This is a genomic window from Actinophytocola sediminis (assembly GCF_054779715.1).
The window spans coordinates 54,672-152,282 of the sequence record NZ_BAAGXS010000009.1 but is presented as its reverse complement, the minus strand read 5'-3'; the positions used below and the strand labels follow the sequence as shown (position 1 = coordinate 152,282).

Below are 97,611 nucleotides of genomic sequence, written 5' to 3'. Positions count from 1 at the left end.
GCTGCACCGACCCTCACGGGCCGGTGAGGATCGCAACCGTCGTCGAGCCACTGCCGCAACTGGCCAGACCGGCGGGCTGCACCGACCCTCACGGGCCGGTGAGGATCGCAACCGTCGTCGAGCCACTGCCGCAACTGGCCAGACCGGCGGGCTGCACCGACCCTCACGGGCCGGTGAGGATCGCAACACCGCCGACCAGGCACGGAAGGCGAAGATCGATCTCGGCTGCACCGACCCTCACGGGCCGGTGAGGATCGCAACTTCGGATTGACCGGCCACCTGGGTGGCCACTGATTCCAGCTGCACCGACCCTCACGGGCCGGTGAGGATCGCAACTTCGGATTGACCGGCCACCTGGGTGGCCACTGATTCCAGCTGCACCGACCCTCACGGGCCGGTGAGGATCGCAACTTCGCCGATGACGGTGATGTGTCCGCGCTCGAGNTGAGGATCGCAACTTCGCCGATGACGGTGATGTGTCCGCGCTCGAGGGGCTGCACCGACCCTCACGGGCCGGTGAGGATCGCAACTCCGCGTCAGCGATGGCCTGCGCTTCGGCGGCGCGCGCGCTGCACCGACCCTCACGGGCCGGTGAGGATCGCAACTCCGCGTCAGCGATGGCCTGCGCTTCGGCGGCGCGCGCGCTGCACCGACCCTCACGGGCCGGTGAGGATCGCAACTACGGCTACCGCCCCTCGTCGGAGGAATGGGTGACGCTGCACCGATCCTCACGGGCCGGTGAGGATCGCAACATGACGTTTTCCGTCATCTTGGGATCACCTCCCTCGGGCTGCACCGACCCTCACGGGCCGGTGAGGATCGCAACGTTGCGGCGGTACGCGGTGTTCACCGCGCGGGTGAGGGCTGCACCGACCCTCACGGGCCGGTGAGGATCGCAACGTTGCGGCGGTACGCGGTGTTCACCGCGCGGGTGAGGGCTGCACCGACCCTCACGGGCCGGTGAGGATCGCAACCTGGTCGACACCATCCGCATGGGGCTACAGCACCGGCTGCACCGACCCTCACGGGCCGGTGAGGATCGCAACCATCGCGACAGTGGCTCTGGTCGTCGCGCTCGCGCGTAGCTGCACCGACCCTCACGGGCCGGTGAGGATCGCAACGCCTGGCGTGAGGGCGCGGACTTCGGGCGGCGCAGCGCTGCACCGACCCTCACGGGCCGGTGAGGATCGCAACCACCTGTAGTGCCGTCCGGCGAGGATCGCGCACCGCGCACGCTGCACCGACCCTCACGGGCCGGTGAGGATCGCAACGTGATCGTCCGGTGTCGGGTGTACGACGCGTACCGGCTGCACCGACCCTCACGGTGAGGATCGCGACACGTCGGTCTCGGACCCCGCCACGGTGAGTGTGCCCTGGCTGCACCGACCCTCACGGGCCGGTGAGGATCGCAACCGACACGGGTTGGTGTGCCGCTGGTACTGCTCGCTGTACCGGCTCGAGCAGGGCTTGCCAGGACCACAACGAAGGGCGCATGAGTATGAGTTGGGTCGAGATCCAGGGTCTCAATTGGGGTCTCATTCAGGGCCGTTCACGGACGCCCGCGCAGAGGTTTAGAAGGCTTGTGACCTGCGGATACGTACCTCGGTGAACACCGCTGAACGGTGTTGCGTAGATCTTGAAAACAGGAGACCTTCACGGGTCCGGGGGTTCAAATCCCTCCGCCTCCGCATAGTCTGACCAGCAGAAACGTACTTGGTGGGCGTTTCCGTCAGCACGTCTGTGGTTGGCGGGGTCTCATTTCGAGTCTCATTTGCGCGGCTGGTGCGCACGCGCCTGACAGATGATGGCGTGATTTCTGTCACGTCGGGGTAAGTGGAATGCATCATTCCACCTGTTTGGGGCGTCGGGTGACGCTCGTCGGGCTCGTGCCGGCCGGTGGCGCCTGAATCAGCAAGTGGAATAGGTCGTTCCATTTGCTAGCGTCCTGGCATGGACACCACGCGTTCCACCGGTTCCGATCGGCCCTTGCGCCGTGACGCGCAGGCGAATCGGGAGCGCATCATCGAGGCCGCCAGGGAAGTGTTCGCGGTGCGCGGGGTGTCCGCGACCTACGACGACGTCGCTCAGCAGGCCGGTGTCGGTGTCGGTACCGTCCACCGCCGCTTTCCCTCGAAGGAGCTCCTGCTGGAAGCCGCTCTCGAGGAGCGGCTGGAACAGCACGCCATCGCGATCGAGGCGGCGCTGGACGCGCCGACGGGGTGGGCGGGATTCGTCAACTTCCTGCAGCGTGCCGCCGAGCTCCACGCCACCGATCGCGGCATGCGCGACATCGAGCTCGGCGCCGATTTCGGCACGCGTTACCTCGCCCGGATCCGCGATCGGATCATGCCCGTGGTCCGGCAGTTGGTTGAGCGCGCCGTGTCCGAGGGGTCACTGCGGCCGGATGTCACCGCGGAAGACGTACCCCTGCTGCTGGCGATGATCAGCGAGGTCGCTCTGCACAGCCGTGAAGTGAACCCCGGCGCCTGGACGCGCTATCTGCGCATCGTGATCGACGGCCTGCGCGCGGCGCCGAACACCAGTGATCTCCGCACGCCGATGACCAGCGCCGAGATCGAAGAGCTGCTGCGGCAATGGCTTCCCGGCATCCCTCGGCGCACCTGAACCACCTCACCAGTTTGGATTCGGCATGCTCGCCTACGAAATCACCGGCTTCGGTGGACCGGAGGTGCTCCGCCTCGGCAGTCGGTCCGAGCCGCTTCCCGGTCCGCACGAGGTGGTCGTCGCCACTCGTGCGATCGGCCTGAACCCCATCGACCTCCTGCAGCGGTCCGGCACCTTCCGGTTCGCCAGTCCGGCCGGGTTCCCGTTCGTGCCCGGCAACGAGTTCACCGGTGTCGTGGTGGCGACCGGGACGGCGGTGACCTCGCTGTCCGTCGGCGACGCCGTCTTCGCCCGTACAGACAAAGCACGGCTCGGCGCGCTCGCGGAACGGGTCGCCATCGAGGCGGAACTGGTGGCGCCCTTGCCGCGCAGCCTCGACTTCGTCGCCGCCGCGGCGGTCCCGCTCGCCGGAACGACTGCCCTGCAGGCGATCCGCGACGCGCTGGCTGTCCGGCAGGAGGACCGTCTGCTCGTCACGGGCGGCTCCAGCACGGTCGGCATGTTCGCCATCCAGCTCGCCGCGCGCACCGGTGCCTCCGTGGCGACAACGGCATCGGCCGGCAGCACGCCCTTGCTGCGCGAGCTGGGTGCCGACGAGGTGATCGACTACCACACCCAGGCGGTCGACACCGGCCGTGACCGGTTCGACAAAGTGCTGGACCTGGTCGGCGGCACCTCAGCCGCGGCGCTCTCGAACGTCGTGGCCCGAGGTGGCCGCCTGGTCACCGTGTCCGCCACGCCCACCCCGGGATCGATCCGGCACGACTACCCGATGAGCCTGTGGCGGGCCGGTGTGCTGGAGACCGTGCTCAGGCTCGCCACGCTCGGCCCACGACGCCGCGCCCGCCGGGGTGGCTATGCCTACCGGTTCCTGTCCATGCGTCCCAGCGGCGACGACCTGCGCGTGCTCTCCTCGTTGATCGACGGCGGCGCACTGCGCGTGAAGATCGACAGCACCTACGACTTCGACCAGGCCGCCGATGCCTTCGCCCGCGTCGCATCCCGTCGGGCGAAGGGCAAGGTCGTCGTCCGGGCTGTCGAGTCCTGAACGGCCAGCATGTCCACCAGAAGACGAGAGGAAGACCCATGTCCGGCACCGAGACAGCGTCCGCGAGCTTGTTCACCCCGGAGTTCTTCCAGGACCCGCATTCCGTCCAGGCCGCGTTACGAGCTGAGGCACCAGCCAGCGAGGTGGTCACGTCCCAGGGGAACCACATCTGGGTGGTCAGCCGGTACGCGGAGGCCAGGGCCATGCTGGCCGACCCGACCGTGCGGAGAAACCGTGCCGACTCGGGCGCGGCCACAACCCCTGACGGTGCGCCCGACCTGAGCCGGCACATGCTGTCGATGGATCCGCCGGATCACACCCGGCTGCGTCGACTGGTTACCAGGGCGTTCACCGCCCGGCGCATCGAGCTGATGCGGCCACGGGTCGAGGAGATCACCGCCGACCTGCTGGGCCGGCTCTCCCCCCGCGATGAGGTCGACCTGCTGGACGTTTTCGCGTTCCCGTTGCCCATCACCGTGATCAGCGAGCTGCTCGGAGTGCGGCAGGAGGATCGCGACGAGTTCCGCCGCTACTCCAACGCCCTGATCTCGGACTCCAGCCCGGAACAGGCTCGAGCAACCGGCAGCTGGATGGCCGCCTACTTCACCGAGCTGGTCGCGGCCAAGCGGGCCGCCCCGGGCGAGGACCTGCTGTCCGCGCTGATCGAGACCAGTGCGGACAGCGACCGGCTGAGCGAGCGGGAACTGGTCTCGATGGCGTTCCTGCTGCTGGTCGCCGGCCACGAGACGACGGTCAACCTGATCGGCAACGGTGTGCTCGCCCTGCTCACTGCCCCGGAGCAGCTTGAGCGGCTCAAGGCGGACCTGTCGCTGCTGCCGGCAGCGGTCGAGGAACTCCTCCGCTTCCGCAGCCCGGTCAACATGTCGACGTTCCGGTTCACGACCGAACCGGTCGTGTTGGGCGAGGTGACCGTGCCGGCCGGTTCGACCGTGCTGGTCGGACTGGGCGCCGCCAACCGGGACGACGACCGTTTCGACCACGCGGAGCGGCTCGACCTCACCCGTCCGGCCAGCGGGCACCTGGCGTTCGGCCACGGCATCCACCACTGCCTGGGTGCGCCCCTGGCACGGCTCGAGGGTGAGATCGCGTTCCGCGGTCTGCTCACCGCCTTTCCGGACATGAGGCTGGCCACGCCCGCGTCGGAACTGAGGTGGCGGGCGAGCGTCCCCATCCACGGGCTCATGGAACTTCCCGTGGTGCTGTGATGCCCATGCCGACAGTGGAGCCGCAGCGCTACGAGCCGACGAGCGCGGTGTATCCGCCTGAGTTGCGGTCGTCGGTGCGTAGGCGCGCGTGTATGTGCATGTCATGCCATCCGTCTGCATGGCGCGTGACGCTCCGCCGGGTGCCTTCGACATCGAACCCGAGCTTGGCGGCAACACGGCATGACGCCAGATTGGCCGTCGAGTGCTCCAACGAGATTCTGTGCAAGTGAACAACATCGAAGATCCATTGCGTCAGGGCATGCGTGGCGCGCACGGCAACCCCTGTGCCTCGGGCGTCGGGCAGCACCCAATAGGACAATTGTGCCGATGCCTCGAACAGCGAGATGGTGCGTAGGCCGACTTGTCCGATCGGTTGATCATCGCAGTTGTTGACAATTGCCCAACTGGCATCTGTCTCGTTGTTCCAGCGCGTCGTCCAGTCAGCTATCCAGCCACGGGCTTCATCGTGAGTGTCCATGCGCCGTATGTGCCACCGCTGGATGTCGGGGCACTCGAATGCTGTCGTCACGGTCGTGGCGTCACTCTCGCGCCACGGCCGTAACTCCAGACGATGGTCGATGCCAAGGTGTGGTTGTCGGTGGGCTCGCAGTGAACCGGCGGGCTGGGCTGGGCCGACGAGGAGAGGCATTCGTGCACGATCGCACCGCAGGACCCGGATGACATCGCCATGCTTTGCGGCTGCGATTCATAACCCTTCTGGCGCTGGTTGGGCACGCGGTGTGACGGTGGTCAACCTCGCGGTGCGTCGCACGTCCCCTGAAGCAATCCGTGGCTTCACGGTGGATTTGATGGGGAGTCGATGAAGATGTTGAGAAGAACTGGACTGCTGTTGGCGGTCTTGGTCGCCGTCATGGGGATAGTGCTGCCGGCGAGCGTGGCCACGGCGGATCCGTACTGCGGGATCACCTGGGGTTCGGGGGCGAAGACGGCGTCGCCGACGACAACCGGCGAGATGGTCGGGCTGCGTGCCGGCGAGCACGATTGCTATGACCGGTTGGTGTTCGACATCGACGGGTCGGCCAACGGCTTCTGGGTGTCGTATGTGGACACTGTGACCGAGGACGGGAGCGGTACGCCGATTGCCTTGCGTGGCGGGGCGCGGCTCTCGATCTCGGTGCACGCACCGGCCTATGACGAGTCCTTCACGCCGACCTACACCTACGCGAACCGGTCGGAGCTGGTGAATGTCAACGGTTATCAGACCTTCCGGCAGGTCGCCTGGGCTGGCTCCTGGGAGGGGACGACGACGGTGGGCCTCGGTGTCCGGGCACACCTTCCTTTCCGGGTGTTCACGCTGCCCGGTCGGATCGTGATCGACGTCGCGCACCATTGGTGACCTGACCTTGGGGCGGGCCGTCTCGACCTGGCTCGCCCCGGAGGTCATCGGGTGACGTCGCCGGTTCGCCCACGCCCAGGCGGCGATCTGGACCGGGGGTGAACTCGTTTCCCGTGGGTCGCGAATAGCGGGTGACCCTGCTGCCGGCGAAAGAGGAGCCCATGCCCCCACCCGACGAGGACGACGCGGCGATCATCAGGCGGTCGCTGCGGGACCCGGAACGGTTCGCGGCGATCTTTGATCGGCACGCCCCGCACATCATGCGCTACCTGGCACACCGGTTGGGGCGGCAGGTGGCCGACGACCTGGTCGCGGAGACGTTCCTGACCGCCTTCGGCACCAGAGGGAAGTACGACCTCGACCGCCAGGACGCTCGGCCATGGCTGTACGGCATCGCCACGAACCTGGTGCGCCGCCGGCAACGGGCTGACGGCCGGGAGTACCGGCTGCGCGCCGCGATCGTGCCCGAGCCGAACATCGATGGGGAAGCCGATCGGGTCGCCGAACAGGTGACCGCCGCGGCGATGAACCAGTTGCTCGGTGCTGCGCTCACCGAACTGTCCAGCGGCGACCGGGACGTGCTGCTCCTGGTCGCCTGGGAGGGCCTCACCTACGACGAGGTCGCGCAGGCCCTCGACATCCCCGTCGGCACCGTCCGCTCTCGTCTCAATCGCGCTCGCCGGCAGGTCCGCGCCGCGCTCACCGTGAAGGAGTTCGTCAACCGTGGATGAGATGACCCTGCTCAGGAACGTGGTCGACCAGGCCCCGCTGCCGACCGCGACCGACGTCGCCCCGGCACGGGAGCGGCTGCTCGCCGGCGTCACCGCCGAGCGGCCGGGCACAAGCGGGAAAAGGCTGATCTTCTCGGGGGTCACGGTGGTGGGACTCGCCGCCGCCATCACGGGTGTCGTCGCGTTCGGCGGTCTGGAGCTCTTCGGGGTCGCGCCGCCGGCGGCCGACGCGGTGGCGTTCCTCCACGAGGCCGCCGACGCCGTCCGCGAGCTCCCGGCTGTCGCGCCGCGGCCCGACCAGTTCGTCTACACCCGCAGCGAGACGACCGAGGGCGCCCGCGAGGCCTGGCACTCGGCCGACGGCGAGCACGACGGGATGATCCGGCAGGAGGGCGCGGACACCCCGCTGCCCGGCTGCGAGGACGGCCGCCGGCGGGTCGTTCGCGGCGATTACGACATGGGCACGACCGAGCCGTGCGACGCGGATCCGGCCTACCCCCTCCTGCCGACCGACACCGCCGGGATGCGTGCGTACCTGGAGAGCGCGCCGAACGACTTCGACGTCCTGCTGCACTTCGCGATCCAGGAGACCTACGTGTCGCCGCCGTCGATGGCCGCGTTGTTCGAGGTCATGGCCGACTACCCCGGTCTGGAGATCGTCGAGGACGCCACCGACGGCGCCGGCCGGTACGGGGTCGGCCTCACCTGGGACCAACCCGCCGGCCAGAACGACGTGACGCTGGTCTTCGACCAGGAGACCCACGTCTTCCTCGGGACCGAGAACACCGCCGTCTTCGAGCACGCGATCGTGGACGCGGTCGGACAGCGGCCGCGCGCGTAGTACGCGGTACCTGACTTGACACAGGGTAGACAATAAAAAATCGGCGTGCTCTTCAAAACCACTGAAGAACTCGCCGAACCTAAAACCAGATTAAACGCTGTGAGGGGCCTGTGTCAAGTCAGGGGTACGAAGAGGAACTGCGGTCCGAACAGGACTACGTGGCGGGGCTCTACGAGCGGCTCGACGCCGCGCGCGCACAGGCGAAGGGCCAGTTCAGGGCCGCCTTGCGGGACGAGAACAGCTCGCTGCTGGAACGGGACGACAAGGTGCGGGCCACGGCCAGGGAGGCACGACGCCTGGACGTGGCCGATCACGGGCTGTGTTTCGGCCGCTTGGACGCCATTTCTGGCGAGCATTCCTACGTCGGCCGGATCGGGATTTTCGATGAGGGGAACGACTACGAACCGGTGTTGCTCGATTGGCGAGCCCCGGCCGCGCGGCCGTTCTACACCGCCACGGGCGCGAACCCGGAGCACATGCGCCGGCGGCGGCAGTTCCTGACCAGGGGACGCCGAGTGGTCGAGTTCACCGACGAGGTGTTCGGGCGGCCAGGTGAGGGTGTGCGGGGGGACGCCGCGTTGCTGGCGGCGGTCAACGCCCCCCGCGGGGAGGGGATGCGCGACATCGTCGCGACCATCCAGTCCGAGCAGGACGAGATCGTCCGGCTCGAACACCCGGGGGTGCTGGTCATCGAGGGCGGCCCGGGCACCGGGAAGACCGTGGTGGCCCTCCACCGGGTCGCCTACCTGCTGTACACCCAGCGGGAACGCATGGAGCGGCACGGCGTACTGGTCGTCGGGCCGAATCCGGCGTTCATCAACCACATCAGCCGGGTACTGCCCTCGCTCGGCGAGTCCGACGTGGTGTTCATGACGCCCGGCGAGCTCGTCCCCGGGCTGCGGGTCACCGCGGAGGACGGCCAGGACGCCGCGCGGCTCAAGGGGTCGCTGGCGATCCTGGACGTTCTCCGGGCGGCGATCGCCAACCAGCAGCGGCTGCCGGACCGACCGGTGGAGATCGGGCTGCGGGAGGCGCGGTTGCGCGTCGACGCCGCGACCGCCGAGTGGGCGCGCGAGGAGGCGCGGGCCAGCGGGCTGCCGCACAACGAGGCCCGCGCGACGTTCACCGAGATCATCACCTACGTGCTCACCGAGCGGGCACTTGGCCGGATCGGTCGCGGCTGGCTGACCAGGGACGACAAGCAGGCCTGGGAGCGGATGCGGGCGGAGCTGGCCAAGGAGCTCGAGCAGGACGAGCGCTTCACCGCGACCATCGACGAGCTCTGGCCGCTCCTCACGCCGGCGACCCTGCTGGCGTCGCTGTACGAGTCGCCCGACCGGCTGGCGGCCGCTGGCGGCGATCCCGTGTTGGCGCGCGCCGACGGCGCCGCCTGGACGGTGTCGGACGTCCCGCTGCTGGACGAGCTCGTGGATCTGCTCGGCCAGGACAACGCGGCCGACGACCTGGCGCAGCGGGAGCACCAGGCGCGGTCCGAGTACGCCGCCCGGGTGCTGGACAGCCTGATCGGCCGCGCGGACTCGATGGACGACGAGGACCACCTGTACGCCACGGACCTGCTCCGCGCCGAGGACCTGGCCGACCGGTTCGTCGAGGCCGACACCAGGGACCTCGCCGAGCGCGCCGCCGCCGACCGGGACTGGACCTACCGGCACGTCGTGGTCGACGAGGCCCAGGAACTGTCCGAAATGGACTGGCGGGTGCTGATGCGGCGCTGCCCCGGCCGGTCGTTCACCGTTGTCGGGGATCTCGCGCAGCGGCGGTCGCCCGCCGGCGCCACCTCGTGGGACACCATGCTCGCGCCCTATGTGCCGGGGCGCTGGGTGTACCGGTCGCTGACCGTCAACTACCGCACGCCCGCCGAGATCATGGCGGTGGCCGCCGCGGTGCTCGCCGAGTTCGCGCCCACCGTCGCGCCGCCGGAGTCGGTGCGGGCCGCCGGGGTGGGGCCGTGGGCGCGGCAGGTGACCGAGGACGAACTTCCCGGCGCGGTCGAGGAGTTCGTCCTGGACGAGGCCGGGCGGGAGGGCACGAGTGTCGTGATCGGACCGCCGGGGGTGCCGGGCACGGTGCCCGCCTCGGCGACCAAGGGTCTGGAGTTCGACGCCGTGCTCGTCGTCGATCCGGATCGGATTCTCGCCGACGGGCCGAGGGGCGCGGCCGAGCTGTACGTCGCGCTCACCCGGGCAACGCAGCGGCTCGGCGTGCTGCACCGGGGTCCGTTGCCGGCGGCGCTGGCCGGGCTCGCGGACACCGCGCGACAGTCGGTGTGACCGAACTGGCCGGCCCTGGCGCGACTGGGGCCGGCCAGCCGCACCCGACTTCGGCATTCGGTGCGCTTCGGGCCAAAAATTTCGCGGATCGCCAGGTTTTTGTCTAGAAATAACTCCTGTAACAACGCCGCCTGATTGAGCGACTGGTTCACGGACACCCGTTTTGACATTTGTCCGTGCGGCCACTCGCGCACGGTTACCCAGAATGGGGTAACACGATGATCGAACTCGCGGCGGCTGGGCTCGGTATCGCCGCTCAGCTGTTGTTTCGCTTCCTCGACGGGCCGGACAAGCAGCTGCAGCGACAGAAGCTGGAGCTGGAGGTCGAGGAATTCGCCCGCCAGCGCCAGGTGACGAAAATTTCCGACGAACAGCTCGACGCCATCCGGAACTCCGTTGTTTCCGAACTGCACCTGCTCGTCGACCAGACTCCCGGCCTGGAGTGGAAGTCCTCCAAGCTGGTTCGGGACAAGTTCACCGTCGAGCGAGACGCGGCTGCTCTCGAGAGCAGCGAGAAGATCATGCAACGCCTCAGGTTGGCGGTCGACGCGCGGCGCAAGCTGATCGAGGGCGCCGCGAAACTCCAGGCGGCCGACACCCCCGACGGCTGGGCGGACATTCCGCCGCCAGCGCCACCAGGTCCCCCCACGCGAGAAGAGCCGACGACCGCCGGGCAGGACTGGGTCCAGGGCGAGGCGCCGGTGGTCGACAAGGTGCCTGATCGACTGAGCCGACTGGCGCGACGCATCGAGGAGCGCAGAAAATGACCAACTTCCTACCGGAGCGCTTCCTCCGGGCAGTTCATCTACACGTGTTCAAGAACCACAACCCGTCGGTGTCCGATCGGGCCGCGTTGATCCTCGGCATCAGCGGACCGGCGGGCGAGGGCAAGACCTTCAACACCCAGAAGGCCCTCGACGCGGCCGGTGTCCGCCCCTTCCTGTTGTCCGGCGGACAGTTGGAGAACGCGGACGCCGGTCGGCCGGCCGAACTGCTGCGCGAGACCTACACGGCCGCCGGCGACGCCTACGCGGATGACCCCACGCTCAACGGGGTGGCCGTCGTCATCAACGACATCGACACCGCGCTTGGCAGTTGGGGCGACCTGGTCCAGTACACGGTGAACCGGCAGACCGTCTTCGGTGAGCTCATGCACCTGTGCGACTACCCGACAAGTGTGGACAACAAGCCCGTCCACCGAGTGCCGATCATCATCACCGGCAACGACTTCACCGGCCTGTACGGCCCGATGGTCCGCCCCGGCCGGATGGTGGCCATGTCGTGGGTGCCGACCGCCGAGGAGCGGAACGGGGCGATCGCCGCGATCCTGCCGTTCTTCGGCGAGCCGGACATCCAGTACCTGCGGGAGAAATATCACGGCCAGCCGGTCTCGTTCTTCTCCCACGTCCGCAATCTCATGGTCGACCACGATCTCTGGCGCACGCTGTCGGAGGTGGGCACCAGCCAGGCGCTCACGCTGACCCGCGCCGGGAAGTACCCGAGGATCATCGAGCAGAAATCCGTCGCGGAGTTCGAGAAGATCGCCGACGACGTGGTCCGGGAGCATGACTTCAAGGCCTTCCTCGGCGCCGGGAGCGCGCGCTGATGGCGGCCACCAGGACCTACACGCGCACCGTCGCGCTTCCGCGACTCAGCCTCATCAAGATCCAGGTCGGCGCCGCGCTCCGGCGGGGCACGGGCATCAGCGACGAGCACCTCGAGACCATCAAGCGCGCGCTGACGAACCGGTGGATCACCGCGGTGATGATGCACGGCTTCGACGACACCGGCCGCTGCCGCGCCGAGATCGTGTTGTCGATCGACTGGCAGTCCCACGAGCTCAGCGTGTCGACCGGCCACGACATGGTCAGCATCGGTGAGTCGTGGAACAACAGCGTCGCGCCGGAGATCAGCGAGGTGGTCAGCGAGTTCGTCGCCTTCTGCCAGGAGCGCATGCTCCGCCGGGAGTGGCGGGTCATCTATTCCACCGACTTCGAGAAGTCCTTCCTGGACCGGGAACTCGGCTTCCGGACCGCCGCCAGGATCGAGTGGGCTGACACCCCGGTCGACCTGCCGCTGAAGATCCATGAACTGTCCGAGCTGTCCCTGGTCATCCGACTCGTCGGATGAGGCGCCTGCCTAACGGCGTATTTCGTTGGTGCCAATGGTCGTAGCCGGCCCGCGGACCGTGGCCCCGCGGGCACTCGGTGTGTCACGCTGAGTCGTTCGCAGTCGATCAAGAAGTGCCCTTGGAGCCGCCGCGTGAACGGGCACGGACCGATCGCCACCTGGCCGATTCCCCGCCAACTCCCCGGTGACGTGCCGACCTTCGTCGGCCGTTCCGCCGCGCTGCACCGGCTGGACGCGCTGCTCCCCGGCCGGCGGCAGGCGACCACCGCGGTCATCTCCGCGGTCGCCGGGTCGGCCGGTGTCGGCAAGACGGCGCTGGCACTGCGCTGGGCCCACCTGGCCCGCGCGAGCTTCCCCGACGGCGACCTGTTCGCCGACCTGCAGGGCTACGGCTTCCGCTCCCGGGTCGGCCCAGCACAGGTCCTCGACAGCTTCCTGCGCGCCATGGACGTGCCCGCGGCCAGGATCCCGACCAGCCTCGACGCGCAGACCGGCCTGTACCGGTCGATGCTGCGGGAGCGCCGGGTGCTGGTCGTGTTGGACAATGCGGCCAGTACCGAGGACGTTCGTCCTCTGCTGCCCGGCTCGCCGACCTGCGTCGTGCTCGTCACCAGTCGAAGCAGGTTGTCGGGCCTCGTCGCCAGGGATGGAGCCCACCGCGTGACCTTGGACATGCTGCCCGCCGACGAGGCCGTGGAACTGCTGCGCGAGATCATCGGCGCCGACCGGGCCGACGCCGAGCCGGCCGCGCTCGCGGAACTGGCCGCCCGCTGCGGCTACCTGCCGCTCGCCCTGCGGATCGCGGCGGAGCGGGTCCTCAACCATCCACAGTGGACACTCGCGGACCTGTCGGCCGACCTCGCGAACGAGCACGACCGGCTGGACGTGCTGTCGACCGATGACGACGAGACCACCACGGTCCGCGCGGTCTTCTCCTGGTCCTACCGCGCGCTGCCGCCGCCGACGGCCAGGATGTTCCGGCTGCTCGGTCTCCACCACGGCGCCGAGATCAGCACCGACGCCGCCGCCTCGCTGGCCGGCAACACCCCCGCCGCGGCCCGCCGCCTGCTCGACTCGCTGGCCAACCTGCACATGATCGCGGAGGTCGCCAGGGACCGCTACCGGTTCCACGACCTGCTGCGCGTCTACGCCGCCGAACGCGCCGAGCACGACGAGCCGGCCGACGAGCGCACCGAGGCCACCCGCCGGATGCTCGACTGGTACCTGCACGCCGCCGAGGCCGCGGACAAGGCGCTGTCCCCTCACCGCGAGCGGGTCCCGCTCCCCGCCCCGACCCGCCGGCCGCCCACGTTCGCCGACTACGACCAGGCGTGGGACTGGTGCGAGACCGAACGCGCCAACCTGGTCGCCGCGACCCGCCTGGCCGAGGACGTCGGCGAGAGCGACGTCGCCTGGCGGATGCCCGGCGCCCTGCTCACCTACTTCACCCACCGCAATCCCCGCACCGACTGGCTGATCAGCCACGAGGTCGGCCTGCGCGCCAGCCGGCAGGCCGGTGACCGGTACGGCGAGGCCTGGATGCTGACCAGCCTGTCGCTGGTCTACCGGGAACTGCGCCGGTTCGACGAGGCCATGACCTGCCTGCGCGACGCGCTACCGCTCTGGCGCGCGGTCGGCGTCCGCTGGGCGGAGGGCTGGGTGCTGTTCGACATCGGCTTCCTGTACCACGAGCGGCAGGAGTTCGAGCAGGCCCTCGACTATCTGTGGCAGGCGCTCGCCGTCCGCCGGGACGCCGGCGACCGCTGGGGCGAGGGCTCGACGCTCAACGTGCTGGCCGGCGTGCTGCACCGGCTCGACCGCCTTGACGAGAGCCTCGACTACGCCGAGCAGGCCCTCGTCCTGCAACGCGCGACCGACAACGCGCGTGGCGTGGCCGGCGCCATCCACACCATCGGGCTGGTCTACCGCGCCCTCGGCCGGCTCGACGACGCCGACGAACGACTCCACACCGCGCTCGCGATGCGCCGCGAGATGCACAACTACCTCGGTGAGGCCGCGACGCTGCGCAGTATCGGCGAGCTGCGCCGGGAGCGGGGTGACCTGGCCGGCGCGCGGGAGAGCTGGCGGCAGGCCCTCGCCATCCTGGAACGGCTGGACAACCCGGACGCCGCCGAGGTCCGGGTGCTACTGGCGACCCTGGCCTGAGCTCACCCGTCGGTACTCGCGAAGGAGACCACGGCCGCGCCGGTGGTGGCGTCGGGCTCCGCGCCGGTGGCGGCCACCGCCCGGCTCTCCCCGGTCGGCAGCTCGATCCGCGCCGCGGTGTGCGCGCGGTCCTGGTCCTCCTCGCCGACCACGATCGTGCCCTCCCACAACCGTTTGCTCGTCCTGATCGACGCCTGACCCTCGATCTTCGTCTGGTCGCCGAGGACCAGCGTGGCCTGCCCCTGGTAGGTACCCATGCCGCGATGATCCCATGGACGCAGTCAATGTGATCTGCATCACTTTTGACGTGGCGGCCGTGTTGAACGCCGGGCCGTTATCCCCCGTATATAGAGGCGTCGATCGACGACGGGCTGGTGGAAGGGAGTCGCGGCATGAGGTCTCGGGCAGTGGGGCTGGTGGTGGTCATCGCGGCCGCGATGGCTGTGCTGAGTGCCTGCAACCTGCGCGAGGGTGACGGCAGCGAGTACGGCTCGATGACCGGTCCACACAGCGACAGCGTTGTCGGGCAGAATTCCTCCAACTAATTCCCCGAATTGAGAAAAACAATGCGGCGCGCGGTTATTCGCTCAGTGCTTGTCGGGCTGGTCGCGATCCTGTTGTCGGCGTTCCCCGCGGCCTGGCTCGCCTTCGCCGAGCAGGGGCAACCAGTGGGATCGAAGGAGCTGGACGCCCGTGACCGGGAGTTCCTCTTCACGATCCGGTTCGCCAACCTGTGGGAGATCCCGATGGGTGAGCTGGCCGCCGAACGCGGCAACTCCGAGAAGGTCAAGGAGGTCGGCCGGACCCTGTACGCCGACCACACCCAGCTCAACGTCGACATCGAGAAGTTGGCCGAGGAGTTCGGCGTCGACTTACCCGACGAGGCGAGCTCGAAGACGAAGCAGTGGATGGCCGAGATCACCGCGGCCTCCGGCGACGACTTCGACCGGGTGTTCGCCAACCGGCTGCGGGCTGCGCACGGCACCGTCTTCGGCCTGATCGCCGAGGTCCGGGCGGGTACCCGCAACGACGACATCCGCGCCTTCGCCCAGGCGGCCAACGACATCGTGATGAAGCACATGACCATCCTCGAGGGCACCGGGCACGTGATGTCCAACGGACTGTTCTCCGAGGCCTCCAGCCGGACCATGGAGAACCCGGAGAACCAGCTCGGCGGCGGCGACCTCGCGCTCGCGGGGATCCTCGGGATCTTCGCCCTCGGCGCGACCCTCGGCCTGGTCAGGACGTTCAGCTCGCACGGAGCCGCGGAGAGATGACGATCACCCTCGCCCTGCCGGGGCACGATGTCGGCGTCCGGGAGGTGGCCGTCCTCTCCGCCAGGGCCGCCTATGTCCTGATGTGCTTCACCCTCTGCTGGGGCATCTTCACCGCCACCGGCTGGATCCGCAGGCTGACCGGCTACCAGGCCATCCGCTCCGGCCACATGATCCTGGCCTCGTTCACCATCGCCGCCGGGATGACCCACGCCATCGTGTTCCTGCTGCTGCGCGAGCAGGGGCTGTCCTTCGCCGGCGTCGCGCTGCCGTTCAGCGGGTTGTTCCGGCACACGCTGGGCATCCTCGGCCTGGAGTTGATGATCGCGATCGCCATCGGGGTCGGGCTGAAGCGGTTCGTGAACTACCGGCGCTGGCTGCGGTTCCACCAGCTCGCCTATCCCGCGGTGGCCATGTTGGTGCTGCACTCGTGGTTCGGCGCCATCGCCAACGGGCACCTGTCGACGGTCTGGCTCGGTGGGTTCACCGCGCTGGTCCCGGTGGTCACGCTGACCGTCCTGCGGATCCTGCCGCCCCGGCTGCTGATCCGGGCCGGGCTGCTCGGCGCGGCCCCGGTCGCGGCCTCGCCGGTGCAGGAGCCGACCGGGGTCCAGAACGGCGTCGCGCGGGGGGTCCGGGTGGCCGTGGACAACCAGCGGTGCAAGCGATACGGGTTCTGCCAGATGGAGTCACCAGAACTGTTCACGCTTCTGGAGGACGGACGGTTGCGCTACGTCCGCGATCCGGATGACGAGAGCCGGGCCGGCGCACAGGCGGCCGCCCGAGCTTGTCCCATGCGGGCTATCCAGTTGCAGGAGGTAGGGAGCAAATGAGCCGGCCCGAAAGAGTGGTCGTGGTGGGTGCCGGACTGGCCGGCCTGCGCGCCGCCGAGCGGTTGCGCGAACTCGGGTTCAACGGTGAGCTCACGATCGTCGGCAGTGAGGCGACCCCGCCCTATCACCGCCCCGCGCTGTCCAAGGCGCTGCTGACCGGTGCGATGAAGCCGGTCGACCTGATGTTGCCGGCCTACCGCGAGATCGGTGCGCGCTGGCGGCTGAACACCCCGGTCCAGTACGTCGTGCCGCAGAAGCGGACCGTGCGGCTGCCCGGCGGCGAGGACCTTGCCTACGACGGCCTGATCATCGCGACCGGCATGGAGGCCAGGCGCATCGCCGGGGTGCCCTACCACGACCCGCGCGTGCTCGGCCTGCGCACGATGCAGGACGCCCTGGACATCGAGCGCGCGGTGGGGGCCAGCCGTGGCCCGGTCGCCATCGTCGGCGGCGGGTTCACCGGGTGTGAGATCGCGTGCAGCATGCGGCACCTCAACCGCGAGGTGACGATCATCGGGCGCAGCCCGAACCTGCTCGGCAACGTGCTCGGCCCCCAGCTCGGCGAGTGGATGACCAACATGCACCGCGACCACCACGTCGACCTGGCGCTGGAGACCTCGGTGCGCCAGTGGGTGCCGCGCCCGGACGGGATCGAGCTGCACCTGTCGGACGGCACGTTCATGCTGGCGGCGTGCGCGATCGTGGTCGCGGGCACCGTGCCGGCGACGTCCTGGTTGCGCAGCTCCGGCCTGCCGCTGGACGACGGGGTGGTCTGCGAGCCGACCTGTCACGTGGTCGGCGCGGAGGACGTGGTCGCGGCCGGCGACGTCGCGCAGTGGCCGAACCTGCGGTTCGACGACAAGCCCCGGCGCCTCGAGCACTGGCTCAACGCGGTGGAGATGGGCCGCGCGGCGGCGGAGAACCTGCTGGCCGGGCGGGCGGCGTCGCAGCCGTTCACGCCGATGCCGCGGTTCTGGACCGAGCAGTTCGGCATCCGGATCATGGCCTCCGGCGTGCCGAAGATGGGCACCGAGACGATCTCGCTCGGCTCCCCGGAGAAGGGCAACGGCACCGTCGTCGGCTACGTCAACGACGGCCGGCTGATGGGCGTGATCGGCATCGACAGTCCTGGCGCGGTGGTGACCTGGACCGACACCGTGATGCGGCACAACCCCGCGCCGGGCGACCGCCCGGTCAGGGTCGAGCCGGAGCCGATCCCGGCCGCCGCGATGGCCAACCGGGTGCCCAACCGTGGCCGGGCGGTTGCTCGGCATTCCCTGCCGACCAGGCGTGACCTGCCGAGGGTGGAGCAGCCGCGCGGGGTTCGGGCGCCCGCGTTCGCCCCGGCGTACTGATCGCCGGCGTGCCCGTAACGTGTGTCTCCTTGGTTGGTGATCAGCGAAGGAGCGTGCCGCGATGGCATCCGGCCGGGCGTCGCTCACCGACCTGGACGGTGACCTGGCCGTCGACGAGGAGTCGCTGACCGAGGCGGCCGACGACTACGGCCACCTCGTGCACCGCCGGCCGGTCGCGGTGCTGCGGCCGGGTTCGGTGCGCGACGTCGTGGCGATCGTGCGCCACGCCAACCGAACCGGCCTGCGCGTGGCGATGCGCGGGCAGGGGCACTCGACGTTCGGCCAGGCGCAGGCCGATGGCGGCGTGGTGATCGACTCCCGGACGTTGGCGACCATTCATGCCGTCGAGCCCGACCGGGCGGTGGTGGACGCCGGCGTGCGCTGGCAGGACCTGGTGTCCGCGACCCTCGCGGCCGGCCGGACCCCACCGGTGAACACGGACTACCTCGGCCTGTCGGTCGGCGGCACGCTGTCGGTCGGTGGCATCGGCGGCGCCAGCGCACACTTCGGCACACAGGCCGACACCGTGCTGGAGCTGGAGGTCGTGACCGGTGACGGCCGCCTGCTGCGCTGCTCACCGACGGTTCGCCCGACGCTGTTCGATGCGGTGCTCGGTGGTCTCGGCCAGTTCGCGATCATCGTGCGTGCGACCCTGCGACTGGTCCCCGCCGAGACCACCGCCCGGGTCTACCACCTCTACTACCCCGACCTGCCGTCGATGACCGCCGCACAACGCGTGGCGCTGGCCGATGGCCGATTCAACTACCTGGAAGGCCAACTGATCCCCGCCGAGGACGGCTGGCAGTACCTGGTGGAGGCCGTCGCGTTCCACACCCCGCCCACCGCGCCGAACGACACCGAGCTGCTCACCGGCCTGACACCGGCCGCGAGCGAGATCACCGACCAGCCGTACGCCGACTGGCTCAACCGGGTGAACGAGTCCGTGGACGAACTGACCCCACTGCGGCTACCGGCGCCGTGGCTCAACGTCTTCGTCCCGGACCATGCGGTGGACGCCTACGTACACGACGTACTGACCGAGGCGGACACAGGCGGAGTGGTGCTGCTCTACCCGGTGCCCCGGGCGCGGTTCACCCGGCCGCTGGTCACCCTGCCGGATGACGAGGTGGTCTTCCTGCTGGCGATCCTGCGCACCGTGGACCCACCGAACAGCGCCGAGGCCCGCCGACTGCTCGACACGAACCGAGCGCTGTACGACAAGGCCCGCGCGGTGGGCGGCACGCACTACCCGGTCGGCGCCATCCCTCTGACACCCGCCGACTGGCGAGCCCACTACGGGCCGAGGTACCCCCAGATCGCGCTGGCGAAGGCCGCCTATGATCCACGGCAGGTGCTGACCCCTGGTCAGGGCGTGTTCGACCGGCTCTGACCTGTGGGTTGGACCACGAACATGCCCATACCGGACAGCGTTGTCGACACATCGGTAGCATGACGCAAGCGCGGGGCCGTTAGCTCAATTGGTAGAGCTGCGGACTTTTAATCCGTAGGTTCTGGGTTCGAGCCCCAGGCGGCCCACCTAACAGCCTGGTCATGAAGGCCCTTCACCCACGGTCCATGATCGCGCCCCAAGAAAACCCCCGGTCTACTCGCGGCCGAGGGCGGCGTGCAGGGCGTCCGCACCGTCCCGGCTTGGTGCACCGCGGCCCATGTAGACGTCCTGCGTCATCGACGGGTGCGCATGGCCGAGGATGTCGGCGATCTGGCGCGCGGTGAGCCCGGCCGCATCCAGCAGCGTCGCCACGGTCTTCCGGAACGTGCGGAAGGTGACCCACTCGTACCCGGCGCGCTTCTTCAAGGCGGGCGCCTGTCAGCGCCCGCTGTGCTCATGGCAGAACCTGCATTGCGCACTGGGCGTGCGGCTGGCGCCGGTCCCAGCGCGCGCCGGCCGACCGGAGGCGGGCCAGCAGCTTGTAGCCCGCGCTGAACAGAGAGAAGAGATGTCCTCGTCGGACGGGCAGGCCAACAGGATGGCCCGGACCGCGGTCCGGCTGCGGTTCCCCGGGGAACGTCCTGCCATCCCGTCGACCTCCACAAGGGCTATCGCACCGCGTCAAGGGGGGCAGACCCAGCCCAATGTGCCGGCCGCAAGGTAGGTGCCCCCTTGACCCGGCGCGATCGGGCTGCGCCAGGTCGACGGGATGGCAGGAAGCCCCTCCTGGTGGGCGATACCCCCAAAGTTCACCCATTTGGCGGATACGCAAACGGGTGAACTGTCGATAAGCCACTACGTACTGTCGCTGTCGATCAACGGGCACGTGGGGGCTAAGGCCATGGATATCAACACCGCGCTCTCGGGTGTATACACCTACCGCTATCAGCACCAGAACGGTAAGGATCAGCAGGCGCAGAAGCATCTACGTGAGGTTCGCCTGACGATGCTGGCTCTGATTCCGCCTGGCATGAGGGTTCTGGTAAGTGGCTCTGGGCAGAGTTTGCCCCTCGTTCCGTGGATCGCGGTGTTAGATCCGGATGTCACGACGACTGCACAGGAAGGGCTATATATCGTCTACCTCTACCGAGCCGATCTCTCTCGAGTCTACCTCAGTATGAACCAGGGTGCTACACAGCACAAGAAGAATGCGGAAGATAGCGGCCTTAAGGGGGTTAAAGCAGAGAGTGCGGCGCTCGTTGAACTCCAAGAAGAGAGCTCTCTGATTCGCTCTAACCTTGATGACGCGACGCTAAAAGACCTACTCGAAACCATCAACCTTGGGGCGCGTCGGTTCCTACCTCGCGGCTATGAAGAGGGCAACATTGCCGCCATCGAGTATGATCCAACAAACTTGCCCGACGAGGAAGTTCTACGCGCGGACCTGACGCGCTTCCTGGCTTTGTATAGCGACTGTGTGGAGATCAAACGCGAGGTCCTTGCTACGACTCCTGGTCTCGTGAATACCGCGGCCGGCTCGGAGAAAGCAAGGCGAGTGTTCGTTCCACGTCCGCCCGCCTTCCGCCCTAGGAGTTCGGATGAGTACCGAGTGCACGTGCCGGCACAACTCCAAAATAAGGGCCGGCGTCATGAGGGGCTTCTAAATTCATTCTTCGGCTATGTCAATAAAGCGGGACTGATCGCGGCGAACAATGTTCACCCGTGCGACCTCACGGTTGAGAATTCCACTAACCACTGGCTCGTTGAAGCGAAGACGGTCGGGGCGAACGCTGAAAATGCAGTACGCGAAGCGATTGGACAACTTTTTTCTTACCGACACTTCTGCTACCGCGAACTGAAGCGACCCGACCCTACACTAGTGGCGCTCTTCTCCGAATCGATAGGTGATGCCTTTGTGGGCCTTCTAACTTCGCTTGGTATCGAAGCGGTGTGGCGCGACGGTGGCGAGTGGCAGGGTCGCTCTCCCTTGATTGGTCCGAGTTTGCTGGCTGCAGCCGCTTCTGGCATCGTTCAGTCGTCAGACTAAGGATTACTTGGGTATCGTGTCGCGGCGATAGGCCATGTCGCCGAGGTGCGCTGTAGATGCAAGGTCATTCCCCGAGTTACCCTCAGGAAACGGCCACAAATGATCACGGTCAACACTCCCATGTTGACCGTTTCCGTTTGTTAATGTCGCAGGTGGTACGGTACGTCAGCAGGCGACAGCAGGAGACCGGCGAAACTGATCATCAAACCGTAGGTTCTGATGTTTGACAGCTGTTCGGGCTGAGTCGGGGTACGAATGGTTCATGGAACAGGTTGAGGTCTGGCGAGGCGCTCATGGCGATCCGGAACCGTTGTTCGGACCGCTGCCCGGCGTCCGTCTCGACGACACGCTTGCCTACGAGTTCCAGCTGCCGGACAGCTTCGTTCCCTGGCCTGGCGGTACGTTGCTGGAGCGCGTGTTCCTGTTGCTCGACCTCGGTGTGAGCATGTCCATTCCGGCCTGGCGGTCTTCCCCCGGGATCGACCGCGACAAGACCGGACCGACCACCTGGTACGTGGACCTCGTGCACGTCTCGACCACGGAGGACTCGATCACCGTCCGGGACCTCTACGCCGATGTCCTGGTACCCACTGACGGGCGCCATCAGCGATTGCTCGATCTCGACGAGTTCGCTGACGCGGTCGAAGCCGGGCAGCTCGACATCGCCACCGCCGTCGACGGACTGCGGCGCTGGCAACGCTTCCTCGACCGGCACCTGCACGCCACCCTCGACCCCAGCAGGACGTGGACCGACTTCCCGCCCCAGCGGCTGCGTGAGCTGGCCGCGCTTCCAAGCCCGCTGGGGCCGATCGTTATCGCACCAGGCTGATCATCAGGCCAACCGGCGGGACCCTGACTGCCGCTCTGAGGTCTGCCCCGTGCGGCGGTGTCTGTGAGAATCACGGCTGTGAACGGTCCGGCGGAGGAGTCGAGGTCCGCGCTGGTCGTGGCGTTCGAGCAGCAGCGGCCACGGCTGCTCGGGCTGGCCTACCGCATGCTCGGGTCGGCCGCGGACGCGGAGGACATCGTTCAGGACGTGTTCCTGCGCTGGCACGGCACCGAGCCAGGCGCGGTCAGGGAACCCGGCGCGTGGCTGGTCACGGTCGCCACGAACCTGTGCCTGAACCGGCTCGGGTCGGCTCCGCGCCGGCGGGAACGCTATGTCGGGCCGTGGCTGCCGGAGCCGGTGTTGACCACCGACAACACCCTGGGGCCGATGGAGACGGCCGAGCAGCGGGACACGGTGTCGCTGGCCTTCCTGGTGCTCGCCGACCGGCTCACCCCGGTGGAGCGGGCGGTGTTCGTGTTGCGGACGGCGTTCGGCTACAGCCATCGCGAGGTGGCCGAGCTGGTCGAGCTGTCGGAGGCGAACTGCCGCCAGCTGTACAGCCGGGCGCGGAAGCGGCTGTCCGATGCCCGGCTCCCGCGGTCGGCCGACGACGTCCCCGAGAACCGGGTGCTGGTCGAGCGGTTCCTCGACGCCGCCCGTGGCGGTGACCTCGCCGGTCTGGAGCGGATGCTCGCCGAGGACGTCATCTCGGTCACCGATGGTGGCGGCGCGCCCGGTGTCGCCCGGTTGCCGGTGCGTGGCGCGGAGAAGGTCGCGCGCTACCTGGCGACCGTCACCAGCCGTTATGCCGACGGTCTCACGATGTCCGTGCGCGAGGTGAACGGGACGCCAGCGTTACTGTGCTGGTCCGCGTCCACCCTGATCGGGGTGCTGGCGCCGGACATCGCGGGCGGCCGGATCACCGGCATCCAGATCGTCGTCAACCCGGACAAGCTCCGGTTCGTCGGCGCGCAGCTGGCCCGGTTGTCACATTCCGCGGAGCCGCCTGGTTCCTAGTGGTGCGAGCGAGACACCACGGAGCGAGACATGGCGAAACAGATTCTGGTCACCGGCGGCACTGGGCGGCTCGGCTGCGCGCTGGTCCCTCGGCTGCTCGACCCTGGCCACGATGTGCGGGTGCTGACCCGAGGGCAGCGCGCGCCGGCCGCGCACCGTTGGGTGGTGGGCGATCTGCGCACCGGCCGCGGGCTGACCGACGCGACGGCCGACGTGGACGTGATCATCCACCTGGCGACCACCAACGGCCGAGGCGACGTGGCCGCGACCGACAACCTGATCGAGGCCGCGAAGGCGACCGGGCGCCCGCACCTGGTGTACGTGTCGATCGTCGGGGTCGACAGGGTCGCGATCGGCTACTACCGGGCGAAGCTGGCGTGTGAACGGCGCGTCGAGGGCTCGGGGCTGCCGTGGACGATCCTGCGCACGACCCAGTTCCACGACCTGATCGCCACCATGTGCCGCGTCCAGCGTCTGCTGCCGGTGACGCTGATGCCGTCGAAGGTGCGGTTCCAGCCGATCGACGTCACGGAGGTGGCCGACCATCTGGTCACGCTCGCGGCGGGACCGGCCGCGAACCGGGTGCCGGAGCTCGGTGGGCCGCAGGTGCGGACGGCCAGCGAGTTGGCCCGCAGCTATCTCCTGGCGGTCGGGCGGCGCCGGCCGGTGTTGGCGGTTCCGTTGCCCGGCAGGGCGATCCGGGACTACCGCGCTGGCCATCACCTCACCCCGGACCGGGCGGTCGGGCGGATCACGTTCGACGAGTTCCTGGCGGGACGAACTCGATGACGCGCCGGTGGCTGCGCGTCGGTCTCGGGTTTCTCGCCGCGACCCAGGTCGTCGTCGGCGGGTGGGCGCTGTTCCTGCCGGCGCGGTTCTTCGCGCTGGAGGTGGTCGGCATGGGCATGGCCTACAACGAGCACCTGATGCGGGACTACGGCGCCATGACACTGGCCAGCGCCGTGGTGCTCGGCGCCGCGACCGTCCACATGGGACAGTGGATGACCCGGACCGCGCTCGTCATGTACCTGACCTGGACGGTGCCGCATTTCCTGGTGCACCTGACCATGCTCGACCACCTCGCGCCGGCGACCGGCGCGCTGCTCATGGTCGCGCTCGGTCTCGCGATCGCCCTGCCGGCCTGTCTGCTCGGGCTCGCCGGGCGGGCGTCACGGCGCGATCACCACAACACCTGAACTCCGGTCAGGGTCCGGAACGCCTCGTCGGCGGTCGCCAGTGGCAGTGACTCGGTCATGCACTGTGCGGCGATCATGCGATCGAACGGATCCCGGTGAGCCCATTCCAGGGATCCCGCGAGCAGGCCGTGCTCGTCGCTGATGGGGATGCTGTTCACCTGCAGCCGCGCGAGATGCTGCCGATAGGCGCGTACCAGCACCTCGGCCTGGGGCAGCTTCCCCAGCCGTTGCCTGGTCGCGATCTCCCACGCCGAGGCCGCGGACACGAACAGTTCCGTGCGGCGATCGGCGACCAGGTCACGGAGCTGTCCGGGCAGCCGGCTCGGTCAACGTCCACAGCAACACGTGGGTGTCGAGCAGCAGCCAGCGTTGTCACGCCTCCCACGCGGCCAACTCGCCCTCGGGCAGCGGCTCGTTGCACGAGTCGGGAACCTGGTAGGGCACGAAGCCCAGTTCTTTCGCTGGCGACTCCCGAATCGGGATCAACCGGGCCACCGGAACGTCTCCGCGCGCGATGACGACCTCGTCGCCCCGTTCGACGTCGGCCAGGATGGCGGACAGATGTGTCTTGGCCTCCTGGACTTTCACTATCCGCGGCACATGATCAGATTGCTTGGTCAACCATGCCTGGCCAAGCAGGCGTCAGTACAACCACCGATCCAGGACCGCCGGCCAGAAGTGGGTTCGGTGGTCGCCGTCTGTGCCGTAGGCGGGTGGATCGAGGTGGGCGATCCGCTGTGCCAGGTCGGCTAGTTCGGTGAGTGCCAGCTCCTCCAGCGCGTCGTCCTCGTCCCAGCGCTCGGCCGCCGTCGAGGTCGCCAGCCAGGTGCCGACCAGGTGCAGCGAGCACAGCCAGTGAGTGACAGACGAGTTGACCACTCTGGCATCGCCCGATGGTGTCAGTTCGACCACACGTCCGGTCTCCCGTTCCGCGGCGTAGCTCGCACTCGACCGGTCGTGGCCCTGTGCCGCGAGCCGGTACCTCGTCGGCTCCGTCGTGAACGACACCACGTCGACGACGCCGTCGAGCAACGGCACCCCGCACGAGACCAGCGTCGCCTGCTGTTGCCCCGGGAGCCGCCAGTCGGCCAACATCGACTTGTCGGCACGGATGACCCGCCCCGCTCCGGCCCAGCTTTCCAGCGCGGCAAAGGTCGGCGGAGTGGGGAAAAGTCCGGCTGTCATGTCCGGGCAGCCGTCCGCGCGGCGAAGTCGTGTACGAAGCGGGTGAGTAGCTCGGCCAGCGCGGCCCGGTCCTCGGTGGACCACGCCTCGGTGGCCTCGGCGATCACGCGTTGCCGGAAGGCGCCGATCCGCGCGATGGCCGCGCGCCCCTCGGCCGTGAGCGCGAGGACGGACCGACGGCCGTCGGCCTGATCGGACTCCCTGCGCGCCAGCCCGGCCGCCAGCGCCTGCGCCGCCAGCCGGCTGGCGCGAGGTTGATCGACCCCCAGCGCCGCGGCGGCGAGGGTGACGGTCAGCTGCTCGCGCCGGTCGGCCGCGGCGGCGAGTGCGTCCAGCAGTTCGAACACGGCCTCGGGCAGGGTCTCGTGCCGCTCCGCGCGTCGTTCGGCCAGCCGGGCCAGTGCGCGCCGGGTCTGGCTGCGCCGCAGCGCGACCACGGCCGCCTCGATGGCGGCGACATCGCGGCCAGTTCGCTTGTCCGGCATATCGACCCCATGCATAATCGTTTACAAGTACATGTCAATATACATGCAAAAGGGAGGGGTCATGGACCGGCCGATCGGCTACTGGCTCAAGCAGCTGCACAACCTGTTGGAGACCCACTTCGACCGCACCCTGGCCGAGGTGGCGGTGAGCCGGCGCCACTGGCAGCTCCTCAACACGCTCAGCCGTGGCCCACACACCCACGACGACTTACAGCGCGCGCTCGCGCCGTTCTGGGAAGCGGACGCGCCAGGCCTGCGCGCCGAACTCGAACACGGCCTGGCCGCCCGCGACTGGATCGCCGAGGACGGCGACACCGTCACCCTCACCGACCGGGGGCGGGCCGCGCACGCCACGATCGCCGCCCGCGTCGACCGCAACCGCGCGATCGTCCTCGGCGAGCTGACGCCCGCGCAGTACACCGAGACCGTCCGGGTCCTGGCCGTCATGGCGGGCAACGTCGAAGCCGATCTGGCGGCACGCGCGTAGGGCTCAGGACGGTGGTGGTTGCGGCAGCGGGTGGGCGCCTTCCCGGCGTAGGCCGTCGAAGATGATGGCGAGATATCGCTGCCACAGGTCCGGCGGGGCGTCCCGCACGTAGTCGGTGACATAGTTCGGCGCGCACATCAGCAGGATGACGTCGATGCCGGTGATGTCGGCCCGGATGACGCCCTGCTCGCGGGCCCGGCCAACGAGCGCCTCGACGATCTCGGACATCAGCATGCGGGCCCTGGTCACCTCCGCGTTGATCCCGCCGGCGTCGTTGAGGAACGACAGGTCGCGTTGCTGTCGTTGGCGGGCGGCGACCGTGAGGAACTCCAGCAGCCCGGCCGCCGGATCCGGCGCGCCGAGCAGTCGCTCGCCGACCGCGTTGAGCGCGTTGATGCGGTCCAGCACGATCGCGGCGATCAGGTCGTCCTTGGTGGCGAAGTGGCGGAAGACGGTGCCCTTCCCCACGCCGGCCCGGCGGGCGATGTCGGCGACCGAGGCGTCCAGGCCGCGCTCGGTGAACTCGTCCGTGGCCGCTGTCAGCAGCAACTCCCGGTTGCGCGCGGCATCGGCGCGCAACGGACGGGGCGAGGTCACGACCGTAGCCTAGCAAGTTGACCGCTCGGTCCGGTTACTGTTACCTTCCCGCCGTAACCTGACCATGCGGTCCGTTTTGGAGGAGAGTATGCAGGCAGTCGTGGTGACCGACTACGGTCCGCCAGAGCGCTACACGGTGGCCGACGTGCCGGTGCCCCGGCCTGGGCCGGGGCAGCTCCAGGTGCGGATCGCCGCGGCATCCATCAACCCCGCCGACGTCCGCCTGCCCAGTGGCGACTTCCGTGACGTCATGCCGTTGGCGTTTCCGCACGTACCCGGCAACGACTTCGCCGGTACCGTCAGCGAGGTCGGTCCGGGCGTGTCGGCCTACCAGGTGGGCGACGAGATCTTCGGCCATGCCATGCCCAGGGCACTGCGCGCGATGGCCGGGGCGACCCGGCCGTCGCTGAGTACCGGCTCGCTTGCCCAGTACGCGGTCGTCGAGGCCGACACCCCGTTCCTGGCCCACCGCCCGGCCGGCGTGTCGGCGGAGCGGGCCGCGGCGCTGGCCACCACTGGCCTGACCGCGCGGGCACTGCTGACCACGGCCGAGATCCTGCCGGGCGAAACCGTCCTGGTCATCGGGGCCACCGGCGGTGTCGGCACGGCGGTGGTCCCGCTGCTCGCCGCCGCGAAGGCCAGGGTGATCGCCACCGCGACCGCCGCCGACGGCGACCTCCTGCGCGGACTTGGCGCGGACGAGATCATCGGGTACACCGAGGCCGAGTATCCGACCGGCGTCGACGTCGCGGTCAACCTGACGCTGCCGAGCGACCGGCTGACCGGCATCGCCAGGGCGATCCGTCCTGGCGGGCGCCTGCTGACGATCACCTACCCCATCCCGGCACCGGAGTGGATCGGCCGCGACGACGTGGCGCTGCGTTTTGTGCTCGACATGGACGGCACGCTCGGCGGGATGCGCGAGGTCGGCGAACTGGCGCGCACCGGCGACCTCCCGGCGACGATCGGCCGTCGGTACCGCCTCGACCAGGGCGCGCAGGCCTGTGTCGACTTCGTCCGGCTGCACACCACCGGCAAGCTCGTCGTCACCATGTGAGGCGCGGCTGTCATAGTCGCCGCTGTGCCTGACACGTCGTTCCTTGCCGACACCCGCGACTCCTATGACGCGATCGCCGCCGAGTACGCCGACCAGGTCGGCACCCGACTGGCGGAGAATCCGCTCGACCGTGCGCTGCTCACCGCGTTCGCCGAACTGGTTCCCGCCGGCACGGTCGCGGATGTCGGCTGTGGCCCCGGTCAGATCTCGGCTTTTCTCGACGAGCTGGGGGTGGACGTGGTCGGCATCGACCTGTCGCCCCGCATGATCGAGCTGGCCAGACGCACTTATCCAGGGCTGCGGTTCGAGGTGGGGTCGATGCTCGGGCTCGACCTCGCCGACGCGTCCCAGGGTGGGCTGCTCGCTTACTACTCGATCATCCATCTGCCGTTGGACCGCCGCCGCGAGGCCTTCGCCGAGTTCCGCCGCGTGCTCGTCCCCGGCGGCTACCTGATGCTCGCGTTCCAGGTCGGCGAGGACCGCGGCCGGCACGCTGAGGCGTTCGGCAAACCGGTGTCGCTCGACTGGTATCGCCAGCAACCGGACGACATCGCCGAGCTGTTGCACGACACCGGCTTCGTCCTCGTGTCCAGCACGGTTCGGCAGCCGCATGGTCCGGAGAAGGTCCCGCAGTGCTTCGTCCTGGCACGCACGCCGCACTGAAGTTCGTACCACGAACTAATATGGTTCGTGGGCGCGCCGCGATCGCCTGACCCGCTTGCCGGCAACGGATCGGCTTGGGAAGACTGTCGAGCGTGGTGCGGTTGGCTCGCGATGACGAGTTGGTGAGTTCCTGGGTGGTGGCCAATCGCGACATGAACCGGGGTCGCGGCCTGGCCGGACGCGACGGCTACGTCCGGGTTCTCGGCGTCGACCTGCTCAGCGTGCTCACCGAGCGGTTGGCCGCCGAGCCGCAGACGACCGTGCGCTGGCTGGATCTGTGCTGTGGGCGCGGAACCGCGCTGGTGCACGCGGCCGAGAAGCTGCGCCAACGGGGTGTGCTTGGCCAGGTGCGGATCATCGGCGTCGACCTGGTCGACGGGTTCGTCGCCAACCCGCCGCCGCAGGTCCGCTTCGTCACCGCGTCGGTCGCGGCGTGGCAGCCCGCGGAGTGCTTCGACCTCATCACGTGTGTGCACGGGTTGCACTACGTCGGCGACAAACTCGGCGTGTTGGCGGCGGCGGCCTCCTGGCTGACCGCCACTGGCCAGTTCGTCGCCAACTTCGACGCGACCAGCATCCGGCTTCCCGACGGCACCCCGGTCGGCAGGCGGCTGACCACCGCGCTGCGGGCGGTCGACTTCGTCCACAACCCGCGAGCCCGGCGGATCCACCGGCGCGGGCCCGCCCGGATCCGGTTGCCGTTCCAGTACCTCGGTGCAAACGACCGAGCCGGCCCCAACTACACCGGGCAACCCGCCGTGCACTCCTACTACGAGCCCGACCCACGATGACTGGTCCGTGCGTGAACTGTGCTTGCCTGTCGCATTTTGCTGACGCGGTGTGATCCAGTCATTACGATCCTTCCCACGACGGCTACGTTCATCCCGCGCGCGCTGGCACTCGGGACGTGACCGGTAGGCCGTACCGACAATCCGGTGGCGTTCCACGCCAGGTGATGCCAGGCTCGCGCCCGTGACCTCACAGATCATGAACATCTCGGTGGACTGCGCCGACCCCTTCCGGTTGGCGCAGTTCTGGAGCGCGGTGCTGAACCTGCCGGTCGGCGCCGAGGACACGCCGGCCGACGACGAGGTCGGCATCAGCATCGGCGACGGGCAGGAACTGCTGTTCCTCAAGGTCCCCGAACCCAAGACGGTGAAGAACCGCCTGCACCTGTGCCTGCGTCCGCTGATCCCCCGGGACGAGGAAGTGGCCCGGCTGATCGCCCTCGGCGCCACCATCGCGGACGATCGGCGGCTGGCCGACGGCACCGGCTGGGCGGTCATGGCCGACCCGGAGGGCAACGAGTTCTGCGTGCTGCGCAGCGCGGAGGAACGCGCCGCCACCTCCTGAACCCCCGGGACGGTGCTAGCGCACCACCTCGGCGATGCCGATCATGTTGCCCTCGCTGTCCCGGCACCACACGGCCCGCTCCCCGCGCCCCTTGCTCGGGTAGTTGCCCTCGATGTCCATGATCCCGTTCACCGTCCCGGGATACTCCTCGAACACCACGCCCCGCCCGCGCAACTCGGCGACCACCGCCTCGATGTCCTCGACGTAGAACGCCAGCTGGGTGAACGACCCGTCGGCCGCACCGGCCGAGGCGAACAGGCAGAAGACGCCGGCACCGCCCTCGTAGCGCAGGCCGCCGGCACGTTCCTCGACCGGCTCGAGGCCGAGCTTCTCGGCGTACCAGGTGCGGGCCCTGGCCAGATCCTGGGTCGGTATGCGGGCTTCGATCCGCGCGTCGCTCAGCATCGTGCCGATGGTAAGCGGGTTCAGCGGTGGGCGCGCCGCCACAGCGCGGGCCAGCCGCCCTTGCCGAGCAGCCCGGCGGGGGCGAGCAGACCCTGCTCGCCGAAGGACGCCACGTGTGCGCCGAGCTCGGCCGCCGCCGGCAGGGCGTGTTGCCACGGCCCGTCCTCGTCGCGCAGGTCGGTCGCGGGGAAGCCGGGTACCTCGGTGACGCCGGGCGCCAGCAGCCGGACCGAGCCGTCCGGGATGGACGGTCGACAGGTTGTCGCGATGACCAGCGCGCACACCAGCTCTGGCGTCGGCCGGCGGGCCACCGACCGGGGAAACACCTCGGTGTCCACCAGTTCGCCCAGCGACCGGCGCACGGCCAGCGCGACCACGTCCAGCGCGTAGGCCGGCGCGATCTCCGCGCGCCGCACCAACGCCCGCAGTGACCTGGGCAGCGGCTCATCGCCGGTCAGCCTGCCGATCCGGTCGTCGTCGCGCAGCCCGGGATCGAGCCGGGCGACGGCCTCGGCGAGCGGGCGTACCCGGGTCGCCCGCCACAGCGCCGCCGCGCTGAGGCCGGCGTCCAGCGCGCCACGCACCAGTTGGACCCGCTGTGTCGGCGTGGTCCGCTTGAGCGCGATCACCGCCGCCGTCGGCTCGAAGTCGGCCAGCCCGCGCGCCACCTGAACATAGGTCCGGCGCGCGGCCGACGCCTCGGCCAGTGTCCGGTCCACTTCGGTCACCAGGGCGCGGATCAGCTCGGCCGGCAACCGGCCGGCTGCCCGGCGCGGCCCGCCACCCCGGGCACGCACCGGCGGCAGCGCGGGCGCTGGTGCCGGCGGGGCCACCGGTGCCAGCCCGGCCACCCACCGCTGGACCTGTTCGGCCAGCGCCGGATCGACGTCGTCGTTGAACCGCGCGCGCAGCTCGTGCACGTGCCAACCGGTGGTACGCAAGCGAATGTCGAGGTTGGCCACGATCCGGCCGGTGTCACCCGCGCGCAGGGCCATCAACACGAACTGGCCTTCACGGGCATCCTCGACATACCAGGACTCGCCGATGCAGTTGCCCATGTAGCTCGACCAGCTGGCCAACTGTCGCGGCTCGCGGCCCACCTCCACCGTCAGCGCGGTACCCGGCACCAGCTGGTTGTCCATATCGGACAGTTCAGGTGGGATCGGGAACGCGCCGACGCTGGCCTCCGCGACCGTCGCGTCCTTGCTGATCCGGTCCACCAACTCCGGCCAGCTGCCGCAGCGGGCGGGTGGCGTCGCCCCGAACGCGACCAGCTGCGCGACCTCGGCCGCCGCCAGCGGCACGGAGTCGGCCGTCGGTCGTCTCGGCTCCTCCGGCGGCCGCCACGGGTTGAAGTCCGGGTCCGGCGCGTTCCGCTCGTGTCGCACGTGGGCGGTCTCGTGCCCGTAGAACGGCGCCAGGGCATCGGCCAGGTCCGCGTACCAGAGCAGGTCGTGCGGGGCCTCGACCGCCGCCGGGTCCAGTTCGGGCGCGGCGGCCAGCCGCTGCGCCAGCGTCTCTTTGGGGCCATCGGCGTGCGCGTCGGCCAGCGGCGGCTGCTCCCAGCCGCGCGGGGCCCGTGCGAATCCCGCGGCGGCCCGCCACTGCCGAAGATGCTCGGCCTGCCACGGCCGGCAGGTGTCCCAGCAGTTGTGCAGCGGGTCGCCGGCCAGCCGGCCGACGATCTCGGTCACCACGCCGTGCACCACCACGCCGTAGTTGCGGGCCATGGCGACCCGCTCCCGCACATACGTCGTGGTCCGGTCGGTGATCGGGTTGTCCGGCCGTAGCCGCTCGAGCAGGTCGTGCACGTAGCGCCCCGGCCGCGCCGGATGGCTGTAGGCGCCCGGCGGCCGGCGGGACGCCTCGGCCCGCGCCTCGTCGGTCAGGCAGGCGTCGGCCGCGACCAGCTCGTCGCGGTGCCGGGCGGCGGCGACCGCGAGGCCCTCGTCGGACATGGTCCTGGCGAACCGCAGCAGCGCGGTCGCCGCGATGGCGTCGTGCATCAGCCGCCGCAGTTCCCCCGAGGTCCACCCCCTCGGCGGTTGCCAGCGGGCCGCATCGGCCAGCGTCACCTCGCCGTGGACACCCCGGTTGAGCGCCCGCAGGAGGAAGGCGTCGAAGTGTTCGCGGTGGCGCGTGGCCAGTTTGTCGATCCGGTCGGCGCGGACCTGGGTTCTCGGCAGCGCGGCCAGCCGCTGCTTGGCGACCAGCCGCGCGCACACGTGCTGCCACAGGCTGTCGACCAGCGTCAGCCGCCGTGGCTTCGGATACCGGGACAGCACCCGGGAAAGGTGCTCGGCCAACGTGGAGGCCGCGCCGTGGCGGAACGGGTCGACGCCGTCCGGGGCGCGTAGCGCGAGCACCTGCTCCACCTGTTCGGGGCCGAGCAGGTCGGACACCGCCGAGGCCAGTTGCAGCGCCGCCCAGCGGCCGTCGGTGATCGCCGTGTTCGCCGCCGCGCCGACCCGTTTGGTCGCCGCGAGGCCGAACAACGCCACCAGCACAGCGGATCGGTCGCCCAGCCGGTGGGCGCCGTCGGTGCCAAGCACCCGCATCGCGGCGAGCACCGCGTCCCGCCGGTCGCCGTTGGCGCCGGCCAGCCGCGCCGAGACGAAACCGCCGCCGAGCTCCACGCCCGCGCCGGCGGTCTCGGTTCCGTTGGCCACCAACGTGGTGAGCCGTGCGAGCGCCGCGCGCACCGCCGCCGGCGAGGCGTCGGCCGGGCCGAGCGCCACCGGCGAGCCGGGTGGGTGTGCCCCGGCCCGGTCCTGCGCGGGGACGGCGGCATCGCCCGGGGCGGGTAACCAGCAGCGCGTCCCGGGTCCGGTGCTCACCCCGAAAGCCAGTCGGACAGACATCGTGTCCATGATCCCGCACGCCGCCACCCGATTGTCGCCGGCATCGCCACTTGGAGTCTTGACCATCGACGCCGCACAGGCCAGGCTGCCTGCGCCCGGTTCAACGACCCTGCCCGCGGAGGACCGTCTTCGATGACGCCGCCTGTCATTCCCGTGTTCCCGGACGGGTTCCTGTGGGGTGTCTCGTCCTCGGCCTACCAGATCGAGGGCGCGGTCACCGCCGACGGACGCGGTCGGTCCACATGGGACACCTTCTGTGACCGGCCGAACACGGTGCTCGGCGGGGACACCGGCGCGGTGGCCACCGACCACTACCACCGCTACCGCGAGGACGTCGGGCTGATGGCCGACCTCGGCGTGGACGCCTATCGGTTCTCGGTGTCCTGGCCGAGGGTGCTGCCGACCGGGTGGGGCGCGGTGAACGCCGCCGGGCTCGACTTCTACGACCGGCTGGTCGACGAGCTGTGCGCGGCCGGGATCGCGCCGGTGGTCACCCTCTTCCACTGGGACACCCCACAGGTCGTCGAGGACGCCGGCGGTTGGCTGACCCGCGAGACCGCGTTCCGGTTCGCCGACTACGCCGCGGTGGTCGGCGAGCGGCTCGCCGACCGGGTACGGCTGTGGATGCCGCTCAACGAACCCATGGTGCTGACCCTGTTCGGCTACGCGGTCGGCGCGCACGCCCCCGGCTGGCAGCTGATGTTCGAGGCGCTTCCGGTGGCCCACCACCAACTTCTCGGCCACGGGCTGGCGGTCCAGGCGTTGCGCGCGGCTGGCGCCGACCAGATCGGCATCGCCAACCACCACGTGCCGGTGTGGCCGGCCTCCGAGGCCCCGGCCGACCGCGCCGCCGCCAAGGCCTACGACGTCCTGGTCAACGACCTGTTCGCGGCGCCGGTGCTGCGCGGCGAGTACCCGGAGGGGTTCGCCGCGGCGATGCCCGGCCCGGTCGACGACGACCTACGGGCGATAGCCACGCCACTGGACTGGTACGGCGTGAACTACTACCAGCCCAACCGGGTGGGCGCGCCCCAGCCGGCCACCGCGGCCGCGGTGATCGACGGCGTGCCGATGCCAGACGGGCTGCCGTTCGAGTTCCCCGCCGTGGACGGCTATCCGCTCACCGACTTCGGCTGGCCGATCGCGCCCGACGGCCTGCGCGAGGTGCTGACGACCCTGCGCGCCCGCTACGGCGACGCGCTGCCACCGGTGTACGTCACCGAGAGCGGCTGCGCGTTCGACGACGGCCCGGACGCCGACGGCCGGATCGCCGACACCCGGCGGATCGACTACCTGGACGGGCATGTCCGGGCCGCCAGAGCGGCCATCGACGACGGGGTCGACCTGCGCGGCTACTTCGTCTGGTCCATCGTGGACAACTTCGAGTGGGCGGTCGGGTACTCGCAGCGGTTCGGCCTGGTGCACATCGACTACCCGACGCTGGCCCGTACCCGCAAGGACTCCTTCCACTGGTACCGCGAGCTGATCCGGGCCCAGCGATGACCATGCCGGCGCGGCGGGTGCCGGCCGGGTGGACCGCCTCGCTCACCGTCGCCGGCCTCGGTCTGTTCACCGCGTTCTACGGGCCGCTGCAGGTGTTGTTGGGCCGGCAGGCGGAGTCGCTCGCGCCGCAGGACAAGGAGTTGGCGCTCGGCGTGGTGGTCGGGTTGGGCGCCGCGGTGTCGATGGTGGCCAACCCGGTGTTCGGCGCGCTGTCGGACCGCACCACGTCGACCATCGGGCGCCGGCTGCCGTGGACCGCGTTCGGTGCCCTCGGCGGCGCGGCGAGCCTGGCGTTGCTGGCGGTCGCGCCGAACCTGGCGGTGATGGCGATTGGCTGGTGTCTCGCGCAGCTGACGCTGAACGCGATGCTGGCCGCGCTGATGGCCGCGGTGCCCGACCAGGTGCCGTTGGACCAGCGCGGTCAGGTCGGCGGCTGGTTCGGTGTCGGCCAGACCCTGGGCATCGTCGCCGGTTCCGGGTTCGCGGCCGCGGTCGGCGGGTTGGCCGCGGGGTATCTGGTGTGCGCCGGGTTCCTGGTGGTGGCCACCGTGCCGTATCTGTTGGCGCGCCGGGACACCGTGCTGACGGTCGCGCCGCCCCGGTTGCGCTGGCGGGACTTCTGGATCAGCCCTGGGCGCCATCCGGACTTCGGCTGGGCGTGGCTGACCCGGTTCCTGGTCAACCTCGGCAACAGCATCGCGATCGTGTACCTGCTGTTCTTCCTGCAGGACGCGGTCGGTTACCCGGACCCCGACGGCGGGGTGTTCGTCCTGACCGCGGTCTACGCGGTGACCCTGCTGTCCACTGTGGTCGTCGGTGGCCTGTGGTCGGACCGGATCGGCCGGCGGCGGGTGTTCGTCAGCTGGGCGGGGGTGGTGATGGCGGTGGCCGCGGTCCTGCTGGCGGCGTGGCCGGCCTGGCCGGGCGCGGTGCTCGCGGCGGCTGTGCTCGGCTTGGGCTTCGGCGTGTACACCTCGGTCGACCTGGCGCTGATGACCCAGGTCCTGCCGGCGGCGGCCGACCGGGGCAAGGACCTCGGCGTGATCAACGTGGCGAGCGCGCTGCCCCAGGTGCTTGCGCCCGCGCTGGCCGCCCCGATCGTCACCCACCTCGGCGGCTATCCCACCCTCTACGCCGTCGCCGCCGCACTGCTCCTCGCCGGCGCCGGCAGCGTCTTCCGCATCCGTTCAGTGATGTGACGGTGGTCTGTTCCAGTCAGCCAAGGGCGCCCGCGCAGTCCGACTTCTGGCCATGGACCTTGAGCATGCCCACCGTTGCGGTGTCGAGGTCGCCGGAGGAGGTCCCCTGCCCTTCCTGAACGTCGAACAGATACGCCCCGTCCAGGTACCCATCTTGGTACTCGGTGGCGTCGGGATAGGCGGCCAGCACTTGGCTGAACGTCGATCCCACCCCAATGCCTTCCGGCGTGTGCGCTCCTGACGGCGCCTGGATGATTACCGCGCCGTACTTCTCCGAGATGACCACACGTCCGCCGTCAGCGACGGCATACGCGATGCACGACCCGCCGTCGTTACCGCGCTCGGTGAGGCCACCGACGGCGAGCGCCGCCTGCTTGCTCATCCCAAGAGTGAACTGACCATATCCGTTGGACCCCAACACAATATCGGAATCCGGTGGCGAGCTCGTCCCGCTCGCGGCTGAAGTGGCTGGTTTGGTGTCGCTCCCGCCGGTGTCTCCCACCGTGTTGTCCGATCCCGTACAGCCAGCGAGAAACGGCACTCCAAGCACGAACAAGCCGACGATGACACCACGTATCCTCATTGCGATCCCCAACCCCGACCAATCTCTGAACTGTTCTTGATCCACAACAAGGACGCGAACGTTCGCCTGAGGTTGCCCACGGCCGCCACCGAACCCCTCGTCACCGAGAGCGACGGACGCTACGTACGGTGAGGTCCGGAGTCTTTATCGGGGCGTGCGTCACCGTCACCCAAGTAGTTCACGAGAATTCCACTGAAGCTTCACCCACTGTTAGAGTGCGCGGATCATGCGCGAAACCGAAAGACGCCTCCCCGACGCCGGGAGTGCTTCCGCTGTGCCCTCCGATGTCGCGAGCGTCGATCGGGACGGCGTCCTGGTGGCCGCCGCCCAGCAGGCGGTCATCGACGTGCTCTTCGAGGGCAAGTGGGTCTGGTCGTTCGACGCCGGTCGCGACGCGAAGGTCGACGGCGCCCGCAGGCGCGCGCGCTGGCCGGGCAGCCTGCGCCCCTTCCTCACCGGCACCGGCAAGGTCACCGTACGCGAGCGGTTCACCGAACGGGTGCTCTTCGACGGTGAGTACGCCTTCGACGACACCGACGCCCGGGTGAACATCGTCGACGCCAAGGGCCGCCCGCTGATCGTCGACAAGGGCGGCGACCTCCAGTGCGGCTTCGCCGAGCGTGGGGAGGCCACGGTCAACGCCCTGCTCGACGCCATCGAGGACGTCCTGGCCCGGCTGCGCGACGAGGGTGGCGTGGACGCCTTCCTCGCGTTCGGCGCGTTGCTCGGCGCGGTCCGCGACGGCTCGTTCATCCCGCACGACTCCGACGCCGACGTCGCCTACCTCAGCCGGCACACCAGCCCGGTCGACGTCGCGCGTGAGTCCTACGCGCTGGAGCGGATCATGATCCGCGCCGGCTACTGGACGTGGCGCTTCTCCGCCGCCGACTTCAAGGTCATCGTGCCCGATCCGGAGGGCGGCCGGGCGATCGACGTGTTCGCCGGGTTCGTCGTGGAGGGCACCTTCTACCTGATGCCGGAGGTGCACGCGCCGGACTTCGACACCGCCACCATCCTCCCGCTCGGCGAGGTCGTGCTGGAGGGCCGCCGGATCACCGCGCCCGCCAACCCCGAGGCGCTGCTGGAGATCACCTACGGCCCGCACTGGCGCATCCCGGACCCGTCGTTCAAGTTCACCACCCCACACCGGGTCCGCCGCCGGCTCGACGGCTGGGCAAGGGGCAACAACACCGCCCGCGGGCACTGGTGGCCGTTCTACTTCGGACGGTCCAGCTCCACCGTCGCCGAGCAGCCGTCCCCGTTCGCGCAGTGGGTGCACCAGCGTGAGGACGCCGAATCCTCCATTGTGGACATCGGGTCGGGTACCGGTCGGGACTCGCTGTGGTTTGCCAGGCAGGGCAGGGACGTGCTCGGCATGGACTACATCCCCGCGGCCACCGAACGCGCCGGCAAGACCGCCGCCAAGGAGGAGCTGCCGGCCAGGTTCAAGACCTTCAACCTCTACGACGTGCGCCAGGTGCTGGCCATGGGCGCCGAGTTCGCCCACCGCGACCAGCCGCCGGTGCTCTACGGCCGGTTCCTGATCCACGCGCTCGAGGACTTCGGCCGGCACAACCTGTGGCGGGTGGCCAGCATGTGCCTGCGCCGCGGCGGCCGGTTCTACCTCGAGTTCCGCACCGGGCAGGACGCCAAGGCGGAGAAGGTCTTCGGCGAGCACTTCCGCAAGTACCTCGACCCGGACGTCGTGGTCGGCGAGATCGAGGCGCGCGGCGGGCAGATCGAGCACCGGGAGGCCGGCCACGGCTTCGCCGTCTACAAGAACGAGGACCCACACGTATGCAGGCTGGTGGCCACATGGAAACGCTGAAGTCCAAGCTGCGCGCGCGCACCATGGATGTCGTCGGCAAGCAGGCCAGGCGTCTGGCCAGGATAACCGGTGTGCAGGACGAGCTGCGCAAGCTGCGCGAGCGGGTAGCCGAGCTGGAGCTCGAGGTGCAGGAGACCCGCAGGCTCCACCAGCGGCTCGCCGAGCTGACCGACGTGGTGACCGAGGTGCTCGTGCCGGCGGCCGACCGCGAGGACGAGAAGATCAAGAAGATCCTCGCGGCTTACAACCGCGACTCCTTCTAGTCCGCCGGGACCCGGGCTCAGGGTCGAACTCCGGGGGATGCCCGATGCGGCGACCTCCCTTCCGGCCGATGCTTGGTTGGCAGCATCGGGGTCGAGGGAGGACATCGTGGAGATCACCGGAATCATCAGCGCCATCGTGTTCGGCGTGATCATCGGCGGGCTCGGGCGCGCGGTCGTGCCCGGACGTCACCGGCTGTCGCTGCTGGCCACGATCCTGGTCGGCGTCGTCGGCGCGGTCGTCGGCACCGGGGTGGCCGGCCTGATCGGCGTCGCGGACACCGCCGGCATCGACTGGACCGAGATCGCGCTGCAGGTGGTGTTCGCCGGCGGCGGCGTCTCGCTGCTCACGCGCGCGCGGGCGCGCCAGCCTCAGCGTTAGTCCAACTGGGACAACGTCACAGTGCGGTAACCCGCCGCGCGGATTTTCTCACTTTTCCCCCTGGCTGGTGGTTTGTGCTGGGTATAGTCCCGCCACAGCAGGCCAGGGGGAGGGCGGATGGGCGAGTTCTTCGACGCTGCGCTGTCTTTTCCCGCTGTACCAATGACGTTTCTGCTCGTGCTCGTCATCGGGTACTGGTTGCTCGTGCTGCTCGGCACGTTCGACGTCGAACTGTTCGCCGGGGACGGTGGCGGCGGCTTCGGTGACGGGCTGGGACTTGGCGGTGTGCCGTTCACCGTCACCGGTTCGGTACTGATCGTGGTTGCCTGGTTCACCAGCCTTGCCGGTGGCCTGGTGTTCGCCGATCTCGGTGGCCTGCCGGGCACCGTCGCCGGCATCGGTGTGCTGGTGCTCGGCCTGTTCCTCGGTCTGCTGGCCGCCCGCCTGGTGGCCACCCCACTGCGCAGGCTCTATTCCACCGGCGTTGAGCCGTCCCGCAACGACTTCGTCGGCCGCGAGTGCGTCATCCGCACCGGCCGGGTCTCCGCCGACTTCGGCCAGGCCGAGGTCACCGCCGCGGACGGGTCCTCCGCGATCGTCCAGGTGCGCCAGACCGGTGAGCACACGCTCACCGCCGGTGGCCGGGCGCTGATCTTCGATTACGACACCGACGGCGAGTTCTTCTGGGTCGCGCCGGCCTGACATCACAGAGAGGTCCACAATGGAGGTCATCTTCATCGCGATCGGCGTGGTCGTCGCCGTCCTGCTGATTCTGCTGGTCGCGATCAGCCGCCTGTTCCGCAAGGTGGAGCAGGGCCGGGCGTTGATCGTGTCCAAGGTGCGCAACGTGCACGTCACGTTCACCGGCGCGGTCGTGTTACCGGTGCTGCACAAGGCGGAGTACATGGACATCTCCGTCAAGACGATCGAGATCGGCCGCACCGGGCAGGAAGGTCTCATCTGCCAGGACAACATCCGGGCCGACATCCGGATCACGTTCTTCGTGCGGGTCAACAAGACCAGCGAGGACGTCATCAAGGTCGCCCAGGCCATCGGCACCGCGCGGGCCAGCGACCAGGGCACGCTGCAGGAGTTGTTCGCCGCCAAGTTCTCCGAGGCGCTCAAGACCGTCGGCAAGCACCTCGACTTCGTCGACCTCTACACCAAGCGCAACGAGTTCCGCGACCGCATCCTCGCGGTCATCGGCACCGACCTCAACGGCTACAGCCTCGAGGACGCGGCGATCGACTACCTCGAGCAGACCCCGATGTCCCAGTTGGACAGCAACAACATCCTGGACGCACAGGGCATCCGCAAGATCACCGAGCTGACCGCGATCGAGCACGTGCGCACCAACGAGTTCCAGCGCACCGAGGAGAAGGAGATCACCAAGCAGAACGTGGACGCCCGCGAGGCGATCCTCGAGCTGGAACGCCGGCAGGCCGACGCGGAGAACCGCCAGCGCCGCGAGATCGACACCATGAAGGCCCGCGAGGAGGCCGAGACCGCCAAGGTCCAGGCCGAGGAGCGGCTCAAGGCCCAGACCGCGAACCTGCGCACCGACGAGCATCTCGGTATCCAGGACCAGAACCGGGCCCGCGAGGTCGCCGTCGCGGAGAAGAACCGGGAGCGGGTCATCGCGATCGAGACCGAGCGGATCGAGAAGGACCGCCAGCTCGAGGTCGTCGCCAGGGAACGCGAGATCGCGATGGCCAACGCGGCCAAGGACAAAGAGGTCGAGGTCGAGAAGCGCACGGTCGCCGAGGTCGTCCGGGAGCGGATCGCGGTCGACAAGACCGTGGCCGAGCAGGAGGAGAACATCAAGCGGCTGCGCACGGTCGAGGAGGCCGAGCGTGACCGCCAGGCCGTGGTGATCAGGGCCGAGGCGCAGGCGCAGGAGAACCTGGTCAAGGACATCAAGGCGGCCGAGGCGGCGGAGGCCGCGGCCAAGTTCAAGGCCAGGGAGAACCTGCTGCTCGCCGAGTCGCGCCAGCAGGCCGCCGAGCTCGACGCGTCGGCCAAGATCCGCCTGGCCGAAGGGATCCAGGCCGAGGCCGCGGCCGAGGGCCTGGCCGAGGTGCAGGTGCGCGAGCGCGGCGCCGAGGTCATCGAGAAGGAGGGCCGCGCCGAGGCGATCGTGGTGCGGGAGATGGCACTTGCCGGCGCCGACGCGCTGCGCGAGAAGCTCAAGGGCGAGGCGGAGGGGCTCACTGAGAAGGCCGCCGCGCTCGCGTCCATGGACGACGCCACCCGTACCCACGAGGAGTTCCGGATCCGGCTGGAGACCGACAAGGACGTCCGGATGGCCGGCATCCAGGCACAGCGCGAGGTCGCGCAGGCACAGGCCGAGGTGTTGGCCAAGGGCCTGGAGACCGCCGACATCGACATCGTCGGTGGCGACTCGGTGTTCTTCGACAAGCTGGTCGGCTCGATCGCGCTCGGCAAGGGCATCGACGGGTTCGTGCAGCACTCCGACGTGGCCAGGACGCTGGCCGGCCCGTGGCTGAACGGCTCGGCCAACTTCACCGACGACATCAAGCAGATCCTCGGCTCGATGGACACCGATGACGTCAAGAACATCTCGATGTCCGCGCTGCTGATGAAGATGATGAAGGACGGCGTCGACCTGAAGAGCCTGCCGATCGGCGCGCCGGACAACAACCACAACTCGGCGGCCGTGATCGCGCCGAACTCGTGACCACCACCGCCGAGGACGCGCCAGCGTCCACTGTGGAAGGACCGGCCGGGCTGGACGCGCGCACCTACGAGGTGCTGCGCGCCCGGCTCGCCGAGCAGGCCGGTGAGCTGACCCGCCGGGCGGAGTCGCTCAACGCCAGGCGGCTGGAGGTGTTCGGCGGTACCGAGCTGCGGCTGGTCGGCGCGGAGCGGATCCGCACCGCCAACAACTGCGTGCCGCGCGACATCGTGTCCGTCCCGGACAGTGACGGCGAGGTCGCCAGTGGGCTGATGTTGTTCGGCTACAACGTGTTCATCGGTCTCAAGCCGGAGACCACGGTCGACGACGTGTTCTCCCTGCACCGGTTCACCCGCGACGACGAGGCGTTCCGCTTCGAGGACGCCGGGCAGGACGAACGGCCGGAGCTGCTGCGCGACGAGCGGTTCCGGCGGGACTTCACCGAGCTGTACCGCTACTACCGGGAGACCCGGCTGCTGCAGCTGCGCCCGGTGGAGGGCAAGCTGCTCGCGATCTTCCAGACCGGCCCGCGCACCGAGGACATCAAGGTGCTGCGCTGGCGTGTGGGCGCGGACGGCTCGATCTCCTATCTGGACAACGCGGGCGAGCGCGACCACGTGTTCCCGGCCGCGCACGACTTCACCTGGGTCGAGACCACCCGCGAACAGCACGTGCTCGGGCGGCATCCGCACATCGCGATCGAGGACGAGGTCTTCATCGAGACGGTGAACGGCGACCTCACCGTCAAGATCGAGAACAACACCGAGGTCGGCGAGGGGATCTACCGCGAGCCGGTCGAGGAGAAGCTGCAGAGCCTGGCCGACGCCGACGTGCGCTACGCGCGGGTCGGCCCGCTGATCCTGCTGAAGATCCTGCCCTACAACGAGAAGACCTGGCGGTACCTGGTCTACAACACCCGCACCAAGTCCGTGGTGCGACTCGACGGGATCGGGCAGGCCTGCCAGCGGCTGCCGGAGGACCAGGGGCTGATCTTCCCCGGCGGCTACTACCTGACGACTGGTGTGTCCCGCACGTTCGACACCGCCACCGACGACCTGGAGTTCGAGCGGGTCATCCGCTCACCCAACGGCGAGGACGTGGTCTACGTCTTCCACGCCCGCCGGGACGGCCGCTCGTTGTTGTTGCCGTACAACGTGATCCGTAAGGAGGTCGCGACCCCGCTGCCCTGCCACGGGTACTCGCTGTTCGAGGACGGCACGCTGGTCGCGTTCCGCGCGGAGTCCGAGGAACCGACGCGGGTGCACCCGATGCAGGTGTGGCAGACCCCGTACGTGTCCGACAGTTTCGCCGCCGCGCAACCGGTCGGCACCGGACCGCTGGAGCGGGTGGGCAACGCCGACCTGGTGCGCGGGGTGTCCGACTGCCTTTCGGTCACCAGGATGATCGGCGAGATGGCGCCGTCGACGGCCATGTTCGAGGGCCTGATCGCCGCGTGCAGCAGGACGTTCGACAACTACCACTGGCTGGGCGAGGCCGAGCTCGGCGACCTGCGGACCCCGGTCGCGGACGTGCGGGCCACCGCCGAGCAGGTGCTCGCCGAGTTCGAGACCGTGCAGACGCTGACCGCGGCGGCGGCCAAGGAGCTCACCGGGGCCGACGAGCAGTGCCGGTCGCTGGTGCGCCGGGTCCGGGGCGAGGCGCCGAAGTCGGCCGACCAGTGGGTCGGGCAGCTCGCCGAGCTGCGCCGCGCGCAGGGCAGGCTGGTGACCCTGCGCGAGCTGCGTTACGTGGACACCGCGCGGATCGACGAGCTGGCGGCCCTGCTGGAGTCCGAACTGGACGCCGCGGCCAACCGCGCGGTGGAGTTCCTGCGCGGGCCGGATGCCTTCTCCGGCTACCACGAGCAGGTCGACGCGCTGATCGCCGACGCGGAGAAGATCGCGACGGTCGCCGAAGCCGGTCCGGTCGGCGAGCGGTTGGCCGAGCAGGCCGCCGGGCTGGAGATCGTCACCGAGGTCGTCGGCGGGCTGGACATCGCCGACGCCACCGTGCGCACCACCATCCTGGAACGGATCGGCGAGGTGCTCGGCGGGGTCAACCGCGCTCGGGCCACATTGGACGGTCGGCGTAAGGCGCTGCTGTCCACCGAGGGCCGGGCCGCGTTCGCCGCCGAGTTCGCGCTGCTCGGCCAGGCGATCACCGGCGCGCTCGCGGTCGCCGACACCCCGCGCCGCTGCGACGACGGCCTTGGCAAACTGTTGCTGCGCCTGGAGAACCTGGAGTCCAGGTTCGCCGAGTTCGATGACTTCCTGACCGAGCTGTCGGCCAAACGGACCGATGTCTACGAGGCGTTCTCCTCTCGCAAGCAGGCGCTGGTCGACGAGCAGGCGCGCCGGGCCGACCGGCTGGTCGACTCCGCCGAGCGGATCCTCACCAGCGTCAACCGCCGGGTCGCCACGCTGTCCTCTTTGGACGAGATCAACACCTACTTCGCCTCCGATCCCATGGTGGCCAAGGTCCGCGCGGTCGCCGACGACCTGCGCGCGCTGGACGACGCGGTGCGTGCGGAGGAGCTGGCCGGGCGGCTCAAGGCGGCCAGGCAGGAGGCCGGCCGGTCCCTGCGTGACCGCGCCGACCTGTTCGCCGACGGTGGCGAGACCGTGCGCTTCGGCCGGCACCGGTTCGCGGTCAACACCCAGGCGATCGACCTCACGCTGGTGCCCAAGGACGGCCGGATGTCGTTGGCGGTCACCGGCACCGACTACCGGGAACCGGTCACCGACCCGGAGTTCGAGGCCACCAGGGAGTTCTGGGACCAGCTGCTGGTCTCCGAGTCGGCGGCGGTCTGCCGGGCGGAGTACCTGGCCGCCAGCGTGCTCGACGACCTCGGCGCCGGCCACGACCAGGACGACCTGCTGGTGACCGTGCGCCAGGCCGCGGAGGCGCGCTACGACGAGGGCTACGAGCGGGGCGTGCACGACCACGACGCGGCCGCGATCCTGGCGGTGCTGCTGCGCCTGTCGGCCGGCGCCGGGCTGTTGCGCTACCCGCCGGCGGCCAGGGCCGCCGCACAACTGTTCTGGACCTTCGGCACCGACGAGCCGGCCAGGGAGCGGTGGACCACCCGCGCCGGATCCCTTGCCAGGGCGAGGTCCGCGTTCGGCACGGTGCCCGCGATCGGTGAGCTGTGCGCCGAGCTGACCAGCGCGCTCGCCGAGTTCCACCGGGACGCCGGCCTCGCCGCGCCGTCGGTGCTGGCCGCCGAGTACCTGTTCGAGGAGTTGGGCTCGACCCCCGCCGGCTTCGTGACCAGCGCCGGCGCCCGCGCGATCGTCGCGAAGTTCCGCCGCTCACTCGGCGGGCGCGGCAAGGACTTCGACGCCGACCTGCGTGCCATGGGCGACGATCTCCAGGCCCGTCACCAACTCGTGCACGCGTGGTTCTCGGCGTTCCTGCCGACCGCCGAGGGCGTGTCCGAAGCGGACCTGCCGGAGGCGGTGGCGATCGAGCTGTGCGGCGCCACGCTGCCCCGGCACGAATCGTCGGCCACCCTGTCGGCCACTGTGGACGGTCTGCTCGGCGCACACCCGAGGATCGTCGACCGGCGGCTGACGCTGCGGCTCGACGAGCTGCTGACCAGGGTCCGGCGCTTCCGCGACGAGCGGGTGCCGGCGTTCCGGGCGTACCAGAAGCTGCGCAACGACCTGGTGACCCGCGAGCGCGCCCGGCTGCGGCTGGACGAGTTCCGGCCGAAGGTGATGAGCGCGTTCGTGCGCAACCGGTTGCTCGACGAGGTGTACCTGCCGCTGATCGGCGACAACCTGGCCAAGCAGCTCGGTGCGACCGGCGAGGACAAGCGCACCGATCAGATGGGCCTGCTGCTGCTGATCTCCCCGCCCGGCTACGGCAAGACCACGCTGATGGAGTACGTGGCCAACCGGCTCGGCCTGGTGTTCGTCAAGATCAACGGCCCGTCACTCGGCCACGACGTGACCTCGCTCGACCCGGCCGACGCGCCGAACGCGACCGCCCGCCAGGAGGTCGAGAAGATCAGCTTCGCGCTGGAGCTCGGCAACAACGCGTTGCTGTACCTGGACGACATCCAGCACACCAACCCGGAGCTGCTGCAGAAGTTCATCTCGCTGTGCGACGCGCAGCGCAGGATGGAAGGCGTCTGGCAGGACCGCACCAGGACTTATGACCTGCGTGGCAAGCGGTTCGCGGTGTGCATGGCCGGCAACCCGTACACCGAGCAGGGCAAGCGGTTCCGCATCCCGGACATGCTGGCCAACCGCGCCGACGTGTGGAACCTCGGCGATGTGCTGTCCGGCAAGGAAGAGCTGTTCGCACTGAGCTACGTCGAGAACTCCCTGACGTCGAACCCGGTGCTGGCCCCACTGTCCACACGGGAACGCGGGGACATCCAACTGCTGGTGCGCCTGGCCAACGGCGACGACTCGGTGCGCACCGAGCAGCTGTCCCACCCGTACTCGGCGGTCGAGCTGGACCAGATGCTGTCCGTGCTGCGCAAACTGTTGCGGGTACAGCGGGTGGTGCTGGCCAACAACCAGGCCTACATCGCCTCGGCGGCGCAGGCCGACTCGTCCCGCACCGAGCCGCCGTTCCAGCTCCAGGGTTCCTACCGCAACATGAACAAGCTGGCCGAACGCATCGTGCCGGTGATGAACGACGCCGAGCTGGAGGCGCTGATCGACGACCACTACCTCGGCGAGGCGCAGACCCTCACCGCGGGCGCGGAGGCGAACCTGCTCAAGTTGGCCCTGCTGCGCGGAAAGCAGACCGATGCCCAGGCCGCACGCTGGGCCGAGGTCAAGTCCGCCTACCTGCGCGAGAAGGCCCTCGGCGGCGCCGGCGACGACCCGATGAGCCGGGCGATCGGCGCGGTGGGCCTGCTCGCCGACCGGGTCGGCCAGGTGGAGTCGGCGATCCTGCGGGCGTCCGCCGAGTGAGCCGGGCGTGGACGTGGCGTGGGTTCAGCCCAGTTCCTCCCACAGGGGATCCGTGGTGACGATCCAGCCGATGGCGGGGTCCACGTAGTACTCGATGGTGCCGGTGGCGAGCCGGGGCAACTGGACGTCCCGGCTGAGCTTGGCCGTTGCGCTGTCACCCGGCTGGATCTCCTCGTCCATGTCGTTGTTGCCCATGCCACCGACGAGCACGCCGTCGGTGTCTCGCACCACCGCGGTCACCTTGGGCGTCAACGGCACGTCGTAGGTGTTGGTCACCTCGACCGTGACCACCTCGTGGGTGTCGGAGGAAGGTCTGGCGGCGGGGTTGTCCGCGGCCAGCGTGACATAGTCCCCTGGCGGATCCCGGTGGAGCTGACCGTCCGGAGTGTCCAGTGAGCCGATCATGCTGACCCGGACGTCCATGTCCTTCACGATCGGGCCATCGTAGGAGTTGCTGCCGCCGGCGCCCAGCTGCTGGCCGGGCAGCAGAACGGTGAAGTCGTTGCCGGCCTCCTCGACGAGTTCGCCGTTCTCGTCGAGAAAGTCCGCCTCGACCCGGACGGAGACGGCCACGTCGTCGGACACGTTCTCGACGACGAGACCCCAACTCAGATAAGCGGTGTTGTGTCCGGAGGAGCGGTTGACGCCATAGTGGACGAACCCCCGGTCGACGACCTTGATCACTTCGTCGGCACTGGAGATCTTCTCCCGGTTGGCGGAGCCACCGGTGTGCTCACTGCCGGCGGTGGCCGGTGTGCCCGCGATCGATCCGCCGTCACCGCACGCGGTCGCCACCGCCAGTGCGACGAGCGCGAGCGCGACAAGATTCCTGGTTCGTTCTCCCATTGTCAGAAATCTAATTCTGGTTGACCGCGAACTGTGTCAGGCAATTACCCGACATGGGGGCGGTCGCCTAGTTCGGTTCCCAGACGAGTTCCAGTGGGGTGACGACGCTGAACCGGCGCCGGGCAGACTCGACGGACTGGTGGACGCCGAACATGCTGTGTCCGGTGTGGTCACGGCGGAAGGTGACGACCTCGCGGCCGGACGGTAGGTCGATGTCCAGTCCGTAGGCGAATATCTGGTCGCGGTTCTCGGCGCTCACGAGGGCGAATGGTGTTGCTGTCAAGGGGTTTCCTCCAATGGTGTGGTTGGTGGCGGGATCAGTGGCCCAGCCAGCTGCGGATGCGGACGGGTACCCGGTCGCCGGGTACGCCGGTGCCTTTCGGCGCGGGGACCAGCGCTGACAAGCCGTTCTGCTCGTGGGGAGAGGGGAGGGTGAGTAGGGCGCGGAGGACCCAGACCATGCCGCTTTGGCCGTACCACCAGTGGACATGGGTGGGCGCGAAGACGTCTATGGTGGGTTCGGTTGGTGTTCGGTACGCGTGTGTGCTTTTCTCATCGACGAGCACCAGCACATCGGTGCAGTTGTCCCAGTGGAACACTCCGGCGAGTACTTCCGGGCCGTGTTGGTCGTCCCGGAAACGGTGCCAAAGATAGCCGCGTTTACTGGTTTTCTCCAACAGCACGTCCAGTTCTGGTTGCCCGTTCATACCCGTTCCTCGGTGTTCTGTCTGCTCGGAGACAAGGTACGTTCGGACTCAGCAGAGTGCTGCGAATCCCGTAGTCGGGAAGGGGTCGGGATGTCGGAGATGAAGCCGCGGACGCGTGATCGGATGTGGGGAACTCGGTTGCGGGTGATCCGTACCGAGCGTTGCGCGTTGTCGCTGGAACGTGCGGCGAAGCTGGTGGGGTGGCATGGATCGAAACTGAGTCGGACCGAACGTGGGCTACGGCAGGTCTCGGTCCAGGACTTCGCTACTTTGGTCACAGCTTGGGGCCTGCCGGCCATCGAGCGTGATCCGTTGCTCGCTGAGCTGGCGGCGGCGTCGTCGCCTGGTTGGTGGGATTTTCCGATCCCCGGAATGGTCGGATGCTGGGATACATTGGCCAGCTTCGAGGCGGAAGCGACCGAAATAGTCACCGTTGCCCCGGCGGCCATTCCGGGTTTGCTTCAGGTGTATGAGGCAGCGGTAGGGATAATGGCCGCTGATGGCGCGTCCGACAAGGACCCCGTGGGGCGGACCGCGCGCGCACAGGAAACAGCTGATGCATCTTCTTCGTTGTCAGGAGATCGGTATCGCGGGCGTACGGGTCATTCCACAGCGACAGACAGAGGTGCTGGTGTTGCACAGTTGGCATTGGATGCGTTTCTCGCACACGCCACCCGTCGTGCATGTCGAGATGGCGCCGGGTGCCACCTATATCCATGAAGCCGACAGGTACACCGCTGATCTCGGCAGGCTGGACCAGGTCGCCCTTCCGAAGGATGGAAGTCGAAACCTGATCAGGAAACTGTTGGAGAGGTGATGGTCATGTGTGGAGGTCCGGCACGATCTTGCCGCTATTCGGGACAGTAAGAACCCCGGAGTCACGATGACCGTGAACCGTGCCGCGTTGATCAGGTTAACGATTTACACGCGGTAGCGAGGCGGGCGGCGTCCTCGTCGTCGTGGGTGCCGACGGTGAGGGGGAGTTTCCGCGCGCCGCGGTAGGCGGTCCTTCCCGGGGTCGGCATGTCGATGATCTCGATGATCGGGCGGACCGCGGCATCGGGACGTTGGCCCAGCAGCGTCCCGAAGATGGCGGCGGCGACCTTCATGCCCAGGCCGACCTCGCCGGCGAAGCTGGATCGGACGAGCCGAGTCGGTCCCCAGGTCACGTAGGCCAGGTCCGGGTTCTCCCTGGTGGCAAGTATGCCGAGCAGCTCGTTGGCTCGACGTTGCCGCGCGTTGGACTTCGTGAAGGTGAACCCCTCGGCCAACTCGAGGTCGTCGAAGTCGATCGCGTCGGCGCGCGCGCCGGGAACGGCCGTGTTCACGATCACCGGCCGACCGGCCGCGCGCAGCAGCGGGGCGAGTCCGGTGACGAACAGGTACTTGGCGACGAAGAACAGCACCCAGGACGCCTCATGCCCCTCGGCGGTGACGTGTCGACGTTGCCGGATGAACGACGCCGCGAGCACGAGTGCGTCGAGTCGCTCGTAGTTCGCCAACACGTGCTTGACCACTCGGCGGCTGTCGGCGACCAACGACAGATCGGCCGCGACGAACTCCGCCCGCGCCTGGCTGGTCACGGTCGTGAGCAGCGCGTCGAACTTGGCGCGGCTGCGCCCGATCACCAGCACGCGGTCACCCGCTTCCAGGAAGTGCCTGGCCAGCGCGGCCCCCATGCCGTCGGTGCCGCCGGTGATCACGATCGTCCGCATGCCGCCTCCTGTTCCGGAACCTGTGTTCCGGAACAGGTTAGCACTATTCGGAACACAGGTTCCGGATGGCTATAGTGCGGGGGTGGCAGCGGAGCGGAGACAGCGGCGCGACGCCGTGGCCAACCGGGAGCAGATCCTGGTGGCCGCGGCAGCGGCCCTGCGGGACGGCGGCCTGGCCGTGGACATGCGCGCCATCGCCGCGGCGGCCGGCGTCGGCGTCGGCACGCTCTACCGGCACTTCCCCACCCGCGAACACCTCGTGCACGCGGTGACCGGGACCGATCTCGCCGAACTCGGCGAGGCCGCGCTGCCAGAACAGCTGACCGCGATCGCCGCGCTGCGCCAGTTCTTCACCGCGACGATGACCCAGCTCATCGACAACAAGGCGATGGTCGACCTGCTCGCCGCCGGCGCACCGTCGGACGCGGATCTCGACCGGTGCCTCGCGCACCTCACCCGGATCGGCCAGCAGGCGGTCGACCGCTCCCGGGCCGATCACACCCTGGCCACCGACGTGACCGCGCACGACATCGCCTACCAACTGCTCGGGCTCATCCGCATCGCGCAGCTGACGCCCGACGCCGGACCACCCGCGATCGGCCACCAGGTGGATCTCACGCTCCGTGGCCTCGCCGCTCGCGGCTAGTCAGCCGAGGTCCTGCCACAGGGGGTTGCTGGAGATGGGCCAGCCCAGTTGTGGGTCCGCGTAGTACTCGGCGGTTCCGTTGGCGAGCCTGGGAAACTGGATGTCCCGGGCGAGGCTGGCCCGGCCGCTGGCGCCCGGTTCGATCTCCGGTTTGATGGCCTTGCTGGACATACCGCCCACGACCACGCCGTCGGCGTCCCGGATCACCGCGCTCGCCGTCGGTGTCAGCGGTACGTGGTAAGTGTTGGTCACGTCGAGCGTGATCGTCTCGATCTCCTTGCCGGTGTCGCTCGCGACCGGACTGTTCGTCGTCAACTCGGCGTAGGGGCCGGGGGGCTTGAGCCGCTTGCCCTCCGGCGTGTCCAGCGACCCGATCAACGTGACCTTGACCCGCATGTCCTTGATCGCCGACCCCTCGTAGGAGTTCCGGCCGCCAACGCCCATCTGCTGGCCGGGCAGCACGGCGGTGAAGTCCTCACCGTCCTCCTCGATGACCTCGCCCGCCTCGTCGAGGAAGTCCGCCTCGACGCGAATGGTGAGGGCCACCTGGTCGGTGACGTTCTCGATGACGAAGCCCCAGCTCACGTACTCGGTGGGCACCACCCCCGGTCGGGAGGAAAAGGTGACGAACCCCTGGTCGACGATCTTGATCACCTCGTCGGCGCTGGAGATCGTCCGCTCGTCGGCGGAGTCGCCGCTGCTGGACCCGCTATCGCTACAGGAGGTCAGTACGGTCAGCGCGACGAGTGCGGGCGCGAGCAGGCCCCTGGTTCGATGTCCCATTGCGCAGAACCTAATTTCGGCGAGTGGGGGACGGTGTCAGGCATTTGCCCGACACGGGCCGCGTCGCGCTGTCGGCTGGCTACCGCACCACGGTTTCGAATGCATTGTCACAATGCTGCGAAATGTTTCTTCGCAAATCCGCGATATCGATTGGCCTAATGGCGACACGGGTCGGCGGCGACTCGCTAACGTTTGGACACCTGCCGTCCCCGGCGCGACTCCCTCATCCTTACGCTACGCGCGTTTGCCATTCCGGTAAGTGAGGGGAACCAATGAAAACCGTCACGGGAACCCACTTACGGGGACGCATCGCGCTGGCGGTGGCCGGCGCGACCGGACTGGCCGTCGCGCTGGCGTTTCTCGCGCGCCGGCTCGTCGACGAGGGTCCGTGGACCACGTTCGACCTGCAGGTCTTCCACGCCAGCGGCGCCGCGGTGCTGCGCGGCGACAATCCCTACCTGTTCTGGCTCGAGCAGGACCAGTTGAGCCTGGTGTATCCGCCGTTCGCCGGATTGCTGTTCGCCTTGTTGGGTGCGTTGTCCATCGAGGCCGTCCGGATAATCTGGTTCGCCGGAATCTTCCTTGCCCTGCAGGGGATTATCTGGCTGACGACCGGCTGGCTCGGCGTGCGGCGCACCTGGGTGCGGCTGGCCGCCTGCGCCGGCGGCGCCGGGGCGTTCCTGTTGTTCGACCCGGGTTGGCAGGAACTGTGGTCCGGGCAGATCAACACGTTCCTCGCGCTGCTGATCGTCGCCGACCTGGTCCGCCGGGACGGGGCGCGCGGGCGTGGGGTGCTGATCGGCATCGCGGCCGGGATCAAGCTCACGCCGGGACTGTTCATCCTGTACTTCCTGATCACCCGCCGGTTCCGGGAGGCGTGGACGGCGCTGGCCGCGTTCGCGGCGACCGTGGTGGTCGGGTTCGGGGCGATGCCCGGCGCCGCGTGGGACTACTGGACCGGGCACGCCTGGGACACCGACCGCATCTACCCGTTCCCGAACATCCCGCTCAACCAGAACCTGCGCGGCATGGTCACCCGGCTGGCCAACGACCCGGACGTGCTGCTGCCCTGGCTGCTGGCCGCGGTGGTCGTCGCCGTCGGCGGGTTGGCCGTGTGTGTCGGTCTGCATCGTCGGGGGCTGGTCGTGGAGGCCGCGGTGCTGGTCGGGGTCATCGCGCTGCTCGTGTCGCCGGTGTCCTGGGTGTACCACTGGGTGTGGCTGGTCCCGACGCTGATCGTGTTGGGCACCCACGCCGTGCGCACCCGGTCCTACCTGTGGGGAACCGCCGTGGTGCTGACGACCGCCGCGGGCTTCGTCGCCCCGTACACGTTCATGTCGCTGGATGAGGGCATGGCGCCGGCCGGTCTCGCCCAGCAGCTGGAGGCCAACTCGTTGACGATCGCCGGGGTGCTCCTGCTGGTCGTCGCCGCGGTGGCGCTGCTGCGTGACCGGCGCGGGGCCGAGTCGCCCGTGCCCGTCGCGTGAGAGCGCCGGTGCTGTCCATCGTCGTGCCCGCGCGGGATGAGGCGGACAACCTGCCCGCTCTCGTCGCCCGAATCCACCGGGCGTTGGCCGACCGCTGGTCCTACGAGATCGTCATCGTCGACGACGGTTCGACCGACGACACCGCGGCGGTGGCCGCCGCCCTCGGTCCTGCGGTCACCGTGCTGCGCCGAACCGGCCCGCCGGGCAAGGGATTCGCCATCGCGGACGGGTTCGCCGCCAGCCGGGGCGAGATCATCTGCATGATCGACGCCGATCTGCAGTACCCACCGGAAGCGATCCCCGCGATGGTCGCGGTGGCCCTGTCCGAGAGTGCCGATGTGGTTGTCGCCAACCGGATCGCGCACGACACCGCGTTGCGCAGGCGGGCGGTCAGCTGGCTGTCCTGGTGGCTGCTGGAGAAACTGCACGGGCTGGCGGTCGATGTCCAATCCGGACTCAAGGTCCTGCGCCGCGCGGTGCTGGACCGGGTCGACCTGCATCCGCACGGGTGGGCGTTCGACCTGGAACTGTTGGTCGCCGCCAGGGCCGCCGGGTTCACCATCTCCAGTCAGGACATCGTGTTCGCCCGTCGAGCCAGGGGGCACACGAAGATCCGCCTCACCCAGGCGGGCTGGCAGATCCTGCGCAACGCCATCTGGCTACGCCTCACCCCGGCCCCGAAATCACCCCGACCGTCCCGAGAACCCCGCTAGTCGCTCTCGTCGCCGCACTCGTCCCTGCACCGACCTCGGCCGCCGGTGTGGACAACTCGCCAGAAACTGTGGACAACTGGGGGTTATCACGCGTCAGGCTGTGGATAACCCTCAGAAACTGGTGCCGAACGACCAGGTCGACCCTGTGTATGGCGCTGGCTCCCCTGTGGACTGCTCAGTGGTTACCGTTCCCGGACCGCGTAGGTCAGGTGGGTCACCCGCTGCGTCGACTCCGCGCGGATCTGCTCCAGGGCCACGCGGCTCGCGTCCACGCCCGCGAACAGGCGGATTCCGGAGCCGAAAAGCACGGGCGACAACGCGATCGAGAACTCGTCGACCAGGCAGGCGTTCACGTACTCCACGATTGTCGCGCCGCCGCCCGCGATGCGGACGTCGCGGTCGCCGGCGGCTTCGCGGGCCTGATCGAGCGCGGTCTCGATGCCGTCGTTGACGAAGTGGAAGACGGTCCCGCCCGGCCGCTCCCAGGGGGCACGCCGCTCGTGCGTCACGACGAAGACCGGCGTGTGGAACGGCGCCTCCGCCGGCCACGCCCGCTCGCCGGCGTCGAACATGCGCTTGCCCATGACGCTCGCGCCGGTGCGCTCGAACGTCGCCAGCGCGATGTCGTTGTCGCGCCCTTCCTCGCCGCCCTCGCCGAGCTTCAGGTTCTCCCGGAAGAACCGCAGCGGGAACACCCACCGCTGCAGTTCCAGCCACTGCCGCCCCATCAGCTCCTCTGCGGACTCGGGCGCGATGAACCCGTCCAGCGACATCGACACGCTGAAGAACACCGTCCCGGCCATCAGCCCGCCGCTCCCCGCCGAACGATCTCGGTGACGTAGGCGGCCAGGTTGCCCAGCGTCTGCTGGCCGCCCTCGATCGCGTGATACTTCTCGACCGCTTCGGCGCGCAGCTCCCTGGTGGGGAACACCGTGCGCATCTCTATCCGGGTCGCCGCACCGTCGGGCGCGAACGTGAGGACCGACTCGAAGGCGTTCGGGTCGTCGCGGGACTCACCGTGCAGCAGTGCGATCCGCTCCGGCGGGGCGATCTCGGTCCAGGTGATCCACTCCTGGTAGTCGGTCCCGTCCGGGCCGTGCATCACGAAGTCCCACACCCCGCCCTCGCGGAACTCGAACGCCCGCGTGGTGGTGGTGAACCCCTCCGGGCCCCACCAGCGCGACAGGTGCCGGACTTCGGTGAACGCCTCGAACACCAGCTCCCGTGGGGCGTCGATGCCCCGGGAGACCACGATCTCGCGGTCGGCCCGCGTGTCCCGTCGTGTCGCCGCCATCGGTCACTCCTCCTGTTTTTCCTGCTTGAGGTCCTGCACGTACGCGTCCAGCCGGTCGAAGCTCTCGTGCCAGAACCGCTCGAACCCGCCTGCCCACTCGTGGACCGGCCGCAGCCCGCGGGCGTCGAGGCCGTACAGGCGCTGCTTGCCCGCCCTGCGGTCGCGCACCAGCCCGACCTCCCGGAGCACCCGCAGGTGTTTGGAGGCCCCCGGCTGGGTCATCCCCAGCTCCCTGGCCAACTCGGTCACCGGCCGCTCACCCGCTCGCAGCAGTACCAGGATCTCCCGGCGCTGTGGCTCGGCGATCGCGTTGAAGACGTCCGACGTCGTCGCTGCTCGTGCCATAACGGCATCATATGCCGATATCGGAATGCGTCAAGCCGGCGGGTGGACCCGGCGCGGGCCGGCACGCCTAAGACCCGACCGCGATGAAGGACGCCATGCGCGCCCTCCATCGCGGCCGGGTCAACTGCCCTGAATGCCCCATTCAGGGCGTTGAACGTCCCCAATGCCTCATTCAGGGCATCGCGGGCGGTGCCGTCAGCCGGCGGTGGCGCGGGCGACGGTCACGCGGAGCGCGTCATCTCCCGCCTGCTCGGAGTACGCCTGCACCCAGTGACCGGGATCGACCTGGGCGATGGCCACCACGCCGTCCGCTGTCGTCCTGGTCACCACGCCGTCCACCACTTCCTCCTGGTCCACCGGGACCTTGACCGGCGGCTGGTCCTTCGGGGTGCGCGGCGCGATCACCGTGGCCGGCGCCGTGCCGGTCTTCATGCTCATGGTGATGCAGTCCGCCGGCCGCTCGTCGCCGCGCAGCTCGACGTCGGACTGGCACAGGGTCACCGACCCGTCCGTCGGCGTGCTGCCGGTCCAGCCGGCCACCTGGTAGCCGTCGGGCAGCCCGCGCAGGCCCAGCTCGACGTCCAACGGCGATGGCTGCGCGCCCACGTGCTTCGCGACCCGGTGCAGGGCGTCCAGCGGCACGGTCGGCACCACGCCGCCGACCATGGCCCAGCGCCCGTCGGCGAGCTGCCAGATGAGCTGGGTCTGGGACCCGGCCGGCGCGAGCTCGCGGACCGTGCCCTGCTGGCCGGCGATGGTCGCCGGCTCGTCGACCGCGCCCTGGGGCGCCTCGCGCGGCTGGTCGCTGATCCACACGACGACGGTCTGGAAGTCGCCGGCCCCGGTGTACTGGGCCGAGCCTGCGGTCTCGTCGACGTCCCACGCGTTGAGCGTGTAGCCCTTCGGCAACCAGCCGGCCGTGAACGGCAGTGCCGGCGGCGCCGGCGCGGTGGCCGGGGGTGGCGCCGCCGCGACGCCGAGGGACGTGCCGTCCTGGGTCTCGGTCCCCTGACCGGGGCCGCTGACCAGCACCACACTCAGCGCGGTCAGCGACGCGACCCCGGCCACCGCGGCCACGCTGCCGATCTGCCGGCGACGGCGCCGCCGGTGAATCCCCTGGTACACGCCGGTGAGCACGTTCTCCTCAGCGGGGGCGTGCCGCTCAAGCGAGCCGAACGCCTGCCGCAGCTCGTCATTGTCGATCATGATTCGGGCACCTCCACGGGTTGTTCCAAGCGAACCTTCGTGCGCAGCTCGGCGAGCGCGCGGGAGACATGGCTGCGCACCGTGCCGGCGGCGCAGCCGAGGATCACGGCGATCTCCTGGTCGGTGTGTCCCTCGTAGAACCGCAGCACCAGGACCGTCCGCTGCCGTCTGGACAGCGTCGCCAGCAGCGCGCTGACCTGCTCCCGGTCCGCGAGCCGTAGCGCGGGGTCCGGCGCGGTGGCCCGGCTGAACAGGCCGATGTCGGGCACCGACCTGGTCGAGCGCACCGAGGCCAGCCGCCGCCATGACAGGAACCCGTTGGTGATCATGCGCCGGACGTAGAGGTCCGGCCGGTCCAGCCGGCTGATCCGGTCCCACCGGGCGTGCGCCCGCACGAAGGCGTCCTGGGTCAGGTCCTGCGCCAGATGGGTGTCCGCGGTCAGCACGCCGGCGAACCGCACCATCGGCCCGAGTTGCTTTCGCAGGAAATCGTCGAAATCCACACTCACCAAACGCGGGCATCCCCGGGATCTGTTGAGGACTGGTCGACGTCGAGGACGGTGAGGAAGGCGGTCGCCGCCGGCGTGCGGGTGCCCCGGCTCCAGATGACGTACTCGACGCGTTCCGGCGCGTCGGTGACCTCGACGGTGGTGACCCCGGTGAGCCGAGGCGCCCAGCTCGCGGGGAGCATCGCGATGCCAAGACCCTGCGCGACCAGCTGCGCCAGCAACGCGTCGACGGTGCTCACCTCGAAGGTGACCTCGCGGACCAGCCCGGCCGCGGCGAAGGCCAGGTCGGACTGGGCCCGCCCCGCGGTGCCGGCCGGCAGGTCGACGAACACCTCGGTGGCGAGCCGGCGAAGGTCGGTCTCCGGTTCGCCGGCCAGCGGATGGTCCGGCGCGACCACGGCGACCAGCCGGCCCCTTGCGAGCTCGTGGGCGGCGACCCCCGCTGGTCGCGCGGTGGTCGGCAGGCCGAGGAAGGCCACGTCGAGGACGCCCTGCCTGACCTGCTCGACGAGGTGGTCGCTGCCGCCGACCCGCAGGCTGATGCGCACGTCCGGGTACCGCTCGCGGAACGCCCGCAGCGCGCCCGGGACGTCGACCGCGGCGACCGTGGGGATCAGGCCGACGGCGAGCCGGCCGCGCACCTGCCCGACCGCGGCGGCGACCTCGGCCGCGGCCCGCTCGGCGGCGTCCAGACACTGCCGGGCGGCGGGCAGGAACGCCTCCCCGGCCGGCGTCAGCCGCACCCGGCGGCTGGTGCGCTCGAACAGCCGCGCGCCCAGTTCCCGCTCCAGGCGGGCGATCTGGTGGCTGAGGGCGGACTGCACCACCAGGCAGCGCTGCGCGGCCCGGGTGAAGCTGTTCGTCTCGGCGACGGCGAGGACATAGCGCAGCTGCTGGAACTCCATAGATCTATCTTGATGAGAGATCGATGAAGTGACAAGCATGTGTTGGACTCATTGATCGGGTCCGCTGAGACTGAAGAACATGACCAGCGCACTCGCCCAGCGCACCGCACTGACCGCGCTCGCCCCCGGGGTGTGGGGCACGACCTACGTGGTCACCACCGAACTCCTCCCGCCGGGACATCCCCTGTTCGCCGGACTCCTGCGCGCGTTACCCGCCGGCCTGATCGCGCTGGCGATCACCAGGACGCTGCCGCGCGGCACCTGGTGGGGGAAGGCCACGGTGCTCGGCGTGCTGAACATCGGGTTGTTCAACGCGCTGCTGTTCGTCGCGGCCGAACGCCTGCCCGGCGGGGTGGCCGCGACCCTGGTGGCGGCCCAGCCGCTGCTGGTCGCCGTCCTGGCCGTGGCGGTGTTACGGGAAAGCCCGTCCGCCTGGCGGTTCGCCTGGGGCGCGGCCGGGATCCTCGGCGTCGGGCTGGTGGTGCTCGGGCCGATCGCCGACCTGGACGCCGTCGGGATCGTGGCGGGACTGGGCAGCGCGGCCTCGATGGCGCTCGGGGTGACGTTCACCAAGCGCTGGGGCCGGCCCGCCGGGGTCGGGCCCACCGCGTTCGCCGGCTGGCAACTCACCGCGGCGGGGGTGTTCCTGCTGCCGTTCACCGTCCTGCTCGACGGCGCACCGCCGGCGATCGACCTGGCCGCGACCATCGGCTACCTGTGGTTGGGCCTGGTCGGCGGCCTGGTCGCCTACGTCCTGTGGTTCCAGGGCGTTACCGCCCTGCCGGTCACCTCGGTCGCGGTGCTCGCCCTGATCTCGCCGATGGTCGCCGCCGTGCTCGGCGTGGTGCTGCTCGGCCAGACCCTCGGGCCGGTCCAACTCGCGGGGTTCGCCATCGCCCTCGCCGCGATCGTCGCGGGCCAGCTGCCCGCGCCAACCAGGAAGGAACGAGTCCGATGAAGATCATCGTCGTTGGCGCGACGGGCATGGTCGGCGCCCGGGTCGTGCACGAGGCCGTGAGCCGGGGCCATGACCTCGTCGGGGTGTGCCGGCGGCCGGCCGCCCTGCCGTCAGGCGTGACCGCCGTCGCGGGTGACGCGAACGATCCGGCGCACCTGCGCGGCCTGTTCGCCGGCGCCGGCGCGGTCGTGGCCACGACCCGCCCCGCTCCCGGACACGAGTCCACGATCACCACGACCACCACCGCACTGCTCGACGCGGCGGCCACGACCGGGACCCGCGTCCTGGTCGTCGGCGGCGCCGGCCCGCTCCAGGTCCCCGGACACCCCGGCCGGCTCGTGGTCGACAGCCAGGAGTACGTGCCGGCCCGGTTCCGCGCCAGCGCCGTCGCCAGCACCGCGCAACTGGACGTGTGCCGTGCGCACCCTGCGGACTGGGTCTACCTCAGCCCGCCCGCCGTCCTCGAACCAGGACCGCGCACCGGCGGGTACCGCCGCGCCACCACCACCCTGGTCACCGGCGTGGCCGGCGTCTCCCGCATCTCGGCCGAGGACCTCGCCGTGGCCATCCTCGACGAACTCGAGAACCCACGGAAGGACAAGCACTTCACCGTCGGCTACTAGGTGGACAATGGGCGGATGCGTATCCGTGAGGTGCCGATCGCCGACGAGTCGATCCGGCTCGGCCAGTTCCTCAAGCTGGCGGGACTGGCCGAGCACGGCGCGCACGCCAAGATGCTGATCGACGACGAGTACGTGACGGTCAACGGCGACGTCGAGGTCCGCCGGGGCCGTCAGCTCGCTGGCGGGGACGTGATCGCGGTCGGCGAGGAGAAGGTCCGGCTGGTCAGCAACGCCGCCCAGGACTACTAGATCTTGGCCAGCGCCTGGGCCAGGTCCGCGACCAGGTCGTCGGCGTGTTCGATGCCGCAGCTGAAGCGGACCAGGTCGTCGTGCACGCCGGCGCGCTCGCGGGCCTGCGCGCCCATGCCGGCGTGTGAGGTCCGCGCCGGGAGGGTGACCAGGGACTCGACCCCACCCAGCGACGGCGCGACGGCCGGCAGCCGCAGCGCGTCCAGGAAGGTCTCGGCCGCCGCGATGCCGCCGGCGAGGCGGAAGCTCAGCATCCCGCCGAACCCGTGCAGCAACGCCGCCGCCCGCTGGTGGTCGGGGTGGTCGGGCAGGCCGGGGTAGTTCACCGCGGAGACCTTGTCGTGCCCGGTGAGGAACTCCGCCAGCGCGGTGGCGTTCGCGTTCTGCTCCCGCACCCGCAGCGCCAGCGTCTTGAGGCCCCTGGCCAGCAGGAAGCCGGCGTGCGGGTCGAGCGAGCCGCCGTAGATGTTGAGCGAGTGGCGCACCCGGTCCACCAGCTCCGCCGAGCCGGCCACGGTGCCGGCGACCAGGTCGGAGTGCCCGTTGAGGTACTTCGTCGCGCTGTGGAACACCAGGTCGAAGCCGGCCGCGAGCGGACGGAGGTTGACCGGGCTGGCGAACGTGTTGTCCACCACGCTCACCAGACCCTCCGCCCTGGCGAAGGCCACCAGGTCGGTCAGCGCGCCCACCCGCATCAGCGGGTTGGTGATCGTCTCGACCAGCACCGCCCTGGTGTTCGGTCGCCTGGCGGCCGCCCAGGACGCCGGGTCGTGCGGGTCGATGAGGGTGTAGGTCCAGCCGAGCCGCTCGGCGTGCGTGGCGAGGAAGTCGTGCGTGCCGCCGTAGAGCACGTCGCCGACCAGGACATGGTCGCCCGCGCGCAGCAGCGTGTGCAGGATCGTGGTGATCGCGGCCATCCCCGACGCGGTCGCCAGTGCCGCCTCGGCACCCTCCAGCGCGGCCAGCTTGTCGTGCAGGTAGCGCTGGGACGGCGTGGAGTTCAGCCGTAGGTACTGGATGTCGTGGTAGCTCTCGCCGGGAGCGGAGCGGTAGACCGTGCCCTGGTAGATCGGGAACACGACCGAGCCGTCCGGTCCGGACGGCTGCTCGCCGCCATGGACAGCGAGGGTCTGCATCCGCTGGTCGTCCTGCACTCGATACCTCCTCGTCAGCGTTGCTGGCGAGTCAAGCCTACGGCGCTGTCGACCGGCCGCGTTGCTCAAGCTTCGAGGTGGAATTGCGCAAATCGACCTAACGTCGCTCGCAGACATCCTGGTGGAAAGGAACCTTCCCATGGCGAAAGAATCCGCCGGCACACTTGGGCGCGAGGAACTGATCGAGGCCTACCGGGTCATGCGGACCATTCGCGCCTTCGAGGAGCGGGTCCACACCGAGTTCGGCAGCGGCGAACTGCCTGGCGCGGTGCACTTGTACGCGGGCCAGGAAGCGGTCGCGGCCGGGGTGTGCGGCGCGTTGGTCGAAGGCGACTACATCGCCAGCACCCACCGCGGTCACGGGCACGCGATCGCGAAAGGCTGTGACATCAACGCGATGATGCGCGAGCTGTACGGCAAGGCCGGCGGCTCCTGCAACGGCAAGGGCGGCTCGATGCACATCGCCGACTTCGAGCGCGGCATGCTCGGCGCGAACGGGGTCGCCGCCGGTGGCGCGCCGCTCGCCTGCGGCTCGGCGCTGTCGGCCAAAGTCCTTGAGCGCCCGCAGGTCTCGGTGGCGTTCGTCGGTGACGGCGCGGCCAACCAGGGCTCGTTCGCCGAAAGCCTGAACCTGGCTACGGTCTGGCAGCTTCCGGTCGTGTTCGTGGTGGAGGACAACGGTTACGCGCAGGCCACCGGTACCCGCTACCACCTGCGTGGGCTGGACGTCGCCCGGCGCGCGGAGGCCTACGGCATGCCGGCGGTCGTGGTGGACGGCACCGACTACTTCGCCGTGCGCGCCGCCGCGGACGCCGCGATCGAGCGCGCGCGCACCGGTGGCGGCCCGTCGCTGATCGAGTGCCAGGCCGGCCGGTTCTTCGGCCACATGGAGGGTTTCGACCAGCAGGGCTACCGAGGCGAGGGTGAGGTCGACCGGCTGCGCGCCGACGCCGACTGCCTGACCAGGTTCGTCGCCGACTCCGCGCTGTCCACTCAGGACGCCGCGGCGGTCGACGTGACGGTCGAGGCCGCCGTCGAGTTCGCGGTCGCCGACGCCAAGGCCGCGCCGGCACCCGAGCTGTCCGAACTGCTCACCGACGTCTACGTGTCCTACTGATTCCCAGGAGAGAACAGAGATGACTCAGTCACCACGAGTGCTGTCCTACCTGGAGGCACTGAACGAGGCGCTCGCGCAGGAGATGGCCGCCGACCCGTCGGTCGTGGTCTTCGGCGAGGACAACATCGGTGGCAACGGCTGTGACGGCACGATGGGCCACGCCTGGGGCCCGACGCGTGGCCTGCACAACCAGTTCCCCAAGCAGATCTTCGACGCGCCGATCACCGAGGCCGCGTTCGTCGGCGCCGCGGTCGGCGCGGCGGCGACCGGCCTTCGCCCGGTGGCCGACCTGTTGTTCGTCGACTTCGCCGGCGTGTGTTTCGACCAGATCCTCAACCAGGCGGCGAAGCTGCGCTACATGGTCGGCGGCAAGGCCAGGGTGCCGATGGTGCTGCGGGCCATGTGGGGCACCGGGATGCGCCGCGGCGCCCAGCACTCCCAGGCGCTGTACTCGCTGTTCACCCACATCCCCGGCCTGAAGGTGGTCGCGCCGTCGAACCCGGCCGACGCCAAGGGGTTGCTCGCGGCGTCCATTCAGGACGATGACCCGGTGGTCTTCTTCGAGCACAAGCTGCTGTACTTCGGCAGCCGGGGCGTGGTGCCCGAGGAGCGGTACACCATTCCCCTCGGTGAGGCCAAGGTCGTCCGCGAGGGCGACGACGTCACGATCGTCGCGATCGGCCGGATGGTGAACGAGGCGACCGCCGCGGCCGAGCAGCTGGCGGCGGAAGGCGTGCGGGCCGAGGTCATCGACCCGCGCACGCTGTCCCCGTTCGACTTCGACACCGTCTACGCCAGCGTGGAGAAGACCAGCAGGCTGGTCGTGGTCGACGAGGACAGCCCGAGGTGCTCGATCGCCACCGACATCGCCGGCAACGTCGCGGAGAACCGGTTCTCCTCGCTGTCGGCCGCGGTGCGCACGGTCACCGGGCCGCACGCGCCGGTGCCGTTCAGCCCGACGCTGGAGGACGCGTTCCCGCCCAACGCCAGCAAGATCGTCGACGCTGTTCGTTCCACCCTCCCGAGTTCCGTGATCAGCAAGGCATCCTGAGGAGTTGACATGTCCGACCACCCCAACGTTCAGCTGATGGAGAAGGTGTACGCCTCGTTCGGCGTCGGCGACGTCGAGACCGCCGCCACCTACTGGCACGAGGACTCGGTGCACCACTACCCGGGGCGGAACCCGCTGTCCGGCGAGCACGTTGGCATCAAGGACTCCACGGCCTTCGCCAACAAGATGTGGGAGCTGACCGAGGGCAAGATGCGCATGGACGTCGCGGAGATCGGCGGCAGCGACAACCACGCCTTCGCGATCCTGCACACCCGCTACGAGCGCAAGGGCCGCGTGCTCGAGATGCCGTTCATCAACGTGGCGCGCATCGTCGACGGGAAGATCAAGGAATTCTGGACCTACCCGAACGACCAGTACGCCGTCGACGAGTTCTGGAACGCGTGAACCGAATGAAGATCATCGCTGTAGGCGCGAGCGTCACCGGCCTGGCCGCCGCGGCCGCGCTGGCCGACGCCGGCCACGAGGTGCTACTGCTGGAACGGGAGGCCGCCGCTCCACCATCTACTTTGGATGAAGGAGCCGGCGGTTGGGCACGGCCGACCGTGCCGCAGGCTGCGCACTCGCACGCCTTCGGCTCGCGCGGCACGAACCTGCTGCGTGACCGGCTGTCCGATGTGTACCAGGGCCTGCTCGACGCGGGTGCGGGCACGGTCAACCTGGCCGACTACCCGCCGCCGATGCTCGGTGAGTTCGAGCGCAAGCCGGCCGACGACGACCTGAACATGATCACCGCGCGCCGGTCGGTGTTCGAGTGGGTGCTGCGCGACCGCGCGCTGTCGCGGCCCGGGGTGTCCGTGCGCTCCGGCGCGACCGTGCGCGGACTGGTCACCGCGGACGGCCGGGTCACCGGCGTCCGCCTGGCCGACGGCACCGAGCTGACCGCCGATCTGGTGCTGGACACCAGTGGTCGCAAGACCGACGCGGCCAAGTGGCTCGAGGCGGCCGGCCTGCCGGTGCCCGAGCAGACCAGCGAGAGCTGCCGGATCACCTACTACACCCGCTACTACCGCCGGTTGACCCCGGCGCCGCCGGGACCGCTCAACCGCGGCTTCGGCGCCGGCGGGCTGTGGGACAGCTACACCGCGGTGCTGTTCCTCGGTGACAGCGACACCTTCTCCATCTCCCTCGGCGTGCTGCCGGATGACCGGGAACTGAAGGCGTTGCGCGAGGAGGAGGCGTTCACCGCGGCGATCCGGGCCACCCCGCTGCTCGCTGGCTGGGTCGCGCCGGGCAACTCCGAGCCGATCTCGCCGGTGTACGCGATGGGCGGGCTGGACAACAGCTCGCGCCTGGCGGACCCGGCCGGTGAGCTGCCGGTCGGCTTCTACGGCCTCGGCGACGCGGTGTGCACGACCAACCCGGCCTACGGGCGGGGCGTGTCGCTGGCGCTGGCGCACGTGTTCGAGCTGGTCGACCTGCTCGCCGCGCAGCCGGCGGTGGACCGGGCGCAGGCCGCGCGGTTCGCCGGCGCGAGCAAGGCACTGCTCGCGCCGTGGCTTGGCGAGTCGATCGCCAACGACCGCGGCCGGGCGGGGCTGTGGGCGGCGACGGCTGCCGGTGAGCGGCCGCAGATGCCGCCGCCGGGCCTGGTCACCTTCGGCACCGCGGTCGCGGCGTCCACAAAGGACGTCGAGGTGTGGCGGCGGGTGGCGCAGGTGATGATGTCGTTGGTCTCGCCGGCGGAGCTGTACGCCAACGACGAGATCAAGGAGCGGGTCGGCAGGGCACTCGCGGGCGGTCCGCCCCCGCAGCTGCCTGGCGCCAGCCGCGCGGACCTGGTCGCCGCCGTGCGCGGTGCCGCCGCTGGCCAACAGGCCGCCTGACAGGACAGGATATCGCCCGTGGCACCTCCATCGGAGGTGCCACGGGCGTCCGTGCGAGAACAGGAGAGACACATGCGGCTGGCCGTGTTCGGCGCGACCGGGGGGACCGGGCGCGCGGTGATCGCACAGGCGTTGGCGGCCGGCGACAAGGTGACCGTGCTCGCCCGCAACCCCGCCGACCTGGCGGAGTTCGGCGACCGGATCACCGTGGTCGGCGGCGACGTACTCGACCCGGCGGCGGTGGCCGAGGTGGTGGCCGGCGCGCACGTGGTGGTCTCCGCGCTGGGCATCGGCATGCACCGGCACGCCACCACCGTCTACTCGCAGGGCACCACGAACATCATCGACGCGATGCGCACCGAGGGCACCGAGCGGTTGCTGGTGGTGTCCACGTCGTCGTTGGAGATCCCGTCGCCCAAGCGGTTCGGCGAGTGGTTCATCGCGAAGTTCCTGCTGCACCGGATTCTCGCCAAGCCCTACGGGGACATGGCGTTGATGGAGCAGCGGGTCAGGGACAGCGGCCTGGACTGGACCCTGGTGCGCGCGGCGCGGCTGACCAAGGGCGGGCTCACCGGCAGCTACCGCAGCGCGATCGGCGAGAAACTGCGCGGCTGTTGGTCGATCGCCCGCGCGGACGTCGCGCACTACCTGCTGGCGCACGCCGCCGACCGGGAGATCTCCCGCACCACGGTGGAGATCGCGTACTAGCGTCACTCGATCGGGTGTAATTGCGGGAGAGTGGGCCGGCAACTGTGTGCTGGAGGGGAATTGTTTCACTAGCATGACCGGGTGAAAATTCGGCCGCTGCTTCATCTCGTTGGCCCCTGCGCAGCCCTGGTAGTGCTCGTCGGATGCGCCGATTCAGCAGGTGTTTCCCTGCCGTCGCCGACGCCCGTCTCGACGGTGACAGCCGCGTCGACGTCGAACGGTGTGCCGACAGATTCAGCGTGCCAGCAAAAGAAGGACAAAGGGCCGGTGCGCGCCGGTAGCGTGACACTGGAATTCGGTCTCGGGCTTGATCTGGATTGTGGCCGCACCACAGACAATCCATATGGGACGGGCGCGGACGTCGAGGCCGTGCCGGATGCGACCCAGCTGGTCGTGACGTCTCGGGATCCGCGCGCCGGTGTCGCCTGGATCGATCACCTCGGGCCGGAGGACTTCGCGAGGTGTGCGAGCGTCGCCGAGTCCGACTATCTGCGCGAGATCGCGGGCCTGGACAGGCCGCTGGTGAGCGGCCGAGGGATCTGTGTGCGCACCGGGGAGGGCAACCTGGCGATCATCAGCCCGGACAGCCCGGCAGTCGTTGGTGGCCCTGGCTTCGACCTGCACTACGTGATCCGGTACGGGCAGCCATGACGTCCGCGCCAACCAGACCTGAAGGGCCGCGCGGCGAGCGCGTGACGGTCCGGGTGTTGCGAAGGGTCGCGGCCTATATCGGTGTGGCATTGGCCGCGCTGGCGGTCGCCGGGAACCTCAGCGGGGTGTCCGGGTGGTGGGAGAGCCATGACAAAAACACAATCTGTGTCGTCATGGGCGTGTTCTTCTTCGGGTGTGCGTTGGCGCTGGTCATCAATGACCGGATCACCGAGAATGGCAGATTCTTCCGCGTTGGCGCGCATATGGTGGAGTTTGCGCTGCTGGTCGCGGCCGGGTTGGTGTTCATCGGCATTCGGATCTTCGACCCGCAGTCGTCGGCGGAACCGCCGGTCATCGCCAGCGGTGATGCCGACCTGGAAGGCGCGACCGGGGTCGATCTTGATACCGGTCGAACTCTCGGTCAGAACACACTCGGCGTCGACCTGAGCCCAACAACGACGGGTGGGCAGCTCGACGCGATGACGAATGGGACGCCGCGCTTCGCGATAGCGGCGCCGACCGAGGGGTCCGTGCTCAGCCGCTGTGCTGGCGTCAGTGACGCTGGTTGGACCAAGACGTTGATCGATGCCTACGACCTTCGCTACGGCAGCGTGCTCTGTGTGCTGACTGACCAGGGGAACCTGGCCGGCCTCACGATCACGCATCCGCCGTCAGCGGGCGAGCCGCGCATCGAGTTCGATTTCGTCACCTGGCGCACGAGCTGACACCAGAGGCAACCCTCGCGGTCTCACCTGGGCTGTCGGGCATTCGCCGGACGTCGCGGGCGGGCGGGCCGACCTAGATTACGGCTTGTCAGCATGCGATCGAGAGGGGAACTGTCATGTCCGTTCGAGGGGTGTTCAGGAGAGTCGGGTCGGTGGCCGTGGCGACCGCGGCGGTGACCGCGGCCGTTGTCATGGGGACCGGGACAGCGTCGGCCGCCAACTTCGTCACGGTCTACCAGGGGGATGACTACGCCCGCTTCTGGACCTCGAGCAACACCATCTATGCCTGCGACAACGAAGCCGACGGCAACGGAGTCTACGCCGAGTACTGGGGCTCAAACTCCAAGCACGGCACGGTCTCCGACGGAAACGGCTCGAAGAGCGGCTGCGGCTACCAGACCATCGGCGTCATCGACTCGTTCCGGGCGTGCGAACGCAACAGCATCGGACACGTCTGCTCGGGCCGGGTCTACCTCTGATGAGGTGACGCGATGAAGGCGTCCTTGCGCGCATTGAGCGCGACGAAGGACGCCTTCATCGCAGTCAGCCGGCTGACGGGGGGCGGCCGGGCGGCGGGCCGAGCGGGCCGGACAGGTGGCAGTGCGCGACCTGCCAGCCGGCGCCCGCCTTGCTCAGCACCAGCGTCATCCGGAACTCGCCGTTGGCCTGGTGGCCGTTGTAGCTGCCCTCCTGGCGGGACACGCCGAGCACGAGCGCGGTGTCGCCGAGCTCGCGCACGCTCAGCTCCCGCAGCTCGAACGCCGTCGGCACCAGCGCGCCAGAGCGGTACCGGCCGATCCACTGTTCCTTGGTGAGCACGAAGCCGAGCGGGCCGACGCCGTGGAAGTCCTCGGCCAGCAGGGTTTCGAGTGCGTCGGCGTCGGCCTTCTGCTCGGCGACGGCGAACCGGTCGATCGTCTCGGCAACAGTCATGCCCCCACCCTACTGTCAATCGTCTCGAAGGCTACTCGACGGCGGATAGGAGAATCGCCGCCTGCGCGCTGACGATCCTACGATCAGTCAATGACGACAACGGTTTCCCGACTGTCCGAAAAGGATTCCTCGGTCGCTGTGCCGGCGGTGGTGACCGCCGGGTTGTTCATCGCGAGCCTACTCGCCGGGCTGGTGTCCGCCGGCGCGGTGTACACCTCGCCGTTCACCGACGACGCGGACATCGCCACCTTCTACGCCGAGCACAGCACGCTCGTCGTCTGGGTCGGGTTCCTCCAGTTCGGCACCGGGCTCGCGCTGGCCGCCTGCACCGCCACGCTGGTCACCCGGCTGCGCAGGCTCGCGCCCCACCTTCCCGGGCCGATCGCGGTCGCCTCGGCTGGCGGGCTGGTCGCGGCCGTGTTCCTCGCGTTGAACGGGCTGGTGCAGTGGGTGATGGCCCACCCTGGCGTGGTCGAGGAGCCGGCGGTCCGGCGGGCCATGCACTACCTCTACTTCGGACTCGGCGGGTTCGCGCACGTGGCCGCCGCGGCGTTGCTCGTCGGCGCGGCCAGCATCGTCGCCATGCGGGCCGGGATCCTGCCGGCCTGGCTGTCGGGCGCCGGGCTGGTGATCGCCGGGATCTCGCTGGCCGCCAGCTTCACCTTCGTCACCGAGGCGGCGACCACGTTGATCCCGGTCGGTCGGTTCGCCGCGCTGTTGTGGCTGGTGGCGGCCGGGTTCCTGCTACCACGTCGAACCTGAGGTTCCTCGCCCCGGTGTGACTGCCGCCCGATGTGTCCGGGACGCGGCAAACGGATGATCGAGCCGTGGAGAACTCTCGGGAAGACGCCCGTGACGCCATCGCGATCATCGGCATGGGTTGTCGGCTGCCTGGCGATGTCAACTCGCCGGAGGCGTTCTGGAACTCGTTGGTCGACAGCCTGGACGCGATCGGTGAGGTGCCGGCCGACCGCTGGGCGCACTACCGGGAGTCCAGCCAGGAGAACGCGGCCGCCCTGCGGCGGATGACCGGACTCGGCGGCTTCGTGTCCGAAGTGGATGGATTCGACGCCGCCTTCTTCGGCATCTCACCGCGTGAGGCCGCGCTGATGGACCCCCAGCAGCGGATGGCGCTCGAGGTCAGCTGGGAGGCGCTGGAGCACGCCGGCATCGTGCCCAGCTCGCTCGCCGGCTCGAACGCCGGGGTGTTCGTCGGCGTCAACACCGACGACCACGGCCGCCGGCTGCTGGAGGACCTGCCGAGGATCGAGGCGTGGACCGGCATCGGCTCGTCCATGTGCGCGGTCGCCAACCGGGTCTCCTACGTGCTCGACCTGCGCGGCCCCAGCATGGTCGTGGACACCGCGTGCTCCTCGTCGCTGGTCGCGCTGCACCTGGCCTGCCAGAGCCTGCGCCTGCGCGAGACGCCGGTGGCCATCGCGGGCGGCGTGATGCTGATGCTCGCCCCCGGGCTGACCATGGTGATGGACGCCGCCGGCGCGCTCGCGCCCGACGGCCGGTCCAAGTCGTTCGACGCCACCGCCGACGGCTACGGCCGGGGCGAGGGCTGCGGCATGGTCGTGCTCAAGCGGCTCGACGACGCGCACCGCGACGGCGACCGGGTGCTCGCGGTGATCCGCGGCAGCGCGGTCAACCAGGACGGGCGCACCAACGGGATCATGGCGCCCAGCCGCGACGCGCAGGAACACATGCTGCGCCAGGCCTGCCGGCAGGCGGGCGTCACCCCGGAGTCGGTGGACTACGTGGAGGCGCACGGCACCGGCACCCGCGCTGGCGACCCGATCGAGGCCGGCGCCATCGCCTCGGTCTACGGCGTCGGCCGGCCGGCCGACCGGCCGTGCCTGATCGGCTCGGTGAAGTCGAACATCGGCCACCTGGAAGCCGCGTCCGGCATCGCCGGGGTGATCAAGGCGGTGCTCGCGATCGAGCACGCGGCCATCCCGCCGAGCCTCAACCACACCACCCCCAACCCCGACATCCCCTGGCACGACTCGGGTCTGCGGGTGGTCACCGAGCTGACCCGCTGGCCGAGCACCGGCGGCCCGCGCCGCGCGGGCGTGTCCGGCTACGGCTACGGCGGCACGATCGCGCACCTGGTGCTGGAGCAGGCACCCGGTCCCCGGGTGGCCAGCCCGGCGCCGGACCTGGGGACCGCGTTGCGGGTGTATCCGTTGTCCGGCAACACGTCCGAGGCGGTGCGGGACTACGCGACGGTGCTCGCCGACCGGTTGGCCGCCGACAGTGGGCTGGAACTGGCCGACATCGCGCACACCCTCGGCCGCCGGCGCGCGCACCTGAGCCACCGCACCGGGGTGCTGGCCGCCGGGCGCGAGGAGCTGATGGCGTTGCTGCGCCAGGTGCCCCTCGGCGAGCCGCGTGACGGCCTGGTCAGCGGCCGGGTGCTGGACGGCGCCGAACGTGGCGCGGTGTGGGTGTTCTCCGGGCACGGGTCGCAGTGGATCGGCATGGGCCGGGAGTTGTTGGCCACCGAGCCGGCCTTCGGCGCGGTGCTCGACGAGCTGGAGCCGATCTGCCTGGCCGAGTTCGGGGTCTCGCCGAGGCGGGCGCTGCTGGAGGGCGACCTGCTGCACACCGACCGGATCCAGTTGCTGATCTTCGCCATGCAGGTCGGGCTGGCCAGGGTGCTCACCGCGCGCGGTCTCGCCCCGGCCGCGGTGCTCGGCCACTCGGTCGGCGAGATCGCCGCCGCGGTGGTCGGCGGGATGCTCGACCTGGCCGACGGCGCCCGGCTGATCTGCCGGCGTTCCGCGCTGCTGCGCCGGGTCGCCGGGCAGGGCGCGATGGCCATGGTGAACCTGCCGTTCGCCGACGTCGACCACCGACTGTCCGATGTGGACGGTGTGGTGGCGGCGATCGCCGCGGCGCCGTCGTCCACAGTGGTCGCCGGGGACGTGGCGGAGCTGGAGGTGGTGCTCAAGGAGTGGACCGCGGCCGGGTTGCACGTGCAGCGGGTCAACTCCGATGTCGCCTTCCACAGCCACCACATGGACCAGCTGGTCGACGACCTGGCCGAGGCGGTCGCCGACCTGGCCCCGCGCGCGGGCGACGTGCCGGTGTACTCGACCTCGCTTGCCGACCCGCGCGGCGACGACCGGCGCGACGGCGCGTACTGGGCGGGCAACCTGCGCAACCCGGTGCGCTTCGCCGACGCGGTCTCGGCCGCGCTCGCCGACGGCTACCGCGCGTTCGTGGAGATCGCGCCACACCCGGTGGTCTCGTACTCGATCAACGAGGTGCTGACCGAGGAGGGCGTCGCCGACGCGGTGGTGGCGCACACGTTGCGCCGCAACCGGCCGGAGCAGGCATCGCTGCTGGCGAACCTGGCGGCGCTGCACTGCCACGGTGTCCCGGTCGACTGGTCGGCAGGCGACCAGGGCGGCGGGCTGGTCGAGCTGCCGGTGATCGCCTGGCAGCACCGCGACCACCGGGTCAGCTCGGCGGCCAACACCACCGCGCACTCCCGACTGCACGAAGTGGACAGTCACACGCTGCTCGGCGCGCCGCTGACCGTGCACGGCACGTCGACCGTGCGGCTGTGGCAGACCTGGCTCGACCTCGACAGCCGGCCATACCCCGGCGACCATCCGGTGCAGGGCACCGAGATCGTGCCGGCGGCCGTGCTGCTCAACACCTTCTTCGCCGCCGCGGGCGGGCACACGCTGACCGACGTCTCCCTGCGGGTGCCGGTGTCCCCGGCGCTGGCGCGGGAGTTGCAGGTGGTGCAGATGGACGGCACGCTGCGGCTGTGCTCCCGGCTGCCCGGCGGGGCCGATCCCGCCGAGCCGGAGTCGGGCTGGCTCACGCACACCACCGCCGCCGTGCCGGTGGTCGCCGAGCCGCCGGGCGTGGACACGTTGCCGCTGGCCGAGTTACGCGGCCGGTGCACCGAGCGGCTCGACCCGAACTTCGTCATCGACCGGCTCGCGTCCATCGGCGTGGCCGCGATGGGCTTCCCGTGGCGGATCGAGCGGATCCGGCGCGGCCGGGGCGAGTTGTTCGTCCGCGTGCTCGCCGACCCGGACGACACCCTGCCGGTCACCTGGGCGTCCATTTTGGACGCGACGCTGTCGGCCGCGTCGGTGGTGTTCGACGGCCCGGCGACCCTGCGGATGCCGGCGCACATCCGCCGGGTCAGCGTCGGCGGTCACCCGCCGGTGGAGGCGGTGCTCAGCGTGCGGGTGCGCACCGGCTCGACGGACACCGTCGACGTCGCGGTCGCCACCCCGGACGGCACGGTCGTCGCCACGATCAACGGCCTGCGCTATGGCGTGCTGGACGGCGACATCGGCGCCCCGGCCAGCCCGCGCAGGCTGGTCCACCGGATCGTGTGGCGGCCATTCGAACTGCCGGCCCGCCAGCGCGCCGACCTGGACGCGGTGGCGTTCGTCGGCGACACCGGCCTGGCCGCCCAGCTCGGCGAGACCTTCGCCGACGCGGGGGTGCCGTGGTCCTCGGCCGCCGATCCGTCCTCTTTGGACGAACAGCTCGGCACGCCGAACAGCGCGGTCGTGGTCGTCCCGCCACCCGGCACGGACGCCGCGGCCGCGGCCTGGCTGCTGACCAGGACCGCGCAGGTGCTCGCCGGCTGGGAGTCCCCGCCCGCGCTGTGGTGCCTGACCCGCGGGGTGCGTGCGGCCGCCACGCTCGACGCGGTCACCGAGTCCGCGCTGTGGGGCGCCGGCCGAGTGCTCGGCGGCGAGTACCCGGAGTTCTGGGGCGGCATCGTCGACCTGTCGGCCGACGACCCGCTCAGCTCGGCCGGCCTGCTCCGGCTGGTACTCGCCGCCCGCCCGGCCGAGGACGTGATCTCCCTGCGGCACGCGGAACTCACCGTCGCCCGGCTCGCCCCGGTCGACGGCGCGCCGACCCGCCCGCCGGTCACCTGCGACCCCGGGGGCACCTATCTGATCACCGGCGGGCTCGGCGTGCTCGGGCTCGAGGTGGCCGGCTGGCTGGCCGGCCGGGGTGCCCGCAGGCTGGTGCTCGCCGGCCGGCAGGCGCTGCCGGCGCGCACCGAATGGGACTGGGTCAGCGATCCGGCGCTGGCCGGGCGGATCGAGGCGGTCCGCGCGCTGGAGGCGGCGGGGGTCACCGTGCGCACGGTCGCGCTGGACGTCGCCGACGCCGCCCAGGCCGCGCGCGAGCTGTCCACCGCGACCCACGGCCTGCCGCCGATCCGCGGCGTGGTGCACGCGGCCGGTGTGCTCGACAACCGGCTGGCGTCCGATGTGGACCTGGCGTCGCTGGAGTCCGTGCTGGCGCCCAAGGTCGGGGGAGCGCTGGTGCTGCACGAGCTGTTCGGCCCGGGGAGCCTGGACTTCCTGGTGCTGTTCTCCTCGGCGGGGCTGCTGCTCGGGCTGCCCGGCCAGGCCGCATACGCCGCCGGCAACGCGGTGCTCGACGCGCTGGCCGCCCACCGGGGCGACGCGCTGAGCCTCGGGTGGACGTCGTGGCGCGGGCTTGGCATGTCGACCTCGTCGGCCGCGATCGACGCCGAGCTGGCCGCGCGCGGCACCGGCGACATCACCGCCGCGGAGGCGTTCCGGTCGTGGGAGTACGCCGAACGGCAACCGGTCAACCACGTCGCCGTGCTGCGCACGATTCCCCGGCTGCCCGGCATGCGCCGCCCGCCGCTGCTCGCCGAGCTGTCCGCCGAACAGGTGCCCGGCCCGACCGCCAGCGGCACACCGTGGGCCGGGCTGCGCGACGCCGAGCTGCGCGAGTACCTGGCCGGTGAGGTGGCCGTCCAGGTGGCCGCCGAGCTCAAGCTCGGACTCGACGAGCTGGACGTGCGCAGACCGCTGATCGAGATGGGCCTCGACTCGGTGATGACCCAGCTCATCCGCGGCCGGCTGGAGCGCCAGTTCCGGGTGAGCCTGCCCGCGACGCTGCTGTGGAACTCGCCGACCGTGCGGGCGATCAGTGACTTTCTCGCCGAGCTGCTGGCCGGCGAGACCCAGGCACCACCAGCGGCCGCGGCCTGACAAGGGAGGACAGAGTAATGAAGCGTGACGGATTCACTCCGTGGCCAGCCGAGTTCGTCGAGCGGTATGTCGCGGCCGGACTGTGGCGGGGCAAACCGCTCGGCCACTGGATGTGGACCTGGGCGCAGGAACACGGCGACCGGACCGCGATCGTCGACGGCGAGTTCGCGATCTCCTACCGGGATCTGGCCGAGCACGCCGACGCGCTCGCCGACAACCTGCTGGACCTCGGGCTGCGCGACGGGGACAACATCCTGGTGCAGCTGCCGAACAGTTGGGAGTTCGTCGCGCTGTTCCTTGCCTGCCAACGGATCGGCGTGGCGCCGGTACTCGCGCTGCTCGCCCACCGCGAGCACGAGCTGAGCTACCTGGCCGAGCTGGCGAACGTGCGCGCGATCGTGGTGCCGGACACCTGGCAGAAGTTCGACCACCAGCGGCTGGCCACCGAACTGGCCGAGTCGCGCGGCCGGCCGTGCGAGGTGCTGGTACTTGGCGAGACCTTCGGGTCCAATGTGGACCTGCGGACACTGGTGGAGCGCGGCCAGGAGCCGACCAGGCTGCGGGCCCGGCTGGACGCGCAGGCGCCCGACCCGAGCGAGATCGCGCTGTTCCTGCTCTCCGGCGGGACCACCGGCACTCCGAAGATCATCAGCCGCACCCACCAGGACTACGAGTACAACGCCAGGCAGAGCGGCGAGGTGTGCGGCTTCGACACCGACACGGTGTACCTGGTGACGTTGCCGATGGGGCACAACTTCCCGCTCGGCTCCCCCGGGATCCTGGCGACGTTGATCCACGGCGGCCGGGTGGTGATGATCCGCTCGCCGAAACCGGAGGTCGCCTTCCCGGTGATCGAGCGCGAGGCGGTCACGGTCACCTCGCTGGTGCCGGCGATCGCGCAGCGCTGGGTGGAGGCCGCCGCGACGACCACGAGCGACCTGTCGACGCTGGCGCTGGTACAGGTCGGCGGTTCGGTGATCGACCCGGCGTTCGCCGCCAGGATCGGCCCGGCGCTCGGCTGCACGCTCCAACAGGTGTACGGCATGGCGGAGGGCCTGCTGAACTACACCCGGCCGAGCGACCCGGCGTCGGTCACCAACCACACCCAGGGCCGCCCGATCAGCGACGCCGACGAGATCCTGATCGTCGACGAGCAGGGTGAGCCGGTGTCCTTCGGTGGCACGGGCGAACTGCTGACCAGGGGCCCGTACACCCCGCGGGGTTACTTCCGCGCGGCGGAGCACAACGCCAGGGCGTACACACCGGACGGCTGGTACCGCACCGGTGACCTGGTTCGCTGGGCGCCCAACGGCAACTTCGTGGTGGAGGGCCGGGTCAAGGACCTGATCAACCGGGGCGGGGAGAAGATCTCCGCACCGGAGGTGGAGGCGGTCGTCGACCTGCTGCCCGCGGTGCGCCGGGTGTCCGCGATCGCGTTACCCGACCCGGAGTACGGCGAGCTGGTGTGCGTGTGCGTGGTGGTCCACAACGGATACTCGCTTGGCCTGGCCGAGATCCGGGACCTGTTCGCCGCGCGGGGGGTGGCGAAGTTCAAGCACCCCCAACAACTGGAGCTGGTCGCCGACTTCCCGCTGACCGCCGTCGGCAAGGTGGACAAGAAGGCCCTCCGCCAGGAGATCCTCGCCCGCGCCGAGGGCCGGGCGGCCTGACCCCCGCCGTGCTGTCCGGCGAACGCCGGACAGCACGGCGTGTTCGACCCTCCTAGCCTGTGTCCTTTGTGGCACAGGCCAGTAGCAGGGGAACCGCCCGATGTACCAGCAGTTCGCGCCGCAGTATCGTTATCCGCCACCCGGGCCGCCACCGTCCACTCGTGCGCTCACGGTGGTCAAGTGGATCACCTTCGGGGTGTCCGTGCTGTTGACCGGCCTCGCCGTCTTCTGGGTCATGGGGTTGCGCCGCAAGGTGGAGTTCCTGGAGGCGGCTGAGCGGAAGTCCATCCCCATGGCCGAGCCGGACTTCGTCGCCAGCGCCGAGGGCCAGGTCGTCATCGCGGCGACGACCCTGGGCGTCATCGCCCTGCTCGGGGTCAGCGCCCTGCTTACCGGGCTTGGCCTGCGGGCGGCGCGCGTGCTCTGCGTGCTGCTGACGCTGGGTCCCATCGGCGTGGTCGTCTACGGCGTGGTGGACGGCGGCTCGGGCGACCTCTGGGCGCTGGTGCTGCTCGTCCCGTTCCTCGCGCTGATGCTGCTCTGGTGCCTGCCAGCGGTCACCAGGGGACTCGCGGTCAAGCGGGCCCGGCGCGCGGCGCCACGGGGATATGACAACGGCCGCCCACCCAGCATGGGTGAGCGGCCGTGGTCGTGACCCCTACTTGCCGACCACCTCACGCAGCTCCTTCAGCTGGTCCAAAGAGGACCCGCAGGGAGCGAGGATGACCTCGTCACAGCCGATGTCGGTCAGCCGGGAGAGCGTCTCGGTCAGCTTCGCCTCGCCGACCGCCGCGTTGCGCAACACCAGCTGCGCGTACGGCGGTGCGAAACCGTAGTAGTCGTTGAGGTAACCGTCGGCCAACTCCGCCGCCCCCGACCCGAGCGCGAAGTAGGTCAGCGCCACCAACCTCGGCGCACCGTCGCGCCCGGCCTCCTGCCAGGCCTTGCGCAGGGCGACCACACCGCCGGCGAACATGTCGACGCCGCCGCCACCGGAGATCCAGCCATCGGCCACCCTGGCGGTCCTCGCCAGCGCCGCCGGCGAGTGCCCACCCATCAGGATCGGCGGTGGCGCGGCCACCGTCGGCCCGATGCCGCCGGCGAACCCACGCCGGGCGCCCGACCAGATCTCCCGCAGCTCGGCCACCTGCGCCTCGACCCGCTTGCCCCGCCCGGCCAGGTCGACCCCGCTCGCACGGAAGTCGTCCGGCCGCACGCCCGCCGCGAGCCCGAGCACCAGCCGACCGCCGGAGAGCCGGTCGACCGTCGCGGCCTGCTTGGCGAGCAACGCGGTGTTGGACTGCAGCGGCGAGATCATGATGGTCGTCGCCAGCTTCGCCCGCTCGGTCACCGCGGCGGCCGCCGCCAGGGTGGTCAGGCAGTCGTAGTTGTCGTAGACCAACCGGTCGAGGGTGGCCAGGGTGGTGAACCCCGCTCGGTCCGCCTCCCTGGCCCACTCCAGCACCGTGTCACCGGGCACGTCCCGGATGACACTGGGCAGGCCGACCCCGATCTCCATCAGGCCGCCTCGGCGCTCGTGCCCGGCGCGCGCCGGTTGAGCACGTTCTCCATGCCGGCCTTCTGGAAGAACGCCCGCGCGCCCTCCGGGGTGAGCATGTCGCGGTCCTCGGTCAGGTGCTCCTCGAGCTGGCGCTCGAACTCCCGGACCTCGGGCTGACGACTCATGTGCGCGGCCACCACCGGCAGCGGACCGTCGACCTCGATGACCCGGATCGCCGAGCCCTCGCCGACGAACGCCATGGTGGCCAACAGCCGGCCGACGACCGTGCCGTCCGGTGCGGTGATCTCGAACTGGGGCCGTCCGCTGGTACGGAACAGCTCCTTGACCGCCTCCTCACTACCCCGTTTGATCGGGTAGTGCAGCGCGTGCCAGGTGGACATCCTTACCTCCATCACAAGGGAATCAATGGCTGGCGGTCACGCCGCCGTCGACGTAGATGACCTGGCCGTTGACGAACCGGGCCAGTGGCGAGGCGAGGTAGGTCACCGCGCTTGCCACCTCGTCCGGTTCGGCGAACCGGCCGATCGGGATCCGTTGCCGCAACCGGGCAACGAACTGCTCGTTCTGCTGCGCGGCCTCGACGAAGTCGGTCCGCATGAACCCGGGCGCCACCGCGTTCACCGTGACCCCGCGCGCACCCCACTCCGTCGCCAACTGCTTCACCAGCAGGTTGACCCCCGCCTTGCTCGCGCCGTACGCGGAGAAGCCCATCCGCCCGCCCGCGTCGCCACGGACCGACGACAGGTGGATGATCCGCCCGGCGCCGTTGGCCAGCATGTGCCGGCCAACTCGTTGGGACAGCAGGAAGGCGCCGACCAGGTTGGCCTGAACGACCTCGATCCACTGCCGCTCGTCGAAGTGCTCTGCCGGCACGGTGATCAGCTTGCTCGCCGAGTTGACCAGCACGTCGATCCCGCCGAATGCCGCGTCCACTTCGGACACGGCGGCGTCGATGCTTGCCGAGTCGACGACGTCCAGCGCGACCGGCAGCGTGGTGTGCCCGTCGGCGGCCAGCTTCTCCGCCAGCTCGGTCGCCTTGTCCAGCGACCGGCCGGCGATGGCCACCTCGGCACCCTGGGCGGCGAACTGCTCGCAGATCACCGCACCAAGACCGCCGTACCCGCCGACCACCAGCACCCGCTGCCGCTCGGTCATGACGCCCTCCTCAACCCGACCGAATCCAGCCCGAAAAGTTCCGCCGCGTTGCCGAACAACACCTTCGACTTGTCCACTTCGGACAGGCCGAGGGCGTCGACCGCCTCGAGTGCCGCGTCAAGCGGGGTCGCCAACGGCGGCGAGTCGGTACCGAACAGCATCCGGTCCGGCCCGAACACCTCGGCGGCCGCCCGCAACGCGGTGACCGACGGGGTGCCGGTGTCGACGTAGATCTGGCGCAGCTGCTGGGAGATCGGCGGTCCGTCCACATTGTCGCGACGTTGCGCCATGTCCAGCTTCTCGGCGAGCAGGGCGAGCGCGCCGCCGGCGTTCGGCGCGATCAGCTTCAGCCCGGGGAACTGTTGCAGCCGCCCGGCGAGCAGGATCGCCGCCACGCCCATCGTGATGTCACACGGACGCACGACGTGCTCGATCGCGCCGACCGCCTTCATCGCGTCGGCCCCGACCGGCACCGCCGGTGGGTGCAGCAGTACCGGTGCCCCGGTCTGCTCGGCCATGGCGAAGAACTCGTCGCTGCGCGCGTCGTTGAGGAACTCCCCGCGCACACTCGAGTTCACGATCAGGCCGACGAACTCGGGCGCTGCCAACAACTCCGCCGCCCGAGCCACGCTCGCCGACCCCTCGAGCGGGTTGACGTAGACGTAACCGGCCAGCCGGCCGCCCTTCTCCCGCACGGTCTCGCCGACCCAGTCGTGAAAGCTGGCCAGCGAGTCCGCGGACTGCGCGTAGTTGTCGATCCCCGGGATCGGCAGCATCGTGCCCGCGCCGACCGGACTGCCGACCACCGTGGTGGTGATGCCCAGCGCCGCCTTACGCGCCACCATGCCATCGATGTCGCCGAGACTCGGCGGCATGGGAAAACGCTTCAACAACTCCGGCGGCGTGACATGCCCGTGAACGTCGATGATCATGGTGGTCAGTCCCGGGGTGGCCCGAGCACCTGCCCACCGTACTTCTGCGTCGAGGCGATCACCGCGCCGAAGTCGGGGAACGTGGACGGGTCGAACGCGGGGATCTCCAGCGTCTCGGCGGCCGTTCCGGTCTCGAAGAACCAGTTCTCGTAGCCGGCCGGGGTGCCGAGCACCAGCGTGCGCACGGTGTCGGACTCCGCCTTGTACGAGTGCGGCACGTCGCGCGGCAGGAACACCGACGACCCGGCGGTCGCGTTGTACAGCTGCCCACCGACCTCGATGCTCATCTCGCCCTCGAGGATGTGGAAGAGCTCGTCCTCCCTGCTGTGCACGTGAACCGGCGAACCGTAGCCGCGGTTGCAGGACATCTCCGCCAGCCAGTACTGACCGCCGGTGTCCTCACCGGTCGCCCGGAAGACAACCAGCGAGCCGAAGTGCCAGATGGCCCGGCCTTCCTGCGGCCCGCACAGGAACGGCTTCGTGTCGGACATGCTCACTCCTACCCTCGTCTGCGTTGTGACCCAACGCTTTTCGTTTATACGGAGGCAGCCTCAAGGAACGCGCAACGCCGGATCGGGGACCGGCCCCGACCCGGCGTCCGTACCGGATTTCGGCCTGGCTAAGCCGGTTGCGGCACCTGCACGGCGGAGTCCTCGGCAGCTGTCTGGTCGGGATCGTCCTTCTCGATGAACAGCGCGATGGTGGCGATCACGCCGAGCGCGGCCAGTCCCATACAGACCACCAGCGCCCAGGCGTAGCCGAACGAGCTGGCGAGGCCGAGGATGATGCCCGCGCTGCCGAAGCGCAGCGCGTAGGAGATGCTCGTCTGCACGGTGAAGTCCGAGCCGGCGCTCGCCGGCCGGGCGTAGTCCATGTTGATCGTGTACATCGCCGCGTAGGACGCGGTGTTGAAGATGTTCAGCAGCACGATCGCGGTCAGCACCCAGAACATGCCGCCGCTGAACACCAACGGCAGCATCGCCGCGATCGCGACCACCTGGCCAAGCCCGTAGAGCACCAGTGCCCGCTTGCGCCCCAGCCGAGGGATCAGCAGCCCGGCCGCGATCGCCGCGACACACCCGATCGCGCCGCCGATGCCGTTGGTCAGCAGGCCGACCGCGCCGATGGACACCCCGGCGTCCATCATGATCGGCACCATCAGGCCGTAGGCCCCCGGCATGCCAAGGGCCATCAACGGGGTGAGCACGAACGCCCACCTGGCCGCGCCCCGCTGACGGAACAGCGAGCGCATCGTCGGTCGCGGCGCGGCCTGGGTGACCTGGACCAGCGCCGGCTCCCGGTAGCGCTTGACCCCGATGATCGGCAGCGCGGTGCACACCGCGAGCGTCAGGATCGCCGGCGTCCAGCCCCACCAGTCGTAGACCACCAGCACCAGCCCGCCGCCGATGATGTCGCCGACGAACCCGGCGCCCACCTGCAGGCCGTTGATCCCGCCCCGGCCGCGCGCGCTGATCGTGCGCACCGCGAGCGCGTCGGTGGCCACGTCCTGGGTGGCCGACAGGATCGCCACCACGGCCAGCGCGGCCAGGATGACCCACAGGTCGTTCACCACGTCCAGCGGGATGATCGCGAGGATCGCCAGCACCGACAGCGGCTGGGTCCACAGCAGCCACGAGCGGTAGTGCCCGCGCTTGCTCGAGCCGAACTTGTCGACCAGCGGCGCCCACAGGAACTTCACCGCCCAGACCATGCCGAGCACGTAGATGACCCCGACGTCCTCGAGATCGTTGCCCCGATCCCGGGAAATCGCCGTGAGGGCGGTGAACAGAAAGCCGATCGCCAGGAACTGGCTCATGTACAGGGGAACGAACAGCCCCCATATCCCGCGTTTGTCATTCACCATCACACCACGCATTCTCGTGACCACCTGGTAAACCGCCACAGAGGACGTTCTAGCGGGCCACTCGAACCTTCTTCAACGCCAGCTCGAGAAAATGACCGTTTCCTGTCATCACGGCTGAAGTGGACACTTTCCCAGTTTCGGTGGGACGTCCGCTGGACGCGGGTGGGACACCGGAGAGCGCACGCTTGACCGACCTACGCCCAGCGCAAGAGGAGGCCCCGATGGCCGAAGGCAACCCACCGGACGCACGGTCGCCACAGGTCGGGCTCGCGCCGTGGCAGCTGCGGACGGTGCTGATGGTGCTGCTCACCGGGCAGCTCCTCTCCGCGCTCGACCAGACGATCGTCGGCACCGCACTGCCGACCATGGTCGGCGAGTTCGGCCAGATCGACGCCTTCTCACTGGTAGTCACGTCCTACCTGTTGACCACCACGGCCGCCATGGCACTGTACGGCAAGCTGGGCGACCTCTACGGCCCCAAGCCGGTCTACATGTTCTCCATCGGCATCTTCACCGTCGGCTCGCTGCTGGTCGGGTTCAGCCAGGACATGACCCAGCTGGTGATCTTCCGCGCGGTGCAGGGCATCGGCGCCGGTGGGCTGGTCGTGCTCGCGTTCACCATCTCCGCGAGCGTCGTGCCGCCCCGCCAGCTCGGCCGGGTGCAGGGCATGGTCGGCGCGATGTACGCGCTCGCCTCGCTGGCCGGGCCGCTGGTCGGCGGCGCGTTCACCGAGTACGTCTCCTGGCGCTGGTGCTTCTGGATCAACGTGCCGATCGGCCTCATCGGGCTGTTCGTGCTGGCCAGGAACCTCCGGCTGCCCCGGGTCAGCCGGCAGACCTCGGTGGACTACCTCGGCGCGACGCTGCTGGTCGCGGTCATCTCGGTGCTCGTGCTGATCAGCATCTGGGGCGGCACCGAGTACGCCTGGGGCTCGCCGCAGATCATCGGCCTGATCGCCGCCGCGGTGGTGCTGATCGCGCTGTTCCTGGTGTGGGAGAAGCGGGCCAAGGAGCCGATCGTGCCACTCGCGCTGTTCCGCACCCCGGAGATCAGCCTGGCCATGGTGATCACCTTCGTCATCGGCGTGGCCACCATCGGCGCGTACTTCTTCCTGCCGATCTACCTCCAGGTCGTCCGGGGTGACGACCCGACGGTCGCCGGGCTGAACCTGCTGCCGCTGATGATCGCGGTCATGCTCGGCTCGGGGCTGTCCGGCTGGCTGATCGCCGCGCTGCTGGGGCGGACCAAGGTCGTGGTGGTCGCCGGGGTGGCCACGATGAGCGGCGGGCTGTTCCTGCTGTCCCTGCTGGACGCCGGCACGCCGGCCTGGCAGCTGTGGCTGTTCCAGGCGGTCCTCGGCGTCGGCATGGGCATGGTGATCTCCAAGCTGATCATCGCGTTGCAGAACCTGGTCAGCCGCCGGGAGCTGGGCACGATCACCGCGCAGGCCAACTTCATCCGGGTGATCGGCTCGGCCATCGGCGCGGCCGCGTTCGGCGCGGTGCTCGCCGCCCAGCTCGGCTCGGCGGCCACCTCCGAGCTCACCGCCAACGCGGTCTACCAGGACCCGGCGGCCATCAAGCAGCTGGCGACCACCCAGCCCGAGGTCTACCCACAGGTGATCGAGGCGTTCACCGGTGGGCTGTCGCGGGTGTTCACGGTGGCCGGCAGCCTGATGCTGGTGGCGTTGGTGCTGGCCTGGTTCCTGCCGAACACCAAGCTGCGCAACGAACACGGGCACGGTCACGGTCAGCAGGACGGCGGCGGCGACCAGGCCCCCGCCGGCGCAGAGCCAGCGGCGCGGGGCTAGACCGGCATGGCGGGCAAACAGCTCAGCGAGCCGCTGGACCGCAAGGTGCTCGCGGTCGCGATGATCGTCGCGCTCGGCGCGGTCACCCCGATCATCGACATGACCATCATCAGCGTCGCGCTGCACACGCTGGCCGACGTGTTCGACTCCGACCTGGCCACGATCCAGTGGGTCACCACGGTCTACCTGCTGGCCTCGGCCATGGTCGTGCCGCTCACCGGCTGGGCGACGGCCTGGTTCGGCGCCAGGAGACTCTGGCTCGGCGCGTTGGCGTTGTTCACGTTCGGCTCGCTGCTGTGTGGCCTGGCCTGGTCGCCGGCCAGCCTGATCCTCTTCCGGGTGATCCAGGGCGTCGGCGCCGGCATGCTCGGTCCGGTGGGCACCGCGATGGTGGCCAGGGTCGCCGGGCCAAAGCGGATGGGCCGGGCGATGAGCCTGGTCGGCGTGCCGCTGGTGCTCGGCCCGGTGCTCGGGCCGGTGATCGGCGGGATCGTGCTCGACCTGGTGTCCTGGCGGTGGATCTTCCTGATCAACCTGCCGATCGGGCTGATCGCGATCCTGCTCTCCGCGCGGATCTTCGACCGGGACCAGCCGACGGAGCGGGACCGGATCGACGCCCGCGGCTTCTTCCTGCTCTGCCCCGGGGTCACGCTGTCGGTCTACGGGCTGGTGAACGTGTCCTCGATGGCGGCGCTCACCTCGGCGTCGTTCCTGCTGCCCTCGGCGGCCGGGGTGGTGCTGCTGGCGTTGTTCGTCCGGCACGCCCGCCGGGTGGACAAGCCGCTGCTGGACATCCGGCTGTTCGCCAACGGCACGTTCGCCTCGGCGGCGGGCGTGTTGTTCCTGGCCAACGCGATCCTCAGCGGCGCGATGATGGTGCTGCCGCTGTACTACCAGCTCGCGCGCGGGGAGACCCCGCTCAACGCCGGGCTGTTGCTGGTGCCCCAGGGACTCGGGGTCGCGATGATGATGCCCATCGCCGGGCGCATCGTGGACCGGGGCAAACCGGGGATGATCGTGCTGTGCGGGATTCCGCTGATCGTGGCCGGCTTCGTCTCCTTCACCCAGGCCGGCGACGACGGCAACTACCTGCGGCTCGGGCTGTCGCTGTGGATCATCGGGGTCGGCACCGGGTGCACGATGATGCCGGCGATGACCGCGACCTACCGCAGGCTCGACCCGGCGCGGATACCGCACGCGACCGCGACGTTCAGCGTCATCGGGGACTTCGGCGCGTCCAGCGCGGTCGCGTTGTTCGTCGTCGTGCTCGACGCGCAGCTCGCCAGGAATCCCGACGCCGTCCACCTCGCCTTCGGCAACGTGTTCTGGTTACCGCTGGTGCTGGCCATCGCGAGCGCGGTACCCGCGCTGCTGCTGGCGTGGCGGTCGGGAATACCAGAGCCCGAGGTTAGGAGAGCAGATGCAGTGGACGGTGTTCGGGGAACGGCAGATCTATAGCTGCCCATGGCTTGGCCTTTATCTGTCCGATGTGGAGGTTCCGGGTCGCGGCCGCTACGAGCACCACGTGCTCAAGGTGCGGCCGTCGATCGGCATCGCCATCGTCGACCGGGCGACCGACCGGGTGCTGATGGTCTGGCGGCACCGGATCACCACCGACGCCTGGAACTGGGAACTGCCAGGCGGTTGGGTCGACGAAGGTGAACAGCCGGCACACGCGGCGATGCGCGAGGCGGAGGAGGAGACCGGCTGGCGGCCGGACAAGCTGCGCGAGATCGCCTATATCCAGCCGATCGCGGGCATCGCCGACGCCGCGCAGTACGTCTACCTCGCCGAGGAGGCGACCTACACCGGCCCGGCGTCCGACCCCTTCGAGTCCGAAGGGGTGTACTGGATTCCGTTCGCCGACATCCAGGGCATGATCAGCCGCCGGGAGATCGTCGGCGGCGTGACGGTGGTGGCGTTGCAGCAGCTGCTGTTGGACCGCGAAGCGGAGGTGCCCGGCGCCAACCGGGCCCCCCGCTCCGCGGCCTGACCGCCCTGAATGCCTCATTGCGGACGTTGAACGTCGCCAATGCCTCATTCAGGGCATCGCAGCCGGGGCCGGGTCAGCCGGCCAGTTGCGGGAGCTGGCTCGCGACCTCGTCGGGTGATGGCATGCTTTCCATCTCCTTGGCGATCTCCAGCGCGGCGTCCAGCCGGGCGGTGTCCGCGAGCAACGCCTTGCCCTTGGCCGCCACGGCTTCTGCGGTGACCTCGGCGAACAGCAGCCGCTCGCCGGCGCCCGCGGCGCACACCATCTCGGCGTTGAGCAGCTGGTCCGGGCCGGGGCTGTTCTGCAGGAACAGCTGCGGGCGGCCGGCGTGCATGGAGCCGAAGGTGGTGCCGTTGCCGCCGTGGTGCACCACGAGGTCGACGTGCGGCAGCAGGTCGGCCTGGGGCACCCAGCCCTCGAGCACCACGTTGTCCGGCACGTCACCGAGCGCGGATGGCGCCAGCTTGCCGGAGGCGACCAACACCGTCGCGTCCAACGTAGACAGACCGTCGATGGCCGCGCGCAGCATCTCCACCGAGTCGGACTCGGTGCCAAGCGACAGGAACACCAGCGGCCGGTCGCGGTCCCGGTCGCGCACCCAGGCCGGCAGCTCGCCCTGGTGGGCGTTGAACGGCACCAGGCGCAGCTCGGTGCGGTCTGCGGTGGCCATGAACCGGGGGTCGTCCAGCGACGGCGGGCAGATGTCGAGGAACTTGTTGCCGAGGTAGATCGGGTACGCGTCGGGCAGGGTGATGCCCAGGGTGGCCGCGTAGTCCCGCAGTACCAGCCCGGAGCTGGCCATCAGGGTGTCCTCGTCCGAGCGCGGCCGGCCGGTGCCGTGGCACAGCGCCGGAACGTCGGCCAGCCGGGCGGCCAGGCCAGGGCCGGGGCTGTATGCCCCGTGGATCAGCAGGTCCGGCCGGAAGTCGGCCAGCACCGGTGCCAGGTCGTCGACGAACGCCTTGGTCATGAGCCAGCTGAACTTCCGCGAGATCACCTCGATGGCGGCCCGCTGCTCAAGGTCGTCGAAGCCCGGGGTCTCGGCCCGCACCTGCGTGGTCGCCTCGGCGACCACGTCGTTGGTCGACCGGCCGGCGCGCACGGGGTTGAGGCCGAGGTCGGCGAGTAAGGAGTGCCGCACCTCGCCGGTGGCGACGGTGACGTCGTGGCCGGCGTCGCGCGTGGCGATCGCGAGCGGCAGCAGTTGGAGGAAATGTCCGAACGACGGAAGGCCCGAGAAGACAACACGCATGACCGCCATGCTAAACACGAAACCGGGCCGGTAGGAAATATTCGAGGGGGTCTCGATCGAGCGCCAAGGGGGCCGGGAACCGCGCTGGGAACCGGTCCCGGTTACCCGGGAATTTCGCCCTACTGTGTGGGACTGTTCGAATGGGACCGTCATTGCCATCTGCACGCTAAATCAGTGAGGTGGTGTCGGGTGACCGACGTATTGCCAGGGCCAGGTACCCAGGACCAGCACACGGTAGTCGGTCGGATCAACCCCTGCCGAATGGTCCAGCTCACCGAACACGGCGACCCCCGCGGCAAGCTCACCGTGGTACAGCCGGGCGCCGAGATCGACTTCGAGATCAAGCGGGCGTTCTACGTGCACCACGTGCCGGACGGGATGGACCGGGGCGGCCACGGCCACCGCCGGATCCACCAGCTGATCACCGCCGTGCACGGCAGCTTCGAGGTCACCGTCGACGACGGCTTCAACCGGGAGACCTTCCTGCTCGACAACCCCAGCCGGGGCCTGTACGTGGGCCCGATGGTGTGGGGCGACATGCGTAAGTACACCGCGGACGCGGTCGGGCTGTGGCTGGTCAACGAGCCCTACGACCCGACCGAGTACTACCAGCACTACGACGACTTCTACGCCGACGCCCGGAGGATCGCATGAAGGTCCCCTTCCTCGACCTGCGCGGGCCGTACCAGGAGCTGCGCGCTGAGCTGGACGCGGCGTCCCAGCGGGTGTTCGAGTCCGGCTGGTACCTGCTCGGGCCGGAGTGCGAGGCGTTCGAGGCCGAGTTCGCCGCCTACTGCGGCGGCCGGCACTGCGTGTCCGTCGGCTCCGGTCTCGACGCGATCGAGCTGATCGTGCGGGCGCTGGGCATCGGCCCCGGCGACGAGGTCATCGTGCCGTCCAACACCTACATCGCCACCTGGCTCGGGGTCACCGCGGCCGGGGCCACCCCGGTCCCGGTGGAACCCGACCCGAGCACGTTCAACCTCGACCCGGCGCGGATCGAGGCGGCGATCACCCATCGCACCAGGGCGATCCTCGCCGTGCACCTCTACGGCAGGCCGGCCGACCTGGACGCCATCGAGGTGGTCGCGAACCAGTTCGACCTCGCGGTCATCGAGGACGCGGCCCAGGCACACGGCGCCCGCTACCGCGGCCAGCGGATCGGCGCCCGGCGCGCGGCGGCGTTCTCCTTCTACCCTGGGAAGAACCTCGGCGCGTTCGGTGACGGCGGTGCCGTGGTCACCAACGACCAGGAGATCGCCGACCAGGTGCGGCTGTTGCGCAACTACGGGTCGCGGGTCAAGTACCACAACGAGGTCAAGGGCACGAACTCCCGGCTCGACGAGCTGCAGGCGGCCATGCTGCGGGTCAAACTGTCGCATTTGGACACCTGGAACGCCCGCCGGGCCGCGGTGGCCAAGCGCTACCAGACCGAGCTCGCCGGCCTCGACGGGCTGGTGCTGCCGGCGGTGGCGCCCGACCACGAGCCCGCCTGGCACCTGTTCGTGGTGCGCGACCAGCGGCGGGCCGAACTGCAGGAACGGCTCACCTCCGCGGGGATCGGCACGCTGATCCACTACCCGGTGCCCCCGCACCGCTCGCCCGCCTACGCCGACGCGGCGCTGACGGAGGGCTCGTTGCCGATCGCCGAACAGCTCGCCGGCGAGGTGCTCAGCCTGCCCATCGGCCCGCACCTGCCCGACGATCAGGTCAGCGAGGTGATCGCCGCGGTGCGCGCGGTGGTCGCCGAACTCGGCCTGCGCGCCGCCTGACCCTGGCGAAAACCACCGAATGCCGCTCGAATCCGGGCGGCATTCGGCGTTTTTTCGGCGAGTTTTCCGCTCGTGGCCGGATCGAGAACGTGACGAATTCCCGGTTCCCTGGTGACCACCGGCCCACTACGTGGGGACAGCGGCGACGTCAACCTTAGCGGTATCGATGGCGGCCGTCGCTCTGCTGAGGAGCTGTTCAATGCGATTCATTTCTGGGCAACATGAACTGAAAGTAGCGGTTATCGGTCTCGGATACGTCGGTTCATGTATCGCGGCGACGCTCGCCGATCGTGGCCTCGACGTGGTGGGGATCGACACCGACTCCCGACTCATCGACGAGTTGAACACCGGCTTCTGCCGGTTCGAGGAGCAGGGTCTGCCCGAGCTGCTGTTCGCCGGGATCGAGGCCGGCAAGCTGCGGGTGTCCACCGACGCCGCCGAGGCGGGCGGGGCCGACGTGGTGCTGATGACCGTCGGCACACCGGTCCGCGAGGACGGCTCGCTGGCCGATGAGCAGCTGCAGAGCGCGATCCGGGAGCTGTCGCGCAACCTGCGCCGCGGTCAGCTGGTCGTGCTCAAGAGCACCGTGCCGCCGGGCACCACCCGCAGCCTGGTGCTGCCGCTGCTGCAGAGCAGCGGGCTGATCGGCGGCGAGGACTTCGGCCTGGCCTTCACCCCCGAGCGGCTGGCCGAGGGCACCGCCCTGCACGAGCTGAACACGTTCCCGATCGTGGCCGGCGGGCTGGACGCGGACAGCGCGGCCGACGCCGCCGAGTTCTGGCGCCAGGCCCTCGGTGTCGAGGTGATCGCGCTGGACTCGTTGGAGGCCGCGGAGATCGTGAAGCTGGCCGACAACTGGTGGATCGACCTGAACATCGCGCTCGGCAACGAGCTGGCGAAGTTCTCCGCGCTGTTCGGCGTGGACGCGCTGGAGGTCATCGCCGCCGCGAACTCGATCCCCAAGGGCAAGGGCATGGTCAACATCCTGCTGCCCAGCGTCGGGGTCGGCGGCTCCTGCCTGACCAAGGACCCGTGGATGGTCTGGTACTCCGCCCGCGAGCGCGGCCTGGAGATCCTCACCGCCCCCGCCGGCCGCGCGGTCAACGCCGGCATGCCGGAGTACACCGCCCAGCTGGCCGTCGACGGTCTGACCAAGCTCGGCAAGGACCCGGCGACCTCGAAGATCGCGGTGCTCGGGCTGGCGTTCAAGAACAACACCGGCGACCTGCGCGCGACCCCGACCAAGGACGCGGTCGAGGCGCTGGACCGGGCGTGCGGCGAGGTGGTCGTCTACGACCCGCTGGTCGACGCCGCCGAGGCGGAGAAGATGTTCGGCCGGCCACTGGCGACCTCGCTGACCGACGCGGTGCGCGACGCCGACTGCGTGGCCGTGCTGGCCCTGCACCGCGACTTCACCGACATCGACTACGCGAACCTGCCGGTCGCGCAGTCCTGCCTGGTGCTCGACGGCCGCGCCTACTACTCCCGCGAGAAGATCGCCGAACTACGCGCCCTCGGCTACGACTACCGCGGAGTCGGCCGATGAGCCGCGTGGTGGTTACCGGTGGGTGTGGGTTCATCGGCAGTCACCTGGTCGAGCAGTTGATCGCTCGCGGTGACGAGGTCATCATCTTCGACGGCGCGCCGCCGCCGGACTGGCAGCAGACCGCCCGCCGGCACGCCAAGTACCTGCCGGGCGACATCCTGGACCGCGAGGCGCTGTCCGGGGCCATCACCGCCGACGTGGACGTGGTGTACCACCTGGCCGCGGTGGTCGGCGTGGACAACTACCTCGCCCGGCCGCTGGACGTCATCGACGTCAACTTCACCGGCACCCGCAACGTCCTCGACCTGGCCACCGACGCGGGCGCGAAGGTCGTGGTGGCCAGCACCAGCGAGGTGTTCGGCAAGAACCCGGCGGTGCCGTGGCGCGAGGACGACGACCGGGTGCTCGGCGCGACCGCCGCCGACCGCTGGACCTACAGCTCGAGCAAGGCGCTCACCGAGCACCTCACGTTCGCCTTCGTCCGCCAGCGCGGCCTCGAGGCGACGATCGTGCGCTACTTCAACGCCTACGGGCCCCGACAGCGGCCGGGCTTCATCGTCAGCCGCTCGGTGCACCGGGCGTTGAACGACAAGCCGGTCGTCGTCTACGACGACGGCCTGCAGACCAGGTGCTTCACCTACATCGACGACGCCATCGCCGGCACGCTGCTGGCCGCGGACAGTCCGCAGGCGATCGGTGAGGTGTTCAACATCGGCAGCATGACCGAGACCACCATCGGCGACGCGGCCGAGCTGATCGTCAAGCTGGCCGGGCCGGACGTCGAACTGCACCATGTGGACACCGGGGCCAAGCTCGGTAAGTCCTATGAGGACCTCACCCGCCGGATTCCGGACAACACCAAGGCCCGCACCGTCCTCGGCTGGACGTGCGAGACCTCGCTGGAGGACGGGCTGGCCAGGACGATCGAGTGGGCACGGGCCAGCAAGTGGTGGCTCGACCTGGCCGACAGCGGCGCGGAGTAGGGAGTGAGTCGATGCGGGATCCGCGAATCCGGTCGCCCGGCTCAGCGTCCCCAGCGGGTGCGGCCCCAGGGTTTGACCACCGATAGCAGTACGCAGATGGTGTAGATCGAGGTCGACACGATGCCGGCGGAGATCATCGCCATGTCGTCCAGCGGCACGAGCTGGTCGCCGGCGGTGTTCTCCACCGCGTCGCGTCGTGACTGGAGTTCTGGGGCGAGCGAGAACGTGGTGAGCGTGACCACCAGCGTGGTCAGCAGGAACTTTGTCAGTACCCACTTGTAGCGGATCAGTCCCCATTTGGTGCCGAGCGCGAGCAGCAAACCGGTGAGAAACGCGGTCCAGGCAATGGGAATCAACAGCACGTCGGCGATCACGCCGAGCGCGAGCAGGATGCCGTGCTGGAGGTCCGGACTGTCGGTGGTGAGCACCGCCGCGCCGAGCACCACGTCCGCGAAGGTGACCCCGAGCCAACCGACGGCCGTCATCACGTGCAGGACCAGCACCGTCTTGCGCACCGGTGGCGGCATCAGGCCAAGTCGACGAGCCGGCTTGGCGGCGGCGTTGTCGGTCGCCTTGCTCTCAATCGTCACCGGAGTTACTCCCCGTGGCGTGGGAACTACTTACCAGATCATTAAACCGCACCGGCGCTACAGGATCAGTCGTGGCCAGGCCAGGCAGATCGGCGAATGGCGCCGTGACCCGAACAAGGGATGGGCACATGAACGTTGATGCGCTTGGTCAGGCCGTTGTGGACGGTGCGTCGCCCGAGGAGCTGTCACGGGTCGGCGTACCGAGTGACTACTACGCCGCCTACCTGCACCAGGACGACGTGGACATGTTCCGCGGCGTCGCCGACAAGGACGTCCGCAAGTCCTTACGCTTAGGCAGGGTGCCAATGCCGGAGTTGGCACCTGACGAGGTCCTGGTCGCGGTGATGGCCGCCGCGGTCAACTTCAACACCGTGTGGTCGGCGATCTTCGAGCCGCTGCCGACCTTCCAGTTCCTCAAGCACCTCGGCCGCCAGGGCAAGTGGGAGTCCCGCCACGACCAGCCCCACCAGGTGGTCGGCTCGGACGCCGCCGGCGTCGTGGTCGCCATGGGTGACGGGGTGCGTGGTGGTTGGAAGCTCGGCGACCACGTCGTGGTGAGCCCGGCCTACGTCGACGACCAGAGCCCGCTCGCCCAGGACGACGCGATCAAGGGGGGCACGCTGGCCTGGGGGTTCGAGACCAACTTCGGCTCGTTCGCGCACTACTGCGTCGTGCGGTCCAGCATGCTGATGCGCAAGCCGGCCCACCTGTCGTGGGAGGAGGCGGCGTGCAACCCGCTGTGCGCGAGCACCGCCTACCGGATGCTGGTCAGCGACCACGGCGCCAGGATGAAGCAGGGCGACGTGGTGCTGCTCTGGGGCGCCACCGGCGGTCTTGGCGCCTACGGCGTGCAGTTCGTCAAGAACGGCGGGGGAATCGCGGTCGGCGTGGTCGGCTCGGCGGCCAAAGTGGACCTCGCCAAGAAGCTCGGGTGCGACGTGGTGATCAACCGCGAGGAACTCGGCATGGGCGGCTACGACGGCCTGGACTCCGCGAGGACGATGGAGATCGGCCGCCGGCTCGGCAAGATCATCCGCACTCAGGTCGGCGCCGACCCGGACATCGTCTACGACTACGTCGGCCAGCAGACCTTCGGGCTGTCGGTGTTCGTGGCCAAGACCGCCGGCACCGTGGTCACCTGTGGGTCGAGCACCGGCTACCAGCACCAGTTCGACAACCGCTACCTGTGGATGCGGGTGAAGCGGATCGTGGGCAGCCACGGGGCGAACATGCGTGAGCAGGTGGACTGCAACAAGCTGATCAGCCGGGGAAAGATCGCGCCCACACTGTCCACTGTGTACCCGTTGGCCGAGGTGCCGGAGGCGGTGCGGCTGGTGCAGACCAACAACCACATCGGCAAGGTCGGGGTGCTCTGCCTGGCGCCGGAGGAGGGCCTCGGGGTCACCGACCCGTCGCTGCGCGCGGAGGTCGGCGAGGACCGGCTCCACCTGTTCCGGCACGCCGCCTGACCCCAACTCCGGGACATCTCGGATACCTCTCGCAGACAACGAAACCGCCGGCCGCGACAGTCGCGGCCGGCGGTTTGGTAGGTGTCGGGTGACTCCTCAGGCGGCGGTCGCCGTCTTCGCGCCCTTGAAGGAGGCGATGGTGGCGATGATGCTGAACACCAGCGCGGTGACCGCGCCGAGCACGCGGACCCAGTCGCCGAGGACCTCGAGGCCGCCCTGCTCGGCGCTGGTGACGCCGGCGATGGACGGGATCGTCTCGAGCAGGGCGCCGACGATGGCCACGATCGGGACCCAGCGCCAGGGCGCGGTGTACATGGCGATGGCGGCGACCAGGCAGATGACCGCGCCTGGCGGAACGGGCGGCATGTCGACGCCGGCGATGCGCAGGAACACGATGCCGACGATGACACCGACCAGGCCGGCCGCGGTCAGATTGCGGGCGGTGGGGTAGTTCATTTCCTTACTCTCCTTAGCAAAGCGGGTACTGCGACCGAGCTTCACGTTCGTGCGGCTGATCACAGAGTCGCAGGTCGGCGCCGGTGCGGCATCGGGCGTACGAAGGCTGTTCAGCTACGCCCCGGGGCGTAGAGCAGCGGCGTCACCTGCGTCGGAGCTTCTCGGATTCCGCTAGATCACCTCATCGTAGGTCCGCCCCGGACGGGTTACCTCGATGGTCACTCGACGCGACCTCGAGCTAGAGCATCACCTTTCCGCCGGTGACGTCGATGGTTTGTCCGGTAATCCAGCCGGACGCGCTCGAGGCCAGGAACAGCGCGGCGTTGGCACAGTCGGCCGGCGTTCCCCACCTGGCGATGGGGAACTGTTTGGCGACCTGTTCGCGCATTTGCTCCGGAATGCGCTGTTCCTGTTTCTCGGTGAGGATCGCCGACGGCGCGATGGCGTTGACCCGCACGTCGCGCGCGCCCGCGTCCAGCGCCACCCGCCTGGTGAACATCAGCACGCCCGCCTTGGCCGCGGAGTACGGAATGGACGCCCGGCCAGGCAGCCGGCCGGCGGTGGAGGCCATGGTGATGATCGACCCGCCGCCCCTGGTCATCATGCCCGGCAGGAACGCCTGCACGGTCAGGAAGGTCGCGGTGAGGTTGCCGTCGATGACCGCGTGCCAGTTCTCCTCGGTCACCTCGTCCAGCGCGCCCTGGCCCTGGTCGAAGCCGGCGAACGCGGCGAGCACGTCGACCTGGCCGAACTCGCGCTCGGCGGTCTCCCGCAGCTGGTCGACCGCCGACCGGTCGGTCACGTCCGCGACCGCGCCGGTCGCGACCCCGCCCTGCTCGACGATACTGTCCACGACGGACTGAATGGCATCCTTGTCCCGGCCGCTCACCACGACCTTCATCCCGTTGGCGGCGAAGTACCGGCACACCTGCGCGCCGATGCCCCTCGATCCGCCGGTGACCACGGCGACTCTGCCGTCGAGGTCCGGGTAGCGAGGCACGTTCGAGGTCATCTGGCTCCCCTTCGCGGTCATTCGTAGATGTGCTCGACGACGTCGATCAGCTTGCGGAAGCCGACCTTCTCCACGACCGCCTGCATCGACTGGTACTGCAGGAAGTGCGTGCACACGCAGGCGTCCGCGCCGTTCTCGAGCGCGCGGGCGACGACCTCGCCGAGCACCAGCGTGGCGATGCCGCCCTCGCGGTGGTCCGGGCTGACGAACACCCCGGACGGCCGGACGACGCCGTGCAGCGGCGGGTTCCAGCCGGCCGCGCCGGCCGGCGAGCCGTCCGCGGCCTCCCACACCAGCAGTCGCTGGTTGGCGATCTGGCTGCCCGCCATGTGCTGGGTGCGGCGCTTGATCTCCTCGGCCGACAGGCCACTGTCGCGCATGCCGGCGGTGAACCACTCGGCCACCGTCTCCAGATCGTCCTGTGTGGCCAGTCGCGGCCGGCCGCTCGGGTTCTCCGGCCGGGTGGTCTCGGTGCACTCCATGATCCACTGTTCGCGTTCCTGGCGGATCTGCTGTCCGGTCAGCTCGGTCCAGCGGGCGGTGAACGCGACCGCGGCGTCGGTCGGCCCGCTCACCCCGGGCACCGGCTCGCCCTCCTTGGACAGGAACTCGGCGAGCGCGACGGCCGCGTCGGCGGGCATCGCGGAGATCGTCATCCGCATGGGTGCGCGGAAGTACGCGGTGCCGACCACCGATCCGGCGGCGTCGGTGATGGTGGCGAACACCGGGTCCCGGTCGCCCGGCGGCACGCCGTTGGGGTCGAGGCCGTGCACCAGCAGCACGTTGTTCTCCACCGGCGAGGCGACTAGCCAGTCGCCCGCCGCCGCCATGAACTCCGCCGGGTCCGGTGTGGACGTTACCTGCATCAGGTTCTCCCGCATGTCACTTGACCTGGGTGGGGGTGAGTTCCTTCTCGTGCAGCAGCACGTCGTACCACTCGGCGAGCGAGCCGCCGGTCATGTAGTAGCCCTCCGGCGGCTGGTCGGCCGCGCAGATGGAGCCGATGATCCTGGCCTTCACCGGACTGGCCAGCCAGTCCCGCACGATCTGCGGTGCGCCCCGGCGCAGGTCGAGCAGGTAGCGCGGGGAGGCGTAGTTGTGGAAGGCGGGCTCGACGAACCCGTTGGCCAGCGTGGGGGCCGCGATCGGCCCGCTGCTGAACGGCGGCAGCCCCCAGCCGGAGTTCACCGTGCCGTGGGTGAAGGTGATGCCGATGGAGAAGTACTTGTCCCCGAAGGCCTCCCGCAGGTGTCCACCGGTCGGCTTGAAGGTGAGCGTGCCGCGCGGCGGGACGTTGATGGTCAGCCCGTCGGAGCGCACGCTGTGCGCGCTGGTCGACAGGTAGGCGATCCGGTGGCCGGTGTGCTTGTGCCACCACACCAGGTTCTCGGCCATCTTCTCGTCGCGGTAGCCGTCGTCGGTAAGGTGGTGGGCGTAGTGCTCGTAGAAGCCGACGATCTGCCGCGCCTGCTGGGCGATCCACGCCTGCTGGTGGGCGTCCGGTCCGGACAGTGACGTGACCAGCGCGGCCGCGGCGCGCGCGTGCTCGACGTAGCGATCCTTGTCGGTCACCTCGGAGATGAACCACCGGACGTGGTTGGGCCTGGTCGGCCGGATCACGTCGAAGTGGCCGGCCAGCTCCGCGAGCCGGTCCGGCGCGGTGGCCTCGACGTAGGCACTCACCTCGGCGTAGCTGGCCGGGCGGGTGTCGATCACGCCGACGCCGACGAACCGCACCGGGTCGTCGTCGTGGCTGATGTTGTACTGCCGGATCCACGCCAGCAGATCCCGCACCTCACCGACCCGCCACGGCACCCCGGTGCCCTTGACCAGGGTGTCCAGGTCGCCTTCGCCGGTCAGCACGTAGTGGTCGAGCTCCCTGGCGACATCCCAGTCCTCCTCGGTGGCCACGGTGCGGAAACCCAGGCGCTCCACCAGGATCTGGATGATCCGGTGCGCCTGGGTGAACTGCTCGTGCCCGCCGTAGGTCGATGGTCCGATGCCGACAACGTCCGCGTCGCCGACCATGTCGCCGATCGGTTCGATGTCGCGCAGGGGTTCCTTGGCGTCCGCTGTAGACAGTGGCAGGCCATACTGCCTGATCCACTCCGTGACCTCGGCCAGGACGGTGGCCTTGTCGGCCTCGGTCGGCTCGCTGTGCGCAGTCACGATCGTCCTTCTCCCTCACAGGCTGACGGCACCGGCCACCACGTGAGTGGCCGGTGCCGGTTTTCATGCGGTCATGCCGAAACCAGCCCTAGTCGGCCGGCACGGCCTCGATGATCGAGAACGCGGTCTCCGTCGGGACCACCCTGGTCAGCGTGTAGCCCGCCTGCTTGAACACCTCGGCGTACTGCTCCTCGGTGCGCAGGAAGCCGGCCATGGTGACCAGCATCATGATGTCGAAGTACTTGACGAAGCGCCCGATTCCCGGCCGCAGCAACAACTCTGCCGCCGCGATGCGGGCGTTCGGGGAAGCGGCCCGGCAGTGCTTGAGCACCGAGAGCAGCTTCTCGTCGTTCCACGAGTGCGTGATCTGCTTGCACACGTAGAGATCCACGTCAGCGGGCACCGACTCGAAGAAGTCGCCGGCGTGGAAGTCAAGCCTGCCCTTGCTGATCAGGCCGGCGAGGTCGGGCCGCGCCTTGGCCTGCTCGATCACCGGCGGCAGGTCGGCGAGCACGCCGCGCCCCACCGACGGGTAGGAGTTGAGGATGTTGGCCAGGTAGGTGCCCGTGCCACCGCCGAGGTCGGCGATCACCCCGGCCTTACCGAACTCAGGGTACCCCGCGACGATCGACGGGCCGAGGGTCTGGGAGAACTCGTTCATGGCCATGTTGAAGTCGCGGCCGGCTTCCGGGTTCCTGCCCATGTACGCCCACAGCGACATGCCGTAGGCCTCTTCGAACGCCGCCTTGCCGGTCTTCACGCTGTGGCTGGTCTTGGCGTAGGAGCGCCACAGCCACTCCGAGGCGGCGAACTGCGACATGATGAACTGCGAGTTCGGCACCCCCTTGCGCAGCAGCTGGGACCGCGGGGTGTTGGCGAACACGCCCGGCTTGATCTCCTCGAAGATGCCGTCCTCGTTGAGGATCTGCAGCGTGGACTGCAGGGCGTGCTGGTGGGCACCGGTCTTCTCGGCCAGCGCGGCGATGTCGAGTGGACCGTCGGCGAGCAGGTCGGCCACCCGCAGCTCGGCGGCGATGCCAAGACACTGCCCGGAAGTGGGGAACATCAGGTCGAGCAGTACCTGGACATCCTCGATGGTCGGCTCGATGTTGTCAGCGCTCATGACTGGTGTCTCGCTCCTCTGCTGGTTCGGCCGGGAGTCTTACTGTCCACTGTGGAGCACGATGGTGCTGCCACCACCGGGAAGCTCCCGGAAGCCGGGGACCTCACCGGAGACCGTGACGTGGGAAACCCCGGACACCCCGGGAACCTGCGCCGGCGTCGGCGAGAGGCCGACCCCGTCCAGACCCAGCTCGCCGAAGTTGTTGTTGCCCCAGCCCCACAACGAGCCGTCGGCGCGCACCGCGACGCTGTGCCCGTAGTCGCCAGG

98 protein-coding genes, 1 tRNA gene and 2 pseudogenes (1 of these 101 cut by a window edge) are annotated in these 97,611 nt (G+C 69.7%); 63 read left to right on the top strand and 38 right to left on the bottom strand.

Annotation, left to right across the window (positions count from 1 at the left end; genetic code table 11):
- The first annotated feature begins 1,950 nt into the window (after nucleotides 1–1,950).
- The 3 genes from ACYVIP_RS05950 to ACYVIP_RS05940 are packed head-to-tail and all read left to right on the top strand — an operon-like array spanning nucleotide 1,951 to nucleotide 4,899.
- Nucleotides 1,951–2,625: a TetR/AcrR family transcriptional regulator gene (locus ACYVIP_RS05950; RefSeq protein ID WP_460392841.1), complete on the top strand. Its 675-nt coding sequence runs from the start codon at nucleotides 1,951–1,953 to the stop codon at nucleotides 2,623–2,625.
- A 25-nt stretch (nucleotides 2,626–2,650) separates the two neighbouring features.
- Nucleotides 2,651–3,673 (top strand): NADP-dependent oxidoreductase, encoded by a 1,023-nt coding sequence (locus tag ACYVIP_RS05945; protein ID WP_460392839.1) that lies wholly within the window; start codon nucleotides 2,651–2,653, stop codon nucleotides 3,671–3,673.
- Nucleotides 3,674–3,711: 38 nt separating this feature from the next.
- Entirely contained in the window at nucleotides 3,712–4,899 is a 1,188-nt protein-coding gene (locus ACYVIP_RS05940) for a cytochrome P450 family protein (RefSeq protein ID WP_460392837.1), read from the top strand.
- Nucleotides 4,900–4,927: 28 nt separating this feature from the next.
- Here the strand turns inward: ACYVIP_RS05940 and ACYVIP_RS05935 are convergent, their stop codons facing one another.
- On the bottom strand, nucleotides 4,928–5,548 hold the full coding sequence (locus ACYVIP_RS05935; RefSeq protein ID WP_460392835.1) for a GNAT family N-acetyltransferase: 621 nt from the start codon (nucleotides 5,546–5,548) through the stop codon (nucleotides 4,928–4,930).
- Between the two features lie 177 nt (nucleotides 5,549–5,725).
- Between ACYVIP_RS05935 and ACYVIP_RS05930 the strand changes: the two genes are divergently transcribed.
- The 8 genes from ACYVIP_RS05930 to ACYVIP_RS05895 all read left to right on the top strand — a co-directional run bounded on the left by ACYVIP_RS05930 (nucleotide 5,726) and on the right by ACYVIP_RS05895 (nucleotide 14,415).
- Entirely contained in the window at nucleotides 5,726–6,256 is a 531-nt protein-coding gene (locus ACYVIP_RS05930; protein WP_460392833.1) for an AMIN-like domain-containing (lipo)protein, read from the top strand.
- Between the two features lie 161 nt (nucleotides 6,257–6,417).
- Nucleotides 6,418–6,987, top strand: a complete 570-nt coding sequence (locus tag ACYVIP_RS05925; protein ID WP_460392831.1) for an RNA polymerase sigma factor — start codon at nucleotides 6,418–6,420, stop codon at nucleotides 6,985–6,987.
- Nucleotide 6,988: 1 nt separating this feature from the next.
- Nucleotides 6,989–7,828, top strand: coding sequence for a CU044_5270 family protein (locus ACYVIP_RS05920; protein WP_460392846.1), 840 nt, complete (start codon nucleotides 6,989–6,991; stop codon nucleotides 7,826–7,828).
- A gap of 110 nt (nucleotides 7,829–7,938) precedes the next feature.
- The gene (helR, locus tag ACYVIP_RS05915; RefSeq protein WP_460392829.1) at nucleotides 7,939–10,119 is read left to right on the top strand and encodes an RNA polymerase recycling motor ATPase HelR; all 2,181 of its coding nucleotides are present in this window, start codon (nucleotides 7,939–7,941) and stop codon (nucleotides 10,117–10,119) included.
- Nucleotides 10,120–10,337: 218 nt separating this feature from the next.
- The gene (locus ACYVIP_RS05910) at nucleotides 10,338–10,886 is read left to right on the top strand and encodes a hypothetical protein (RefSeq protein ID WP_460392827.1); all 549 of its coding nucleotides are present in this window, start codon (nucleotides 10,338–10,340) and stop codon (nucleotides 10,884–10,886) included.
- The gene (locus tag ACYVIP_RS05905; RefSeq protein WP_460392825.1) at nucleotides 10,883–11,725 is read left to right on the top strand and encodes an AAA family ATPase; all 843 of its coding nucleotides are present in this window, start codon (nucleotides 10,883–10,885) and stop codon (nucleotides 11,723–11,725) included. The genes ACYVIP_RS05910 and ACYVIP_RS05905 overlap by 4 nt, the downstream gene beginning before the upstream one ends.
- Nucleotides 11,725–12,249: a hypothetical protein gene (locus ACYVIP_RS05900; protein ID WP_460392823.1), complete on the top strand. Its 525-nt coding sequence runs from the start codon at nucleotides 11,725–11,727 to the stop codon at nucleotides 12,247–12,249. The genes ACYVIP_RS05905 and ACYVIP_RS05900 overlap by 1 nt, the downstream gene beginning before the upstream one ends.
- A 132-nt stretch (nucleotides 12,250–12,381) precedes the next feature.
- Nucleotides 12,382–14,415 (top strand): ATP-binding protein, encoded by a 2,034-nt coding sequence (locus ACYVIP_RS05895; protein WP_460392821.1) that lies wholly within the window; start codon nucleotides 12,382–12,384, stop codon nucleotides 14,413–14,415.
- A gap of 2 nt (nucleotides 14,416–14,417) precedes the next feature.
- Here ACYVIP_RS05895 and ACYVIP_RS05890 read toward each other — a convergent pair whose 3' ends face one another.
- Complete coding sequence (locus ACYVIP_RS05890; protein WP_460392819.1) at nucleotides 14,418–14,672, bottom strand: hypothetical protein; 255 nt, start codon at nucleotides 14,670–14,672, stop codon at nucleotides 14,418–14,420.
- A 135-nt stretch (nucleotides 14,673–14,807) separates the two neighbouring features.
- Between ACYVIP_RS05890 and ACYVIP_RS05885 the strand changes: the two genes are divergently transcribed.
- The 6 genes from ACYVIP_RS05885 (at nucleotide 14,808) to ACYVIP_RS05860 (ending at nucleotide 19,413) form a co-directional block, all read left to right on the top strand.
- A complete protein-coding gene (locus tag ACYVIP_RS05885; protein ID WP_460392817.1) occupies nucleotides 14,808–14,960 on the top strand; it encodes a hypothetical protein in 153 nt (50 codons plus the stop codon).
- Nucleotides 14,961–15,005: 45 nt separating this feature from the next.
- The gene (locus ACYVIP_RS05880; protein ID WP_460392815.1) at nucleotides 15,006–15,692 is read left to right on the top strand and encodes a DUF4142 domain-containing protein; all 687 of its coding nucleotides are present in this window, start codon (nucleotides 15,006–15,008) and stop codon (nucleotides 15,690–15,692) included.
- Complete coding sequence (locus tag ACYVIP_RS05875; RefSeq protein WP_460392813.1) at nucleotides 15,689–16,522, top strand: ferredoxin; 834 nt, start codon at nucleotides 15,689–15,691, stop codon at nucleotides 16,520–16,522. Before ACYVIP_RS05880 ends, ACYVIP_RS05875 begins: the two co-directional genes overlap by 4 nt.
- On the top strand, nucleotides 16,519–17,877 hold the full coding sequence (locus ACYVIP_RS05870) for an NAD(P)/FAD-dependent oxidoreductase (RefSeq protein WP_460392810.1): 1,359 nt from the start codon (nucleotides 16,519–16,521) through the stop codon (nucleotides 17,875–17,877). The genes ACYVIP_RS05875 and ACYVIP_RS05870 overlap by 4 nt, the downstream gene beginning before the upstream one ends.
- Before the next feature lie 61 nt (nucleotides 17,878–17,938).
- The gene (locus tag ACYVIP_RS05865; RefSeq protein WP_460392808.1) at nucleotides 17,939–19,267 is read left to right on the top strand and encodes an FAD-binding protein; all 1,329 of its coding nucleotides are present in this window, start codon (nucleotides 17,939–17,941) and stop codon (nucleotides 19,265–19,267) included.
- Between the two features lie 73 nt (nucleotides 19,268–19,340).
- A tRNA-Lys gene (locus tag ACYVIP_RS05860) sits at nucleotides 19,341–19,413 on the top strand.
- Nucleotides 19,414–19,480: 67 nt separating this feature from the next.
- Here the strand turns inward: ACYVIP_RS05860 and ACYVIP_RS05855 are convergent.
- Nucleotides 19,481–19,681: pseudogene (locus ACYVIP_RS05855) on the bottom strand (tyrosine-type recombinase/integrase); the annotation flags it as partial.
- Between the two features lie 355 nt (nucleotides 19,682–20,036).
- Between ACYVIP_RS05855 and ACYVIP_RS05850 the strand changes: the two are divergent.
- From ACYVIP_RS05850 to ACYVIP_RS05830, 5 genes are all read left to right on the top strand, one after another.
- Nucleotides 20,037–21,314 carry an MrcB family domain-containing protein gene (locus ACYVIP_RS05850; protein WP_460392806.1) on the top strand — a complete coding sequence of 426 codons (1,278 nt, stop codon included), beginning with the start codon at nucleotides 20,037–20,039 and terminating at the stop codon, nucleotides 21,312–21,314.
- Nucleotides 21,315–21,576: 262 nt separating this feature from the next.
- Nucleotides 21,577–22,143 carry a DUF402 domain-containing protein gene (locus ACYVIP_RS05845; protein ID WP_460392804.1) on the top strand — a complete coding sequence of 189 codons (567 nt, stop codon included), beginning with the start codon at nucleotides 21,577–21,579 and terminating at the stop codon, nucleotides 22,141–22,143.
- 78 nt (nucleotides 22,144–22,221) lie between these two features.
- Nucleotides 22,222–23,160 carry an RNA polymerase sigma-70 factor gene (locus ACYVIP_RS05840; protein ID WP_460392802.1) on the top strand — a complete coding sequence of 313 codons (939 nt, stop codon included), beginning with the start codon at nucleotides 22,222–22,224 and terminating at the stop codon, nucleotides 23,158–23,160.
- 30 nt (nucleotides 23,161–23,190) lie between these two features.
- Nucleotides 23,191–23,949 carry an SDR family oxidoreductase gene (locus tag ACYVIP_RS05835; RefSeq protein WP_460392800.1) on the top strand — a complete coding sequence of 253 codons (759 nt, stop codon included), beginning with the start codon at nucleotides 23,191–23,193 and terminating at the stop codon, nucleotides 23,947–23,949.
- The gene (locus ACYVIP_RS05830) at nucleotides 23,946–24,356 is read left to right on the top strand and encodes a hypothetical protein (protein ID WP_460392798.1); all 411 of its coding nucleotides are present in this window, start codon (nucleotides 23,946–23,948) and stop codon (nucleotides 24,354–24,356) included. The genes ACYVIP_RS05835 and ACYVIP_RS05830 overlap by 4 nt, the downstream gene beginning before the upstream one ends.
- On the opposite strand, the gene ACYVIP_RS05825 is transcribed toward ACYVIP_RS05830, so the two are convergent.
- The 4 genes from ACYVIP_RS05825 to ACYVIP_RS05810 all read right to left on the bottom strand — a co-directional run bounded on the left by ACYVIP_RS05825 (nucleotide 24,341) and on the right by ACYVIP_RS05810 (nucleotide 26,026).
- A complete protein-coding gene (locus tag ACYVIP_RS05825) occupies nucleotides 24,341–24,622 on the bottom strand; it encodes a type II toxin-antitoxin system VapC family toxin (protein WP_460392796.1) in 282 nt (93 codons plus the stop codon). The two genes, ACYVIP_RS05830 and ACYVIP_RS05825, sit on opposite strands and share 16 nt — an antisense overlap.
- A 106-nt stretch (nucleotides 24,623–24,728) precedes the next feature.
- Nucleotides 24,729–24,956 (bottom strand): type II toxin-antitoxin system Phd/YefM family antitoxin, encoded by a 228-nt coding sequence (locus tag ACYVIP_RS05820; RefSeq protein ID WP_460392794.1) that lies wholly within the window; start codon nucleotides 24,954–24,956, stop codon nucleotides 24,729–24,731.
- Between the two features lie 42 nt (nucleotides 24,957–24,998).
- A complete protein-coding gene (locus ACYVIP_RS05815) occupies nucleotides 24,999–25,541 on the bottom strand; it encodes an SUKH-4 family immunity protein (protein WP_460392792.1) in 543 nt (180 codons plus the stop codon).
- Nucleotides 25,538–26,026, bottom strand: a complete 489-nt coding sequence (locus ACYVIP_RS05810; RefSeq protein ID WP_460392790.1) for a MarR family transcriptional regulator — start codon at nucleotides 26,024–26,026, stop codon at nucleotides 25,538–25,540. The genes ACYVIP_RS05815 and ACYVIP_RS05810 overlap by 4 nt, the downstream gene beginning before the upstream one ends.
- A 61-nt stretch (nucleotides 26,027–26,087) precedes the next feature.
- Between ACYVIP_RS05810 and ACYVIP_RS05805 the strand changes: the two genes are divergently transcribed.
- Entirely contained in the window at nucleotides 26,088–26,513 is a 426-nt protein-coding gene (locus tag ACYVIP_RS05805) for a hypothetical protein (RefSeq protein WP_460392788.1), read from the top strand.
- A gap of 3 nt (nucleotides 26,514–26,516) precedes the next feature.
- On the opposite strand, the gene ACYVIP_RS05800 is transcribed toward ACYVIP_RS05805, so the two are convergent.
- On the bottom strand, nucleotides 26,517–27,110 hold the full coding sequence (locus ACYVIP_RS05800; RefSeq protein WP_460392786.1) for a TetR/AcrR family transcriptional regulator: 594 nt from the start codon (nucleotides 27,108–27,110) through the stop codon (nucleotides 26,517–26,519).
- Nucleotides 27,111–27,198: 88 nt separating this feature from the next.
- On the opposite strand from ACYVIP_RS05800, the gene ACYVIP_RS05795 reads away from it, so the two are divergent.
- The 4 genes from ACYVIP_RS05795 to ACYVIP_RS05780 all read left to right on the top strand — a co-directional run bounded on the left by ACYVIP_RS05795 (nucleotide 27,199) and on the right by ACYVIP_RS05780 (nucleotide 30,183).
- Entirely contained in the window at nucleotides 27,199–28,167 is a 969-nt protein-coding gene (locus tag ACYVIP_RS05795) for an NADP-dependent oxidoreductase (protein WP_460392784.1), read from the top strand.
- Nucleotides 28,168–28,191: 24 nt separating this feature from the next.
- The gene (locus ACYVIP_RS05790) at nucleotides 28,192–28,830 is read left to right on the top strand and encodes a class I SAM-dependent methyltransferase (protein ID WP_460392782.1); all 639 of its coding nucleotides are present in this window, start codon (nucleotides 28,192–28,194) and stop codon (nucleotides 28,828–28,830) included.
- A 92-nt stretch (nucleotides 28,831–28,922) separates the two neighbouring features.
- On the top strand, nucleotides 28,923–29,621 hold the full coding sequence (locus ACYVIP_RS05785; protein WP_460392780.1) for a class I SAM-dependent methyltransferase: 699 nt from the start codon (nucleotides 28,923–28,925) through the stop codon (nucleotides 29,619–29,621).
- 181 nt (nucleotides 29,622–29,802) lie between these two features.
- Complete coding sequence (locus ACYVIP_RS05780) at nucleotides 29,803–30,183, top strand: VOC family protein (RefSeq protein WP_460392778.1); 381 nt, start codon at nucleotides 29,803–29,805, stop codon at nucleotides 30,181–30,183.
- Between the two features lie 15 nt (nucleotides 30,184–30,198).
- Here the strand turns inward: ACYVIP_RS05780 and ACYVIP_RS05775 are convergent, their stop codons facing one another.
- Complete coding sequence (locus tag ACYVIP_RS05775) at nucleotides 30,199–30,588, bottom strand: VOC family protein (RefSeq protein ID WP_460392776.1); 390 nt, start codon at nucleotides 30,586–30,588, stop codon at nucleotides 30,199–30,201.
- A 20-nt stretch (nucleotides 30,589–30,608) separates the two neighbouring features.
- Nucleotides 30,609–33,449, bottom strand: coding sequence for a hypothetical protein (locus tag ACYVIP_RS05770; RefSeq protein WP_460392774.1), 2,841 nt, complete (start codon nucleotides 33,447–33,449; stop codon nucleotides 30,609–30,611).
- A 132-nt stretch (nucleotides 33,450–33,581) separates the two neighbouring features.
- Between ACYVIP_RS05770 and ACYVIP_RS05765 the strand changes: the two genes are divergently transcribed.
- Nucleotides 33,582–34,952, top strand: coding sequence for a GH1 family beta-glucosidase (locus ACYVIP_RS05765; protein WP_460392772.1), 1,371 nt, complete (start codon nucleotides 33,582–33,584; stop codon nucleotides 34,950–34,952).
- Nucleotides 34,949–36,151 carry an MFS transporter gene (locus tag ACYVIP_RS05760; RefSeq protein WP_460392770.1) on the top strand — a complete coding sequence of 401 codons (1,203 nt, stop codon included), beginning with the start codon at nucleotides 34,949–34,951 and terminating at the stop codon, nucleotides 36,149–36,151. The genes ACYVIP_RS05765 and ACYVIP_RS05760 overlap by 4 nt, the downstream gene beginning before the upstream one ends.
- Before the next feature lie 16 nt (nucleotides 36,152–36,167).
- Here the strand turns inward: ACYVIP_RS05760 and ACYVIP_RS05755 are convergent, their stop codons facing one another.
- Entirely contained in the window at nucleotides 36,168–36,533 is a 366-nt protein-coding gene (locus tag ACYVIP_RS05755; RefSeq protein ID WP_460392768.1) for a hypothetical protein, read from the bottom strand.
- 475 nt (nucleotides 36,534–37,008) lie between these two features.
- On the opposite strand from ACYVIP_RS05755, the gene ACYVIP_RS05750 reads away from it, so the two are divergent.
- The 6 genes from ACYVIP_RS05750 (at nucleotide 37,009) to ACYVIP_RS05725 (ending at nucleotide 46,830) form a co-directional block, all read left to right on the top strand.
- Nucleotides 37,009–38,562: a class I SAM-dependent methyltransferase gene (locus tag ACYVIP_RS05750; RefSeq protein WP_460392766.1), complete on the top strand. Its 1,554-nt coding sequence runs from the start codon at nucleotides 37,009–37,011 to the stop codon at nucleotides 38,560–38,562.
- The gene (locus tag ACYVIP_RS05745) at nucleotides 38,550–38,825 is read left to right on the top strand and encodes a DUF6752 domain-containing protein (protein WP_460392764.1); all 276 of its coding nucleotides are present in this window, start codon (nucleotides 38,550–38,552) and stop codon (nucleotides 38,823–38,825) included. Before ACYVIP_RS05750 ends, ACYVIP_RS05745 begins: the two co-directional genes overlap by 13 nt.
- Nucleotides 38,826–38,931: 106 nt before the next feature.
- Complete coding sequence (locus tag ACYVIP_RS05740; RefSeq protein ID WP_460392762.1) at nucleotides 38,932–39,204, top strand: GlsB/YeaQ/YmgE family stress response membrane protein; 273 nt, start codon at nucleotides 38,932–38,934, stop codon at nucleotides 39,202–39,204.
- A 162-nt stretch (nucleotides 39,205–39,366) separates the two neighbouring features.
- A complete protein-coding gene (locus tag ACYVIP_RS05735; RefSeq protein WP_460392761.1) occupies nucleotides 39,367–39,906 on the top strand; it encodes a hypothetical protein in 540 nt (179 codons plus the stop codon).
- A gap of 19 nt (nucleotides 39,907–39,925) precedes the next feature.
- Nucleotides 39,926–41,902 (top strand): flotillin family protein, encoded by a 1,977-nt coding sequence (locus ACYVIP_RS05730; RefSeq protein ID WP_460392759.1) that lies wholly within the window; start codon nucleotides 39,926–39,928, stop codon nucleotides 41,900–41,902.
- Nucleotides 41,899–46,830 (top strand): DNA repair ATPase, encoded by a 4,932-nt coding sequence (locus tag ACYVIP_RS05725; protein WP_460392757.1) that lies wholly within the window; start codon nucleotides 41,899–41,901, stop codon nucleotides 46,828–46,830. Before ACYVIP_RS05730 ends, ACYVIP_RS05725 begins: the two co-directional genes overlap by 4 nt.
- 24 nt (nucleotides 46,831–46,854) lie before the next feature.
- Here ACYVIP_RS05725 and ACYVIP_RS05720 read toward each other — a convergent pair whose 3' ends face one another.
- The 3 genes from ACYVIP_RS05720 to ACYVIP_RS05710 form a co-directional block, all read right to left on the bottom strand.
- The gene (locus tag ACYVIP_RS05720) at nucleotides 46,855–47,676 is read right to left on the bottom strand and encodes a hypothetical protein (RefSeq protein ID WP_460392755.1); all 822 of its coding nucleotides are present in this window, start codon (nucleotides 47,674–47,676) and stop codon (nucleotides 46,855–46,857) included.
- A gap of 67 nt (nucleotides 47,677–47,743) precedes the next feature.
- A complete protein-coding gene (locus ACYVIP_RS05715; RefSeq protein WP_460392753.1) occupies nucleotides 47,744–47,935 on the bottom strand; it encodes a hypothetical protein in 192 nt (63 codons plus the stop codon).
- Between the two features lie 58 nt (nucleotides 47,936–47,993).
- Nucleotides 47,994–48,383, bottom strand: a complete 390-nt coding sequence (locus ACYVIP_RS05710; protein ID WP_460392751.1) for a hypothetical protein — start codon at nucleotides 48,381–48,383, stop codon at nucleotides 47,994–47,996.
- Between the two features lie 90 nt (nucleotides 48,384–48,473).
- On the opposite strand from ACYVIP_RS05710, the pseudogene ACYVIP_RS05705 reads away from it, so the two are divergent.
- Together ACYVIP_RS05705 and ACYVIP_RS05700 are read left to right on the top strand one after the other, a co-directional pair.
- Nucleotides 48,474–49,200 (top strand): annotated as a pseudogene (locus tag ACYVIP_RS05705) (Scr1 family TA system antitoxin-like transcriptional regulator).
- A 9-nt stretch (nucleotides 49,201–49,209) separates the two neighbouring features.
- Nucleotides 49,210–49,317 (top strand): hypothetical protein, encoded by a 108-nt coding sequence (locus ACYVIP_RS05700; RefSeq protein WP_460392749.1) that lies wholly within the window; start codon nucleotides 49,210–49,212, stop codon nucleotides 49,315–49,317.
- On the opposite strand, the gene ACYVIP_RS05695 is transcribed toward ACYVIP_RS05700, so the two are convergent.
- Nucleotides 49,292–50,098 (bottom strand): SDR family NAD(P)-dependent oxidoreductase, encoded by an 807-nt coding sequence (locus tag ACYVIP_RS05695; protein WP_460392747.1) that lies wholly within the window; start codon nucleotides 50,096–50,098, stop codon nucleotides 49,292–49,294. The two genes, ACYVIP_RS05700 and ACYVIP_RS05695, sit on opposite strands and share 26 nt — an antisense overlap.
- An 82-nt stretch (nucleotides 50,099–50,180) precedes the next feature.
- On the opposite strand from ACYVIP_RS05695, the gene ACYVIP_RS05690 reads away from it, so the two are divergent.
- A complete protein-coding gene (locus ACYVIP_RS05690) occupies nucleotides 50,181–50,744 on the top strand; it encodes a TetR/AcrR family transcriptional regulator (RefSeq protein ID WP_460392745.1) in 564 nt (187 codons plus the stop codon).
- On the opposite strand, the gene ACYVIP_RS05685 is transcribed toward ACYVIP_RS05690, so the two are convergent.
- Nucleotides 50,745–51,527, bottom strand: a complete 783-nt coding sequence (locus ACYVIP_RS05685) for a hypothetical protein (RefSeq protein ID WP_460392743.1) — start codon at nucleotides 51,525–51,527, stop codon at nucleotides 50,745–50,747.
- Between the two features lie 272 nt (nucleotides 51,528–51,799).
- Between ACYVIP_RS05685 and ACYVIP_RS05680 the strand changes: the two genes are divergently transcribed.
- Both ACYVIP_RS05680 and ACYVIP_RS05675 read left to right on the top strand, forming a co-directional pair.
- Nucleotides 51,800–53,014, top strand: a complete 1,215-nt coding sequence (locus tag ACYVIP_RS05680; RefSeq protein WP_460392741.1) for a glycosyltransferase 87 family protein — start codon at nucleotides 51,800–51,802, stop codon at nucleotides 53,012–53,014.
- 8 nt (nucleotides 53,015–53,022) lie between these two features.
- Nucleotides 53,023–53,727 (top strand): glycosyltransferase family 2 protein, encoded by a 705-nt coding sequence (locus ACYVIP_RS05675; RefSeq protein WP_460392739.1) that lies wholly within the window; start codon nucleotides 53,023–53,025, stop codon nucleotides 53,725–53,727.
- A 182-nt stretch (nucleotides 53,728–53,909) separates the two neighbouring features.
- Here the strand turns inward: ACYVIP_RS05675 and ACYVIP_RS05670 are convergent, their stop codons facing one another.
- The 6 genes from ACYVIP_RS05670 to ACYVIP_RS05645 all read right to left on the bottom strand — a co-directional run bounded on the left by ACYVIP_RS05670 (nucleotide 53,910) and on the right by ACYVIP_RS05645 (nucleotide 57,986).
- Entirely contained in the window at nucleotides 53,910–54,530 is a 621-nt protein-coding gene (locus tag ACYVIP_RS05670) for a dihydrofolate reductase family protein (protein ID WP_460392737.1), read from the bottom strand.
- A complete protein-coding gene (locus tag ACYVIP_RS05665) occupies nucleotides 54,530–55,021 on the bottom strand; it encodes an SRPBCC family protein (protein ID WP_460392735.1) in 492 nt (163 codons plus the stop codon). The genes ACYVIP_RS05670 and ACYVIP_RS05665 overlap by 1 nt, the downstream gene beginning before the upstream one ends.
- 3 nt (nucleotides 55,022–55,024) lie before the next feature.
- Complete coding sequence (locus ACYVIP_RS05660) at nucleotides 55,025–55,366, bottom strand: ArsR/SmtB family transcription factor (protein WP_460392733.1); 342 nt, start codon at nucleotides 55,364–55,366, stop codon at nucleotides 55,025–55,027.
- A gap of 195 nt (nucleotides 55,367–55,561) precedes the next feature.
- Nucleotides 55,562–56,572 (bottom strand): hypothetical protein, encoded by a 1,011-nt coding sequence (locus ACYVIP_RS05655; protein ID WP_460392731.1) that lies wholly within the window; start codon nucleotides 56,570–56,572, stop codon nucleotides 55,562–55,564.
- Nucleotides 56,569–57,081, bottom strand: a complete 513-nt coding sequence (locus ACYVIP_RS05650) for a SigE family RNA polymerase sigma factor (protein WP_460392729.1) — start codon at nucleotides 57,079–57,081, stop codon at nucleotides 56,569–56,571. The genes ACYVIP_RS05655 and ACYVIP_RS05650 overlap by 4 nt, the downstream gene beginning before the upstream one ends.
- Nucleotides 57,078–57,986 carry a LysR family transcriptional regulator gene (locus tag ACYVIP_RS05645; RefSeq protein ID WP_460392727.1) on the bottom strand — a complete coding sequence of 303 codons (909 nt, stop codon included), beginning with the start codon at nucleotides 57,984–57,986 and terminating at the stop codon, nucleotides 57,078–57,080. Before ACYVIP_RS05645 ends, ACYVIP_RS05650 begins: the two co-directional genes overlap by 4 nt.
- Nucleotides 57,987–58,065: 79 nt before the next feature.
- Here ACYVIP_RS05645 and ACYVIP_RS05640 point away from each other — a divergent pair, with 79 nt between their 5' ends.
- From ACYVIP_RS05640 to ACYVIP_RS05630, 3 genes are read left to right on the top strand one after another with little or no spacing between them, the layout of a single operon-like run.
- The gene (locus ACYVIP_RS05640; protein ID WP_460392725.1) at nucleotides 58,066–58,944 is read left to right on the top strand and encodes an EamA family transporter; all 879 of its coding nucleotides are present in this window, start codon (nucleotides 58,066–58,068) and stop codon (nucleotides 58,942–58,944) included.
- Entirely contained in the window at nucleotides 58,941–59,567 is a 627-nt protein-coding gene (locus tag ACYVIP_RS05635; RefSeq protein WP_460392723.1) for an NAD(P)-dependent oxidoreductase, read from the top strand. The genes ACYVIP_RS05640 and ACYVIP_RS05635 overlap by 4 nt, the downstream gene beginning before the upstream one ends.
- A gap of 15 nt (nucleotides 59,568–59,582) precedes the next feature.
- On the top strand, nucleotides 59,583–59,816 hold the full coding sequence (locus tag ACYVIP_RS05630) for an RNA-binding S4 domain-containing protein (RefSeq protein WP_460392721.1): 234 nt from the start codon (nucleotides 59,583–59,585) through the stop codon (nucleotides 59,814–59,816).
- Here ACYVIP_RS05630 and ACYVIP_RS05625 read toward each other — a convergent pair.
- On the bottom strand, nucleotides 59,813–60,970 hold the full coding sequence (locus tag ACYVIP_RS05625; RefSeq protein WP_460392719.1) for a trans-sulfuration enzyme family protein: 1,158 nt from the start codon (nucleotides 60,968–60,970) through the stop codon (nucleotides 59,813–59,815). The genes ACYVIP_RS05630 and ACYVIP_RS05625 overlap by 4 nt on opposite strands.
- Nucleotides 60,971–61,109: 139 nt before the next feature.
- Between ACYVIP_RS05625 and ACYVIP_RS05620 the strand changes: the two genes are divergently transcribed.
- The 8 genes from ACYVIP_RS05620 to ACYVIP_RS05585 all read left to right on the top strand — a co-directional run bounded on the left by ACYVIP_RS05620 (nucleotide 61,110) and on the right by ACYVIP_RS05585 (nucleotide 67,545).
- Entirely contained in the window at nucleotides 61,110–62,087 is a 978-nt protein-coding gene (locus ACYVIP_RS05620) for a thiamine pyrophosphate-dependent dehydrogenase E1 component subunit alpha (RefSeq protein WP_460392717.1), read from the top strand.
- Between the two features lie 19 nt (nucleotides 62,088–62,106).
- A complete protein-coding gene (locus tag ACYVIP_RS05615) occupies nucleotides 62,107–63,138 on the top strand; it encodes an alpha-ketoacid dehydrogenase subunit beta (protein WP_460392715.1) in 1,032 nt (343 codons plus the stop codon).
- A gap of 9 nt (nucleotides 63,139–63,147) precedes the next feature.
- Nucleotides 63,148–63,543, top strand: coding sequence for a nuclear transport factor 2 family protein (locus tag ACYVIP_RS05610; RefSeq protein ID WP_075137183.1), 396 nt, complete (start codon nucleotides 63,148–63,150; stop codon nucleotides 63,541–63,543).
- Between the two features lie 5 nt (nucleotides 63,544–63,548).
- Entirely contained in the window at nucleotides 63,549–64,982 is a 1,434-nt protein-coding gene (locus tag ACYVIP_RS05605) for an NAD(P)/FAD-dependent oxidoreductase (RefSeq protein WP_460392713.1), read from the top strand.
- 72 nt (nucleotides 64,983–65,054) lie between these two features.
- On the top strand, nucleotides 65,055–65,690 hold the full coding sequence (locus tag ACYVIP_RS05600; protein WP_460392711.1) for an NAD(P)-dependent oxidoreductase: 636 nt from the start codon (nucleotides 65,055–65,057) through the stop codon (nucleotides 65,688–65,690).
- 81 nt (nucleotides 65,691–65,771) lie between these two features.
- Nucleotides 65,772–66,341: a hypothetical protein gene (locus tag ACYVIP_RS05595; RefSeq protein ID WP_460392709.1), complete on the top strand. Its 570-nt coding sequence runs from the start codon at nucleotides 65,772–65,774 to the stop codon at nucleotides 66,339–66,341.
- A gap of 41 nt (nucleotides 66,342–66,382) precedes the next feature.
- Nucleotides 66,383–67,066: a hypothetical protein gene (locus tag ACYVIP_RS05590; protein ID WP_460392707.1), complete on the top strand. Its 684-nt coding sequence runs from the start codon at nucleotides 66,383–66,385 to the stop codon at nucleotides 67,064–67,066.
- A 116-nt stretch (nucleotides 67,067–67,182) separates the two neighbouring features.
- On the top strand, nucleotides 67,183–67,545 hold the full coding sequence (locus ACYVIP_RS05585; protein WP_460392705.1) for a hypothetical protein: 363 nt from the start codon (nucleotides 67,183–67,185) through the stop codon (nucleotides 67,543–67,545).
- A 64-nt stretch (nucleotides 67,546–67,609) separates the two neighbouring features.
- Here ACYVIP_RS05585 and ACYVIP_RS05580 read toward each other — a convergent pair whose 3' ends face one another.
- Nucleotides 67,610–67,999 (bottom strand): nuclear transport factor 2 family protein, encoded by a 390-nt coding sequence (locus tag ACYVIP_RS05580; protein ID WP_460392703.1) that lies wholly within the window; start codon nucleotides 67,997–67,999, stop codon nucleotides 67,610–67,612.
- Between the two features lie 90 nt (nucleotides 68,000–68,089).
- On the opposite strand from ACYVIP_RS05580, the gene ACYVIP_RS05575 reads away from it, so the two are divergent.
- From ACYVIP_RS05575 to ACYVIP_RS05560, 4 genes are all read left to right on the top strand, one after another.
- A complete protein-coding gene (locus tag ACYVIP_RS05575; RefSeq protein WP_460392701.1) occupies nucleotides 68,090–68,761 on the top strand; it encodes a hypothetical protein in 672 nt (223 codons plus the stop codon).
- Nucleotides 68,762–68,826: 65 nt separating this feature from the next.
- Entirely contained in the window at nucleotides 68,827–74,025 is a 5,199-nt protein-coding gene (locus tag ACYVIP_RS05570; protein WP_460392699.1) for a type I polyketide synthase, read from the top strand.
- Between the two features lie 17 nt (nucleotides 74,026–74,042).
- The gene (locus ACYVIP_RS05565; RefSeq protein WP_460392697.1) at nucleotides 74,043–75,695 is read left to right on the top strand and encodes a (2,3-dihydroxybenzoyl)adenylate synthase; all 1,653 of its coding nucleotides are present in this window, start codon (nucleotides 74,043–74,045) and stop codon (nucleotides 75,693–75,695) included.
- Between the two features lie 100 nt (nucleotides 75,696–75,795).
- Nucleotides 75,796–76,350, top strand: a complete 555-nt coding sequence (locus ACYVIP_RS05560; protein WP_460392695.1) for a hypothetical protein — start codon at nucleotides 75,796–75,798, stop codon at nucleotides 76,348–76,350.
- A gap of 3 nt (nucleotides 76,351–76,353) precedes the next feature.
- Here the strand turns inward: ACYVIP_RS05560 and ACYVIP_RS05555 are convergent, their stop codons facing one another.
- From ACYVIP_RS05555 to ACYVIP_RS05530, 6 genes are all read right to left on the bottom strand, one after another.
- Nucleotides 76,354–77,214, bottom strand: a complete 861-nt coding sequence (locus tag ACYVIP_RS05555) for an LLM class flavin-dependent oxidoreductase (RefSeq protein ID WP_460392693.1) — start codon at nucleotides 77,212–77,214, stop codon at nucleotides 76,354–76,356.
- On the bottom strand, nucleotides 77,214–77,597 hold the full coding sequence (locus ACYVIP_RS05550; protein WP_460392691.1) for a SchA/CurD-like domain-containing protein: 384 nt from the start codon (nucleotides 77,595–77,597) through the stop codon (nucleotides 77,214–77,216). Before ACYVIP_RS05550 ends, ACYVIP_RS05555 begins: the two co-directional genes overlap by 1 nt.
- Nucleotides 77,598–77,619: 22 nt before the next feature.
- Entirely contained in the window at nucleotides 77,620–78,372 is a 753-nt protein-coding gene (locus ACYVIP_RS05545) for an SDR family NAD(P)-dependent oxidoreductase (RefSeq protein ID WP_460392689.1), read from the bottom strand.
- Nucleotides 78,369–79,304 carry an amidohydrolase family protein gene (locus ACYVIP_RS05540; protein WP_460392687.1) on the bottom strand — a complete coding sequence of 312 codons (936 nt, stop codon included), beginning with the start codon at nucleotides 79,302–79,304 and terminating at the stop codon, nucleotides 78,369–78,371. The genes ACYVIP_RS05545 and ACYVIP_RS05540 overlap by 4 nt, the downstream gene beginning before the upstream one ends.
- A gap of 5 nt (nucleotides 79,305–79,309) precedes the next feature.
- Nucleotides 79,310–79,795, bottom strand: a complete 486-nt coding sequence (locus tag ACYVIP_RS05535; RefSeq protein ID WP_460392685.1) for a cupin domain-containing protein — start codon at nucleotides 79,793–79,795, stop codon at nucleotides 79,310–79,312.
- Nucleotides 79,796–79,923: 128 nt separating this feature from the next.
- The gene (locus ACYVIP_RS05530) at nucleotides 79,924–81,168 is read right to left on the bottom strand and encodes an MFS transporter (protein ID WP_460392844.1); all 1,245 of its coding nucleotides are present in this window, start codon (nucleotides 81,166–81,168) and stop codon (nucleotides 79,924–79,926) included.
- A gap of 221 nt (nucleotides 81,169–81,389) precedes the next feature.
- On the opposite strand from ACYVIP_RS05530, the gene ACYVIP_RS05525 reads away from it, so the two are divergent.
- Genes ACYVIP_RS05525 through ACYVIP_RS05515 form a run of 3 tightly spaced genes read left to right on the top strand, consistent with a single transcriptional unit; the run spans nucleotide 81,390 to nucleotide 84,972 of the window.
- Nucleotides 81,390–82,979 carry an MDR family MFS transporter gene (locus ACYVIP_RS05525; RefSeq protein WP_460392683.1) on the top strand — a complete coding sequence of 530 codons (1,590 nt, stop codon included), beginning with the start codon at nucleotides 81,390–81,392 and terminating at the stop codon, nucleotides 82,977–82,979.
- Nucleotides 82,980–82,985: 6 nt separating this feature from the next.
- A complete protein-coding gene (locus ACYVIP_RS05520) occupies nucleotides 82,986–84,437 on the top strand; it encodes a DHA2 family efflux MFS transporter permease subunit (protein WP_460392681.1) in 1,452 nt (483 codons plus the stop codon).
- Nucleotides 84,400–84,972, top strand: coding sequence for an NUDIX hydrolase (locus ACYVIP_RS05515; RefSeq protein WP_460392679.1), 573 nt, complete (start codon nucleotides 84,400–84,402; stop codon nucleotides 84,970–84,972). The genes ACYVIP_RS05520 and ACYVIP_RS05515 overlap by 38 nt, the downstream gene beginning before the upstream one ends.
- Nucleotides 84,973–85,045: 73 nt before the next feature.
- Here the strand turns inward: ACYVIP_RS05515 and ACYVIP_RS05510 are convergent, their stop codons facing one another.
- Complete coding sequence (locus tag ACYVIP_RS05510; protein ID WP_460392677.1) at nucleotides 85,046–86,224, bottom strand: glycosyltransferase; 1,179 nt, start codon at nucleotides 86,222–86,224, stop codon at nucleotides 85,046–85,048.
- Nucleotides 86,225–86,413: 189 nt separating this feature from the next.
- Here ACYVIP_RS05510 and ACYVIP_RS05505 point away from each other — a divergent pair, with 189 nt between their 5' ends.
- The 4 genes from ACYVIP_RS05505 to ACYVIP_RS05490 all read left to right on the top strand — a co-directional run bounded on the left by ACYVIP_RS05505 (nucleotide 86,414) and on the right by ACYVIP_RS05490 (nucleotide 90,525).
- Nucleotides 86,414–86,878, top strand: a complete 465-nt coding sequence (locus ACYVIP_RS05505) for a sugar 3,4-ketoisomerase (protein WP_460392675.1) — start codon at nucleotides 86,414–86,416, stop codon at nucleotides 86,876–86,878.
- A complete protein-coding gene (locus ACYVIP_RS05500; protein ID WP_460392673.1) occupies nucleotides 86,875–87,996 on the top strand; it encodes a DegT/DnrJ/EryC1/StrS family aminotransferase in 1,122 nt (373 codons plus the stop codon). The genes ACYVIP_RS05505 and ACYVIP_RS05500 overlap by 4 nt, the downstream gene beginning before the upstream one ends.
- Before the next feature lie 166 nt (nucleotides 87,997–88,162).
- Nucleotides 88,163–89,542 carry a nucleotide sugar dehydrogenase gene (locus tag ACYVIP_RS05495; protein WP_460392671.1) on the top strand — a complete coding sequence of 460 codons (1,380 nt, stop codon included), beginning with the start codon at nucleotides 88,163–88,165 and terminating at the stop codon, nucleotides 89,540–89,542.
- Nucleotides 89,539–90,525, top strand: a complete 987-nt coding sequence (locus ACYVIP_RS05490) for an NAD-dependent epimerase/dehydratase family protein (RefSeq protein WP_460392669.1) — start codon at nucleotides 89,539–89,541, stop codon at nucleotides 90,523–90,525. Before ACYVIP_RS05495 ends, ACYVIP_RS05490 begins: the two co-directional genes overlap by 4 nt.
- Nucleotides 90,526–90,566: 41 nt before the next feature.
- Here the strand turns inward: ACYVIP_RS05490 and ACYVIP_RS05485 are convergent, their stop codons facing one another.
- Nucleotides 90,567–91,115, bottom strand: a complete 549-nt coding sequence (locus tag ACYVIP_RS05485) for a hypothetical protein (RefSeq protein ID WP_460392667.1) — start codon at nucleotides 91,113–91,115, stop codon at nucleotides 90,567–90,569.
- Between the two features lie 128 nt (nucleotides 91,116–91,243).
- On the opposite strand from ACYVIP_RS05485, the gene ccrA reads away from it, so the two are divergent.
- Nucleotides 91,244–92,584 carry a crotonyl-CoA carboxylase/reductase gene (ccrA, locus tag ACYVIP_RS05480; protein ID WP_460392665.1) on the top strand — a complete coding sequence of 447 codons (1,341 nt, stop codon included), beginning with the start codon at nucleotides 91,244–91,246 and terminating at the stop codon, nucleotides 92,582–92,584.
- A 96-nt stretch (nucleotides 92,585–92,680) separates the two neighbouring features.
- On the opposite strand, the gene ACYVIP_RS05475 is transcribed toward ccrA, so the two are convergent.
- From ACYVIP_RS05475 to ACYVIP_RS05450, 6 genes are all read right to left on the bottom strand, one after another.
- A complete protein-coding gene (locus ACYVIP_RS05475) occupies nucleotides 92,681–93,040 on the bottom strand; it encodes a hypothetical protein (RefSeq protein ID WP_460392663.1) in 360 nt (119 codons plus the stop codon).
- Between the two features lie 238 nt (nucleotides 93,041–93,278).
- A complete protein-coding gene (locus ACYVIP_RS05470; protein WP_460392661.1) occupies nucleotides 93,279–94,052 on the bottom strand; it encodes an SDR family NAD(P)-dependent oxidoreductase in 774 nt (257 codons plus the stop codon).
- Nucleotides 94,053–94,069: 17 nt separating this feature from the next.
- Entirely contained in the window at nucleotides 94,070–94,918 is an 849-nt protein-coding gene (locus tag ACYVIP_RS05465) for a GNAT family N-acetyltransferase (protein WP_460392659.1), read from the bottom strand.
- 16 nt (nucleotides 94,919–94,934) lie between these two features.
- Entirely contained in the window at nucleotides 94,935–96,221 is a 1,287-nt protein-coding gene (locus ACYVIP_RS05460; RefSeq protein WP_460392657.1) for an erythromycin esterase family protein, read from the bottom strand.
- 88 nt (nucleotides 96,222–96,309) lie between these two features.
- The gene (locus tag ACYVIP_RS05455) at nucleotides 96,310–97,344 is read right to left on the bottom strand and encodes a methyltransferase (protein ID WP_460392655.1); all 1,035 of its coding nucleotides are present in this window, start codon (nucleotides 97,342–97,344) and stop codon (nucleotides 96,310–96,312) included.
- A gap of 39 nt (nucleotides 97,345–97,383) precedes the next feature.
- A protein-coding gene (locus ACYVIP_RS05450) for an RCC1 domain-containing protein (protein WP_460392653.1) crosses the window boundary here: on the bottom strand, nucleotides 97,384–97,611 show its final stretch. Its footprint extends 957 nt past the window's final position; 228 of the gene's 1,185 nt are visible here — the last part of the coding sequence; its start codon lies beyond the right edge, outside the window — the gene reads right to left on this strand; it ends in the stop codon at nucleotides 97,384–97,386.

Coding starts and splice junctions, on each gene's coding strand:
- ACYVIP_RS05805 (WP_460392788.1), top strand. CDS start 26,088: ATGGACCGGCCGATCGGCTACTGGCTCAAGCAGCTGCACAACCTGTTG.
- ACYVIP_RS05490 (WP_460392669.1), top strand. CDS start 89,539: ATGAGCCGCGTGGTGGTTACCGGTGGGTGTGGGTTCATCGGCAGTCAC.
- ACYVIP_RS05830 (WP_460392798.1), top strand. CDS start 23,946: ATGACGCGCCGGTGGCTGCGCGTCGGTCTCGGGTTTCTCGCCGCGACC.
- ACYVIP_RS05865 (WP_460392808.1), top strand. CDS start 17,939: ATGGCATCCGGCCGGGCGTCGCTCACCGACCTGGACGGTGACCTGGCC.
- ACYVIP_RS05600 (WP_460392711.1), top strand. CDS start 65,055: ATGCGGCTGGCCGTGTTCGGCGCGACCGGGGGGACCGGGCGCGCGGTG.
- ACYVIP_RS05470 (WP_460392661.1), bottom strand. CDS start 94,052: ATGACCTCGAACGTGCCTCGCTACCCGGACCTCGACGGCAGAGTCGCC.
- ACYVIP_RS05730 (WP_460392759.1), top strand. CDS start 39,926: ATGGAGGTCATCTTCATCGCGATCGGCGTGGTCGTCGCCGTCCTGCTG.
- ACYVIP_RS05765 (WP_460392772.1), top strand. CDS start 33,582: ATGACGCCGCCTGTCATTCCCGTGTTCCCGGACGGGTTCCTGTGGGGT.
- ACYVIP_RS05540 (WP_460392687.1), bottom strand. CDS start 79,304: ATGATCATCGACGTTCACGGGCATGTCACGCCGCCGGAGTTGTTGAAG.
- ACYVIP_RS05665 (WP_460392735.1), bottom strand. CDS start 55,021: ATGGCGGCGACACGACGGGACACGCGGGCCGACCGCGAGATCGTGGTC.
- ACYVIP_RS05945 (WP_460392839.1), top strand. CDS start 2,651: ATGCTCGCCTACGAAATCACCGGCTTCGGTGGACCGGAGGTGCTCCGC.
- ACYVIP_RS05620 (WP_460392717.1), top strand. CDS start 61,110: ATGGCGAAAGAATCCGCCGGCACACTTGGGCGCGAGGAACTGATCGAG.
- ACYVIP_RS05745 (WP_460392764.1), top strand. CDS start 38,550: ATGGAAACGCTGAAGTCCAAGCTGCGCGCGCGCACCATGGATGTCGTC.
- ACYVIP_RS05530 (WP_460392844.1), bottom strand. CDS start 81,168: ATGGTGAATGACAAACGCGGGATATGGGGGCTGTTCGTTCCCCTGTAC.
- ACYVIP_RS05870 (WP_460392810.1), top strand. CDS start 16,519: ATGAGCCGGCCCGAAAGAGTGGTCGTGGTGGGTGCCGGACTGGCCGGC.
- ACYVIP_RS05885 (WP_460392817.1), top strand. CDS start 14,808: ATGAGGTCTCGGGCAGTGGGGCTGGTGGTGGTCATCGCGGCCGCGATG.
- ACYVIP_RS05670 (WP_460392737.1), bottom strand. CDS start 54,530: ATGGCCGGGACGGTGTTCTTCAGCGTGTCGATGTCGCTGGACGGGTTC.
- ACYVIP_RS05495 (WP_460392671.1), top strand. CDS start 88,163: ATGGCGGCCGTCGCTCTGCTGAGGAGCTGTTCAATGCGATTCATTTCT.
- ACYVIP_RS05795 (WP_460392784.1), top strand. CDS start 27,199: ATGCAGGCAGTCGTGGTGACCGACTACGGTCCGCCAGAGCGCTACACG.
- ACYVIP_RS05940 (WP_460392837.1), top strand. CDS start 3,712: ATGTCCGGCACCGAGACAGCGTCCGCGAGCTTGTTCACCCCGGAGTTC.
- ACYVIP_RS05920 (WP_460392846.1), top strand. CDS start 6,989: ATGACCCTGCTCAGGAACGTGGTCGACCAGGCCCCGCTGCCGACCGCG.
- ccrA (WP_460392665.1), top strand. CDS start 91,244: ATGAACGTTGATGCGCTTGGTCAGGCCGTTGTGGACGGTGCGTCGCCC.
- ACYVIP_RS05910 (WP_460392827.1), top strand. CDS start 10,338: ATGATCGAACTCGCGGCGGCTGGGCTCGGTATCGCCGCTCAGCTGTTG.
- ACYVIP_RS05565 (WP_460392697.1), top strand. CDS start 74,043: ATGAAGCGTGACGGATTCACTCCGTGGCCAGCCGAGTTCGTCGAGCGG.
- ACYVIP_RS05605 (WP_460392713.1), top strand. CDS start 63,549: ATGAAGATCATCGCTGTAGGCGCGAGCGTCACCGGCCTGGCCGCCGCG.
- ACYVIP_RS05660 (WP_460392733.1), bottom strand. CDS start 55,366: ATGGCACGAGCAGCGACGACGTCGGACGTCTTCAACGCGATCGCCGAG.
- ACYVIP_RS05655 (WP_460392731.1), bottom strand. CDS start 56,572: ATGATCGACAATGACGAGCTGCGGCAGGCGTTCGGCTCGCTTGAGCGG.
- ACYVIP_RS05685 (WP_460392743.1), bottom strand. CDS start 51,527: ATGGGACATCGAACCAGGGGCCTGCTCGCGCCCGCACTCGTCGCGCTG.
- ACYVIP_RS05835 (WP_460392800.1), top strand. CDS start 23,191: ATGGCGAAACAGATTCTGGTCACCGGCGGCACTGGGCGGCTCGGCTGC.
- ACYVIP_RS05575 (WP_460392701.1), top strand. CDS start 68,090: ATGACGACAACGGTTTCCCGACTGTCCGAAAAGGATTCCTCGGTCGCT.
- ACYVIP_RS05935 (WP_460392835.1), bottom strand. CDS start 5,548: ATGCCTCTCCTCGTCGGCCCAGCCCAGCCCGCCGGTTCACTGCGAGCC.
- ACYVIP_RS05610 (WP_075137183.1), top strand. CDS start 63,148: ATGTCCGACCACCCCAACGTTCAGCTGATGGAGAAGGTGTACGCCTCG.
- ACYVIP_RS05845 (WP_460392804.1), top strand. CDS start 21,577: ATGGAACAGGTTGAGGTCTGGCGAGGCGCTCATGGCGATCCGGAACCG.
- ACYVIP_RS05695 (WP_460392747.1), bottom strand. CDS start 50,098: ATGCGGACGATCGTGATCACCGGCGGCACCGACGGCATGGGGGCCGCG.
- ACYVIP_RS05755 (WP_460392768.1), bottom strand. CDS start 36,533: ATGAGCAAGCAGGCGGCGCTCGCCGTCGGTGGCCTCACCGAGCGCGGT.
- ACYVIP_RS05710 (WP_460392751.1), bottom strand. CDS start 48,383: ATGAACGGGCAACCAGAACTGGACGTGCTGTTGGAGAAAACCAGTAAA.
- ACYVIP_RS05500 (WP_460392673.1), top strand. CDS start 86,875: ATGAAGGTCCCCTTCCTCGACCTGCGCGGGCCGTACCAGGAGCTGCGC.
- ACYVIP_RS05905 (WP_460392825.1), top strand. CDS start 10,883: ATGACCAACTTCCTACCGGAGCGCTTCCTCCGGGCAGTTCATCTACAC.
- ACYVIP_RS05520 (WP_460392681.1), top strand. CDS start 82,986: ATGGCGGGCAAACAGCTCAGCGAGCCGCTGGACCGCAAGGTGCTCGCG.
- ACYVIP_RS05770 (WP_460392774.1), bottom strand. CDS start 33,449: ATGTCTGTCCGACTGGCTTTCGGGGTGAGCACCGGACCCGGGACGCGC.
- ACYVIP_RS05535 (WP_460392685.1), bottom strand. CDS start 79,795: ATGTCCGACACGAAGCCGTTCCTGTGCGGGCCGCAGGAAGGCCGGGCC.
- ACYVIP_RS05615 (WP_460392715.1), top strand. CDS start 62,107: ATGACTCAGTCACCACGAGTGCTGTCCTACCTGGAGGCACTGAACGAG.
- ACYVIP_RS05635 (WP_460392723.1), top strand. CDS start 58,941: ATGAAGATCATCGTCGTTGGCGCGACGGGCATGGTCGGCGCCCGGGTC.
- ACYVIP_RS05510 (WP_460392677.1), bottom strand. CDS start 86,224: ATGCGTGTTGTCTTCTCGGGCCTTCCGTCGTTCGGACATTTCCTCCAA.
- ACYVIP_RS05525 (WP_460392683.1), top strand. CDS start 81,390: ATGGCCGAAGGCAACCCACCGGACGCACGGTCGCCACAGGTCGGGCTC.
- ACYVIP_RS05930 (WP_460392833.1), top strand. CDS start 5,726: ATGTTGAGAAGAACTGGACTGCTGTTGGCGGTCTTGGTCGCCGTCATG.
- ACYVIP_RS05560 (WP_460392695.1), top strand. CDS start 75,796: ATGTACCAGCAGTTCGCGCCGCAGTATCGTTATCCGCCACCCGGGCCG.
- ACYVIP_RS05645 (WP_460392727.1), bottom strand. CDS start 57,986: ATGGAGTTCCAGCAGCTGCGCTATGTCCTCGCCGTCGCCGAGACGAAC.
- ACYVIP_RS05550 (WP_460392691.1), bottom strand. CDS start 77,597: ATGTCCACCTGGCACGCGCTGCACTACCCGATCAAACGGGGTAGTGAG.
- ACYVIP_RS05555 (WP_460392693.1), bottom strand. CDS start 77,214: ATGGAGATCGGGGTCGGCCTGCCCAGTGTCATCCGGGACGTGCCCGGT.
- ACYVIP_RS05950 (WP_460392841.1), top strand. CDS start 1,951: ATGGACACCACGCGTTCCACCGGTTCCGATCGGCCCTTGCGCCGTGAC.
- ACYVIP_RS05515 (WP_460392679.1), top strand. CDS start 84,400: ATGCAGTGGACGGTGTTCGGGGAACGGCAGATCTATAGCTGCCCATGG.
- ACYVIP_RS05585 (WP_460392705.1), top strand. CDS start 67,183: ATGTCCGTTCGAGGGGTGTTCAGGAGAGTCGGGTCGGTGGCCGTGGCG.
- ACYVIP_RS05850 (WP_460392806.1), top strand. CDS start 20,037: ATGGCAGGAAGCCCCTCCTGGTGGGCGATACCCCCAAAGTTCACCCAT.
- ACYVIP_RS05775 (WP_460392776.1), bottom strand. CDS start 30,588: ATGCTGAGCGACGCGCGGATCGAAGCCCGCATACCGACCCAGGATCTG.
- ACYVIP_RS05580 (WP_460392703.1), bottom strand. CDS start 67,999: ATGACTGTTGCCGAGACGATCGACCGGTTCGCCGTCGCCGAGCAGAAG.
- ACYVIP_RS05875 (WP_460392813.1), top strand. CDS start 15,689: ATGACGATCACCCTCGCCCTGCCGGGGCACGATGTCGGCGTCCGGGAG.
- ACYVIP_RS05810 (WP_460392790.1), bottom strand. CDS start 26,026: ATGCCGGACAAGCGAACTGGCCGCGATGTCGCCGCCATCGAGGCGGCC.
- ACYVIP_RS05455 (WP_460392655.1), bottom strand. CDS start 97,344: ATGAGCGCTGACAACATCGAGCCGACCATCGAGGATGTCCAGGTACTG.
- ACYVIP_RS05900 (WP_460392823.1), top strand. CDS start 11,725: ATGGCGGCCACCAGGACCTACACGCGCACCGTCGCGCTTCCGCGACTC.
- ACYVIP_RS05815 (WP_460392792.1), bottom strand. CDS start 25,541: ATGACAGCCGGACTTTTCCCCACTCCGCCGACCTTTGCCGCGCTGGAA.
- ACYVIP_RS05630 (WP_460392721.1), top strand. CDS start 59,583: ATGCGTATCCGTGAGGTGCCGATCGCCGACGAGTCGATCCGGCTCGGC.
- ACYVIP_RS05925 (WP_460392831.1), top strand. CDS start 6,418: ATGCCCCCACCCGACGAGGACGACGCGGCGATCATCAGGCGGTCGCTG.
- ACYVIP_RS05545 (WP_460392689.1), bottom strand. CDS start 78,372: ATGACCGAGCGGCAGCGGGTGCTGGTGGTCGGCGGGTACGGCGGTCTT.
- ACYVIP_RS05475 (WP_460392663.1), bottom strand. CDS start 93,040: ATGAACTACCCCACCGCCCGCAATCTGACCGCGGCCGGCCTGGTCGGT.
- ACYVIP_RS05735 (WP_460392761.1), top strand. CDS start 39,367: ATGACGTTTCTGCTCGTGCTCGTCATCGGGTACTGGTTGCTCGTGCTG.
- ACYVIP_RS05680 (WP_460392741.1), top strand. CDS start 51,800: ATGAAAACCGTCACGGGAACCCACTTACGGGGACGCATCGCGCTGGCG.
- ACYVIP_RS05640 (WP_460392725.1), top strand. CDS start 58,066: ATGACCAGCGCACTCGCCCAGCGCACCGCACTGACCGCGCTCGCCCCC.
- ACYVIP_RS05720 (WP_460392755.1), bottom strand. CDS start 47,676: ATGGGAGAACGAACCAGGAATCTTGTCGCGCTCGCGCTCGTCGCACTG.
- ACYVIP_RS05890 (WP_460392819.1), bottom strand. CDS start 14,672: ATGGGTACCTACCAGGGGCAGGCCACGCTGGTCCTCGGCGACCAGACG.
- ACYVIP_RS05465 (WP_460392659.1), bottom strand. CDS start 94,918: ATGCAGGTAACGTCCACACCGGACCCGGCGGAGTTCATGGCGGCGGCG.
- ACYVIP_RS05760 (WP_460392770.1), top strand. CDS start 34,949: ATGACCATGCCGGCGCGGCGGGTGCCGGCCGGGTGGACCGCCTCGCTC.